Source organism: Arthrobacter sp. SE2 (assembly GCF_058244265.1).
This window is the reverse complement of sequence record NZ_JBZAYA010000007.1, coordinates 113403-227907: the sequence shown is the minus strand read 5'-3', so window position 1 is coordinate 227907 and position 114505 is coordinate 113403. Positions and strand designations below refer to the sequence as shown.

At 62.1% G+C, this 114505-nt stretch carries 104 protein-coding genes, 1 pseudogene and 1 riboswitch (2 of these 106 only partly in view); of the genes and pseudogenes, 59 read left to right on the top strand and 46 right to left on the bottom strand.

The genetic code is table 11. From position 1 onward, the window contains the following. Both AC4CS3_RS12330 and paaZ read left to right on the top strand, forming a co-directional pair. Positions 1 to 439, top strand: the 3' portion of a protein-coding gene (locus AC4CS3_RS12330; protein ID WP_490783719.1) for a tyrosine-protein phosphatase. 287 nt of this gene lie to the left of the window's left edge; only the last 439 of its 726 coding nucleotides appear in the window; its start codon lies off the left edge, out of view; its stop codon occupies positions 437 to 439. 242 nt (positions 440 to 681) lie between these two features. Further along, entirely contained in the window at positions 682 to 2784 is a 2103-nt protein-coding gene (gene paaZ, locus AC4CS3_RS12325) for a phenylacetic acid degradation bifunctional protein PaaZ (RefSeq protein ID WP_490783718.1), read from the top strand. A gap of 136 nt (positions 2785 to 2920) precedes the next feature. On the opposite strand, the gene AC4CS3_RS12320 is transcribed toward paaZ, so the two are convergent. Continuing rightward, entirely contained in the window at positions 2921 to 3241 is a 321-nt protein-coding gene (locus AC4CS3_RS12320; protein WP_490783717.1) for a GYD domain-containing protein, read from the bottom strand. A 212-nt stretch (positions 3242 to 3453) separates the two neighbouring features. On the opposite strand from AC4CS3_RS12320, the gene AC4CS3_RS12315 reads away from it, so the two are divergent. Continuing rightward, entirely contained in the window at positions 3454 to 3861 is a 408-nt protein-coding gene (locus AC4CS3_RS12315; RefSeq protein WP_490783716.1) for a VOC family protein, read from the top strand. Between the two features lie 169 nt (positions 3862 to 4030). On the opposite strand, the gene AC4CS3_RS12310 is transcribed toward AC4CS3_RS12315, so the two are convergent. The 3 genes from AC4CS3_RS12310 to AC4CS3_RS12300 are packed head-to-tail and all read right to left on the bottom strand — an operon-like array spanning position 4031 to position 6529. Beyond that, on the bottom strand, positions 4031 to 4633 hold the full coding sequence (locus AC4CS3_RS12310; RefSeq protein WP_236812614.1) for a TetR/AcrR family transcriptional regulator: 603 nt from the start codon (positions 4631 to 4633) through the stop codon (positions 4031 to 4033). Positions 4634 to 4686: 53 nt separating this feature from the next. Beyond that, positions 4687 to 6039: a phenylacetate--CoA ligase PaaK gene (gene paaK, locus AC4CS3_RS12305; RefSeq protein WP_490783715.1), complete on the bottom strand. Its 1353-nt coding sequence runs from the start codon at positions 6037 to 6039 to the stop codon at positions 4687 to 4689. A 7-nt stretch (positions 6040 to 6046) separates the two neighbouring features. After that, the gene (locus AC4CS3_RS12300) at positions 6047 to 6529 is read right to left on the bottom strand and encodes a hotdog fold thioesterase (RefSeq protein ID WP_490783714.1); all 483 of its coding nucleotides are present in this window, start codon (positions 6527 to 6529) and stop codon (positions 6047 to 6049) included. Between the two features lie 130 nt (positions 6530 to 6659). On the opposite strand from AC4CS3_RS12300, the gene AC4CS3_RS12295 reads away from it, so the two are divergent. Beyond that, complete coding sequence (locus AC4CS3_RS12295; protein WP_490783713.1) at positions 6660 to 7214, top strand: GNAT family N-acetyltransferase; 555 nt, start codon at positions 6660 to 6662, stop codon at positions 7212 to 7214. Positions 7215 to 7286: 72 nt separating this feature from the next. Here the strand turns inward: AC4CS3_RS12295 and AC4CS3_RS12290 are convergent, their stop codons facing one another. After that, on the bottom strand, positions 7287 to 8147 hold the full coding sequence (locus AC4CS3_RS12290) for a DMT family transporter (protein WP_490783712.1): 861 nt from the start codon (positions 8145 to 8147) through the stop codon (positions 7287 to 7289). A gap of 354 nt (positions 8148 to 8501) precedes the next feature. Here AC4CS3_RS12290 and AC4CS3_RS12285 point away from each other — a divergent pair, with 354 nt between their 5' ends. The 3 genes from AC4CS3_RS12285 (at position 8502) to AC4CS3_RS12275 (ending at position 10372) form a co-directional block, all read left to right on the top strand. Then, positions 8502 to 9152 (top strand): TetR/AcrR family transcriptional regulator, encoded by a 651-nt coding sequence (locus tag AC4CS3_RS12285; protein WP_441413245.1) that lies wholly within the window; start codon positions 8502 to 8504, stop codon positions 9150 to 9152. A gap of 154 nt (positions 9153 to 9306) precedes the next feature. Beyond that, positions 9307 to 10116 carry a response regulator transcription factor gene (locus tag AC4CS3_RS12280; RefSeq protein WP_490783711.1) on the top strand — a complete coding sequence of 270 codons (810 nt, stop codon included), beginning with the start codon at positions 9307 to 9309 and terminating at the stop codon, positions 10114 to 10116. Between the two features lie 82 nt (positions 10117 to 10198). After that, positions 10199 to 10372: a hypothetical protein gene (locus tag AC4CS3_RS12275; RefSeq protein WP_441413247.1), complete on the top strand. Its 174-nt coding sequence runs from the start codon at positions 10199 to 10201 to the stop codon at positions 10370 to 10372. A 255-nt stretch (positions 10373 to 10627) separates the two neighbouring features. Here the strand turns inward: AC4CS3_RS12275 and AC4CS3_RS12270 are convergent, their stop codons facing one another. The 6 genes from AC4CS3_RS12270 to AC4CS3_RS12245 form a co-directional block, all read right to left on the bottom strand. Continuing rightward, complete coding sequence (locus AC4CS3_RS12270) at positions 10628 to 12259, bottom strand: sensor histidine kinase (protein ID WP_490783710.1); 1632 nt, start codon at positions 12257 to 12259, stop codon at positions 10628 to 10630. 56 nt (positions 12260 to 12315) lie between these two features. Further along, complete coding sequence (locus tag AC4CS3_RS12265) at positions 12316 to 14526, bottom strand: S9 family peptidase (protein WP_490783709.1); 2211 nt, start codon at positions 14524 to 14526, stop codon at positions 12316 to 12318. A gap of 63 nt (positions 14527 to 14589) precedes the next feature. Next, on the bottom strand, positions 14590 to 15024 hold the full coding sequence (locus tag AC4CS3_RS12260; RefSeq protein WP_490783708.1) for a hypothetical protein: 435 nt from the start codon (positions 15022 to 15024) through the stop codon (positions 14590 to 14592). A 96-nt stretch (positions 15025 to 15120) separates the two neighbouring features. After that, positions 15121 to 16122: a signal peptidase I gene (locus AC4CS3_RS12255; RefSeq protein WP_490783707.1), complete on the bottom strand. Its 1002-nt coding sequence runs from the start codon at positions 16120 to 16122 to the stop codon at positions 15121 to 15123. A 99-nt stretch (positions 16123 to 16221) separates the two neighbouring features. Beyond that, positions 16222 to 16845, bottom strand: coding sequence for a TasA family protein (locus AC4CS3_RS12250; RefSeq protein WP_490783706.1), 624 nt, complete (start codon positions 16843 to 16845; stop codon positions 16222 to 16224). 203 nt (positions 16846 to 17048) lie between these two features. Beyond that, positions 17049 to 18104, bottom strand: coding sequence for an LCP family protein (locus AC4CS3_RS12245; RefSeq protein WP_490783705.1), 1056 nt, complete (start codon positions 18102 to 18104; stop codon positions 17049 to 17051). Positions 18105 to 18523: 419 nt separating this feature from the next. On the opposite strand from AC4CS3_RS12245, the gene AC4CS3_RS12240 reads away from it, so the two are divergent. The 13 genes from AC4CS3_RS12240 to AC4CS3_RS12180 all read left to right on the top strand — a co-directional run bounded on the left by AC4CS3_RS12240 (position 18524) and on the right by AC4CS3_RS12180 (position 31792). Continuing rightward, positions 18524 to 19486: a plastocyanin/azurin family copper-binding protein gene (locus AC4CS3_RS12240; protein ID WP_490783704.1), complete on the top strand. Its 963-nt coding sequence runs from the start codon at positions 18524 to 18526 to the stop codon at positions 19484 to 19486. Positions 19487 to 19662: 176 nt separating this feature from the next. Further along, positions 19663 to 20343, top strand: a complete 681-nt coding sequence (locus AC4CS3_RS12235; protein WP_490783703.1) for a PAS and ANTAR domain-containing protein — start codon at positions 19663 to 19665, stop codon at positions 20341 to 20343. 99 nt (positions 20344 to 20442) lie between these two features. After that, positions 20443 to 23241 carry a PEP/pyruvate-binding domain-containing protein gene (locus tag AC4CS3_RS12230; protein WP_490783702.1) on the top strand — a complete coding sequence of 933 codons (2799 nt, stop codon included), beginning with the start codon at positions 20443 to 20445 and terminating at the stop codon, positions 23239 to 23241. Positions 23242 to 23885: 644 nt separating this feature from the next. Continuing rightward, on the top strand, positions 23886 to 24098 hold the full coding sequence (locus AC4CS3_RS12225) for a Flp family type IVb pilin (protein ID WP_236812567.1): 213 nt from the start codon (positions 23886 to 23888) through the stop codon (positions 24096 to 24098). A gap of 49 nt (positions 24099 to 24147) precedes the next feature. Continuing rightward, positions 24148 to 24375 carry a Flp family type IVb pilin gene (locus tag AC4CS3_RS12220; RefSeq protein ID WP_441413257.1) on the top strand — a complete coding sequence of 76 codons (228 nt, stop codon included), beginning with the start codon at positions 24148 to 24150 and terminating at the stop codon, positions 24373 to 24375. Between the two features lie 125 nt (positions 24376 to 24500). After that, positions 24501 to 24875: a TadE/TadG family type IV pilus assembly protein gene (locus AC4CS3_RS12215; RefSeq protein WP_490783701.1), complete on the top strand. Its 375-nt coding sequence runs from the start codon at positions 24501 to 24503 to the stop codon at positions 24873 to 24875. Next, positions 24863 to 25891: a Tad domain-containing protein gene (locus tag AC4CS3_RS12210; RefSeq protein ID WP_490783700.1), complete on the top strand. Its 1029-nt coding sequence runs from the start codon at positions 24863 to 24865 to the stop codon at positions 25889 to 25891. The genes AC4CS3_RS12215 and AC4CS3_RS12210 overlap by 13 nt, the downstream gene beginning before the upstream one ends. A 33-nt stretch (positions 25892 to 25924) precedes the next feature. Next, entirely contained in the window at positions 25925 to 26668 is a 744-nt protein-coding gene (gene cpaB, locus AC4CS3_RS12205) for a Flp pilus assembly protein CpaB (RefSeq protein WP_490783699.1), read from the top strand. Further along, positions 26665 to 27858: a CpaE/TadZ family protein gene (locus AC4CS3_RS12200; protein ID WP_490783698.1), complete on the top strand. Its 1194-nt coding sequence runs from the start codon at positions 26665 to 26667 to the stop codon at positions 27856 to 27858. The genes cpaB and AC4CS3_RS12200 overlap by 4 nt, the downstream gene beginning before the upstream one ends. Continuing rightward, a complete protein-coding gene (locus AC4CS3_RS12195; RefSeq protein WP_490783697.1) occupies positions 27858 to 29375 on the top strand; it encodes a TadA family conjugal transfer-associated ATPase in 1518 nt (505 codons plus the stop codon). Before AC4CS3_RS12200 ends, AC4CS3_RS12195 begins: the two co-directional genes overlap by 1 nt. Positions 29376 to 29382: 7 nt before the next feature. Next, the gene (locus AC4CS3_RS12190) at positions 29383 to 30315 is read left to right on the top strand and encodes a type II secretion system F family protein (protein ID WP_490783696.1); all 933 of its coding nucleotides are present in this window, start codon (positions 29383 to 29385) and stop codon (positions 30313 to 30315) included. Positions 30316 to 30323: 8 nt separating this feature from the next. Beyond that, positions 30324 to 31208: a type II secretion system F family protein gene (locus AC4CS3_RS12185; RefSeq protein ID WP_490783695.1), complete on the top strand. Its 885-nt coding sequence runs from the start codon at positions 30324 to 30326 to the stop codon at positions 31206 to 31208. 128 nt (positions 31209 to 31336) lie between these two features. Continuing rightward, a complete protein-coding gene (locus tag AC4CS3_RS12180) occupies positions 31337 to 31792 on the top strand; it encodes an Hpt domain-containing protein (protein ID WP_490783694.1) in 456 nt (151 codons plus the stop codon). An 11-nt stretch (positions 31793 to 31803) separates the two neighbouring features. Here AC4CS3_RS12180 and AC4CS3_RS12175 read toward each other — a convergent pair whose 3' ends face one another. After that, complete coding sequence (locus AC4CS3_RS12175; RefSeq protein ID WP_490783693.1) at positions 31804 to 32655, bottom strand: response regulator transcription factor; 852 nt, start codon at positions 32653 to 32655, stop codon at positions 31804 to 31806. 581 nt (positions 32656 to 33236) lie between these two features. Here AC4CS3_RS12175 and AC4CS3_RS12170 point away from each other — a divergent pair. From AC4CS3_RS12170 to AC4CS3_RS12130, 9 genes are all read left to right on the top strand, one after another. Continuing rightward, entirely contained in the window at positions 33237 to 34613 is a 1377-nt protein-coding gene (locus tag AC4CS3_RS12170; RefSeq protein WP_490783692.1) for a sensor histidine kinase, read from the top strand. 241 nt (positions 34614 to 34854) lie between these two features. Next, positions 34855 to 35247 (top strand): hypothetical protein, encoded by a 393-nt coding sequence (locus AC4CS3_RS12165; RefSeq protein WP_490783691.1) that lies wholly within the window; start codon positions 34855 to 34857, stop codon positions 35245 to 35247. A 513-nt stretch (positions 35248 to 35760) separates the two neighbouring features. After that, the gene (paaA, locus tag AC4CS3_RS12160) at positions 35761 to 36756 is read left to right on the top strand and encodes a 1,2-phenylacetyl-CoA epoxidase subunit PaaA (protein ID WP_490783690.1); all 996 of its coding nucleotides are present in this window, start codon (positions 35761 to 35763) and stop codon (positions 36754 to 36756) included. Further along, the gene (gene paaB / locus AC4CS3_RS12155) at positions 36753 to 37070 is read left to right on the top strand and encodes a 1,2-phenylacetyl-CoA epoxidase subunit PaaB (RefSeq protein WP_490783689.1); all 318 of its coding nucleotides are present in this window, start codon (positions 36753 to 36755) and stop codon (positions 37068 to 37070) included. Before paaA ends, paaB begins: the two co-directional genes overlap by 4 nt. Then, entirely contained in the window at positions 37067 to 38005 is a 939-nt protein-coding gene (gene paaC / locus AC4CS3_RS12150) for a 1,2-phenylacetyl-CoA epoxidase subunit PaaC (RefSeq protein ID WP_490783688.1), read from the top strand. Before paaB ends, paaC begins: the two co-directional genes overlap by 4 nt. A gap of 8 nt (positions 38006 to 38013) precedes the next feature. After that, a complete protein-coding gene (paaD, locus tag AC4CS3_RS12145; RefSeq protein ID WP_490783744.1) occupies positions 38014 to 38553 on the top strand; it encodes a 1,2-phenylacetyl-CoA epoxidase subunit PaaD in 540 nt (179 codons plus the stop codon). Between the two features lie 10 nt (positions 38554 to 38563). After that, positions 38564 to 39799, top strand: a complete 1236-nt coding sequence (paaE, locus tag AC4CS3_RS12140) for a 1,2-phenylacetyl-CoA epoxidase subunit PaaE (RefSeq protein ID WP_490783687.1) — start codon at positions 38564 to 38566, stop codon at positions 39797 to 39799. An 11-nt stretch (positions 39800 to 39810) separates the two neighbouring features. Then, positions 39811 to 40590, top strand: coding sequence for an enoyl-CoA hydratase/isomerase family protein (locus AC4CS3_RS12135; protein ID WP_490783686.1), 780 nt, complete (start codon positions 39811 to 39813; stop codon positions 40588 to 40590). A gap of 27 nt (positions 40591 to 40617) precedes the next feature. Continuing rightward, complete coding sequence (locus AC4CS3_RS12130) at positions 40618 to 41304, top strand: cation diffusion facilitator family transporter (RefSeq protein ID WP_490783685.1); 687 nt, start codon at positions 40618 to 40620, stop codon at positions 41302 to 41304. A 23-nt stretch (positions 41305 to 41327) separates the two neighbouring features. Here AC4CS3_RS12130 and AC4CS3_RS12125 read toward each other — a convergent pair whose 3' ends face one another. Together AC4CS3_RS12125 and AC4CS3_RS12120 are read right to left on the bottom strand one after the other, a co-directional pair. After that, positions 41328 to 42833 (bottom strand): HNH endonuclease, encoded by a 1506-nt coding sequence (locus tag AC4CS3_RS12125; protein WP_490783684.1) that lies wholly within the window; start codon positions 42831 to 42833, stop codon positions 41328 to 41330. 75 nt (positions 42834 to 42908) lie between these two features. Next, positions 42909 to 43424, bottom strand: coding sequence for a DUF2127 domain-containing protein (locus AC4CS3_RS12120; RefSeq protein WP_490783683.1), 516 nt, complete (start codon positions 43422 to 43424; stop codon positions 42909 to 42911). Positions 43425 to 43545: 121 nt separating this feature from the next. Here AC4CS3_RS12120 and AC4CS3_RS12115 point away from each other — a divergent pair, with 121 nt between their 5' ends. Genes AC4CS3_RS12115 through AC4CS3_RS12105 form a run of 3 tightly spaced genes read left to right on the top strand, consistent with a single transcriptional unit; the run spans position 43546 to position 45952 of the window. Then, positions 43546 to 44466: an ABC transporter ATP-binding protein gene (locus tag AC4CS3_RS12115; protein ID WP_490783682.1), complete on the top strand. Its 921-nt coding sequence runs from the start codon at positions 43546 to 43548 to the stop codon at positions 44464 to 44466. Beyond that, entirely contained in the window at positions 44463 to 45272 is an 810-nt protein-coding gene (locus tag AC4CS3_RS12110; RefSeq protein ID WP_490783681.1) for a DUF2705 family protein, read from the top strand. The genes AC4CS3_RS12115 and AC4CS3_RS12110 overlap by 4 nt, the downstream gene beginning before the upstream one ends. Continuing rightward, complete coding sequence (locus AC4CS3_RS12105; RefSeq protein WP_490783680.1) at positions 45269 to 45952, top strand: hypothetical protein; 684 nt, start codon at positions 45269 to 45271, stop codon at positions 45950 to 45952. Before AC4CS3_RS12110 ends, AC4CS3_RS12105 begins: the two co-directional genes overlap by 4 nt. A 64-nt stretch (positions 45953 to 46016) precedes the next feature. Here the strand turns inward: AC4CS3_RS12105 and AC4CS3_RS12100 are convergent, their stop codons facing one another. Beyond that, positions 46017 to 46376 carry an ArsR/SmtB family transcription factor gene (locus tag AC4CS3_RS12100; RefSeq protein WP_236812542.1) on the bottom strand — a complete coding sequence of 120 codons (360 nt, stop codon included), beginning with the start codon at positions 46374 to 46376 and terminating at the stop codon, positions 46017 to 46019. Between the two features lie 47 nt (positions 46377 to 46423). After that, a riboswitch (M-box (ykoK) riboswitch) is annotated at positions 46424 to 46598 on the top strand. A gap of 283 nt (positions 46599 to 46881) precedes the next feature. Between AC4CS3_RS12100 and AC4CS3_RS12095 the strand changes: the two genes are divergently transcribed. From AC4CS3_RS12095 to AC4CS3_RS12085, 3 genes are all read left to right on the top strand, one after another. Then, positions 46882 to 48519, top strand: coding sequence for an NRAMP family divalent metal transporter (locus AC4CS3_RS12095; protein WP_490783679.1), 1638 nt, complete (start codon positions 46882 to 46884; stop codon positions 48517 to 48519). 156 nt (positions 48520 to 48675) lie between these two features. Next, positions 48676 to 49974 (top strand): LCP family protein, encoded by a 1299-nt coding sequence (locus AC4CS3_RS12090; RefSeq protein WP_490783678.1) that lies wholly within the window; start codon positions 48676 to 48678, stop codon positions 49972 to 49974. A gap of 39 nt (positions 49975 to 50013) precedes the next feature. Continuing rightward, complete coding sequence (locus AC4CS3_RS12085) at positions 50014 to 50496, top strand: carboxymuconolactone decarboxylase family protein (RefSeq protein ID WP_490783677.1); 483 nt, start codon at positions 50014 to 50016, stop codon at positions 50494 to 50496. Between the two features lie 1730 nt (positions 50497 to 52226). Here the strand turns inward: AC4CS3_RS12085 and AC4CS3_RS12080 are convergent. Then, complete coding sequence (locus AC4CS3_RS12080) at positions 52227 to 52922, bottom strand: glycoside hydrolase family 25 domain-containing protein (RefSeq protein ID WP_490783676.1); 696 nt, start codon at positions 52920 to 52922, stop codon at positions 52227 to 52229. Between the two features lie 523 nt (positions 52923 to 53445). On the opposite strand from AC4CS3_RS12080, the gene galU reads away from it, so the two are divergent. Then, a complete protein-coding gene (gene galU / locus AC4CS3_RS12075; protein WP_490783675.1) occupies positions 53446 to 54336 on the top strand; it encodes a UTP--glucose-1-phosphate uridylyltransferase GalU in 891 nt (296 codons plus the stop codon). Here the strand turns inward: galU and AC4CS3_RS12070 are convergent. The 12 genes from AC4CS3_RS12070 to AC4CS3_RS12015 form a co-directional block, all read right to left on the bottom strand. Next, on the bottom strand, positions 54333 to 54935 hold the full coding sequence (locus tag AC4CS3_RS12070) for an arsenate reductase/protein-tyrosine-phosphatase family protein (protein WP_490783674.1): 603 nt from the start codon (positions 54933 to 54935) through the stop codon (positions 54333 to 54335). The genes galU and AC4CS3_RS12070 overlap by 4 nt on opposite strands. Before the next feature lie 310 nt (positions 54936 to 55245). Beyond that, the gene (locus tag AC4CS3_RS12065) at positions 55246 to 55854 is read right to left on the bottom strand and encodes an LPXTG cell wall anchor domain-containing protein (RefSeq protein WP_490783673.1); all 609 of its coding nucleotides are present in this window, start codon (positions 55852 to 55854) and stop codon (positions 55246 to 55248) included. Between the two features lie 185 nt (positions 55855 to 56039). Then, positions 56040 to 57923 carry a DUF4012 domain-containing protein gene (locus tag AC4CS3_RS12060; protein WP_490783672.1) on the bottom strand — a complete coding sequence of 628 codons (1884 nt, stop codon included), beginning with the start codon at positions 57921 to 57923 and terminating at the stop codon, positions 56040 to 56042. 2 nt (positions 57924 to 57925) lie between these two features. Beyond that, complete coding sequence (locus AC4CS3_RS12055) at positions 57926 to 59239, bottom strand: UDP-glucose dehydrogenase family protein (protein ID WP_490783671.1); 1314 nt, start codon at positions 59237 to 59239, stop codon at positions 57926 to 57928. Between the two features lie 42 nt (positions 59240 to 59281). Continuing rightward, positions 59282 to 60712, bottom strand: a complete 1431-nt coding sequence (locus AC4CS3_RS12050; protein WP_490783670.1) for a sugar transferase — start codon at positions 60710 to 60712, stop codon at positions 59282 to 59284. Between the two features lie 38 nt (positions 60713 to 60750). Beyond that, complete coding sequence (locus AC4CS3_RS12045) at positions 60751 to 61725, bottom strand: GDP-L-fucose synthase family protein (protein ID WP_490783669.1); 975 nt, start codon at positions 61723 to 61725, stop codon at positions 60751 to 60753. Then, on the bottom strand, positions 61725 to 62753 hold the full coding sequence (gene gmd, locus AC4CS3_RS12040) for a GDP-mannose 4,6-dehydratase (RefSeq protein WP_490783668.1): 1029 nt from the start codon (positions 62751 to 62753) through the stop codon (positions 61725 to 61727). Before gmd ends, AC4CS3_RS12045 begins: the two co-directional genes overlap by 1 nt. A gap of 37 nt (positions 62754 to 62790) precedes the next feature. Further along, positions 62791 to 64068 carry a glycosyltransferase family 4 protein gene (locus AC4CS3_RS12035; protein WP_490783667.1) on the bottom strand — a complete coding sequence of 426 codons (1278 nt, stop codon included), beginning with the start codon at positions 64066 to 64068 and terminating at the stop codon, positions 62791 to 62793. Next, a complete protein-coding gene (locus AC4CS3_RS12030) occupies positions 64040 to 64900 on the bottom strand; it encodes a glycosyltransferase (RefSeq protein WP_490783666.1) in 861 nt (286 codons plus the stop codon). The genes AC4CS3_RS12035 and AC4CS3_RS12030 overlap by 29 nt, the downstream gene beginning before the upstream one ends. Before the next feature lie 277 nt (positions 64901 to 65177). Then, complete coding sequence (locus AC4CS3_RS12025; RefSeq protein ID WP_490783665.1) at positions 65178 to 66308, bottom strand: glycosyltransferase; 1131 nt, start codon at positions 66306 to 66308, stop codon at positions 65178 to 65180. Further along, the gene (locus tag AC4CS3_RS12020; protein ID WP_490783664.1) at positions 66305 to 66856 is read right to left on the bottom strand and encodes a DapH/DapD/GlmU-related protein; all 552 of its coding nucleotides are present in this window, start codon (positions 66854 to 66856) and stop codon (positions 66305 to 66307) included. The genes AC4CS3_RS12025 and AC4CS3_RS12020 overlap by 4 nt, the downstream gene beginning before the upstream one ends. Positions 66857 to 66938: 82 nt before the next feature. Further along, on the bottom strand, positions 66939 to 67973 hold the full coding sequence (locus AC4CS3_RS12015) for a glycosyltransferase family 4 protein (RefSeq protein ID WP_490783663.1): 1035 nt from the start codon (positions 67971 to 67973) through the stop codon (positions 66939 to 66941). A gap of 430 nt (positions 67974 to 68403) precedes the next feature. On the opposite strand from AC4CS3_RS12015, the gene AC4CS3_RS12010 reads away from it, so the two are divergent. From AC4CS3_RS12010 to AC4CS3_RS11990, 5 genes are all read left to right on the top strand, one after another. Further along, the gene (locus AC4CS3_RS12010) at positions 68404 to 69876 is read left to right on the top strand and encodes a tyrosine-protein kinase domain-containing protein (RefSeq protein WP_490783662.1); all 1473 of its coding nucleotides are present in this window, start codon (positions 68404 to 68406) and stop codon (positions 69874 to 69876) included. Positions 69877 to 69881: 5 nt separating this feature from the next. Then, on the top strand, positions 69882 to 70961 hold the full coding sequence (locus AC4CS3_RS12005) for a glycosyltransferase (protein WP_490783661.1): 1080 nt from the start codon (positions 69882 to 69884) through the stop codon (positions 70959 to 70961). Positions 70962 to 71851: 890 nt separating this feature from the next. Then, complete coding sequence (locus AC4CS3_RS12000; protein WP_490783660.1) at positions 71852 to 72211, top strand: hypothetical protein; 360 nt, start codon at positions 71852 to 71854, stop codon at positions 72209 to 72211. Between the two features lie 4 nt (positions 72212 to 72215). Further along, a complete protein-coding gene (locus AC4CS3_RS11995; protein ID WP_490783659.1) occupies positions 72216 to 73250 on the top strand; it encodes a glycosyltransferase family 4 protein in 1035 nt (344 codons plus the stop codon). A gap of 116 nt (positions 73251 to 73366) precedes the next feature. Then, positions 73367 to 73501 carry a hypothetical protein gene (locus AC4CS3_RS11990; protein WP_490783658.1) on the top strand — a complete coding sequence of 45 codons (135 nt, stop codon included), beginning with the start codon at positions 73367 to 73369 and terminating at the stop codon, positions 73499 to 73501. A 4-nt stretch (positions 73502 to 73505) separates the two neighbouring features. Here the strand turns inward: AC4CS3_RS11990 and AC4CS3_RS11985 are convergent, their stop codons facing one another. Further along, positions 73506 to 73970: an Lrp/AsnC family transcriptional regulator gene (locus AC4CS3_RS11985; RefSeq protein ID WP_234748882.1), complete on the bottom strand. Its 465-nt coding sequence runs from the start codon at positions 73968 to 73970 to the stop codon at positions 73506 to 73508. Between the two features lie 171 nt (positions 73971 to 74141). On the opposite strand from AC4CS3_RS11985, the gene AC4CS3_RS11980 reads away from it, so the two are divergent. Genes AC4CS3_RS11980 through AC4CS3_RS11970 form a run of 3 tightly spaced genes read left to right on the top strand, consistent with a single transcriptional unit; the run spans position 74142 to position 77928 of the window. Continuing rightward, positions 74142 to 75374 carry a thiamine pyrophosphate-dependent dehydrogenase E1 component subunit alpha gene (locus tag AC4CS3_RS11980; RefSeq protein WP_490783657.1) on the top strand — a complete coding sequence of 411 codons (1233 nt, stop codon included), beginning with the start codon at positions 74142 to 74144 and terminating at the stop codon, positions 75372 to 75374. Continuing rightward, positions 75371 to 76498 carry an alpha-ketoacid dehydrogenase subunit beta gene (locus AC4CS3_RS11975; protein WP_490783656.1) on the top strand — a complete coding sequence of 376 codons (1128 nt, stop codon included), beginning with the start codon at positions 75371 to 75373 and terminating at the stop codon, positions 76496 to 76498. Before AC4CS3_RS11980 ends, AC4CS3_RS11975 begins: the two co-directional genes overlap by 4 nt. 2 nt (positions 76499 to 76500) lie before the next feature. Next, the gene (locus tag AC4CS3_RS11970) at positions 76501 to 77928 is read left to right on the top strand and encodes a dihydrolipoamide acetyltransferase family protein (RefSeq protein ID WP_490783655.1); all 1428 of its coding nucleotides are present in this window, start codon (positions 76501 to 76503) and stop codon (positions 77926 to 77928) included. Positions 77929 to 77968: 40 nt separating this feature from the next. On the opposite strand, the gene AC4CS3_RS11965 is transcribed toward AC4CS3_RS11970, so the two are convergent. Beyond that, complete coding sequence (locus AC4CS3_RS11965; RefSeq protein ID WP_490783654.1) at positions 77969 to 78553, bottom strand: YdcF family protein; 585 nt, start codon at positions 78551 to 78553, stop codon at positions 77969 to 77971. Between the two features lie 542 nt (positions 78554 to 79095). Between AC4CS3_RS11965 and AC4CS3_RS11960 the strand changes: the two genes are divergently transcribed. Beyond that, positions 79096 to 80385 (top strand): acyltransferase family protein, encoded by a 1290-nt coding sequence (locus AC4CS3_RS11960; RefSeq protein WP_490783743.1) that lies wholly within the window; start codon positions 79096 to 79098, stop codon positions 80383 to 80385. Positions 80386 to 80455: 70 nt separating this feature from the next. After that, positions 80456 to 81907 carry an O-antigen ligase family protein gene (locus AC4CS3_RS11955; protein ID WP_490783653.1) on the top strand — a complete coding sequence of 484 codons (1452 nt, stop codon included), beginning with the start codon at positions 80456 to 80458 and terminating at the stop codon, positions 81905 to 81907. Positions 81908 to 82390: 483 nt separating this feature from the next. On the opposite strand, the gene AC4CS3_RS11950 is transcribed toward AC4CS3_RS11955, so the two are convergent. Together AC4CS3_RS11950 and AC4CS3_RS11945 are read right to left on the bottom strand one after the other, a co-directional pair. Next, the gene (locus AC4CS3_RS11950) at positions 82391 to 84178 is read right to left on the bottom strand and encodes a hypothetical protein (protein WP_490783652.1); all 1788 of its coding nucleotides are present in this window, start codon (positions 84176 to 84178) and stop codon (positions 82391 to 82393) included. Beyond that, on the bottom strand, positions 84175 to 84834 hold the full coding sequence (locus tag AC4CS3_RS11945) for a response regulator transcription factor (RefSeq protein ID WP_490783651.1): 660 nt from the start codon (positions 84832 to 84834) through the stop codon (positions 84175 to 84177). Before AC4CS3_RS11945 ends, AC4CS3_RS11950 begins: the two co-directional genes overlap by 4 nt. Before the next feature lie 1075 nt (positions 84835 to 85909). On the opposite strand from AC4CS3_RS11945, the gene AC4CS3_RS11940 reads away from it, so the two are divergent. Genes AC4CS3_RS11940 through AC4CS3_RS11920 form a run of 5 tightly spaced genes read left to right on the top strand, consistent with a single transcriptional unit; the run spans position 85910 to position 93016 of the window. Then, positions 85910 to 86338: a hypothetical protein gene (locus AC4CS3_RS11940; protein ID WP_490783650.1), complete on the top strand. Its 429-nt coding sequence runs from the start codon at positions 85910 to 85912 to the stop codon at positions 86336 to 86338. Then, positions 86335 to 87681, top strand: a complete 1347-nt coding sequence (locus AC4CS3_RS11935) for a glycosyltransferase family 2 protein (RefSeq protein ID WP_490783649.1) — start codon at positions 86335 to 86337, stop codon at positions 87679 to 87681. Before AC4CS3_RS11940 ends, AC4CS3_RS11935 begins: the two co-directional genes overlap by 4 nt. Further along, positions 87671 to 89479, top strand: coding sequence for a polysaccharide deacetylase family protein (locus AC4CS3_RS11930; protein ID WP_490783648.1), 1809 nt, complete (start codon positions 87671 to 87673; stop codon positions 89477 to 89479). Before AC4CS3_RS11935 ends, AC4CS3_RS11930 begins: the two co-directional genes overlap by 11 nt. Positions 89480 to 89537: 58 nt before the next feature. Continuing rightward, positions 89538 to 91325 (top strand): polysaccharide deacetylase family protein, encoded by a 1788-nt coding sequence (locus AC4CS3_RS11925; RefSeq protein WP_490783647.1) that lies wholly within the window; start codon positions 89538 to 89540, stop codon positions 91323 to 91325. Continuing rightward, positions 91325 to 93016: an endo-1,4-beta-xylanase gene (locus AC4CS3_RS11920; RefSeq protein WP_490783646.1), complete on the top strand. Its 1692-nt coding sequence runs from the start codon at positions 91325 to 91327 to the stop codon at positions 93014 to 93016. Before AC4CS3_RS11925 ends, AC4CS3_RS11920 begins: the two co-directional genes overlap by 1 nt. 9 nt (positions 93017 to 93025) lie before the next feature. Here the strand turns inward: AC4CS3_RS11920 and AC4CS3_RS11915 are convergent, their stop codons facing one another. From AC4CS3_RS11915 to AC4CS3_RS11900, 4 genes are all read right to left on the bottom strand, one after another. Beyond that, on the bottom strand, positions 93026 to 93322 hold the full coding sequence (locus tag AC4CS3_RS11915; protein WP_490783645.1) for a hypothetical protein: 297 nt from the start codon (positions 93320 to 93322) through the stop codon (positions 93026 to 93028). Positions 93323 to 93427: 105 nt separating this feature from the next. After that, positions 93428 to 93658 (bottom strand): hypothetical protein, encoded by a 231-nt coding sequence (locus AC4CS3_RS11910; protein WP_490783644.1) that lies wholly within the window; start codon positions 93656 to 93658, stop codon positions 93428 to 93430. A 12-nt stretch (positions 93659 to 93670) separates the two neighbouring features. Next, positions 93671 to 94714: a hypothetical protein gene (locus AC4CS3_RS11905; protein WP_490783643.1), complete on the bottom strand. Its 1044-nt coding sequence runs from the start codon at positions 94712 to 94714 to the stop codon at positions 93671 to 93673. Between the two features lie 431 nt (positions 94715 to 95145). Next, positions 95146 to 96651: an FAD-dependent oxidoreductase gene (locus AC4CS3_RS11900; RefSeq protein WP_490783642.1), complete on the bottom strand. Its 1506-nt coding sequence runs from the start codon at positions 96649 to 96651 to the stop codon at positions 95146 to 95148. A 244-nt stretch (positions 96652 to 96895) separates the two neighbouring features. Here AC4CS3_RS11900 and AC4CS3_RS11895 point away from each other — a divergent pair, with 244 nt between their 5' ends. Then, positions 96896 to 97489, top strand: a complete 594-nt coding sequence (locus AC4CS3_RS11895; protein ID WP_490783742.1) for a TetR/AcrR family transcriptional regulator — start codon at positions 96896 to 96898, stop codon at positions 97487 to 97489. A gap of 20 nt (positions 97490 to 97509) precedes the next feature. Here AC4CS3_RS11895 and AC4CS3_RS11890 read toward each other — a convergent pair whose 3' ends face one another. The 4 genes from AC4CS3_RS11890 to AC4CS3_RS11875 form a co-directional block, all read right to left on the bottom strand. Beyond that, positions 97510 to 98616 carry an EAL domain-containing protein gene (locus AC4CS3_RS11890; RefSeq protein ID WP_490783641.1) on the bottom strand — a complete coding sequence of 369 codons (1107 nt, stop codon included), beginning with the start codon at positions 98614 to 98616 and terminating at the stop codon, positions 97510 to 97512. A 139-nt stretch (positions 98617 to 98755) separates the two neighbouring features. After that, positions 98756 to 99574: a class I SAM-dependent methyltransferase gene (locus AC4CS3_RS11885; RefSeq protein WP_490783640.1), complete on the bottom strand. Its 819-nt coding sequence runs from the start codon at positions 99572 to 99574 to the stop codon at positions 98756 to 98758. Between the two features lie 9 nt (positions 99575 to 99583). Continuing rightward, positions 99584 to 101122 carry a putative bifunctional diguanylate cyclase/phosphodiesterase gene (locus AC4CS3_RS11880; protein WP_490783639.1) on the bottom strand — a complete coding sequence of 513 codons (1539 nt, stop codon included), beginning with the start codon at positions 101120 to 101122 and terminating at the stop codon, positions 99584 to 99586. Positions 101123 to 101158: 36 nt separating this feature from the next. After that, positions 101159 to 101533, bottom strand: coding sequence for a DUF7793 family protein (locus tag AC4CS3_RS11875; protein WP_490783638.1), 375 nt, complete (start codon positions 101531 to 101533; stop codon positions 101159 to 101161). Positions 101534 to 101773: 240 nt separating this feature from the next. Here AC4CS3_RS11875 and AC4CS3_RS11870 point away from each other — a divergent pair, with 240 nt between their 5' ends. After that, entirely contained in the window at positions 101774 to 102589 is an 816-nt protein-coding gene (locus tag AC4CS3_RS11870; protein WP_490783637.1) for an MBL fold metallo-hydrolase, read from the top strand. On the opposite strand, the gene AC4CS3_RS11865 is transcribed toward AC4CS3_RS11870, so the two are convergent. From AC4CS3_RS11865 to AC4CS3_RS11845, 5 genes are all read right to left on the bottom strand, one after another. After that, positions 102586 to 103200 (bottom strand): cation efflux transmembrane domain-containing protein, encoded by a 615-nt coding sequence (locus AC4CS3_RS11865; protein ID WP_490783636.1) that lies wholly within the window; start codon positions 103198 to 103200, stop codon positions 102586 to 102588. The two genes, AC4CS3_RS11870 and AC4CS3_RS11865, sit on opposite strands and share 4 nt — an antisense overlap. A 24-nt stretch (positions 103201 to 103224) precedes the next feature. Continuing rightward, positions 103225 to 103839 (bottom strand): cation diffusion facilitator family transporter, encoded by a 615-nt coding sequence (locus AC4CS3_RS11860; protein WP_490783635.1) that lies wholly within the window; start codon positions 103837 to 103839, stop codon positions 103225 to 103227. Next, the gene (locus tag AC4CS3_RS11855) at positions 103839 to 104792 is read right to left on the bottom strand and encodes a cation diffusion facilitator family transporter (RefSeq protein WP_490783634.1); all 954 of its coding nucleotides are present in this window, start codon (positions 104790 to 104792) and stop codon (positions 103839 to 103841) included. The genes AC4CS3_RS11860 and AC4CS3_RS11855 overlap by 1 nt, the downstream gene beginning before the upstream one ends. Continuing rightward, positions 104789 to 105202: an ArsR/SmtB family transcription factor gene (locus AC4CS3_RS11850; RefSeq protein WP_441413575.1), complete on the bottom strand. Its 414-nt coding sequence runs from the start codon at positions 105200 to 105202 to the stop codon at positions 104789 to 104791. The genes AC4CS3_RS11855 and AC4CS3_RS11850 overlap by 4 nt, the downstream gene beginning before the upstream one ends. Before the next feature lie 793 nt (positions 105203 to 105995). After that, positions 105996 to 107561 carry a chitinase gene (locus tag AC4CS3_RS11845; RefSeq protein WP_490783633.1) on the bottom strand — a complete coding sequence of 522 codons (1566 nt, stop codon included), beginning with the start codon at positions 107559 to 107561 and terminating at the stop codon, positions 105996 to 105998. A gap of 218 nt (positions 107562 to 107779) precedes the next feature. Between AC4CS3_RS11845 and AC4CS3_RS11840 the strand changes: the two genes are divergently transcribed. Then, a complete protein-coding gene (locus AC4CS3_RS11840) occupies positions 107780 to 110143 on the top strand; it encodes a glycosyltransferase family 2 protein (RefSeq protein ID WP_490783632.1) in 2364 nt (787 codons plus the stop codon). Between the two features lie 27 nt (positions 110144 to 110170). Here AC4CS3_RS11840 and AC4CS3_RS11835 read toward each other — a convergent pair whose 3' ends face one another. Further along, positions 110171 to 110983 (bottom strand): DeoR/GlpR family DNA-binding transcription regulator, encoded by an 813-nt coding sequence (locus tag AC4CS3_RS11835; RefSeq protein WP_490783631.1) that lies wholly within the window; start codon positions 110981 to 110983, stop codon positions 110171 to 110173. Positions 110984 to 111124: 141 nt separating this feature from the next. On the opposite strand from AC4CS3_RS11835, the gene AC4CS3_RS11830 reads away from it, so the two are divergent. The 5 genes and pseudogenes from AC4CS3_RS11830 to AC4CS3_RS11810 form a co-directional block, all read left to right on the top strand. Next, positions 111125 to 111475: an ArsR/SmtB family transcription factor gene (locus AC4CS3_RS11830; protein ID WP_490783630.1), complete on the top strand. Its 351-nt coding sequence runs from the start codon at positions 111125 to 111127 to the stop codon at positions 111473 to 111475. Continuing rightward, positions 111472 to 112200 carry an aquaporin gene (locus AC4CS3_RS11825; RefSeq protein ID WP_490783629.1) on the top strand — a complete coding sequence of 243 codons (729 nt, stop codon included), beginning with the start codon at positions 111472 to 111474 and terminating at the stop codon, positions 112198 to 112200. The genes AC4CS3_RS11830 and AC4CS3_RS11825 overlap by 4 nt, the downstream gene beginning before the upstream one ends. Further along, the gene (locus tag AC4CS3_RS11820; RefSeq protein WP_490783628.1) at positions 112197 to 112619 is read left to right on the top strand and encodes an arsenate reductase ArsC; all 423 of its coding nucleotides are present in this window, start codon (positions 112197 to 112199) and stop codon (positions 112617 to 112619) included. Before AC4CS3_RS11825 ends, AC4CS3_RS11820 begins: the two co-directional genes overlap by 4 nt. A 48-nt stretch (positions 112620 to 112667) precedes the next feature. Continuing rightward, positions 112668 to 114034 (top strand): annotated as a pseudogene (locus AC4CS3_RS11815) (NAD(P)-binding domain-containing protein). After that, positions 114012 to 114505, top strand: the 5' portion of a protein-coding gene (locus tag AC4CS3_RS11810; RefSeq protein WP_490783627.1) for an arsenate-mycothiol transferase ArsC. The gene runs 4 nt beyond the window's last position; only the first 494 of its 498 coding nucleotides appear in the window; its start codon is at positions 114012 to 114014; its stop codon lies off the right edge, out of view. Before AC4CS3_RS11815 ends, AC4CS3_RS11810 begins: the two are co-directional and overlap by 23 nt.

Genomic DNA, 114505 nt, shown 5'->3' with positions numbered 1-114505 from the left:
GCGCTTTGGGCCGTACCTGAAAGACCCTGCCCACTACGCCGACTATGTGCGGCTCTTCCCGGGCAGGCTTGCAGCGGTTTTCAAAGCCATCGCCGCGGCACCCGGCGGGGTGGTGGTGCACTGCGCGGCCGGGCGCGACCGTAGCGGGATCATCGCCGTGATGCTGCAGAACCTGGCAGGAGCGAGCGACGAGGAAATCGTGCGGGGTTACCAGCAGGGAATGCGTGGAATCAACGAGCGCCACCGTCACCACCGCGCCCCGCACGCCCATGATCCCTTTCTCGAGGAAGACGCACTCGAAGCCATGCTGGCATCACGCAGCGTGAGCCTGTTGGAGTTCGCGCATTCCTTGGACACGGTTGCCTTTCTGGGAGCGAACGGCGTCTCCGAGGCGGAAGTCGCCGCCGTTCGAACCAAGCTCGGCAGCCGGTCGGACTAGCGGAAGGTAACCTCGCGCCGTCGTGACCTTCTTTGATTTCGGAAAGCGCTTGCGACACGGCGAGTCGCAACTTCCGGGCGTCAAAGCGCGTCAAAGAACGTCAGGAAGGACGCAACCCCAAGAAGCATCTAGTGTGCAGATCGGGGCTCTCATGTATTCTGGGGATATTACCGAACGGCCGGTCAGTAATTTGCGGCCGTTCAGTCCATTTCGTGCCCGTGCCTTGGAAGGACCCGTCGACGATGACCAGTACCGCAGTCGCTCCGGAAGCCACAACCGTTGAAACCGTGCCCAGTTTCGTCCAGGGCGAGTGGTGGACCCCCAGCGCCGACGCCTCCGCGGGCGTGCCCGTCCGTGACGCCAGCACAGGCGAGATCCTTGCAACGGTCAACACCGACGGACTGGACCTTGCCGGCGTCGTGAACTACGGCCGCACGGTGGGCCAGCGCGAGCTCGGCAAGCTCACCTTCCACCAGCGCGCCCTCAAACTCAAGGAACTGGCCCAGTACCTCAACGGCCGCCGCGAGGAGTTCTACACTTCTTCCTTCAAGACCGGTGCAACGAAGATCGACTCGATGGTGGACATCGACGGCGGCATCGGCGTGCTCTTCACCTTCGGTTCCAAGGGCCGCCGCGAACTGCCGAACTCGCAGGTCGTGGTGGACGGTCCCATGGAAGTCCTGTCCAAGGACGGCTCCTTCGCCGGCGAGCACATCTACACCCGCATCCCGGGCGTCGCGGCGCAGATCAACGCCTTCAACTTCCCCGTGTGGGGCATGCTCGAGAAGTTCGCGCCTGCATTCATCGCCGGCGTCCCCACCATCGTCAAGCCCGCCACCCCCACCGGTTACGTTGCCGCCGTCGTGGTCAAGGCGATCGTCGAGTCGGGCATCCTCCCGGAAGGCTCGTTGCAGCTCATCTCGGGATCCGCCCGCACCCTGCTGGACCACCTCGACTACCGCGACCTTCTCGCCTTCACCGGCTCTGCCTCCACCGCCAACTCGCTGAAGTCCCACGTCAACGTGGTCCAGGGCGGCGTCCGGTTCACCTCCGAAACCGACTCGCTCAACGCCGCCATCCTCGGCCCCGACGCCGCGCCCGGCACCCCCGAGTTCGACGCCTTCATCAAGTCTGTCGTCACCGAAATGACGGTCAAGGCCGGGCAGAAATGCACCTCGATCCGCCGCACCATCGTCCCCCAGGCCTTGGTGTCCGACGTCGTCTCCGCCATCGGCGCGCGGGTGGACGAGCGCGTCGTAGTCGGCGACCCCCGCGCAGAGGGCGTCACGATGGGCGCCCTCGCGTCCCTCGAGCAGCTCGCCGACGTTCGCGCCGCGGTGCAGTCAATGCTCGACGCCGGTGGCGAGCTCGCGTACGGGACGCTCGATTCGCCGTCGGTCACCTCGCTCGACGGCACCGTGGGTGTCGTAGAAGGCGGCGCGTTCATGTCGCCGGTCGTCCTGAGCTGGGCTGACGTGGACTCGGACGCAGTCCACTCGCTCGAGGCCTTCGGTCCGGTATCGTCCGTGATCGGCTATGCGGACCTCGACGACGCCGTCCGCCTCGCCGCCCGCGGTGGCGGCTCCCTCGTGGCATCTGTGTGCACCAACGATCCTGCGGTTGCGCGGGAATTGGTGACCGGAATCGCGGCGCACCACGGCCGTGTCCTGATGCTCAACCGCGAGGACGCCCGGTCGTCAACCGGGCACGGTTCGCCCGTGCCGCACTTGGTCCACGGCGGACCGGGCCGCGCCGGCGGTGGCGAGGAACTCGGTGGTATCCGCTCCGTCATGCACCACATGCAGCGCACCGCCATCCAGGGCTCGCCGAACATGCTCACTGCCGTGACCGGCGTCTGGCACACGGGCGCGGACCGCAACTTCACGGTGGAGACGGAAGGAACGCACCCGTTCCGGAAGTCGCTCGCTACTTTGCGGATCGGCGACGCCGTGCGGTCCGAACTGCGGCAGGTCACCCTGGACGACATCACCGCCTTCGCCAAGTCCACCGGCGACACCTTCTACGCACACACCAACCAGGAAGCGGCGGAGGCCAATCCCTTCTTCCCGGGAATCGTGGCGCACGGGTACTTGCTGCTCAGCTGGGCCGCCGGCCTGTTCGTGGAACCCGCGCCGGGCCCCGTCCTGGCCAACTACGGCCTGGAGAACCTGCGTTTCATCACCCCGGTGGCCGCCGGGGATTCGATCCGCGTCACGCTCACCGCCAAGAAGATCACCCCCCGCGAGACCGACGAATACGGTGAAGTAGCGTGGGACGCCGTGCTGACCAACCAGAACGACGAAATCGTAGCCACCTACGATGTCCTGACCCTCGTAGAGAAGTAACGCCAGCTCACCTATGTGGGTGTTTGGCGTAACGCTCGCTCACGTATGTGGGTGTTTGGCCGGACGCTCGCTCACGTATGAACCGCATGCACGGAACGCTCCCCATCTACGGGGAGCGTTCCTTGTGTGAGGAGTTCTACTGTCCGGGGGCGCGGTATGTCGGGGACTTCTTGGCAGCTTCGTCGAGATCCTCAACTGTCATGAGCGGCTTCAAATGCAGGCGCACTGCGCCTGTCGCATTGATCATGAGTGAGAGAGAGGCGGCGCTAGCCGCGTCCGGGATCTCAAATACCCCGACGACGTCGGTCTCGCCGAAAGCGTAGTAGAAACATTCGAGCGATCCGTCGACGGATTTGAGTGCATCGACCACAGCATCGCGGCGCTTGGTGCCGCCCTCGCGCAACAGCCCCTTGATTCCGTCGCCTACGTAGTTTGCTTCGAACAGATATTTGGTCATTGTCTTCCCGTCCCGTGATGTCCAGGACTCGGGCCTCCTCAGGTGCTCCCATCACCCGTTGAGGGAAGGTCCCGGAGTTGTTCCCCTGCGAGGGGCTGTGCTGCACATGGTAGGCCGAGGTCATCGCCCTGACAACGGTCTAGGCTAACCTTCCCTCGCAAGGTCTTTCCGATCCAGCCCGGCGTAAGATTTTTTGCGTAGGAGGTGGCGAAATGAACCTAGCACTCAGAACAGCCACAACCGTCTTGCCCGTCGACGACGTGAACCGAGCCCGCAGCTTCTACGCAGAGAAACTCGGCCTCCCTCATCGCGGCATGACTTGGGATGGTAATGATTTGTTCGGCATCGACGGCGGTCCCATGCTGCAGCTGATGCCCATCAAGGACGGCATGCACTCTTCGCACACTGCCCTTTCCTTTGAAGTCAGCGACATCGAGCGGGCAGTCGACGAAATGGAGGCGAACGGCGTCGAATTCCGGGATTATGACCTCCCGGATCTCAAGACAGAACACCACATTTGTACCACTGACGCCGACCGTTGTGCCTGGTTCATGGACACGGAAAACAACATCCTCTGCGTCCATGAAAACTTGGGGGTCCAGGCCGAATACCAGCTCTGACCGGCTGAAAAACACTCACGAACACTGCGCAGAACGCTCGCTCACTTCTTTAGTGAGCGAGCGTTCTGTCAATTGGCCATATATGTGAGCAGGCGTCGGTCGAAAGGGGCATATATGTGAGCGGGCGTCGCAGGGGGGAAGGGGGGAAGGGGTGCCCCAAGAACCGGACCTACGCCGAGGCGTGGAGGCCGTCGAACGCCATGGTGATGACGTCGTCGGCCAGGCGCTGCGGGGAGAGTGAGCCGCCCGGCTTGTACCACTCCACGATCGAGTTGATAGTCCCGAACAGGAGCCGGGTCACGGTGCGGGGATCGATGTCCTGGCGCAGCGTGCCCTCTTCGCGGGCTGCCGAGATCAGCGCGGCCACCTTGTGGTCGAAGGCCCGACGCCGTTCCAGCGCATCGCGCTCAATGTCGGTGTTGCCGCGAAGACGCAGGAGCAGCGTGACGAACGGCAGGCGCTCCACCAGCACGGCGATGGTCTGCCGCAGGACAAATTCCAAACGCGCATCCGCCGCCCCCGTAACAGCCTCGGGCTGTTCCAGGATGGCCTCGAGCCCGCCCAGTGCATGCTCCAGGGCGAGCTTCAGGAGGTCGCCCTTGGAAGGCACATGGTGGTAGATGGCCGACTTCGAGATCCCGAGGTTTTCGGCCAGAATGCCCATGGACGTGGCGTCGTAACCGTGGCGGTTGAAGACGTCGACGGCGATGAGCAGCACTGATTGCTGGTCGTATCCGGGGCGTCCCCGCTTGGTTACTGTCTCACTAGGCATGCTGGCCATTTTCTCATGAACGGTCGGTTGATTCGTGCACGCGCCCGGCCACGTTACCTCTTGGGTCGCATGTCGTAGACGCGGCGCAGCTTGCCGTTGGAGCGCTCAAGCGAACCCGGTTCCACGACGTCCACCACGCACGAAGAACCCACGTGGATCTTGATCTGCTCGCGCAAGGCGTGTGCCGCCGTCGTGCCCGCCTCGACCGAAACGTTCTCGCGGCGCTCAATCTTGACCGTCAGCGAATCCATGCGCTTGCCCTCGGGACGGGTGAGCTCGAGCTGGAAGTGCGGACTGAGCTCGGGGATACGCAGGGCGATCTCCTCGATCTGTGAGGGGAAGAGGTTCACGCCGCGCAGGATGATCATGTCGTCGCTGCGTCCGGTGATGCGGCCCATGCGGCGGTGCGCGGGGCGGGCGGTGCCGGGCAGAAGGCGGGTGAGGTCCTTGGTGCGGTATCGGATGATCGGCAGCGCTTCCTTGGTGAGCGAGGTGAAGACGAGTTCGCCCGGTTCGCCGTCGGCCAGCACGGCACTTTCCCCGCGGGAGGGATCGAACGGATCGATGATCTCAGGGCGGAAGTGGTCTTCCCAGATGTGGCAGCCGTCCTGGGTCTCCACTGCCTCGCCCGCGACGCCCGGGCCCATGACCTCGGACAGCCCGTAGATGTCGCAGGCTTTGATGTTCATGCTGGTTTCGAGCTCGTGCCGCATTTCCTCGGTCCACGGTTCGGCTCCGAGCACCGCGTACTTCAGCGAGGTCGACGCCGGATCGACACCCATGTGGGCCATGGCGTCGGCGATCGTGAGCAGGTAAGTCGGCGTTGCCAGGATGGCGTCCGGCTTGAAGTCCTGGATCAGCTGGATCTGGCGTTCGGTCTGGCCGCCCGACATCGGGATGACTGTGCAGCCGAGCGCTTCGGCACCTGCGTGGGCGCCAAGGCCGCCGGTGAACAGGCCGTAGCCGTAGGCGTTGTGGACCTTCATGCCGGGGCGGACCCCGGAAGCACGGAGCGAGCGGGCCACCAGGGTTGCCCAGTTGGCGAGGTCGTTTTTGGTGTACCCGACGACGGTCGGCCGGCCTGTGGTACCGGAGCTCGCGTGGATGCGGGCGACTTCGTCCTGCGGCACGGCGAACATGCCGAAGGGGTATTCCTGGCGGAGGTCTTCCTTGGTGGTGTACGGGAACTTGCCGAGATCGGACAGTTCGCGGAGATCGGAAGGGTGGACGCCGGCGTCGTCGAACTTGCGCTTGTACAGCGGGACGCGATCGTAGGCGTAGGCCACGGTGTGCTGGAGGCGGCTGAGCTGCAGGGCCTCGAGCTCGTCGCGGGAGATGGTTTCTTCGCGATCTAGCTGTGCGGTGTTAAGCGGTGCGTCGGGAGCGGCGACGGTGTTCTGTGTCATGGTCTTCCTACTTCTTGGAGATGGTGCGGCTGCGGCCACGGAACTCGGCGATGAGCTCGCCATAGCTGCCCGGATCATCGGGCGACCCGACGGCGGCAGCTTCGCTTGCGTCGGCCGCGAAGATTTGGATGTCGTACAGGCCGCTACGCCCGTTGTTGGCGCGACGGTTCGCGACGGCGGTGATCACCTGGCCTTGATAGGCCGGCTTGAGGAAGTTGATGTCGACGCCGGCGGCGACAGTTATGGTGTCCGCTTCCGACGGCGAGGGGTTGGCCGGGTTGCAGGCCAGGGCAAACGCTGAATCAGCGAAGGCGAAGATCATTCCGCCGTGGGCCATTCCGAAGCCGTTGAGCATTTCCAGCCGGAGCTTCATGCGGACGGTGGCGTGGCCGTCGTCGACCTTGAGCACCTCCAGGCCCATCCACTCAGAGGCGTAGTCGTTCTTGAGGATCTGGTGCTGCGCTGCGCCAGAAAGGGTGGTCTCAACCATGCGTCATTGCCTCCAGCTTTATTTACCGAATGTTCATTAGGTAATCCCAGTTTGCTTGAACTGTCAAGAGGTGACCGCTCGGCGGCACGGATCCGAACAACGAAAAACCCCGACGTAGTAGCCTCGTGGCATGCCGCTTATCGAACTCCCCATCAGGACTCCGAGGCTTGTGCTTCGCAGATTTGAGGCCACAGACCTGGAGCGATTCCATGCCTACCAGTCACTGCCCGAGACTGCGCGATTCCTGCTCAGGCAGGAATTGACCCTTACGCAGTCCATGGAAGCGCTCGGCCGCTACGCCAACTTCACCTTCGAGCAAGAGGGCGACTGGGTGTGCCTCGCCATAGAGCGCGCGGACTCGCCGGGGCTGCTTGGCGAAGTGGTACTCAAATGGCTGCCGGGCACGGGACAGGCCGAAATCGGCTGGATCCTGGCCCCGGACAGCCGAGGCCATGGCTACGCCGCAGAGGCGGCCGAGGCCGTGCTCCGCCTGGGTTTTGAGACCCTCATGTTCCACCGGATCGACGCCAAGTTGGATGCCCTCAACACCTCGTCGTCGGGGTTGTGCGAGCGGCTCGGGATGCGCCGTGAAGCCGAGCTCGTGGACAACTGGCACTACAAGGGCCAGTGGTCCACCGAAGTCATCTACGCCATGCTCGACTCCGAGTGGCGCGCGCGGACGTAGCATCCACTGCTTGGCGGACGCAGCCGCAGAGACGGGATTTTCGACGTGTTCCTCCTCGAACTGGGGGGACGATCATGGTGCGGGCTCCAGTTCTTTCTCGGGTGCGATGGATGCGGTTGCCCGGGAGAGCAAGATGACGCCGGCCAATGCGGCCGTGCCGCCGAGGAGTGAGGCGACACCCGGGACTTCGCCGAGCAAAATCCACCCGAGCAGCAGGGACAGCACTGGTACGACGTACAGGAGCGAACCGCCCTCTGCCACGCTGGTCCGGGACAGCGAGACGTTCCAGAAACCGTAGCCCACCACCGTGCAAATCACCACGAGCACGGCCAATGCCAGCCAAGCGTTCCACGTGAACTCGGACGGCGTCACTGCGAACCGGGCGGTCGGCAGGGTTGCCACTCCGCCGATGAGGGATCCCCAGAAGACCACTTCGAGCGGAGGGACGCGTGCCAGCAGGGGCTGCTGGACGATGAGGAATGCCGACAGGAGAAGTGCGGCTGCCACGATGTACAAGGCGTCGCCATTGAAGCCGACGGCCGCGGAATCGCCCAGCGTAATGGCTACGACGCCTGTTACGGCAAGCAGCATCCCCCAGTAGCCCAGGCCCGACGTTCTCTCCCGCAACATCAGATGACCGAGGACGAACGCGAAGACGGGCGAGATGTTCAGCAGGAGACTCGCTGTTCCGGCCGGAACGGTCGTCTGCCCGAGGTTCAGGAGCAGGCCGAAGCCTGCATACCCCAGTAATCCCGCGACAAGCATCCTCGGAATGTCACGACCCCGCAGCGTAAGCCGCTGCCGCCGGACCAGCAGGACCAAGCCAAGCACGACGGCGGCACCCAAGTAGCGCAGCGGCGTCAGGTCCTGGGGGTTCATCACTTTGAGGGCCTCGCGGGTAGCCACGTATGTGGGCGCGGAAGACAGCACCATCAGCACATCTGGTCTTCGGTACCATCCGGTCACAATTGGGGCCTTCCCGGTGAAGTGGCCCTTTGCTTCAGGGCGGTTATTCAGGGAACTATTGCTCTCCCAGACGATTTATTCGTACAGTACATGAATTAGATCGTTCGCAGAAGAAATAAAGATAAGGATTCAGCACCATGTCCGGCCGCCCATTACCCAGAGCGGGCGGGCACCTGGGTGGGACTGGACGGCTGGCCGTCCGCCGACGTCGGGCAGCAGAAATTCAAGACGTTCAAGAACGAGCAACTATTCTTTGAAAAGACCTTTGAGAAGCGCATTAGTCGGACATCGGCCTGACCAGGGGAAACGAGGACGAGCGACATGACGACTACCGCCAAGGACCACGAAGAGCGGCCCCGCGCCAAGACTGCCGGCGAACGGCAGCGGCACCCTACTGAAGTGCGGCGTCAACTGGTGGTTGATGCCGCACGGGACCTGATCGCGGACAAGGGGTTGTTCAATGTCCTGATCCGCGACATTTCAAAAGCCTGCGGAGTGTCACCCGGGACCATCACCTACCATTTCAAGAGTCTCGACGAAGTTCTGATGGAAGTAGTCAAGGCGGAAACCGCAGACTTCTACGTTCCGCTGCAGGAGAGCGCCAGAGGGTCCGGTGACCCTACTAAGGAACTGCTGTATTTCCTCGAGGGGATGTTCGGCTCCGACGCGAGTTCCCGTCGGCATTGGCTGATCTGGTTCGACTTCTGGTCCGCTGCGGCCAGGGACGAAGCCTACGGACGCTGGATGAGCGAACACTACGACGGCTGGCGCAGCGCCCTCCGCGAGATTACCGAGCGTGGTGTCAGCGAGGGATCCTTCATCTGCGACGATCCCCAAAGCTTCGCCATCGAAACAGCCGCCATGGTGGATGGGCTCGCCGTCCAATGCTATGCGCGGGGTTCATCCCTTCCGGTGGAAACATCGCGGAGCCTCCTTATCGCGTTCGTGAGGCGCGAGCTTCAGATCGGGTGAGTGGCGCGAGGAAATAGCGCCCGCGCGACGCCCGCCGCGACCTCCGCAGAGCCGCGCGCAGCCGGGTAAAGCGGACTCACGCCGACATGCGCGAGAATAGCGGGTACCGCTGGTGTTAAGGTGGGCTGAGCATAAGAGAGATGGGGATCTTGACGTGGGCGCATCGGGCGTAGCGGTAGTAATCGAGGATGACGATGACATCCGTGAGGTGGTCCATGCCGTCCTCGAGGCATCGGGCCTGGAGGTTTACGCTGCCGGGAACGGCGTCGACGGCGTGGATGCAGTCCGCGTTCACAACCCGGACGTGATCACCCTGGACCTCGGCCTGCCAGACATCGACGGGATCGAGGTCACCCGCCGGGTCCGCGAGTTCAGTGACGCCTACATCATCATGCTCACCGCCCGCGCGCGTGAAGTGGACACACTGCAAGGGCTGGCCGTCGGCGCTGACGACTTCGTCACCAAGCCCTTCCGTCCCCGCGAACTTCTGGCCCGGGTTGAGACGCTCCTGCGCCGGCCGCGCGGCAGCAAGCTTTTGAACAGTTCCGGAGGGAGCACGACGGCGGAGCTGCCGCCGACGTCGAACTCGCCAACCGGCCCCACACCCGTGCTTCCGGCGGCCGAGGGACCAGGGCTGGAACACAATGGCCTTTTCCTGGACGTAGCCACGCGGACAACCCGGGTGGGAACCGAAGAGGTGCAATTGACCCGTACCGAGTTCGACCTTCTCCAGGCCCTCATGGAGGCCGGACGCGTTGTCCGAAGCACCACGGGGCTTGCCCGCTGGCTCCATGCCAAAGAGTACGAAACCGGAGGCTATGTCAGCGAATCCGAAGAGCGCGCGATCCAGGTACACATCGCCAATCTGCGGCGGAAGCTCGGCGATTCAGCGCAGTCGCCGCGTTGGGTGGAAACCGTGCGCGGTGTCGGTTACCGCCTAGCTGCAAAGACGTCGGAAAACTGACCCAATCTTAAGGGAACCTTTAACAAGGCTCTTTACGCTGAGAAAGTCAACTTCGGATTTTCACGGCTCAAAGGAGCACTGCATGAAAAAATTCGCCGCAACACTGCTCATGACGGGCCTGCTCGCTATTGGCGGGTTTGTTACTCCTGCCAATGCCGCCCCGAAGACCACGCACGACACCACGAGCACCACAGTAACGACGGTTACCACAGGCACTGTTGTGAACTACGCCCAGATCGGTTGGTGGCCCAACTAACTCGCACTAGATGCCGTTTAGACACCTCATAACGGCATTTACTGCCAGTCACTTGGGTGGACGATAGAGCAATGCCAGACACCGCCCCGGGCCACCGCCCAGGGGCGGTGTTTTTTGGGCGCGACGCCCGAGCTGCCCTTCCTGACCATGTTTGCCTCTGTTGAGCCCCGGAATGACGCGATTCGCCGCGTCATAACCGCTTTCCCGATTCAAAGAAGGGGAAAACGGTACAAGGCCCCGGACGGTGCCGAGACCTTAGCTCTCCGTGTCCAGCGGGAGCCGGACTGACACCGTGGTCCCAACGCCGAGGGCGGACTCGACATCGAGCCGGCCGGAATGGCGTTCCACAATGTCGTGGGCTATCGCCAGTCCAAGCCCGCTCCCGGGGATGGCGGCAGTGGAGGCGTTTGATGCGCGGAAGAACCGCGTAAACACTTGCTCGATTTCGGTTTCGGGGATCCCGACGCCGGTGTCCTCCACGCGTACCACCACGCTGGGAACCGCGCCCGGGTCCGAGGTGATCCCGCTGCTCACGGCAACGTGGCCGCCGTCGGGCGTGAACTTGATTGCGTTGCTGATGATGTTGGCGAAGACTTGCTCGAGCTTGGCCTCGTCGGCCTGCACGGTCATGGTTCCGGGCGCATGCATCACGGTAAGGGACAGCGAACGGGAGTCGGCGAGCGGCTGCAAGGTCGAGACAACAAGCCTGAGCAAGGTGCCGACATTGACGCGGCTCAATTGGAGGTCGCCGGACGTGTCCTGGTGCGAAACGGTGAGCATGTCTTCGATCAGCCGTCGGAGCCGCTCGGCATTTCGTGAAATGACGTCGACCATCCTCCCGACACCCGCGGGAAGAGGTCCACCGGCGCCTGTGCGGATCATGTCGAGATAGGCAGTGATGGACGTCAGGGGAGTTCGAAGTTCGTGGTTCACCGTGGTGAGGAAGTCGGTCTTGGCCTGGTCGAGTTCCTGGAGCTTGTACATGACTTGCTGTTGCGCGCCGATCAGGTGGCTCTGCATCAAGCCGTACGCCAAGTTCCCCGAGACGTGCTGAATCAGGCCTATTTCGGCCCGGGTCCATTCCTGCGCCGTGTCCGGGCGGGCGATCCAGATGACCCCGAGTACGAGATCTCCCTCGCCCACCGGCACCACAACAGAGGCCGACGGCGCCCCCACACCACCCGGCGCGCCCGCACCGCCGGAGTCACCCGCGGGAGCCCGTTTCGGCAGCGGTTGCACCTCCGCTTCCGCCCACAACCGCTCCGCCAGTTCGAACGTGGCGATCTCGTCGGTCAGTTCGCTTGGCAGGACTCCCGGTACAAGTCCGGGAGCGTTCCATTCGGCACTCACCTGCGGCACCCGGGTGTCCGGGAACGTGGTGAACCAGACATGCTCCGCGCCCAAGGCCTCGCCGATTCCATCCACTAGATGCCGGGCAATCAGCCCCGGATCAATGGTGGACCGGATCGCCGCGGACACTTTTCGCAGGCTCTCCCTCAGGGACTCGGCCTCCGAACGGCGGCGCGTCCGTTCGGCGGCACGGGCTATCAGTACCAGGGCCCGGTGCACCCGAAATCCGGGAGGCTGGCCCCGGTAGGTGAAATCAGCAATCGTCCACCCTTCCAGGGCAGCAACATCCAGCTCGTTCTCGGGATCCAGCAGGAGCAAAACCGGAACGCTGTTGCGGGGAAGGAACTCCCGGAGGTCGTTGTCCACCACCAGCACGTCGCTCGGTTCGCTTTCCAGCGCGGCCGCAAGGGAACCGGCGTCGTGCGCTGAACGAACCATGAACCCTGCCGCGGCGAGTGCTGCAACCGTCGCGGCGAGACGGGCCCGGTCAGGGTCGGCTACCAAAGCCCGGTTTGGCACCGACGCATCGTGAGTCAAGCTAAGCTCCTACCGTCCGGTCCAGCCCCCATGTGGAGAGCCTACTATCGAGAACGCTACTTGAGCCCCGCGCCGGGCAGCAGTTCGACGGCGCCGAGCGAGTCCGCGACGAAGGCATAGTCCCAAGCGCGCTCGCGCCACTGCACGTATCGTCCTGAAGCTCCGCCGTGTCCGCCGTCCATCTCGATCTTCATCACGATGGGCGCAGTGCCCGTCGTTTCGGAGCGCAGTACCTGAACCCATTTGGCGGGTTCCACGTAGAACACGCGGGTGTCGTTGAAGGACGTGACGGCTGCGATCCGAGGGTACGAAACGGCGCGGACGTTTTCGTAAGGAGTGTAGGACTTCATGTACTCGTACACCTCGGGATCGGTGATGGGGTTGCCCCATTCCTCCCACTCGAGTGCGGAGAGAGGCAGTTCCGGGTCGAGGATGGTGTTGAGAGCGTCCACGAATGGCACGGCTGCCACGATCGCCGCATACTTTTCCGGTGCAAGGTTGGCCACCGCACCCATGAGCAGGCCGCCCGCGGAGCCACCCATGGCGGCGATCCGCTCGGGCGCCACCCAACCGGACGACGCGAGCCAGTCCGTTGCGGCGATGAAGTCCGTGAAGGTGTTTTTCTTGTTGAGTTTCTTGCCGTCGTCGTACCAGCGCCGGCCGAGCTCGCCACCGCCGCGGATGTGGGCGATCACCATGACGATTCCGCGGTCGAGGAGGGACAGCCGGGCCACCCCGAAGCCGGGATCCATGCTGACCTCGTACGAGCCATAGCCGTAGACCAGGCCCGCAGCGCTTGAGTCCTGCGCTAGGGAGGCGTGCCGGAGCACGGAAAGCGGCACGCGCGTGCCGTCCGCCGCCGTCGCCCATTCCCGGGTGGCCACGTAGTCGGATGCGGTGTACCCGCCCAGCACCGGGCTTTCCTTGCGCAGCAACAGTTCGCCGTGCGGCTGCGCGGCGGTGGGCAGCACGAAGTCGTACACCCTCGACGGCGTGAAGAAAGACGTGTATCCGATGCGGATCACCGGGGCTTCGTAGTCCGAACCTGCCACCCCGGCCGTGTACAGCTCCTCGTCAAAAGCAGGTTCAACTGCGGCGCCCTGCGCCGAGGTTCCAAGCCCGGCGAGGGGCAGCACCTGCACGCGTTCGATCGTATCCTGCCGTACCGCAACCACCAGATGCGTCGAGGTGACGCCGGCCCCGTTGACGCGGACGGCGTCGGAATGCTCGACGACGGTGCGCCAGTTCTGCTCGGCCAGCGGCTTGGCGAACTCGGCCGGGTCCGCGATGGACACCATGGAGTTGATGGCATTCTTGTTGTGGGTCAGGAGGATAGTCTCAACTTTTTGTCCATCAGCACCGTCGAGCAGGAACGGCTCAGCCTCGTAGAGGATGTGTTCGTCGCGGGAAATCACGGTGGACAGGCCGGCGTCGAAGTCGTCAAAGCGCATCAGGCGCGTCTCGCTGAATTCCGAGCAGCCGATGCTCAGCACGAGGTACCGCCGGTCGGAGGAGAGCTCGAATCCGAGCCACATGGCGACGTCGTCCTCTTGGTAGATGACCTCGTCCTCGCTGACGGGCGTGCCCAGGACGTGCGACTTCACCTGGTACGGGCGCCAGGCGTCGTCCACCACGGTGTAGAAGATCCGGGTGCCGTCGGGGGAAAAGGCGACGCCGTAGAAAATGTTCTCGATGACGTCGGGCAGCAGTTCGCCCGTCCGCAGGTCCTTGATATGAAGGGTGAATCGTTCCTCGCCGGAGTTGTCCACAGCGTAGGCATAGAGGTTGCCGTCCAACGTCACGGCGGTGCCGCCAATGGAGAAGAACGGCTTGCCGTCCGCCTCGGCGTTGCCGTCCAGCAGGACTTCTTCGCCTTGGAGTTCGACGCCGGGTTCCACCAACGGCGGGGTCCAGTCGGCTACCGCATCGCCGGAGTTAGCGGCCGGGAAACGGCAGTGGATGCCGTACTCCTTGCCCTCGACCGAGCGGGTGTAATACCACCAGTTGTCCTTGCGGCTGGGGACCGAGAGGTCGGTCTCCTGGGTGCGTCCCTTGATTTCCTGGAAGATGGCTTCGCGCAGCGGTTCCTGGTGTGCGGTGACGGCTTCCTGGTAGGTGTTTTCAGCCTTCAAGTGCTCAATGACCTCGGAGGATTCCTTGTCCCGCAACCATTCGTAGTTGTCCACGAAAACATCGCCGTGGTGCTCGCGGGTGGTGGGCACCTTCTTGGCGACGGGGGGAACTGGAAGCGTGACTGGCTGGCTCATGGGGCAACTCTATAGAGGGCCACCGACGCGCCACCACTGATTTCGCTCAGAGCGGCCGCTCCGTCAGCACACCACTGTTCCTTGGAAGGGCTGGCCCGTCCACACATTGCCGGGAGATGCCTGGTACAGCCCGTGGATCTGGTAGGTCCAGGTTCCCTTGGCTGCAGTGGCTTTGGTGTATGTCCAATTGGACGTTTGCATGTTGCCGCCGCCGGGGTTCGTCACGGTGAAATCGTAGTACGTCGCCCGTGGGACTGTTCCATGGCTCACCACGATGATGCTGAGGCTGCGAGCTATGCAGGTGGCCGTCACACTGGCACCGGTCGGTGCGGGCAGCGACATAGTCCCTACGCTGGTTGAACCGGAGTCCGTTCCTTTAAACGCGGCTTGGGCGATACCCGGAGCGAACAACAGTACCGCAGCCGCTGCCAGAACCGCGGCGACGCGTCCCAACGCAGGGGTCTGCGCGGTGTCGGCGGTGCTCCGGCTTCTACGCAAGGTCAGCGGCTTTCTGTCAGGCCCGGTGGTCCACCCATTCTCACCGCTTTCATGCGGTAAAGGCAGCGGACCCGGTTCGGTTCTTTGAAGAGGATTTCAAGCAGCGCGCCGGGTGGTGCGACCGCCCAAGGCTTTTTCCAGCTGTGGTTGGTGCTGGCGGACGAGTTCCCCGGCTTGGATCGCCGCGGTGTGATCGGTTGTGACCAAGGCGTGTTCGAGGCGGACGCAGTGCTGTTCCATCCGGAGCGCCCCTACCATCGAGGAGCTGGTTCTCAGGCTGAGCACCGCATCCATTGCGAGGTCGCTGTCGCCGGTGCTCAGTGCGTGGCTGATCTTGTCCACCCGCTGTGGCAGCAGCCTCGCGTACGTGGCGGCGAACTTCTCAGCGGCCTCCTTGCTCTTCATCTCCCTGGCCAGGCGCTTGAGGGGGCGGCGGTCAAAGGCCGGCAGGGCGGCGCCGGCGTCCACGGCGTCGTCGTCGCCTTCGGGCTTTTTCCGCCAGATGGAGACGAGCACCATGATGACCAGGGCAGCGGGAGCGCCGTACATCAGGACCTTCAGGACAATGGGATCACGAAGAGCGCGGATCGCGTTGCCGAGGTAGGGGACGGTGAACACCTGGCGGTCAACCTGGCCTGCTGCCAGGGTCGCGGTCCAGGGGTCGGCGCCGTTGTTGGCATCGCCCTTGGTGCGGACGGTGGCAGTGCCTTGGTTGTTCACCGTCAAGTCGATGATCCGGTGGGTCTCCACCCGCTGGTCCTCCACCGGAATGTGGTAGGTGATGATGTCCCCGACCTTCAGGTTCTGGACCGCCACGGGAACGGTGACAACCACGTCTCCCGGGTTGATCAGCGGCGACATCGAGCCGGTGAGCATGGTGCTGGTCTGGTAACCGAGGATTCGGGGCCCGACGGCGAGGAACAGGAACGCAGCGACCGCGGCGACCATTGCCGTGGTCGTGATGACGCTGACCATGGCCCGGGCAACCCTCGACCCAACGCCCGGGTTCTTACCCGAGGCGGGCTTATCGGTGCCGGGTGTCGCCGTCGTGGTGGCTGTCCGGGAGACCCGCCGGTGGCGGACCAGTGATGCGGTCATGGCTGGGTCTCCGTTCTGGGGGGATGCCCTCCGCCGTCGTTTTCAGGGGGGCTCGACGGCGGAGGGCTGGCTGGGGTTGGGGGGTGTTACTGGGCGGTGTTACTGGGCGGCGGCGGTGCGCTGGGTGCCGATGAAGGTGAAGGCGATGGTGCTGCTCTGGTTCTGCAGGGAGTTGTCCGCGGTGGCGGGCAGGGTCAGGGTGACGCGGAGGTTGTCGGTGTGTCCGGGTGCGACCGAGGTGAGGTTGGCCAGAGTGAGGTCCGCTCCGATGACGGGACGGGAGGCCAGCACCGAAGTAGTTGTGCCGCCGCAGGTGTAGGTGTACGCGGGGGCGGTGCCGGCTTCGGTCCATGCCACGGAGCAGTCATCCACGGTTACCTGCAGGCCCATGGTCGGGTCGGTGTCCAGTTTGGAGCCCGGAGCCGTCGCCGCGGTGGTCAGGGTGATGGCGGAGAGGTTCTGGTTTCCGGTGGCGTTGCTCAGGGTGGCTACGCGTTGGACGGTGTCGCCGGGGACCAGGCCGGAGGCGGCGACGCTGAGGCGGTTCGTGGTGCCGGAGGCGCCCAGGGCGATGTTCACGATGCCGGAGGCGACGGTGTTGCTGGCGGAGGTGCTGGAGGTGAAGGCACCGTAGGTTCCCAGTCCTGCCACGCCGGCAGCAGTGCCGACCAGGGCCAGGGATGCAATGACTTTGCCGGTGGTGGTTTTCAGGTTGAGACCCATGATGTTTTCCGTTTCTTGAAGCCCGTGTGACCGGGACTTTGCTGTCCGATGACCTCTACTTTCCGGCAGGATTTTTAGGAAGCCGCAAGGTTCCCGCAAGCTTTTCTCGAAGATTGGTTAAAGATTCGATCAAGTAGTTTTCGAGTGGTGGGAGGCAGGCGCTTGCTGCCTCCGAGTAGTGGAAACGAGTAGCCCGTGGCGGCTCAGTAACCGTGGCCGGCCACATATTCAGGCAGGGTGTCGTCCCGCAGCGCCGCGGCCACTTCTCCGATTCCCGCGTAATCCGGCACCACGATCGATTGTCCGTCCGGGGAGGTCCCCGTGCCCGCAGTGGGCAGGGTGAAGAAGACGGAGGCTTTGGGGTCCACGGTGCGGAGTCCGTAGGCCAGGATGGCGACGGCTGCGGGGTCGTATCCCTGGTCCACAGTGAGGTAGTTCGCTGCAAATTGGACGAGTCCCAACACGCCGGCAGGAGTCTGGACGCCCCCGGAAAGCTTCGCCAAGAGGGCGCGGAGGAAAGTCTGCTGGTCGCGGACGCGCTGGTAGTCTCCGTCCACGAACGAGTAGCGCTCGCGGACGAACTCCAGGGCCGCTTCTCCGTCCAAGTGGTTGACGCCGGCAACAAAGGTGTGATGGGTGTCAAAGCTGGCGGTGAAGGGCAGTGTGACATTGACGTCGATCCCGCCGAGGCCGTCCGTCAGGACTTTGAAGCCCTCGAAGTCCAGCATGGCGGTGTGGTCTATGTGCGTGCCCAATAGCGTCTCGACGGTCCGGACCACCAGGGGGATGCCTCCCACCTCAAGGCTGGCGTTGATTTTGGATGCGCCATAGCCCGGGATGTCCACCCAGTTGTCGCGCATGATCGAAATACCGTAGACCTTGTGCCGGTCTGCTGGGACGTGGATCAGCATCAGGCAATCCGAGCGTTGGTCCGATGATTGCCCCGTTGTGACGGTCTGGTTGTTCTGGTCCCTGGCGTTGGCACGGCTGTCGCTGCCAATCACCAGGATGTTCATGGGGGTCGCGGGAAGCTCCGGGATAGTAGGCGGGGCCGGTGCGGGGGCCGGAGCAGCAGCGGTTGGCGCAGGGGACTTGGTGGGGGAAGGAGTGCGGGTAGCCGTTGCGCCCGCGGAGGCGCTTGAGGGCGATGGTCCGGACGAGGTCCTGTTGGATCCGGCGATGACCGCGGCCAGAACCACCACGAGGGCCAGCAGAACTGCCAGTCCCGCCGCAAGCCACAGTCGCCGTCGTCCGTTCATGTCCGGAACGTATCACCCAGGTGAGTTAAAAACGCGCCACGGAAGGCCTCATTTCGGCCACAATAATCGCCCGTATGCAGTCCCGGAGTCTCGACAAAATAACGTCCAGGTAGCACGATGAGAGATAAATCTCTCGCCTTCACATGGGCCGGCTTTGCCGTGTCCTTTCGGTTCCGCAATGGGGGGCTCTTGGCCCACGGAGCTGGACTTTATCCCTGCGAGCAAGGGAGGATCCTGCATGGCCCCAACGTCGTGGCACCGCACCGTATGCGGGGGACGGGCGGCAGTTGCGAGCTGAAGTTCATAGGGAATTTAAAAGAAACCGAGTCACCGTCAAACGACGCCATGGTCTCCGGCGCCTCAAAATTTCCAGGCTAATAACAGCCGGTCAGCAAAGATTTTCCTAAGGAATGAGTCTTATGACTGCTCATCCAAAAACCCATATATTGCCGCGCCTTCGAGCCCTCATGGTTTTGCTACTTGCCCTCGTGTTGCCCGTGGCCCTGAGCGGCACAGCGGCAGCGGACAGTGGCAAATCCGCAAGGACGTGGACTGTCCAGGTCGGCTCCGAATCATCGGACCAGGCCATCCAGGGAATGTCCTTCCTGCCGAAGAACATTTACATCAATGCCGGTGACAAAGTCACCTGGGAGGCCAACGCCGCCGAAATCCATACGGTCACGTTCCTGGCCGCGGGGCAAACCATCGAGTCCACGCAACCCTTTGATCCTTTCAGCCCCCTCTACATATCCGCGCAGGGCGGCACGTCCTACGACGGGCACTCCTATTACAACTCCGGCGTGATGTCGAACGTCTCGAACAGTGGGTTCGCCGAAGTCAGTTCCTACACCTTGAAGTTCCCGGATACAGGCGATTTCACGTACTACTGCCTTGTGCACGGCGCGGGCCAGAAGGGCACAGTCCACGTGCGGGCCAAGGGAACGGACTACCCGTACACCCAGGAGCAATACAACAACCGGGTAGAGCGGGCTGAAAAGGCCATCATCCGTGACGGCTACCAACTCTGGAGCGACGCCCGCGACCAGGCGGACAACCACACCGTGATTGCCGGAGCCGACGATGGCGTCGCCATGGTCATGCAGTTCATCGAGCCTAAAGTAGTCATTCACGTGGGCGAGAAGGTTAGCTTCGTGAACAACGGCATGGGCGAGCCGCACACGGTGACGTTCGGTACCGAGCCTGCCAACCCGTTCCCGCCGCTCGGCGATCCAACGAATTACACGGGCGGACAGCTCAATTCGGGCATTTTGCCGCCGGGCGTGACATTCACGGTGACATTCAACAAGGCAGGGGTCTACGACTACATCTGCGCACTCCACGACTACTTTGGAATGGTCGGCAAGGTGGTGGTGAAGGACTAAGCTGCTGATTTGGTAGTTTCTTGCATATCCGGGGCTGGTTTCCTGCATGGGCGCTACAAACACCCGGCCGGGAACCAAGCCCCGGGGGGCGGATGGGGGCGGACGCGACGGCGCGTGCCGCCGTCGTACGCGTTGTATTCTGTACGCCTAGCTGAATTAATAAGCACCCTTAGGAAATGAGTCTTTGCGCCATGTTGGACAGCCCTCATACGTACTCGAGTGCACTGGGCGCCCCTGGCTTTCTGGCCGGAACCTTCCTCTTTGACCCGCTCACAGGGAAAGCGGAATGGTCCGACGGGCTCTTCAATCTCCACGGCTACCAGCGAGGGGAAGTTGTGCCCACGCTCGAGCTGCTCATGTCGCACAAGCACCCGGATGACAGGCCGCGGGCCATGGAGATCCTGGCTCAAGTATTCCGGGACGGCGGCCGTTTCTGTATTTATCACCGGATCATTGACGCGCAGGGACAAGTCCGTCGTGTGCTGACGGCGGGGAACGCCCAACCGGGCCCGTCGGGGACCGTCGCGCTCGAGGGGACCACGGTAGACCTGACGTCCACGCTGCGGCGGGAAACCGAGCAAGCGGCGCGTGACGCCGTCGCGGGCGCCAATGCGACCCGGGGCGTCATCAATCAGGCACGCGGCATCCTGATGGGGCGGCTGCTCCTTAGCTCCGACGCAGCTTTCAAACTGCTTGTGAGTTGCAGCAGCATGACGAACGTCAAGGTCGCTGTCCTGGCCTCACACCTTGTTCGCGTGGCTGACACCGACGAGGGGCCGGAAGCAATGGACGGGTTCATTCGTGTTCTCCAGGCTTGCGACCAGGCGGCGGTGAAACGCGCGTTGGACCCGCAGTAAGAAGCCGGACAGCGCAGCCATCGCCTCCCGCCGGACGGCGTGGCAGTATGTTGTGAGTCAGGCTCGATGAGGGCGTCTCCGCGATAAGGAGCGACGGTCATGACCTACATCTACAACTTCGCCGATGTGCAAGCAGCCGACGTCGCCGTTGCCGGCGGCAAGGGCGTCGGGCTGGGCAACCTTGTTCGCGCCGGGCTTCCGGTCCCTCCAGGGTTCGTGCTGACCACCGCGGCGTATGAGGCCTTCGTGGATGCCAACGGGATTCAGGCGCGCATCCAGGAACTGGCGGCGCTCCCGTCGGAGGCCGCGCCGCAGGATTACGAGGACGCCTCGGCCGCAATCCGGGACCTTTTCACTGGCGGCACCATGCCTGCGGCGATCGCTTACGAGCTCGCCGCCGCTTATGAACGCCTCGGCGACGACGGCGGCGGCTCTCGCCTCGGCGACGACGGCGGCGGCTCTCGCGGCGGCGGCGGCCGCGACGACGGCGCGCCCGTGGCGGTGCGCTCGTCCGCCACTGCCGAGGACCTCGCCTCGGCCAGCTTCGCCGGGCAACAGGAAACTTACCTCAACGTCCGCGGCGCGGAAGCGTTGGATGCCGCCGTCGTCGATTGCTGGTCTTCCTTATGGACGGCGCGGGCCATGGCCTACCGGGACCGGGAAGGCATCGCACCGGGAGATGTTCGCCTCGCGGTGGTGGTCCAGCGGATGGTCGAGGCCGAGGCGGCCGGGGTCATGTTCACCGCCAATCCGGCCAACGGGCGCCGCGACCAGATCGTGATCAGTGCCGCGTGGGGCCTGGGGGAGTCCGTGGTCAGTGGAACAGTCACCACGGATGACCTTGTGGTCGAAGCGGGAACCGGCCGCGTGCTTTCGCGCCGGACGGCCGACAAGGAAGTCATGACTGTGTACGCGGACCGCGGCGCGGATCACCCTGCGGATGGCGAGTCTCCGGACCAACGAGGGACTACGGAGCAACCGGTCCCTACGGCGCTTCGCAACCAGGCCGTGCTCGACGACGGAGCTGCCGCCGCGCTGGCCCGCTATGGAACACGGATTTCGGACTATTTCGGAACTCCGCAGGACATCGAATGGGCGCGGGCCGACGGCAATTTCTTCATGTTGCAGTCCAGGCCCATCACGGCCCTGCCTGAACCCGTAGCTGACACCCCGGACACCTGGCCGTTGCCCTACCCGAAGGGGCTCTACTTCCGGGCGAGCATCGTGGAACAGCTGCCGGACCCGCTCTCGCCCCTGTTCGCCGACCTCATTGACGGCTCGGTGACCCGTTCGCTCAAGACTCTGATGAACGAAGCCGTTGGGAGTGACGTGGTCAGGGATGGCGACGTCGGACTGCCCACCATCAACGGGTACGCCTACTACTACTACCGCTCCTCAGCAATGTGGCGGGTGATGGGCAAGGCGCCGGGGGCCATGCTCGCCTTGGCTCAGGGCAAGGCGCACATGGGCATGACCGGTTGGCGTGAATTCTCGCATCCGCGCTACAAGGAAGTGCTCAAAGACTGGTCGGCGAAGTCCGCTGCGGAGCTTTCAGGAGAAGAGTTGCTTGAGGGTGTCCGGACGTTGCTCGACGCCGGAACCGTGTACTACACCGCCGTGGAGTCAGTCATTCCGATCGCCGCGACGAGCGAAATCTCCTTCCGGGCGTTCTACGACAAACTCATCCGGCGCGCCGGAGATCCTCCGGCCGAGACATTCCTCCTCGGCTACGACAGTGAACCGATCCGTGCGGAGAAATCGTTGTACGACCTCGCGGCCTGGGCTCGGGAAGTTGAGGGGCTGGCCCCGGCGATCCTCAATCAAGCGACGGCGGCACTGGCCGAGTCGCAGCGTAGCTGGCTCCCGCCTGCCGGCATGGACCCGGCCCTCTGGCAGCAGTGGCATCCACGTTTCCAGGCCCACCTCGATCGCTTCGGTCATGCGGTCTACAACCTGGACTTCCTCAGCCCGGTGCCTGCGGACGATCCTTCGCCGCTGCTGGATACGGTGAAGTTTTACCTCCGGGGCCAAGGCAACGACCCGCATGAGCGCCAGCGGCTTTCGGCCGCCCGGCGGGAGGACCAAACCGAGCGGGTGCTCGCCCGGCTCGGACAGACCCGGCTCGGGCGGAGTCGCAAGGCGCCGTTCATCCGTCTGCTCCGGTGGGCGCAGAAGTCCGCACCGATACGCGAAGATGCCCTGGCCGACGTCGGGCTTGCCTGGCCGCTGATCCGGCGGATGCTGCTCGAACTCGGACAACGGCTGGTGTACTCCGGCGTCATCGCCCGCCCCGCCGATGTGTTCTGGCTGCGTCAACAGGAGCTGCAAAGCGCCGTCGAGTTCGGCCTCGCCGCGCCGCAGGCGACGGGCACGACGGAACCGCTTGCACCGGTGGCGGTGGCAATTACGGGGGCTGCGCGCCCCGTCCGTGCCGACGTCGTCGAGGAACGCAAGATGCTTTGGCGGGGCCAGGCCAAGGCGGCCGCGCCGCAACTGCTGCCGGAGACCCGTTGGATGAAGCGCACTTTCGAATCAATGATGCCGGCACGCTCCCAGGACCAACCGGGCGATGTCATCAAAGGGGTCGGCGCCAGTGCGGGCAGGGTTAGTGCTCCTGCGCGCGTCCTGGGCGGGCCGCAGGATTTCGGCCAGATGGCGCCCGGTGAGGTTCTGGTTGCCCGTATCACCACTCCCGCATGGACCTCGCTCTTCGCGATGGCCTCCGCCGTGGTCACCGACGTCGGCGGCCCGTTGAGCCACAGTTCGATTGTGGCCCGCGAGTACGGCATCCCCGCTGTGCTCGGCACCGGAGTCGCCACCCAGCGGCTCACGAGCGGCCAACAAATCACCGTCGACGGCGACGCCGGCACCGTGACCGTCGAGCACCCACCCGCCTAGCGTTGCGCCCCCACCGACGCCCGCTCACATATATCTGAGCGAGGGTTCGGGGGTGGGGCCCGACGGCGACGGGGCGGTTGTGCTATTGGGGCGCCTTTGGTGTGTGTTCCCCTTCCGACGCTCGCTCACATATGTGGTGTTTTCGGCGGACGCTCGCTCACTTATATCTGAGCGAGGGTTCGGGGATTCGGCCGTATATGTGAGCGAGGGTTCGGGGGTGGGGCCCGACGGCGGCGGGCGGTCATGCTGTTGGGGCACCTTTGGGTTGTGCCCCCTCGGACGCTCGCTCACTTTTGGGGTGTTTTCGGCGGACGCTCGCTCATTTGATCTGAGCGAAGGTTCGGGGATTCGGCCATATATCCGAGCGAGGGTTCCGGGATTCGGCCGTATATGTGAGCGCGGGTCCGGGGGTGGGGCCCGACGGCGGCGGGGCGGTTGAGCTGTTTTCCCACCTTTGCTCGGGCTCGGCAGGAAAGCCCAAGATCGCAAGGGTTTCCCTAGGTTTAACCCAAGAAATGCGCAGGATCGCGAGTCTTGACACAGGAAGTCCCAAGGACTGCTCCACGGGGTATTTGGCGTTGCTAAGTTGCTAGAGAGCTGGTGCTGGACCAGCCCACATTCCCCAACTCGCTCAGGAGTTTCACATGTTTGCTTTCTTCTCCAATGCCGCTTCGCGCATCCGTCGTAGCGAAAAGGGCGCCACCGCCGTCGAATACGGCATCATGGTTGCCCTCATTGCTGTCGTCATCATCGTCGCCGTCACGGCACTGGGTGGGACGGTCAAGAACACCTTCTCCCAGGTCCAATGCTCAGTTTCCGGCAAAACGTGGAACACCACCACCAACGTTTGCGGCTAGTAGCTTCGCGTCCTGCCCTACCGTTCGCACCAGACAACAAGGAGCATCAATGCTTTCCGCTTTCCTAAAGTCCGCGTCTCACGTGCGGCGCGACGAAAGAGGTGCCACCGCCGTCGAATATGGCATCATGGTCGCCCTCATCGCAGTGGTGATCATCGCCGCTGTGACCCTGCTGGGTGGGACAGTTCATGACACGTTCACCCAAGCCCAGTGTTCCATAGCTGGTAAAACCACCTTCAGTGCAGGATCAGGACCCGGTCAAGCCACCTGCCCCTAGGAGGCGCTCGGCACGGTGCCTTGGTGGCAACACCAGCACACCAAGCAAATCCCGAGTGGCGGCGGCATTCAGGCGGCCGCCACTCTGCTTGATTCGAACTATCCGTTCTCTGGGAGGGCAACAGCATGCCGAGGGCTTCAGAGCGCGGTGCCGTGGCAGTCGAGTTCGCCATCCTGGCACCGCTCCTGATCATGTTGCTCCTGGGCATCATGGAATTCGGCAGGGCTTACAACGTGCAGGTGTCGCTCTCGAACGCAGCACGCGAAGGTGTCCGGGTCATGGCGATTTCGAATGATCAGACGGCCGCCAAGACAGCCGCAAAAAACGCGGCCGTGTCGTTGAACCCGCAGCTGGCAGACGCCGCCTTCACCTTCAGTCCGGCCAGCTGCACGTCCGGTGCCCAGATGTCCGTGACCATCAAGTACACCCTCAGCACCCTCACGGGAATCGCGGGGCCTTTCCCCATGCAAGGAGTAGGAGTAATGGTATGCGGCGGCTGATGACCCACCACGACGGCGAACGCGGTGCGATTGCCGTTCTCGTCGCTCTCTTGTTGGTGGTGCTGCTCGGGTTCGCCGCCCTCGCCGTGGATGCAGGAATGCTGTATTCAGAACGGGCGCAAGTTCAGAACGGATCCGACGCCGCCGCCCTCGCGGTGGCGCAGAAATGCGCCGCGAGTACGAGCGATCCGAATTGCTCCACCACGTCCCCAATCGCCAGCGACATCGCAAACAAGAACGCAAACGATGGCCTGAACAACATCAAGTCGATCAATCTGGATCTGACAAACCGGAAGGTCACCGTGACCGCCGGAGCCCAGCAGGCTGGCGGCGCGCCGAATGCTGTCTCGCTCTTCTTCGCGCGCGTCCTGGGTTTTAGTTCGGCAAACGTTCTGACCACATCGAGTGTTCAATGGGGGAGCGCCGTCGCCGGCAGGACCCCTTTTCCCCTCGTGTACTCCATCTGCCAGGTGCAGGGATACATCGGCGGAGGTCTCCAGCTACTTCAGGATCACGGCTCCGGTGCCAACCCGAGCTGCAATTACGGCCCTTCAGGTGCCACGGTTGCCGGGGGATTTGGCTGGATCGTCCAAGATCCCGGCGCGTGCGGCGGCACGATAAACCTCGCGGTCAGCGAAGGCGGGAGCGCCCCGGGGAACAGCGCACCGGGCAACTGCGCAGCCACCCTTCAAAAGTGGGCCGATACCATCACCGCCGGAAGGGATGTCATCGTTCTGCTCCCGGTTTTCGACGCCGTCACAGGTACGGGAGCCGGCGCCGTTTACCATCTGGTGTCCTTCGCCGCATTCAAAGTAGCGGGGTGGACGTTCAGCGGCAACAACAATCTTCCGGACAGTTTCCGTAACACAAGTCCTAATGTCCCTTCATCAGTTTCCTGCAACGGAAACTGCCGCGGAATCATCGGCAGTTTCGTCAAGTACGTCTCGCTGGCGGACGGCTATTCGCTGGGGCCCGTAGATGCCTTCGGGGCCACCATTGTCCGCCTCACCAACTAGTTTCCATCCGTTCTTTGAACACAGGAGTTGTAAGTGAAGTCACGCTTGTTGGCCGGGTCGGCCGCGGCAGTGCTGGCCCTCGTTGGGGTGATTCTTGTCTTCTCCTACGCTCAGGGTGCGGATCAACGGGCAGTCCAGAACCTGGCGCCTGTTGACGTCCTGGTGGTCAAGACGGCCATCCCGGCCGGCACCTCTGTTGACGCTATGAAGGATTCCCTCGATACCCAGCAACTGCCGGGATCGGCCGTCCCCAAGACAGCGCTACACACGTTGGGGGACTCAGCAGGCAAGGTCGCCGCCGTCGACCTCGTCCCTGGCGAGACCCTGGTAGCCGAGCGTTTGGTGGCCCCGGATGCACTCAAGACTCCTGGAGACGTCAAGGTGCCCGCGGGGCTTCAGGAGGTTTCATTTCAACTGGAACCCCAGCGGGTGGTCGGGGGACTGCTGGTTCCTGGTGACCATATTGGAATATTCATCTCCATGTCGAGCGACAAGCCAACTACCGAATTGGCGATACACAAGGTTCTTGTGACGATGGTCCAACGCGCCCCCCAAACAGCAGCGAGTGCACAAGCGACGCCGAGTCCCGGTGCGGCCGGATCCAAGGACAGCGCACTTCCCACCGGCTCCCTCCTACTGACCGTTGCAGTGAGCGATGTGGACGCGTCCAAGATTGTCTTCGCCGCCGAGTTCGAGAAGATCTGGCTTAGCAAAGAGCCGTTGGATGCCAAAGACAGTGGCCCCACCGTCATGCAGCAGAGCGGGGTATACAAATGAGCCGCTTTGTCCTGATAACCCCGAACACCGACTTTGACCAACGTTTACGCCAAGCTGTCGCGGGCGGCCTGCCGGGAAGCGTGCAGACCTTCTTCACGAGCGTTTTGCCGGCTGACCCCGCCGAACTGTTCGGCGCGCTCAACCAGGAACAACTCGAAGTGCTGATTCTGGGACCCGGCGTGCCCGTGGAAGATGCCCTGCGCCTGGCCACCGTCTTCGATGTGCAGTTGCCGGAACTGAGCGTCATCCTTGTCAGTGAACTGGATCCTGCGTTTGTCCTCCAAGCCATGCGGTCCGGTATCCGCGACATCATGAGCCCGGACGCAGACCTGGCTCAGATACGGGTCATGCTTGAGCGCGCGTGCCAGTCTTTCGCGAGCCGGCAGCGCACTGGGGAACCCACGCAATCCGGCTCCCCGAAGGGTTTGGTGATCGGCGTCTTTTCCCCCAAAGGCGGCGTGGGCAAGACGACCATCGCCACGAACATCGCAGTGGGGTTGGGCAAGATCGCGCCGATGAGCGTGGTGATCGTGGATCTGGACCTGCAATTCGGTGACGTCGCCTCCGGGCTCTACCTCAATCCGGCGCATACAGTCACCGATGCCGTTACTCCCTCGGCCAGCCAGGATTCCCTGGTGCTCAAGGCATTTCTCACTGTTCACCCGGCAAGCATCTATGCTTTGTGCGCGCCGAAGGACCCCGTCGAAGCAGACGAGATCTCTCCGGAACAAGTCGGTAGGCTCCTCGAACAGCTCGCACAAGAATTCCAATATGTGGTTGTTGACACGGCACCTGGACTGCCCGAAATCGGGCTAGCTGCCCTCGAGCAATGCTCGGACGCTGTCTGGGTGACCGGCATGGACGTTCCAAGTGTCCGTGGCCTCCGTTCCGGCCTGGACATTCTCCGCAGGCTGAACCTCCTGCCGGAAACCCGGCATGTGGTGCTCAACATGGCTGATTCCAAGTCGGGGCTGTCGGTGCAGGACGTCGAGTCCACCGTCGGCGCCCCGGTTGACGTGAGCATCCCTCGATCGAAAGCCGTAGCGTTCTCCACCAACCGCGGCATTCCCGTGCTCCAGGACTCGGTGAAGGATCCGGCCGTCAAGGGACTCAAACAACTTGTCGAGCGCTTCAATCCCGCGTGGCGTGCCACGGCGCAGCGCAAACTGCACAGAAGGGTAGTGGTCTAATGAAGCTTTCCGAACGCCTGCATGCTGCTGAGGACAAGGTCGAGGTGTCTGTCGGCCGGAGGGTCGCAAACACGCCGTCTTCGCCCAAACCGACGTTCGCTGAGTCCACTCAGCAAGGAAGGCCAATTACCGGCGGGAAGCCTAGCGGTGCCGCAAAACCCCACACGTCAGTCAAGCTGTCCGACGTCCCTGACTCGCCGAAGCTCAGGACCCCGCAACCGGTGGACGCTTTCGCTGCCCTCAAACAGCGCGCCGCTACGGCGCTGTTCGAGCGACTGGGGGCAAGGTTCAACGACTCGAGCGTCAGCGAACAGGAGTTGCGGTCTACTGCTCGGGAAGAGCTCATCCGGATCATCGACGGCGAGCAGGTTCCATTGTCCGCGGACGAACGCAGCAGGCTCGTGGCGGACGTGGCGGATGACGTCCTTGGCTACGGGCCGCTTCAACGCTTGCTGGACGATGCAGACGTTACCGAAATCATGGTCAACAGGATGGACCAGATTTACGTCGAAAGAAAAGGCAAGCTGACCTTGACGGATTCCGGATTCAGCTCCGAGGACCATCTCAGGAGGGTCATCGAACGCATTGTTTCGAAGGTGGGGCGCAGGATCGACGAGTCGTCCCCTCTTGTCGACGCGCGACTTGAAGACGGCTCGCGCGTCAATGCCGTGATCCCTCCCCTCGCGGTGGGCGGATCGTCGTTGACCATCCGAAAATTCAGCAAAATACCGTTGACTATCAGGAACCTGATCGACTTCGGCACGCTCACACCCGAGATGGCTGAGCTCCTTAACGCTTGCGTCAAGGCGAAGCTGAACATCATTGTTTCCGGGGGTACCGGAACGGGTAAGACCACGTTGTTGAATGTCCTGTCTTCTTTCATCCCCGAGGACAACCGGATTGTCACGATTGAGGACGCCGTAGAACTGCAGATCCAACAGCAACATGTGGTCAGGCTTGAGAGCAGGCCGCCGAACACGGAGGGCAAGGGTGAAGTGACCATCAGGGAGTTGCTCAGGAACTCCCTCCGTATGCGGCCGGACAGGATCGTCGTCGGCGAGGTCCGCGGCGGAGAGTCCCTCGATATGCTTCAGGCGATGAACACCGGGCACGACGGTTCACTCTCAACGGTGCACTCAAATTCCCCTCGCGATGCTGTGGCACGCCTTGAAACCTTGGTGCTCATGGCCGGCATGGACCTGCCGCTGCGCGCAATCCGCGAGCAAATTGCCTCGGCCGTGAATCTCATCATCCAGATCTCCCGTTTGCGGGACGGAACGCGCCGAATCACACACGTCACCGAGGTTCAAGGGATGGAAGGCGACATCGTCACTCTCCAGGACGCCTTTGTTTTCGACTACTCGGCTGGAGTTGACGCCCACGGGATGTTTCTTGGAAGGCCCGTCCCGACGGGTATCCGTCCGCGGTTCATCGACCGCTTCGATGACCTGGGCATCCGCGTTTCTCCCGGGGTATTTGCCGCTCCCCTGGCAACTGCAACAGTAGCAAGGACGTGAGTGGAACATGGTGCTCATGATCGGAATGGCCTTGATGCTTTCAGCCATCCTGTTTTTCGGGGTGGCTGTGATTTTGCCGAAAACCCCGGAAGTTCCGTTCGATAGGAGGCGTCCGTATCATGAAGGCTCGGGGTCCCAGCTGACGCGGTTTGCAGGTTCTGCCACCGAGGTACTTCACGGGGTTCTGGCCAGGCGCAACGTGCGGCTCTTCAATCGTGAAGAACTGGAGAATGCCGGACTGCGGATGAGCCAGGCGGATTTCTTCATCCTTGTGATTGCGGGTGCACTCGTGGGTGCCTTGATCGGGCTGGTGATCGGGGGCCCGTTGGTGGCCATCCTATTCTTCATCCCGGCACCCTTCGTTGCCCGGCTCATCCTCGGTTCCCTGGCTGGCAAAAGGCGCGGGAAATTCGACGCTCAGCTTGGCGACACCCTCCAACTACTGTCCGGCGGCTTGAGGGCCGGGCACAGCATCCTCCGTGCCATCGACGCTGCGGCCAATGAATCGGCCAGCCCGACTGCCGAGGAAATGCGCCGGATCATCACAGAGACAAGCCTTGGCCGCGTTCTCCAGGCCTCGCTCAACGACGCAGCGGAGCGAATGCGGAGCGAGGACTTTGTATGGATAGCGCAGGCCATCCAAATCAACCGCGAGGTGGGTGGAAACCTCGCGGAGGTCTTGGACCAAGTCAACGAGACCATACGTGAACGCAGCGAGATCAAGGGACATATCAAGTCCTTGGCCGCGGAGGGAAAGTTCTCGGGATACATCCTGATGGCACTTCCCTTCGGCATCGTGACCATGCTTATGGTTGTCAACCCCGGCTACATGGACGTGATGTTCTCCAATCCGCTCGGCTGGGGAATGATAGCTGGTTCAGCCATCCTGATGACCATTGGCGGTCTCTGGATGCGCAAGATCATAGACTTGAAATTTTGAGGTGACGCGTGAATCCCTCTCTCCTCCTCTCCCTGCTGTTAGTTCCCCTGCCTATCGCCTACCTGGCTTGGTCGTTCCTCTCGGTTGACCGCAAAACCCAGCGCGCCGTCCAGGAGCTTTTGACGCAGGGTCAAAGTGTTGCCGAGGCCGGTCCACAAAATCGTGGCGGCGCACTCGAGTACATTGGCTACCGCCTGACGCCTGGAAGCTACGTCCAGAAGCTGGATCGGCTGATCGCGCTGGCTGGCCGCCCGCCGTCGCTCCCTTTGGGACGCGTCCTCGCGGCCAAGCCCTTCCTTGGATTATGCGGAGCGCTATTGGGCCTATTCATCAGTGCCAACAGCTCGAGCGGGATCATCAAGCTCGTTGGGATTTTTGTTGTATTGCTTGGTTACTTCATTCCGGATCTTTTGCTCTACAGCAAAGGACAAGAGCGTCAAAAAGCCTTGCAATTGGAACTCGCAAATACCATGGACCAAATGCTGATATCGGTCGAGGCGGGCCTAGGTTTCGAAGGAGCATTGGCCCGCGCCGGGGAAAACGGGAAGGGGCCGCTGGCTGAGGAGTTGGTGCGGACACTGCAGGACATGCAAGTTGGACGGAGCCGCCGCGAGTCCTATCTGGCACTGGCCGAGCGTACCAACGTTCCTGAGCTCCGAAGCTTCGTGCAGGCCGTAATCCAGGCGGACACATACGGCATTGCGATCAGCCGGGTCCTGCGGGTCCAGGCAAAGGTGATGAGGGTGAAGCGGCGCCAACGCGCTGAAGAGAAGGCGATGAAGCTCCCGGTGATGATTCTCTTCCCCCTTCTGTTCTTCATCTTCCCGGTGTTGTTCATTGCAATCCTGGGTCCGGCTGTCATCAACACCATAACCACGTTCAGCGGTGGCTGAGCGCAATATCACATTTGTCCGAATTGGGCGCTCTGCATGAAAAAGGGGTTGAATCAAGAAAGGCCTAAGATTTCCTTAAGATAAGCATAAGTTCGGTTTTTCCGGAATTCAGAAAGTAGCATTGGGCTATGTTCAGTTCAGGTTCCAGCGAGGTCAACGAGGATTCAGATCCGAGCCATCCGGGCTCAGCTGACGACTCGAGCGCGCTGCCCGCCGTCCCGCTTGCCGAACATCCCATACTGGACCTCGCGGAATTCCAACTCCTGGAAGACCAAGTGGACAATCCGCTGATCGCACGCACGTTTGCAGGCGACTTCGCGAAACTCTGGGGAAAGCGATACGAAATCCTGGCGACCGCCGTCGAGCGCGGCGACGTTGCCGCGGCCCTGAACGCGGTCCTAAGCCTCCGGACCTCGTCCACGATGGTTGGCGGTGTTCGCCTCGCGGTACTTGCAGCGCAACTGGAGGAGCGCATTCGAAAAAGTGAATTGCGTGAGGCCCGCCCCCTCCTGAAGGAAGTTGCAGAATGCGGGCACCTAACGGTCCAGGAACTAAAGGACAGCTACGTCCTCCGGAACGATTGACGTTCGCCCGCTTAGTCCGATGTTTTCGGCGTGAGCCGATACCCGACTCCTCGGACAGTCTGTAGAAAGCGCGGTGATTGTGGATCTTCGCGGAGCTTTCGGCGGAGGTTCCCGATGTGGGTTTCAACAGCCCGTTCGTCGGCGTCGCTGATGTACGCATCGTCGTCGTAGTAGTCACCGCGCGCAGCCCTCACGAGGTCAGCGCGCGTCCGCACCTCCCCATTCGCCCGAAGCAAGTCGAAGAGCAGATCGAATTCGCTTCTCGTCAACGTCAGGGCTGAACCTTGAAGCGTCACCATGCGTGATTTGTAGTTCAGGGCCAAGCCATTGTGCCGAATCACAGCTCGGTCAGGGCCGTAACCGGTCCCGTCTGAACCGGCCGCAGCGGCCCCGGCCGAACCGCCGTCTGCCGCACCGCCGTCGGGCCGGTCTAAACCGGCCGCACCGCCCGAACCCCCGCGACCCTCCTCCGGCAACGCAAGCCTGCCTTCCGCGCGCGGCCGCCGCATCATGGCGGTGACCCGGGCCCTCAACTCGCGCGGTAGAAACGGCTTCTTGACATAGTCGTCCGCACCGGTGAGGAAAGCCGTCAACGTGTCCGGCTCGTCGCGCCTGGCCGTCAGCATCACGACATATGCGTCGCTGAATTGCCGAATCCGACGCAGAACCTCGTGGCCGTCCATATCCGGAAGCCCGACGTCGAGCGTCACCACGGAGGCATGGTGATCCCGCACCACTTCCACGCCTTCGCGTCCGGTGGCGGCAGAATGCACCACAAATCCAGCTTCTTTGAGGATGGCGTCAACCAGATTTCGTACGTCTTCGTCATCCTCAATGACTACAGCTACCCCAGGCTCGCTCATTGGACATCCTTGTGGGCGCACATCGCCGCACAGCCCAGCGCAATGCGGTAAATGCCACCCAAATACTCACGATACAAGCATTAAAGCCATCTGGCATCTAATATGTGGATTAAGCGCTGCTCCGAACTTCCAGTTGGATCGTTCGGACCATCGTATTGTGGTTCCTTTGGGGGGGGGAATAGTGGACTCCGGGCGGTTCCTTCGGGAATCGCGTGGAGCAGTAAATGCTCGCGAATCTCCAAGGAAGGGTCTCGACTTTGAGTGAGCAGCCATTTTTCCGCGCGGCCGCCCGTTTCTTCAGAAAACTCACGCCTCGCGCCCGGCTGGCTGTCTGTGAATTGCCACTAACGCTCATCATCGCGGGCTTGGCAATCGCGGCACCTACTGTTTGGCCAGGGTTGACCCAAAATTGGTTGTTCGTTACCGGAGTCCTTCTCCACGGCGTCCTGTTCCTGGGGTGCCTGCTGGTCCCTTGGGAGAGATTGGCACCGAGCGCAAGCCTTGCGATCCCCATTTTGGATTTTGTTGCCCTCTGGTTCACGCGAAACGGCGCTTTCAGCGCGATACCTGGCCTCATCACATTGGCTATCTTTCCCGTGATCTGGTTGTCTGCCTCGGGCATGCTTTCCAAGACAAGCCTGATCCTCAGCTTTGTAGGTCCTTTCGTCATCGCGTTTCCCCCGGTGGTTTCGCACTTGCCCCGTCCCACTTCGTCGGACATTTCTTCGGTGCTGCTCTTGCCCCTCATGATGTTCGCAATGGCAGTCTCCATTCGTCTGGCTGGCTCAAATGCACGTCTCCAGCAACGGAGGGTAAGCCAGCGGGATCAGGCCCTTCGGCAATTGTTGGCCGCCAGCAGGGAGCGGGAAACACTGCTCAAGACAATCCTGGACACGATCGACGTCGGAATTGTCGCCGTCGATTCGCAGGGCGAAACCCTCCTGATCAACAACCAACAAAAGGCATTCCTAAAGATGGCAATGCCCGCGGAAGGCTCGCGGGGGCACGCGGAACAAGACTGGCTGGTTTTCGGCCAGGACAGGCGGACGCCGATTCAGCTTGAAAAGGGCCCTGTTCGGAGGGCCGTTCAAGGGGAAACATTTTCCGATTATCTGCTTTGGTTCGGCGCCGGCACCGGCCAACGGGCCGTCTCAACCGCCGCAAGGGGTATGAAAAGCGAGCTCGACGACGGATTTGCTGGTGCGGTGATCGTTTTCAAGGACGTGACGGATGTTGTCGATGCACTCGCGGCCAAGGACGAATTGGTTGCCAACGTTTCGCACGAATTCGGATCGCCGCTGACATCCATCCTGGGCAACATCGATCTTGTGCTGCGCGGCGCCCAAGAACTCCAACCAGCAACAAGGCTTGGCCTGGAAGTTGCGGAGCGGAATGCCGAGCGGCTCCGGGCCTTGGTGGAGGACCTGCTCTCGTCAGCTGCGGCAGTAGAGAGCGTGCATCTGCGGCGCACGGATTTGGCCGGGCTGGTCGAAAACAGCTTGGTTTCTGCGCGGGCGCAGGCCGACGCCGCCCACGTGGGCCTCGTCGCCGACGTTCCCGCACCCCTGTGGGCGAACGCCGACCCCTTGAGGCTGGGACAGGCCTTGGACAATCTGGTATCCAACGCCATCAAGTATTCGCCTGGTGGCGGACTCGTGACGATCAGGGCGGAGCGGAACGACGGATGGGTCCAGCTTGAAGTGAAGGACACGGGGATGGGCATGACCACCGACGAGTCGGCCAGGATTTTCACTCGGTTCTTTCGGACAAACGCTGCCCGTCAGGCCGCGATTCCGGGCGTCGGACTTGGATTGTCCATTACCAAGTCCATCGTGGAACGCCATGGCGGCAGCATCTCCTGCAGCAGCAAGCCCGGCACTGGAAGCACCTTCACTGTGGCGCTGCCGGCTGGTCCGCCGCAGGAACCGTCGCAGACAGAAGCCCCGGCACTGTACTAGAGCCGGCACTGTATTAAGCCGGTTGCCGGACCGGGTAACTGGCCGCCGTGCAAGTATTCGGGCGAGCAAAGTAGAGTACCCACTACTCGTGACCGGCCCTGGAGCCAACGGATTGAATGGAACGCAGTTGGTCTCAATGCAGTTCCTGGTCTCTGGGGGTTATCCGTATGTGTGTTTCCTGCAATCCTGTTGTGTCCTATCCGCGTCCGATAGCGACGGGGGCAGTCCGTTGAGCGCGGGGATGGAATCCGCTTCCATGTTCGCCGGGTCACTGCCCGGGCTCATTCTGATGGACTTGGGCCAGGCAATGGTGGTGGTATGCGTGTGTTTCGACATGGTCCGCGCCGTGTCCGTGCCGCGGTCGCATCGCCGTTATGTCGCCAACACCATCTTCAAGACCCTGGCGGTGCCGTCGATTCTTGTCATGGGCGTCAGTGTGCTCGCCAAGGCAATCCAATGGAATTGGGCGGACGTGGCCATGGGCGTTTTCGTGATTGTGATGATCATCTTCCGCTGGCACCAAGACAAGGACGAGGACAACTGGTGGAAGGGCAAAGGCAAGAAGCTTGCCCGCTGGGCGCGGAAGCAACTGACACCGCGACCCACCTTCGTCCCGGTGTCGGCGTCGGCCTGAGTGCCACGCCCCGCCCGACGCTCGCTCACAAACAAGCCCTTCCGGCCCGACGCTCGCTCACATGATCTGAGCGGGCGTTTCGGCGTTTGGCCTTATATCTGAGCGAGCGTTTCGGTCGATGTGCCGGGCACAGTCTCTTAGCGCCCGACGGCGGCAGTCCCGTTTCGCCGTCGTCTCGCCTTTGTGCCGTTCCCCCCTCAGACGCGCGCTCACAAACAAGCCCTTCCGGCCCGACGCTCGCTCACCTTTGGGGCGTTTTCGCCGACGCCCGCTCACCTTTGGGGCGTTCGGCGAACGCTCGCTCACCTTTGGGGCGTTTTCGGCGAACGCTCGATCACATGATCTGAGCGGGCGTTTCGGCGTTTGGCCATATATGTGAGCGCGCGTCGGGGGAGAGCGCCTTATATCTGAGCGAGCGTTGTGTAGACCCAGCCTCACCAACCTGAACGCTTGACGCATCTCGCGCCTTCCGCATATTCTGAACGAACGGTCGGTAAATATTTAGGAGCAACCATGGCATCGCAGAATCTGCAGTCTGTGCCCGCTGAGCTGTCCCCCGAAGAGCTTGAGCGGGAACAGGCCGGTCAGGCGTACTTTGACCGCATCATCTCCGAGGACTCGCGCATCGAACCCCGCGACTGGATGCCGGAGGCTTACCGCAAGACCCTGCTCCGCCAGATCTCGCAGCACGCGCACTCGGAGATCATCGGCATGCAGCCGGAAGCCAACTGGATTTCCCGGGCTCCGAGCCTCAAGCGCAAGGCCATCCTCATGGCGAAGGTGCAGGACGAGGCAGGCCACGGCCTGTACCTCTACTCGGCCGCGGAAACCCTCGGCCAAAGCAGGGACAAGATGACCAGCGACTTGATCGCTGGGAAGGCCCGGTACTCGTCCATCTTCAACTACCCCGCGATTTCCTGGGCGGACATGGGAGCGATCGGCTGGCTCGTCGACGGTGCCGCGATCTGCAACCAGGTTCCCCTGTGCCGCGCTTCCTACGGCCCCTACGGACGCGCAATGGTGCGCATCTGCAAGGAAGAGTCGTTCCATCAGCGCCAGGGTTTCGAGATCCTCCTTGAACTGTCCAACGGCACCCCTGCCCAGAAGGCGATGGCCCAGGACGCGGTCAACCGCTGGTATGCGCCGGCGCTGATGATGTTCGGCCCGCCCGACGACGATTCCCCCAACTCCAAGCAGTCCATGGCCTGGAACATCAAGCGGTTCAGCAACGATGAGCTCCGCAGCCGCTTTGTCGGCATGATGGTGGAGCAGGTCAAGGTCCTGGGCCTCACGCTCCCGGACAAGGACGTCCGTTTCAACGAAGAAACCAAGAAATGGGAACACGGCCCCTTGGACTGGAACGAGTTCAAAAACGTTCTCGCCGGAAAGGGTCCCTGCAACGCGCAGCGGCTTGAGCGCCGCCGTGAAGCGCACGACGACGGCGCCTGGGTCCGCGAAGCGGCCGCCGAGTACGCCCGCAAGCAAGCAGAGAAGGAATACGCAGCATGACCCCCAACGACTCGACAGCCAACGAACCCCACGAAACCCCCTGGAGCCTTTGGGAAGTCTTCGTCCGCTCCAGCCGCGGCCTGTCCCACGTCCACGCCGGATCCTTGCACGCACCCGACGCGGCGATGGCGCTGCGCAACGCCCGCGACCTGTACACGCGCCGCAACGAAGGCGTGTCCATCTGGGTGGTTCCGGCCGATGCTATTTCCTCAAGCGACCCGGATTCCAAGGGTTCCTTCTTCGAGTCCCCGCAGGGCAAGGACTACCGCCACGCGACGTATTACACCAAGAGCGAAGGCGTGAAGCACCTGTGAGCACGCCAGAAATAAGCAACCCGGACTTCGCCATCGAGGGCCACGGCGATATCTCCGTCGGCGTCAAGGGAGCAGGTGCATCCGGAGACGGTTCCGCAAGCGCCACCCGCATCACCCCCGGGAACGCCCTGCGCCCCGAGGACATCGCCCTCGAGATCCGCAAGGGACAAGTCAAGCCAAGCGAGGACGTCGCGGAATACGCCTTGCGCATCGGTGACGACGGCCTGATCCTGGCCCAGCGCCTGGGTCACTGGATCTCCCGCGCCCCGGAGCTCGAAGAGGACGTCGCCCTGGGCAACATCGCGCTCGACCAGCTCGGCCACGCCCGCTCATTCCTCACCTACGCCGGCGCGGCGTGGGACAAGTCCGAGGACGATCTGGCGTACTTCCGCCGTGAGCACGAGTTCCGTTCCGCCCACCTGTTCGAGCAGCCCAACGGGAACTTCGCCGTCACCATCGCCCGGCAGTTCATCGTGAGCTATTACCAGTTCGAGCTCTACAAGCGGCTGACCGGATCCGCGGATGCCACCATCGCAGCCATCGCGGCGAAGGCCCTCAAAGAGGTCGACTACCACCGCGACCACAGCGCCCAATGGGTCCTCAGGCTTGCCGGCGGCACGGAAGAGTCCCGCCGTCGTATGGTCCAGGCTTTCAAGCTCGTCTGGCCGTACGTGGAAGAACTCTTCGAAGACGACGAGCTCACGGCACGCCTCGCTGAAAGCGGAGCAGGCGTACAGCCCTCCAGCCTCCGCGCGGACTTCGACCAGCTCACGGGCGAAATCCTGAGCGAAGCCGGCCTCGATGAGGATCTGAACCTCGAACGAATCCCGCAATCCTTGGGTGGCGGCCGCCAGGGCAAGCATTCCGAGCACTTGGGCTACCTGCTCGCCGAGATGCAGGTGCTGGCCCGCGAACATCCCGGTGCAAGCTGGTGACGGTGGACATGTTCCTTCAAGAAACACCAACACAGGCCAAGCAAACCGCCGAGCAGAAGGCCTGGGGGATTGCGGCCACGGTGTGCGATCCGGAGATTCCGGTCCTCACCATCGAGGATCTGGGGATCCTTCGCAACGTGGCGCTGTTCGACGACGGCGGCCTGGTCCCCGCGGTCCAGGTCACCATTACGCCGACGTACTCGGGCTGCCCCGCGATGGACGCGATCCGCGACGACCTCAAGAGCGCGTTCCACAAAGAGGGATACCCGAGCGTCTACGTCGAACTCGTCCTGGCCCCGGCCTGGACCACCGACTGGATGACCGAGCACGGCAAGGCCAAGCTGCAGGAATACGGCATCGCACCTCCAAGTGGCAGGGCAGCAGCCGGCGGCCACTCCGGCCCGGTGCGGCTCAACCTCGCCGTGAAATGCCCCCAGTGTTCTTCGCTGAACACCAAGGAACTCACCCGCTTTGGTTCCACATCCTGCAAGGCGCTCTTCGTCTGCCAGGACTGCAAGGAACCGTTCGACTACTTCAAAGTCCTGTAAGGAATCCGACATGCCCGTTGTCCGCCAGACCGCAGCCGAACAAGCGCAGGCCACCGGCCGCCGTCGTGCGTCTTTTCATTCCCTCAGCGTTTCGGAAGTCCGCCGCCTGACTGAAGACGCCATCGAGGTCACGTTCGATGTTCCGGCTGAGCTCGCCGGCCAGTATGACTACCTTCCCGGCCAGTACGTGGCTCTGCGGACCACGCTCCCGGACGAGAGCGGCGAGCCGCACGAAGTCCGCCGCAGCTATTCCATCTGCGCAGAGCCACGCAGCTTCGCGGACGGCAGCAGCGAGATCCGGGTGGCCATCAAGAAGGACCTGGGCGGCATCTTCTCGACGTGGGCGAACGCGGAACTCAAGGCCGGCGATACCCTGGACGTCATGAGCCCCATGGGCGCGTTCATTTCCAAGCATGGCAAGGACGGCAAGACTGTCCAGCAGAATGTCATGAACTCCATGAACAATCCGGAGAACATGGCAGGGGAGTTCGGCGACGCCGGTTCCTTCGTGGCCATCGCCGCCGGCTCGGGCATCACACCGGTGATCGCGATCGCCCGCACCCTGCTGGCCGCGAACCCGGAGACCCGCTTCGACCTGATCTACGCCAACAAGGCCGCGATGGACGTCATGTTCCTCGAGGAATTGGCGGACCTGAAGGACAAGTACCCTTCGCGCTTGGCGCTGCACCACGTGTTGTCGCGCGAGCAGCGCATTGCGCCGCTCATGACTGGACGCATCGACGCCGAGAAGCTGCAGCAGCTGCTGGGCACCGCCATCCACGCGCAGGACGTGGACGAATGGTTCCTGTGCGGTCCGTTCGAGCTGGTCCAGCTGTGCCGGGATACCCTTGCCGCCCGCGGCGTGGAGCCTGAGCACGTCCGCTTCGAGCTCTTCACCACTGGCCGCCCGGACCGCCCCGAGGGCAACGCCGGCCGGCCCGTTGTGGAGGACGAGTCGAAGGACACCTTCAAGATCACCTTCAAGCTGGATGGTTTGACCGGCGATGTCGCCAGCCCCACCCACGCGCGGGAATCCATCCTCAACGCGGCGTTGCGGGTCCGCCCGGACGTTCCGTTCGCGTGCGCCGGTGGCGTGTGCGGCACGTGCCGCGCCAAACTGGTCTCTGGGACGGTCAGCATGGACGAGAACTACGCGTTGGAGCAGGATGAGTTGGACAAGGGCTACGTGCTGACCTGCCAGTCCCACCCCACGAGTGAATCCGTCACGGTCGATTTCGACGTCTAAGGAATAAACGAATGATCGAGCTCTCCATCGCCAACGGCATCGCCGAAATTGTCCTCAATGCCCCGGAAAAGCTGAACTCGCTCGACGAGGCGGCGCTTGCGGAACTGGATAGAGCGTACGACGACGCCGCTGCCGCCGCCTCCCGCGGAATGGTGCGGGCGCTGCTCATCCGCGGAGAGGGCCGCGCCTTTTGCGCGGGACGCGACATTGCCGGTGTGACGCCGGAGAGCGACGATGCAAAGGCGTACTTGAACGGGCTCGTGGAGCCGCTGCTCAAGAAGATGGCAGCCTTCCCCGCCCCGACCTTCGCGGCAGCGCACGGCGCGTGCCTCGGCGTCGGGCTCGGCTTGTTGCTGGCTACGGATGTGGTCTACGTGGCGGAGAACGCCAAATTCGGTTCGCCGTTCGCCAAGCTGGGCGCCACTTTGGACTCGGGCGGGCACTGGTACTTCACGGAGCGCCTCGGCATGCACCGGACCCTCGACCTCATCTACACCGCGGACCTGATCAGCGGCGCCGAGGCCGTGGCGCAGGGCATGTTCAGCCGGGTCATGCTTGACGACGATTTGCTGCCTGGCACTCGGGCCATCGTTGAACGGGTCGCGGCGGGCGCGACCGGAGCTTTCCTTGCGAGCAAGCAGTTGGTGGCCGATATACGGGATCAGCGCCTGGGCTTGTGGGCCGCCATGTCCGAAGAGAACGACGAGCAGGCGCGGCTCTGCAAGACCGAGGACTACGCCGAGGGATTCCGGGCATTCCAGGAGAAGCGGGCACCGGTCTTCAAGGGGTAGCAGGTTCCCGATGGTTACGCTGAAGAGGTGACTCGTACCCGTCGGCTGAGCGTCGTCCTGATTTTGAACCTGGTGCTCGTGGCAGGGCTGGTTGTTGTGGGAATCTCGGCGAACTCGCTGGGCGTGCTTGCCGAGGGCGCGGACTACCTGGCCGATGCTGCCGCCATTGGGGTGTCGTTGTTGGCTGTCCGGGTGTCCAAGCTGCCCCCGACTCCTCAGCGTCCGCAGGGATATCCGATGGCCACCACATGGGCCGCAGGTGTCAATGCCGGCTGGCTGCTCGTCTTGAGCGTCGCGATTCTGGTGGGCGCGGCCGAACGACTCTTCACAGGGACCAGTGAGGTTCACGGGCTGCCGGTCCTCATTGTCAGCGGGATTGCGGCCGTGGTGATGTTTGTGGGTGCCCTCATCCTCGGCGGAGACGGCGACAACGGTGACGGCGACAACGGTGACGGCGACAACGATGACAGCGACAACAAAGCGGGCGGCGATCTGAACATGCGTGCCGTCCTTCTTGATACCGCCGGCGATGCCGCGGCCGCCGCCGGGGTCGCAATGGCCGGTGCCGTCATCTACGTGACGAAGGGCCTTTACTGGCTTGATCCTGTTGTCGCGGCGATCATTGCCGTGGTGGTGGGATACCACGCGGTCCGCTTGCTCATCGAAATCTTCCAGGCTCTGCTCGCTCATCGGCGCAGTGCCACTCTCCCGTGAGCGTCCCAGGGTCCGGTCACGATTCAAGCGGCCTGGAGTTCCGTGAGATGGGCGTATTTCAGCGCCTTGGCTTGGTGGCGTAGTCGCCGCCGGTGGTGCCTGGAACGCGCGGGTTCAATTTCTGGCTCGTGGGTTCCTGGCAGGGGCGGGGCTGTGGATCGGTAGGTATGTCCGGTGGGGGTGCGGATGTCGAGGGCATGCCGTGTCCCGGGGCCTGTTGTTGCTGACCTGGTTCGTGCTGTCCAGCCGGTGAGTTCTTTGGTGTGGTTGCAGGCTTCGCACAAGCCTGCCCCGTTGGCCAGGCTGGTGGGTCCGCCGTCGTGCCAGGGGATGATGTGGTCGAAGTGCCGGATGGGCGCGTCGCAGTAGGGTGTCCGGCAGGTGTCGTCGCGGGCCTGGATGAAGCGTCGCAAACCGGCCGGGAAGAGCCGCGCCCTGGAGTCTGTGCCGACGAGGTCTCCGGTCCCGGGGGTGGTGAAGAGGCGACGGAGCCAGACCTTGAGGTCCTGGGCCTGGCTGGGTTGGCCGGGAGCGCCGTGCTCGTTCCCTCCCTGGCCGGCTTCGGCTTGGCCTTGGTTCCCGGTGAGCAGTGTCCTTGCCCAGCCGGCGGGGACGATGCCGTAGCCGGGGAGCCGGGCTGGCTCGGCATCGCCCTGGAAGAGGGTGCGGTCGGTCATGACGAGCTGGACTTCCACCCCGGTGATGCCTGCGGGGGTGCCGGTGGTGCGTTCGACGAGGGTGTCGGCCATGATCTGTCCGCGGGTCCGGGTCTCCCCGGAGGAGCGGAGGGTGTCGGCGTGCCGGGTCAGGGCCGTGTGCACGGCGACGCCCTGGGCGACGGGAAGCAGGGCGGTCAGGTAGGTCATGGTGTCCGGGGCCGGGCGCAGGCTGACGTGTCGTTCGGCCGACGCGTGGCTGGCACGCTGGGTGACGGAGCGGGGGTCCCGCCGGTAGGCCGCGTTCCTGGCCGCCGCGATGATGGCCTTGTCTCCGGCGCCGTCGAAGACTCCGGTGTCGGCGGCGAGTTCCTCGTCCACGGCGCAGCGGTCTTCGGCACTCAGGCAGGCTGTTTCCTTCACCAGCAGGGTCGCCCGCCATTCGTTCAGTTGTCCTGTGTCGAGGGCGGCGAGGGTGTGCGGCATTTCGGTGACGAGGGCTTTCGCGAGTCCGTGGAGCCGGGATCCGCGGGCGGGGGATTCCCGCCGGGCCAGGGCCACCTGCGCGGCGACCCCGCGTCCCTGTTCGTCGGCCGGTACACCCGCCGCCGCGTCGGCGCTGCGCTGTGCGGCATCGAATGCGACCGCGATCCGGGCCTGCGCAGCGGCGGCCGCGGACTTCAAATCCTCAAGGCCGCGCAACTGGCTTATCAGTTCAGCACTGTCCGCAAGTTCGGTGCCGCCGGCACCCGGCCGGAGCGATCTCACGGTGTCGATCATGTCCTGCACCCAGCGCGGCATCGCAGCTCCCGAACCAGCGTCGCCGGACGGCGCGCCTGATCCGATCAGCTGTGTTCCCCGGTTCCCGGCCATAACCAAAGCATTCCAGAGGGGTCTGACATTAATAGGCCGAAGGACCCCTTCCGCTCAAAAAAGCGAGCCGGTGCCCTAGTCGGCCGGCCGCGACGTGGCGGAGGACTCTTGATTCCGCGCCCGGTGCAGCCGGTACTCACGCCCGGTGATCCAGACGATGAAGATGTCGAAGGCCGTCAGGAGGACAAGGCCCCAGGAGAAGGCCACGGCGATCCGATAGCCCTGGTAAAGGATGAAGACCAGCAGGAACGCGATCATCCACGGGTAGGCCCAGAGCTTGTCCTTCAGGACGGCCCAGACCAGGACGATTTTGACCAGCCCGTGGAGCAGTAGGTAGATCGCGCCGAACAGCGTGGCCGAACCTGAGAGGTTGGAGCTCAGGTGCACCAAGCTGTTCGCCAGGAAGTCGTGCGGATCCTGGGCGAGTTCGTGCTGGGTGAGGAACCGGACCAGATCTCCGATTTGTTTCGGCGTGACCACTAAGAGGAGGATGCCGCCGATCAGTTCCAGGACGCCGTCCAGGCCCTTCAGGATGAGGCTCACGCGAAATGTCCGGTCGAGCAGGGTTGTTTCAGCCGGTTTCGTTTCCATCACACTTCCCTCCGCTACCTCAAGATACATTCTTTCTTATGTGGACACTGCGGGACCTCACTGCGCGGGAACGTCCATTCCCGGAAAGGAATTATTTCCATGAACCGCACGGACGTAGACCATGCCTGATCCCGCAGGAGTTCTCGCAATTGAAACGCATGGCCTGAACAAGCACTTTGGCAGGCATACCGCCGTCGACGGCCTGACCATGCGCGTGCCTGCGGGAGCCATCGCGGGCTTTATCGGTCCCAATGGGGCAGGCAAGACGACCACCCTTCGCCTGCTCCTGGGGCTGGTGCGGCCTGATGCAGGCAGCGCTACTGTGCTGGGCCACTCTCTCGCTGAATTCGAGCGCTATCTGCCGCGCGTCGGGGCATTGGTCGAAGCGCCCGCGTTCTATCCGGGCCTTTCCGGGCAGACCAATCTGGAGGTGCTCGCCCGCCTTGGTGGCCATCCCCGCTCCCGCGTGAGCGAACTGCTGGAAGTGGTGGGACTCTCCGATCGGGCGCGTGATCGCGTCGGAACCTATTCGCTGGGCATGAAGCAGCGACTTGGGGTGGCGATGGCCCTGCTGCCCGATCCGGAGCTGCTCATTCTCGACGAGCCAGCCAATGGCCTTGATCCCCTAGGCATCATCGAGATGCGCGAGATGCTGCGCCGTTTGGCCGGCCAGGGGAAAACCATCCTGCTCAGCAGTCACTTGCTCGGTGAGTTGGAACAGCTCACCGACTGGCTGATCATGCTCAATCAGGGGAAGGCCCTGTTCTGCGGGCCGGCCCGGGAGCTGTTGGCCCAACGCGTCGAGGTAGTGGTCGAAGCGCAGGACAGAGTCCAGTTGGATCTGGTGGCCCGGATCGCGGGCGAGGCCGGCTATGCGGTCACGAGGGAGGATCAGCTCTTGCGCATCGCCTGTTCTGCCGGTTTTGCCGAAACCTTGAACCGGCAGGCCAGGGAAGCCGGCGCACCGGACCTGACCATCCGAGTAAGGGAAGCCAGCCTCGAGCAGCTGTTCCTGGCTTTGCTGAAAGGAGACCGCTCATGATTTCCGTGATCCGTGCGTTTCGCAGCGAATTGCTCAAGTTCCGCCGCTGGAGTGTTTTGGCGGTCGCGGGGGCGATGCTGGTGGTGAGCACCTTTATCGCTTATCTGACGTTCCACCAGATCGCATCCGGAGCCACCGGCCGTGAGATGACCGGCCTGATTGCCGCGTTCCCCACACCTCAGGGATTGGTCTCGATCATTGGCCAGGCCCGATCCGTGATCATTGCCATCGCGCTGGTGATGGTGACAGCCAATCTCGCCGCGGAATGGTCCCAAGGGACGCTGCGCAACCTGTTGGTCTGTGAGCCGCGACGCCTGCGGTGGTTGGCGGGCAAAGTGCTGGCGCTGGTACTTTTTGTGCTGCTCTCGATGCTGCTCACCCTGCTCATCAGCGGCACATTCATCCTTGTGGTTGCCCAAGGACAGGGGATTCGGACGGATGCCTGGACGTCTCCGGACGGGCTGCAGGTCTTTTTGGCGTTCTTGGGCAATGAGGTGCTTTGCCTCATCGGGGTGAGCGCACTGGGCATGGTCATCGCCGTGCTCACGCGTTCGGTCGCGGCCGCCGTCGGAATTGCACTGGCGTACATCCTGGTGGTCGAAGGCATCATCGCAGTGGTTTTGCCGCAGGTCAGCCAGTGGTTCCCGGGCCGGGTGTTCAACACCATCGTGGGGACCACCGTGCCCCTAGTTGGCCCGACGCCTCTCCAAAGTTATCCGGAGGCCCTCGGAGCAGCGCTCTTGTGGATTGTCGCCTTCGTTGTGGCGAGCGCCGTCGTGTTCCCACGCCAGGACATCAAGGCGTGACAGAAAGAGCACGCTCCGGCGTCGTCGGCAACGAGCGCCTGACCGCACTGACAGGGGCCGTAGTGCTCGTGCTGTCGGTGGCCGAGATCGCCACTGTTCCGACCCTGGGCAACCTGATCGTGGCGCACTTCTTCGTTGGTGTCCTCCTGGCCGGCCCTGTCGTGGCCAAGACGGCCAGCACAGGGTGGCGATTCATTCGCTACTACTCATGGGATCCCGACTACCGCCGCAAGGGTCCGCCCCGGCTGCTTCTGCGCGTGATTGCACCGATACTTGTCGCCTCGACGCTCGCGCTCATCGGCAGCGGCATCGCCTTGGCCATCACCGGGCCTGCCCCCGAGATCCTCATCCGGGTGCACGTTGTCAGCTTCCTAATCTGGCTCGCCACCCTCGCTGTGCACGTCTTCGCATACGTGAGGCGGGTACCGCCGCTAATAGCCGAGGACTGGCGGCGTCGCACCGACCCGCAGAAGCGCGCGAAGCCGGAGCCGTCGGGACGCCGGATGCGCCTTGCGGTCAACATTGCCGTGCTCGTGCTGGCCGCGATCGCTGCGGTGTTGCTTCTGCCGACTGCCGCACCGTGGGAGGGATGGCGTGGTCAGGCCGTGACCGGCCCTGGGGTCCTCGCCGTCGCAGTGTGCATCGGGACCGCGATCGCGGTGCTGCTCAAGCGCCGCTAGCCGGGGAGGAAGGGCTAAATCACGACGGCGGTGTGGCTCGCACATGCGGGCGTCCGGCTCGCACCTAGTCAGTGATGTCGGCGTGGTGGTGGCGGGGTGTTCCGTCAAGGGAGTGTTCGGCCTGGAAGATCGCATCGGTAACGAGTTGGCGGACATGCTCGTTCGCGAGGCGGTAGTACACGCGGGTTCCGGCTTGCCTTGTGGTGACAACGCGCCCGAGGCGCAATTTGGCCAGATGTTGGGAGACTGCTGCCTGGGATTTGTGGACCAGTTCCGCCAGCTGGTTGACGGGCAATTCGCCGTCGCGCAGTGCAAGAATGATGCGGACCCGGGTGGCGTCGGCGAGCATCGCAAACACCTCGACGGCTAGTTCGACGTACTGGCTGTCTGGCTCCCGGCCGCACACAGCGTTATCTGCATCCATGCTTATATTGTTTCATACGGATAAAATGAGGTATATATATTGAGCAAGGTGCCGTTCGTTAGCTGAGGCTCCTTCGCGGAAACATGCCAGCGACCCCCAACGTCGAGAGACGCCCCGGGTCAGGACAGGCCGCCCCGGCATTAAGGGGTGGTCCCGATTGGCTCCTGGACATAGTCCGGGTTCACGCCGCGAAGTGCCAAAGGTCTTACGAGGAGGGGCATGTGCGGGTTTCTATGCCCGCCCTCCCCGCGGCGCGTCCAACAGCAGCAGGAGGTGACGGTTCCATCATGAACGATGGTCATAAACCCAGTCTCCCGTCCCGTTTTTCGGATTTCGCTTCAGCCTCCTGAAACTTTGCGCTGATTCGGTCCGGTACGCCGGAGCCTGATCCACGCGGCACGAACGTGCCCACATTCACTCAACAACGCCCACCCATGCCACGTAGCCCGGTGAGGCTTATCCATGACTTTTTTGTGCCCGTTTCCGGGCAGAAGGCCGGTACATCATGACCGAAACCAAGACCCTGCTAGCGCCCTCCGCAGCTCTGGACACAGCCCACATCGGTGACATCAAAGGTGCGTTCGGCACCATCCGCGTCAATGACGAAAAGCCGCGCTCGGGCATCAAAGCACGCCTGAAGACCCTGCTGGCGATCATCGGACCCGGGCTGATCGTCATGGTCGGCGACAACGACGCCGGTGCGTTCGGCACCTACACCGAGGCCGGACAGAACTATGGAACGTCGCTCCTTTGGACGCTGCTGCTGCTGGTTCCCGTGTTGTACGTGAACCAGGAAATGGTGCTGCGCCTGGGGGTTGTCTCCGGCGTGGGACATGCCCGCCTGATCCTTGAGCGGTTCGGCAAGTTCTGGGGCGCGTTCAGCGTCATCGATCTGTTCATCCTCAACGCCCTGACCATCGTCACCGAGTTCATCGGCATCAGCCTGGGCCTGGACTACCTCGGAATCCCGAAGATCCCGGGAATTCTCCTTGCCACCGCGGTGATCGTGGGCGCCGCGAGCACCGGCTCCTTCAAGCGCTTCGAGCGCGTCTGCCTGACTTTGGTGGCCGGGTCCCTACTGCTGGTGCCGATCATCTTCATGGTCCATCCCGACGTCGGACAAGTCGTCCACGACTTCGTCGTGCCCGGGATGCCCACAGGCGCGGACCTGTCCACGGTGACGTTGCTGATCATCGGGATCGTCGGAACCACCGTGGCGCCGTGGCAGCTGTTCTTCCAGCAGTCGTACATCATCGACAAGCGCATCACTCCGCGCTTCCTGAAGTACGAGAAGGCGGATCTCTGGCTGGGAATCACCATCGTCATCGTGGGGGCCGCCGCGATCATTTCCTTCACGGCGGCGACCTTTGCCGGCACCCCGGAGTTCGGCAACTTCACAGACGCAGGCGGTGTCGCCGTCGGCCTGGAACAGCACGTCGGAAAGGTTGCCGGTGTCTTGTTTGCCCTGGCACTGATCGATGCCTCGATCATCGGGGCCGCCGCCGTCGGGCTTTCCACCTCTTATGCGCTCGGTGACGTTTTGGGGCTCAAGCACTCCCTGCACCGGAAAGTCTCCGACGCCAAAGGCTTCTACGCCGTATTCGCCGGAGTCCTGCTCCTCTCGGCCATTGTGGTCCTGATCCCGGGCAGCCCTTTGGGTTTGCTCACGGTCGGGGTCCAGGTGCTGGCCGGGGTTCTGCTTCCCTCGGCCACGGTGTTCCTGCTGCTGCTGTGCAATGACAAGCAAGTCCTGGGCCCTTGGGTGAACGGGCGGTTCATGAACGTCTTCACCTCGGCGGTGATCGCGGTCCTTGTGATCCTTTCCTTGGTCCTGACCGCCGGGGTGTTGTTCCCGGACATGGGCTCCGAGGCCATCCTGGGCATCCTCATCGGAGGCGCTGCCGTCTCCGCCGTCGCGGGAGTTGTGTTCCTGGTCTACCGCGGAATCCATCCCGCAGCGCCGAGCCCCGACGCGATCGACCGCTCGCAGCGGCCGACCTGGCGCATGCCCCCGATTGCCCTGCTCACCGCCCCCAAACTGTCCACTGGGCACCGGATCGGCCTGACGGTTCTGCGAACGTACCTGCTGATCGCGATGATCCTGGTTATCGTCCGGGTGGTCCAGCTAGCTCTTGGCGCCTGATGGTTTCCGCGTCATCGAGGCCATTACGCGGATGGCCGATTACAATCTGCTTACCCGCTGGTCGCGCCGCGGTCCCAGCCACCACGCCAACCGCGGCGGGGACAGGAGAATTTCATGAATGATGGGCACCACACAAGCTCTCAAGGTCCCCGCCATATGCGGCGTAAGTCGCGGCGCAAGTCCGTCATCCTGATCTCGGCGACGGCGGTCGCCGCAACCGTGGCCCTGGCGGCCGCCGTCGCGGTCACCTATGTGGGCGCGACGGCGGTTGCGGTGAACAACAACGTCCACCGCTCGGATGTCCTCAAGGATCTGAAAACGCTGCCCCAGGCGGTGCCGAAGCTGAGTCAGGACACGAACATCCTGGTCATGGGTCTCGATACAAGAGTTGATGAGAAGGGCAAGCCTCTTCCGCCCGAGATGTATGACGCCTTGCACGCGGGGGATGAGAATATCGGCGGCTACAACTCCAACGTCCTGATGCTCATCCATATCCCGGCGGACGGTTCCAAAGCCACGGGAATCTCGATTCCCCGGGATGACTACGTCCAGGTGGACGGCATACCCGGGAGCGGCCCCTTCAAAGCGAAAATCAAAGAGGCGTACGGCTACGGTTTCGCGGCGGAGAAGACCTCCTTGATCAGTGCGGGAAAGCCCGACGACGACACCACCTACCTGGCGGCGCGCGACGCCGGGCGCAAAGCCGAAATAGCTACCGTGACCAAGTTCCTGGGCAGCGTCCACATTGACCACTTCCTCGAAGTCACCATGGCCGCGTTCTATCAGACGGCCCAAGCGATCGCACCCATCACAGTGTGCGTCAACCGGGCAACCCAGGACACCTTCTCCGGGGCCGACTTCAAAGCGGGCATGCAGCAGATCGATGCCAAGCAGGCAATGGCTTTCGTGCGGCAGCGCCGGGACACCACCGATCCGACGTACCTCTTCTCGGACCTGGACCGCGAACGCCGGCAGCAGGCGTTCATCGCCTCGGTCTCCCACCAGCTCAAAGACGCCGGCACCTTCACGGACATCGGGAAAATGCAGGGTGTCCTGGATGCGGTGAGCAAGAACATCGTGGTGGATTCGGAATTGAACCTGATCCAGCTTGCCCAGCAGGCGACGTCCCTGACCGGGGGCAACATCTCCTTCTCCACACTGCCGATCACAGGCTTCGGCTGGTCCCCGGATGGCGCGTCCATCAACACTGTCGACATCAACCAGGTGCAGGCAACCGTGAAGGAACTCCTCACCCCGGTCCCGCCGGCTCCCGCACCGACGACGACGGCGACCCCGACGACGGCGGCTGCCTCGCCTGCGGCACCCGCCCCTGAAGCGCCACCCGCCTCGGAATCCGCAGCCCAAGCGCCAGCCACTCCGTCGGCACCCGCAAGCAACGTCTACGCGGATTCCACCGGGGCGCTCCAGGGCGGTGCCATCGCCTGCGTGAAATAGCGCAGCCGTCTAGGTAGCTCACTCCGATAGGCTCTGCGAATGAGTGAAAATACCCCGAAGCTCGCAGGCTATCTGGACAAGCAGCAGCCCGGACTTTATCAGGCCCTGTCCGACTACGCGGGTCAGGTCACTGCGGAGGCTGACAGGACCGGGATCCCGCGCCGCACACTGGAGTTGTTGAACTACCGGGCTTCGCAGATCAACGGCTGCGCCTTTTGCCTGGATCTGCATCACCGTAGGGCCATCGGCTACGGGGAGACTGAGCAGCGGCTTTCCCTGGTGTCCGTGCATGGCGAGGTGGGGCTCTTCGACGAGGCCGAACAGGTGGCGCTTGAGCTTGCCGAACAGATCACGCGGATGAGCACAGCCCGTCCCACCGCCGAGTTGTTTTCCCGTGCGCGGAAGGTCTACACCGAGGAACAGATCAGCGTGCTGTGCATGGCGTGCATCGGTATCAACGCCTTCAACCGCCTGTCCATCCTGAGCGAACACCCGGTGCGCAAGGCCCGTTCATCGTCGTGAAGCGTGCGAAGTCGCACGATTCCGCTCAGCCTGGTGGAGGCTCGGTGCTTGAATTCTTCCGCCTACTGTGCCGCCACAGGTAAAGTCCCCAGCATCCGAGGCCCAGGAACAGAACTGATGCGACAGCCCGCCACCAGACAAAGGGTTGCGAAGACGCGAAAAGGATTGCATAGGCAAAGAACGAAGCGCTTATCCAAGGATTCGGAATCTTGTTGGCCATCGGGCCACCTTTCGGATGTGAGTGCCACCCTCGTCCCTCGTCAGTCCGCTTGCCGAAATGACGAGGTAAGGTCGGTGGAAATATGGACCGGGATACTCTCCAGAGCCGGTAGCGCCTTCACTTTTGCCACGAGGCGCGAGGGACCGGCGAGGATGCTGGAGTCCAAGTCGACGTTGGTAGCGAGGAACCAGGTTTCGTCTCGAGGCCAGAGATAACTCGGCGTGATTCCATTTCCAGCTATCCAACCGAATTGAGGACACGCCATGAATGCCGCCCCGGCAAGGTCGCTTGAGGTGAAATTGTAGAGAAGATATTGGTTGCCTTGGATAGAAACCGTTTGTCCCTTTCGGATGGCTTTCCCCGAAGACCGATCTTCCAGGAGCGGTTCCCACCCTGCCCAGAAGGCAGCGAGGAACTCGCCGGCCGTCGAAGCCACTAGCACGTCCGCGAGCGCGCTGAATCCTCTGGAATCGAGTCGCCCCTCTTCGGGCGGGAACACTGTACCTACTCCGGACACTGTCACTGGTTCTCCGTAGACCCCTGACAAGTCGGCCCAAATTGTCCCAGGCTCCAACTTCAGCCCTCGCGAGGAAGCCACCTCTGTCCAAGTGACTTGTGGTTCGGGTTCAATGCCTGGGCCCGGTACGGATGTGCTGTGAGCCCTATGAAGCATGCGCAAGTATGACTCGAAGCCCGCAGGGACGATGCCTTTGACTTTCGCGGAATCATCAAGTCGTGCTTGCCATTTCACTAGGTTGTCGTCGGTCTCAGATCTCACTAGGCACCCATCTTCGCGTTGCATGGACGGGCATATCTCCGCATGGCAAGAATATGGCCCACCTCGGCAACTAGGGGGACGATACCTCCCCATTGACTGCTGGGACGAAGGATCTGGGTCGCGTGAAGGGCTTGCCACGCTACTCGGTGGGTGGCAGCCAGCAAAACTTGAGAGCTACGCACGATCTTCATTTGAGTTATCCTGTCTTTCCGATTTCCACTCACGGGTACGTAGGAACAGGGCTGCCCCAATCATCAGTAGTCCGCCTATCCAACCGACCACCGCGAAGCTCCCTCCGACCGCTGCGAATGCGAAGCACACAGTAGCCGCCAACATCGGTATCATGAAGATTCTGTTTGCTGCCATGAATTGACCCCTGCTTTCACTCGGCGATTGACCAAGGCTAACCAGTCGTTTCCACCTTTGGGGGTGGATACCGCAGAATTGAGTGCCAAATCTGACTAATTGAGTGCCAAACCGGGGCATATTGAGTGGTAGGCAGACTGCTCACTGTGAGTAAGCGTGCTTCGCCCGGGAGCGTGGGTAACCAGCTGGCGTGCCGAGGAGCAGATCAGCGTGCTGTGCATGGCGTGCATCCGGCATCAACGCCTTCAACCGCCTGTCCATCCTGAGCGAGCACCCGGTGCGCTAGGCCCGTTCATCGTCGTGAAGCGTGCGAAGTGTAGGCGTGCGATCAGTAGGCGTGCGAACACTGCTGTCCGCTGTTCCCTTTCAGTTCAGAAAGGTCGCGTTGAAGGAGTCCAGGTCAACTACGACCCCGTTGAGGCTTTGGTTGAATTTCTGCTGGACGCCGATGCGCATCGTGGTTGGCGTATTCCAGCCACCGTATTGGACCGGCGTCGGGGAGAGGTAGTTGGCCGTCCACTTGTTGTAGTTGATGTTGTGCGTGTTTGTGTCCCAAAGCGGGACGTCCGAGAACGCTGTGGTGTTGTTCATCAGCTGCGGCCACATCCCGGACCCTGAGTAGATCACGGGCCGAACACCCATGCCCTTAACCCCGTCGACCATAGCGCGCGTAATTTGAGGTCCGCCCGTTTCGGCGTCAAGAGCAAAGAACTGGAGCTGGGACGCGTAGGGTCCGGCCGCGTTGATCCCGCCTTGCCAGCAGTTGGGGTCCCTCGTGTATACAGCGATTTTCAGACCCGCGTCGAGGGCCATTTTCAGCTGGGTCTGGGTCCGGGACCAAGTGTTGCAGGTTCCCCATGCGGTGGAGTGCATGACATACAGCCGGAATCCGGCCTGATAGGCCTTCACGAACCAGTTGGGGTCCGTGATGGTGTTTGCAGTATCGAGGACTTTGACCGAGGGGTCCGCCGCATTTGCGGCGGGGGCAAAAGCAAGGCCGAGGAGGATCAATAGGGCTGTTACGGCGGCGATGGCGTTTCTGGCAATGGTCCTGATGTTCAAGGGGTGCTCCTAGCGCAGGCACGGATGAGTCCGACGCGATGATGTTGCGCAGGTTCCGGCCCCAGCCCCGGCTAGACGACAATGCGTCCTGCATCTGATGTGATGCGAACACCTAGGCTATGCCCGGGTTCCCATGGGCGGCAAGCATCCGCGCAGATATTTCGCGCACCGCTTGCGGTCACCCTGGGATTGTCACCGGCGTCCGAAGGCCATAACGAGGGCTACCAGTGCAGCACTCATTAGCACCGCTGCAACCCAGATCCACTGCTGTCCGTCCAAGTTCCCCCCGATCTCAGGTCTTGGCTCAGTCTCGGGCCGTCTGGCCTTCTGCGTCTCGGCTGGACACTTGTGCGCAAGACTACTCCGGGCGTCCAGCAACTGTCAGCGGATTTCCGTAATCGACTTCGGAGTCCAAGCATGACCCGGTGCACAAGGCCCGCAGCTGAGGACTTCTTGCCCGGACACGCCGAAATCTTGCATCAGGGATTAGCGTTTTTGAAAATCCATTCGTAGGATTTGCCCTATGTCTATGGGGAGATCAGTTCGTAAAGCAGTTATTCCGGCCGCCGGATTGGGCACGCGCTTCTTGCCTGCCACCAAGGCGATGCCGAAGGAAATGTTGCCGGTGGTAGATGAGCCGGCCATCCAGTATGTGGTTGAGGAGGCTGTGAGGGCAGGGCTTAGCGACTTGCTGATGATCACGGGCCGCAACAAGCGCTCGCTGGAAGACCATTTCGACCGTGCACCGGATCTCGAACGTACTTTGGAGCTGAAAGGCGACGAAGCCCGTTTGGACGCCGTGCAGCATGCCTCCGGGCTTGGGCCTATCCACTATGTGCGGCAGGGCGAACCGAAGGGCTTGGGTCATGCCGTGCTGTGCGCCAAGCAGCACGTAGGTGATGAACCGTTTGCCGTGCTTTTGGGGGACGACCTGATTGACGAGCGGGATCAGCTTCTGTCAACCATGATCGACGTTCAAGCGAAGACCGGCGGCTCGGTGATTGCCCTCATCGAAGTGGAGCCGTCGCAGATCAGCGCGTACGGCTGCGCCGATATCACGCCCATCGTGGGGGAGGATTACGTCCGGGTCAACAGCCTTGTGGAGAAGCCTTCCGTTGAAGAAGCGCCGTCAAACTTGGCCGTCATCGGGCGATACGTGCTGCACCCGGCTGTGTTCGATGTCCTCGAAGAGACCGGGCCCGGGCGCGGTGGCGAGATCCAGCTGACCGACGCCCTTCAGACCCTCGCCAAGGGCGAAGGCGAAGGCGCCGGCGTTTACGGGGTCGTCTTCCGCGGACGTCGCTACGATACCGGGGACAAGCTTAGCTACTTGAAGGCCGTCATCACGTTGGCGTCAGAGCGGGCCGAATTCGGTGAAGACCTCAAAACCTGGATGAAGGAATTTCTCGGTTAAGACGGCTGCATGCTTAGCCGCGCGTAGCGCAGAATCCTGAGGATGGCCGGAGCCAGCTCATCTTCCATCCGCAGGTACGCCTCGGCGCCCTGTTTGTAGGGGTCGGCGACGTCATTGTCCGAAGATTTCGCCGCCAGGACGAGGTGACGCACGGAGGATGCCCGTGCCGGCAGTTCTCGCCATAGTTGGGTGTAGTCAGAGCCCGACGGCGACGCGTCGCCTCGTTCTTCAAGCGCCGTTACCATCCGCGCGAACTCGCGGATGGTAAACGTCCGTTTGAGCAGGGAGGCGTCCAGCTGCAGAACTTCCCCGCGATGGTGGGATGCCATAGTGAGTACCAGGTCCGCTTCCCTCAGGATCTTTGAGGTGAGCTGGCGCGCGGCAAAGTAATCGGGGGTGCCGCCGTACGTGCGGATGATGTCCGCCGAGAGCGGCTGGACGGGGCTGCCGACCATGGCACGGGTGCCGGCGCTGCGGACTTCAAAGCCGCCGGGGAGAACCTGGTCCAGGCCTGCCTGAAGCAAACGTTCGGCTACGGGGGAGCGGCAGATGTTTCCGGTGCAAACGGTCAGTATCCGAATGGGGTGGGGCGATTCCAAAGGTATAGCTCTTTCACTGGCTGGCAGGCGCGCGTGACACCTGTGTTTTACAAGTTAACACGAGAGTCATTATCACGTGTGCCGTAGCAGGGCGAAGGCAGCCACGCTGAAGGAAACCGCGGCCAGCAGGATCAGAAAAATGATCGGCCAGGCCGCACTTGGAATTCGTGGAATCGCTGGCAACTCCACCCTGAAGCTCAGCCGCATGCGGCGTCGCCAATGTCTCCCCATGTTCATAAATTACCGTATGCGCAAACAAGGAGGGGTTGTTTCCGGATCACCGGAAACAACCCCTCCTTTTGTTTAGCGTTTAGGCTGTTGCTGCGGTTTCGTTCTTTGCGCGGCGGCGGGCCACCACTACAGAAGTCGTGCCGGCTACGAGTGCGCCAGCGCCAACCAAGCCCCAAAGAATCAGGCTGGAGTCGACGCCGGTGTTAGCCAGGCCGACACCACCGGTGTTGGCCAGTGCTGCTCCACCCGTGTTTGCCAAAGCGGCCGGTGCGGCCGCAACGACGGTTGCCGTGACAGTGTGTCCGGAGCTCGCACCAACGGCAGTCAGCTGATAGGTGCCTGCTTCGGTGAGCGTGACCGGCACGGCGAAAGCGCCGTTGGCGTCGGCCACTGCGGTCACGTCGGTCGGAGCGAGCGAAAGCGAGCCGCCAACTGCCATGACTGCAGCACCTGCGCCGGGTGCTGCTGCGCCCTGCGGCTTGCCGGGTGCTGTGATGACGATGGTGATGCGGATGGTTTCGCCGGGCTTGAAGCCGGTGCCCGAGAAGGTGATGGTTGCGCCGGGTGTAACGATGGAACCTGAGACGGTGCCCGGTGCCGGCGCCGGGTAATCAACGGCCATTGCTGGAGCCGAAGCGGCAAGTGCGATGCTGCCCGCAAGCGCGATCGCTGCAAGTGATTTCTTCAATTTTAGTCCCCCTGAGACCTTGGTACGTACTTGAGACCTGCTACGCAATTCATTGTGTTGACGTGATTTCATCCACCACGAACACGTGAACTGAAATCTGAGACCTACCCAAGAGAGAAGTTACCATCCTAAGGGTGCTTACTGCAAAGTAAATCCAAACTCGTTACAAAGGGTTAACGTGCCGTCTATCCTGCGGCGCCGCATGTTTCCGATTTGGTAGGGAGAACCACCTTGTCAACGGATTCGACGGTTGGTGTCACTACCACTTCGGGTTGGTTGTGCTGCACGATTTTTCCGAAGGTGAACTCCACGGTGCTGCTTTGTCCAGGTGCCAGCCGCACTGAAAGGGTTGCAACGGGCCTATTGTCGTGTTGCTGTGCGCCGAAGGGGACTTTGTTCCCATCTTGGGCAGCCGTTACCACTTGGGACTGGGCGGGCCCGTAGGCGATCACATTGCTTTGGGCCGTACCGGGAGGCACTCCGTAAGCACCGCCCCCGGTCACGTAGGCAGGCAAGGAGGTGGCCGCATCAGCTGGAGCGGTGTTGGTGCTGGTGATCCGAACCTTGACGGTTCCGTAGCCATCGGCGGGGCACTGTGTTACTAGCTGGACGGTGCGCTTCACGTAGTAGTCCATTTTGGCGCCAGTGCCGTCGTTGAAGTAGGCGCCGAATTGGGCAGCTGGCACACTGGGTCCTGAGATGGATCCGCTTAACGGGTATTTCCCGAGAGTGGACTGTTCGCTGCTGTCCGCGGACCAGAGAAGAATCCGGTGCTCGCCTGCTCCCTTCCCTACGCCAGCCAGAAGGGTACTCGCTGTGCCCTTGCCGGAGGAGAGCGCACTGAAGATTTCTTTGGCCACAGAGCCAAAGTAGATGTCCTGAAGCTTCTGATTACCCAGTTGTGCGTAGGAGTCGGAAAGTAGGGTCTTGACTACGTTCTGACCGGTGAGCTGGTTCGGCAGCTTCCCTGCGGTTAGTGCTTGCAACTGCGGGTCTTGCAGAGTGACCGGTCCTGTGGCGTCGAGGATGTAGCTAAGGGCTACGGGATCGATCGAGACGGCACCGTCAAGGCGCTCACCCTTCTTCTGTTCCCACATCTTCAATGCGGTGGTGGCGGCGGTTGGGAAGTCTGGAGTGAAATTTACGTCCTGCATAAAGGTGCCCAGGCGATTGCTATAGATACGCTCTTGCTCCGGGTCAACATCCACAGGCGGCGTGAACGCACCAAGATCGTGGGCGCTGGTCTGGGAGGCGAGGCTGAGTTTGCCTTTGTCTGCTGTCAGCACTGCCAGGGCGCCGGGAATGCCGCCACTGGCCCGGGCCTCGGCATTGTTCTGGACAAGGAGCAGGTAGTGCCGGGGTTTGTCGGAGCCCAACATCCCAGGTGCTAGGCCCGCGACGTCGGAGGCAGTGTCCAGTTCATTAACAACAGAGCCAAGCTGTTGCCTGGCCTGTGTCAAAGGTCCAGCGACCTGGGGGAGCAGGCTGCCGGCGTCGATCCCGTCCAGCCGTTCGGCCGAGACACGCACGGCGTGTGCTGCGGACGCGACGGCGGGGGCAGCTCTGCGGATTGGGTCAAGGTCCGTGCCGCTCGCGCTTGGCATCAGCTTGTCCCAGTTCAGCGAGTCATAGACCTTCGCCAAGGGCGCGACGCCAAGAGTGGCCACATCGTCCGCTGATCGGGCAATTTCAGCTGTCGCGGAGAAGTTGGCGCCCAACCAGGGAATCGCCGAGGCGACTGACCAGAGGGGGTCAGCGGCGGCGTCCCGAGCAGCGGCAGTGTGGTGCCGTAGTTCGTCGACAAGAGAGGACGCATCGGCCGGATGGTTCTTGAGAACGCTTTCTTTGAGTTTGGGAACCAATTGGGTCGATGCTTCAAGTTCTGACTTGATGGTCGAGGCCTTGGCAACAAGCCATAGGGCGGCGGCTCCGGCGATCACGGCGAAGACCACAAGGCAAACTCCAGCCGTCAGCAACCGACGGCGACGCTTGCTTGGAACGGAGCTTCGCTCTCCCCTGCGTAGTTCGGGTTCCTCCGAGATGGTTTCGGATTGTTGGGTATCAGTCACTCTTAAGGCCTTCCGAGTCCGCGGTAGTGCCAACCGGCGGCACGCCATTTCGCTGAGTCCAAGACGTTTCGTCCGTCCAGGATCCGGAGGCCGGCGACGCCGCTGCTCACCTCGAAGGGGTCAAGGTCTTTGTATTGCTGCCATTCGGTGAGCAGGAGGAGGGTATCGGCTCCAGCCATCGCCGTTTCCAGGTCCGGTTCATACTGCAGTTCCGGGAACCGTTTTTCCGCGTTTTCCAGGGCCTTCGGGTCGGTCACGGTGACCACTGCGCCCTGGAGTTGAAGTTGCGCGGCGATACTAAGCGCTGGCGAGTCGCGGACGTCGTCGCTCTCGGGCTTGAAGGCGGCACCGAGGACCGTGATGCGGTGTCCCAGCAGGCTTCCTCCGCAAAGTTCGCGCGTGAGCTCAACAACGCGCGTGCGGCGTCGCATGTTGATGGAATCCACTTCTCGCAGGAAGGTCAAGGCCTGATCAGCACCCAGTTCGCCGGCCCTTGCCATGAAGGCCCGGATGTCCTTGGGGAGGCATCCACCGCCAAACCCAATGCCCGCGTTGAGGAATTTGCGGCCGATCCTGTCATCCAGTCCGATGGCATCTGCGAGCCGGGTGACGTCCGCGCCTGCCGCTTCACAAACCTCGGCCATGGCATTGATGAATGAAATTTTGGTTGCCAAGAACGAGTTGGCAGCCGCCTTGACCAGCTCGGCAGTGGGGTGATCGGTCACCAGACGCGGGGTTCCCGTGGAGAGCGGAACGGCATAGACCTGGTCCAAAACAGAAACGGCCGCGTGATCTTCCGAGCCGTCGGCGACGCCGTACACCAAACGGTCCGGTGAGAGGGTGTCCTGGACTGCATGACCTTCGCGCAGGAATTCGGGATTCCACACGAGGTGTGTCCCTGGTTCACTCTCGGTGAGGAGGTCACCTAGGCGGGAGGCGGTTCCCACCGGGACGGTAGATTTTCCGACCACAATGTCGCCGGGCCGAATGTGGGGGAGGAGCGCCTCCACAGCTGCATCAACATAGCGAAGGTCGGCGCCGTTTTCGCCTTTCTTCTGGGGTGTCCCCACGCAGATGAAGTGGACAGCGCTACCTGCTGCTGCGGACATGTCTGTGGTGAAGGACAGCCGTCCCGTCTCCTGGACGTCTCGAAGGAGTTCATCCAAACCGGGTTCGAAGAACGGGGCACGGGCAGCGGACAGCGTGCTGATCTTCCGCTCGTCCACGTCGATGCCGACCACCTCGTGGCCAAGCTTGGCCATGCAGGCAGCGTGGACGGCACCGAGGTAGCCGCAGCCGATGACTGAAATTCGCATTGTGTTGCCTTCCCCAGAGGGTCGTTCCTGCGTCAGAGGTAATTAGTAGGCTCCGTGCCCAGTGAGGACAGCCCTCGCAGTGCGGAGCAGAATAATCAGGTCACCGGCCAATGACCAGTTTTCCACGTAATAGAGGTCCAAGCGGACCGAGTCTTGCCAGGAGAGATTGGACCGTCCGCTGACCTGCCAGAGCCCAGTAACTCCCGGTTTGACCAGAAGGCGTCGCCGGACGTCCTGTTCATAGGACTCCACTTCAACGGGCAATGGCGGGCGTGGCCCCACCAAGCTCATGGAGCCGGACAGAACGTTGAACAGCTGTGGAAGCTCGTCCAAGCTATATCTGCGAAGGAAGCCCCCCGTGCGTGTTACGCGTGGATCGTTCCTGATTTTGAAGAGAACTCCATTCCCTTCATTCCGGTGAGCGAGCTCGGCGAGCCTTGCCTCAGCGTCAGCCACCATGGTGCGGAATTTGAGCATCTTGAAGGGTGCGCCCTCAAACCCGACGCGCTCTTGCCGGAAGAGGATCGGACCAGGAGTGTCGAGCTTCACCATGAGCGCCAGCACTGTCAACAATGGCGAAGACAGAACAATCAGCCCAGCCGAGACCGCCACGTCGAACAATCGTTTCGCGACGCGTTGACCGGCCTCAAGACTAGGCGTGGTGACGTGGATGAGCGGGAGTCCGGCAATCTGCTGTGTGTGGATGCGTGGTCCGGCAACGTCGGTGAGGGCTGGTGCAAGAATGAGACCGATGTTGCGTTCGGCCAATTCCCACCCAAGTTGGCGCAGCGTTCTTGGATTGAGCTGCATCCCCACTGTGACGGCGACGGCGTCAGCTGAGCACCGTTCGATCGCGTCGAGAATCGCGTGCGTCGTCGGTTCATGGCCAAGTACCGGAAGCCCGATGGCGGCCAGTTCTTGAGAGTGGGCGGAGTCGCCTGTGGTGTAGGCGCCGATGGGAGTGTAGCCGGCGTGCTTCTCGCGGACCAGGGTCTCAGCGAGGTGGATGACTGCCCCAGGACTTCCGAGTAGCAGAAGCCGCGACATTCGCCGGCCCTTCTGCCTGTGGATGCTGAGGTGCTGCCGAAGAAGCCAACGCGCCAGAAGGAGACCGCCGAGCCCTGCAGGTAGGGCAATTCCGACGTATCCACGGGCGGTGTCTACCCGGAAGACATAAGAGAAGATGGCAACAAAACCAAATAGCCAAAGGGAAGCAGCTGCTACCCGCTTGTACTCGTCAGGTCCTGAGCCGAGGATCCGGCTCTGCCTCGTGTTCCACGCCCCAAGCATGAGCCACCAAGTAATGGCAAGGAGTATCGACAACGAAACATAATCTTGTCCAGAAATTGAAACGCCCGAGTCCAGTCCGAACCGGATGCTGTAGGCGCCAGCAACAGCCCAGACGATCACTAAGGCGTCAACTATTCGGAGGGTACGCGAAGTACGCGCCCTCCAGTTTGCCTCTTGACTCAAAGAGTCCCCCATTTCAACTTGAGTGCCGCTTGGACTTCTCAGTTACGGATTTCAGCCAAATTTGATCTGTACCAGTCCACAGTGGCCTTGATCCCTTCTTCCAGACCAATGGAAGCAGACCATCCAGCGTCGGCGAGCTTGGAAACGTCCAGCAGTTTTCGTGGTGTGCCGTCGGGCTTGGAAGTGTCCCATTCGATGGCACCGGAGAAACCGACGGAACTTGCCACGATCTCGGCAAGCTCCTTGATAGTCACATCCGTCCCGGTTCCGACATTCACTTGTTCCGGGCCGTCGTAGTTCTCCAGCAGATGCAGGCAAGCGGCGGCCATATCGTCCACGTGCAGGAATTCACGCCGTGGCGACCCGGTGCCCCAGTTGGTGACCACGGGTGTACTGGACTTGGCCGCTTCGTCGTAACGACGAATCAGAGCAGGCAAAACGTGTGAACCTTCCGGCGAGAAATTGTCGCCAGGCCCATAGAGGTTGGTGGGCATGGCTGATATCCACGGGAGCCCATACTGTCGGCGAACTGCCTGCACGTGCATGATGCCTGCGATTTTCGCAATCGCATAGGCGTCATTGGTCGGTTCGAGGTGACCAGTGAGTAACGAATCCTCGCGGATTGGTTGCTCTGCGAACTTCGGATAGATACAGGATGACCCAAGGAAGAGGAGGCGTTCGACACCGTGCTCGCGGGCCGCGTCCAGAACATTCACCTGGATACGCAAATTGTCGCTGAGGAAGTCCACAGGATAGGTGTTGTTGGCGAGAATGCCGCCCACTTTCGCGGCTGCAAGCACCACATAGCGGGGCTTGCTCCGCGCAAAGAACTCGAAGACAGAGTCGCGGTCCTTGAGGTCGAGCTCGGCCGAAGACTTGCCCACAAGCTGGGTGAACCCCTCGGTTTCCAGCTTGCGCCAAATAGCGGATCCCACCAAGCCGCGGTGTCCTGCTACATAGAAAGTCGAGTCCCGGTCAAGGCTGCCCGGCATGAACGAGATGGGCTCTGACATCAGTTCTTCCAACTATCGAGATCGACGCCATCGATCCAATCGTTGCCCGCGTGCTTCAAAGCCTCAATATCGGCGTCTACCATGATTCGAGCCAGCTCCGGGGTGTGGACCGTTGCCTTCCAACCAAGTTTCTCTTGTGCCTTCGAAGCATCACCCACCAGGGCGTCTACTTCGGTAGGGCGCAAATAGCGCTCGTCAAAGCGCACGTGGTCTTCCCAATTCAGGCCAGCGTGCTCAAAGGAGATTTGGAGGAAGTCACGGACCGTGTAGTTACCGCCTGTAGCCAGAACAAAGTCGTCCGGTTCGTCAACTTGGAGCATGCGCCACATTCCCTCCACATACTCGGCTGCGTATCCCCAGTCGCGTACAGCGTCAAGGTTTCCCATGAAAAGGGCGTCCTGTTTGCCAGCCTTGATGGCTGCCACGGCCCTGGTGATCTTCCGGGTGACGAAGGTTTCTCCGCGGCGGGGCGATTCGTGGTTGAAAAGAATGCCGTTGACGGCAAACATCCCATAGGCCTCACGGTAGTTCTTTGTCACCCAGTAGCTATACACCTTTGCCGCACCGTAAGGAGAACGAGGGTAAAAAGGAGTCTCTTCGTTCTGCGGAGGCGGTGTGGCGCCAAACATTTCCGAGGAAGACGCTTGGTAGAACTTCGTTTCGATACCGGACATTCGGACGGCCTCGAGCAGGCGAATGGTACCGATACCAGTAGTGTCTCCAGTGTGTTCCGGCTCGTCGAAGGAGACCCGGACGTGCGACTGCGCAGCGAGGTTATAGACCTCGTCGGGTCGGATTTGGGCAAGCAACGTCACAAGACGTGCGCCGTCGCTGAGGTCTCCATAGTGGAGGAAGAGCCTCGCTTTGGCGTCGTGAGGGTCCACATAAAGGTGGTCGATCCGTGCCGTATTGAAGGTTGATGCCCTGCGGATCAGCCCGTGGACTTCGTAGCCCTTGCTGAGGAGTAGTTCCGCCAGGTAGGACCCGTCCTGTCCGGTGATACCAGTGATGAATGCACGCTTTGTCAAAATTGCCCCCATGATGCGTTATTAGATTTTGCGATACCTAGCGGCCGCGCCCTGATGCAAGGCCGGACAGGAACTCATCATAGTGGGCAATAGCAACGGCTTTGGACAATGTGACTTGTCGAAATTCGAGCCCACCGATGGCCAGCTCCCTGGAACGATCGTGATCTGAACTCAGGTCCTCCAGCGCGTCCAGAAGTGCTGCAGGATTACCTGCGTCAACCCTTATGCCACCTCCCGACATTTCAATTTCTGATGCGGTCACGCTGCCTGCGTCTGTCGCAGCCACCACAGGTACTCCGGCATTAAAATAAGACGTCAGTTTGCTGGGAACGGCCATGTCTTTGACCCCGGCGCGTTCATTGACAAGCAGGATGTCAGCGGCTGCCAAGGCCTGCTGGAATTCGTCTCCTGGCAGGGGATCAACAAAATCAAGGTTTCGGACCCCGTGAGCTGTCGCTTCCAAGAACTTGCGCTGATTGCCGTCGCCCATGAGCACAAATCGGACTTTGCTCTGCCTCTCGCTGGCTAGCCGGGCAGACGCGACCACATTCTCAAGTCCCTGTTTTTGACCCATGTTCCCCGCGTGGAGGACGATGATGTCATCGTCCGACCACTCCATTTTGTGCCGAATGGCGGTTCTGTCCGATGGCGGAGTAGGAGGTAGGTGCGTCCAGTTTCGAATGACTCGGATATTGCTAGCCGGGACGCCGACTCTTGACACCATGAAGTCCCTGAAACGCTCATGGATGGCGACAACCCCGTGACAAGACCTGAGAATCAATCCTTCAACCATCGTCATTGCCTGGGACAGCCGTTGTCCCCCAGTCCCTGTTTCGACGACGCCGTGGCTGTAGATGTCTTGGACCCAAATGCCAACTCTTGGGCGGCGAGTTCCGAATTTTGCCTTCAAGAGGGCCAGCCCGGAGGAGAACAAAGCAGGGCTGACGAGGAGGATGACGTCCGGGGAATGCCAACTTTCCAGTATCAAACGCAGGCCGAAACTCAACTCCATTATCAGTCTGGAGAGGGCAGTCGGTTTTCCTGGGATGAAATGGCGTACCCGCGTCACTTGGATTCCATCAATTTCTTCCTTGGACGTGAGCCCCGTGTACCCATCCCGGAGCCTCCACTCGGGGTAATGCGGGTATCCCGTGATGACGTGGACCTTGTGTCCAGCTTCCCGCAGCCCCTCAGCCAGGCCGGAAGTGTAAGGTGCGTTTCCGGACGGTTCGGGGGAGTAGTTGAGACCAAGGATTGTAATTCTCATGACCTTGCGCGCCTTAATGTCATTTGCCGAGCATTTTCGTGATTCCACTTGTGAAATTCTCGACCATTCTGTCGATCGTCGGATAGCTCCATTGCGTCGGTGCAGTCTCAGGCCCGTGGGCGGGGAGAGTGCGCAAGAAGCCCTCTATCAGTCCGACGTAGGAGGCAACATCGTTGGCGGATGTCAGTCTGCTTTGACCCTCAACAAGGAATTCGACCTCAGGCGCGTGGAAGGGCCAGTCCGTGGTGAGGAGCGGGACGCCGAGCACCAAGGCATCAACCGCGACAAGTCCGATTCTTCCTGGGCTCAGAAGCCCGCAGCTGACAGCGCCGATCGTTGCTAGCTCGGACGACCCCACGTACCCCATCATGATTGATTGTCCGCGGTCTACCGAGGACTGAAGCAGGTGGGCGTCTGAGCCCTTTCCGCCGATAAGTACGCGTACATCAGGCTGTGATGTCCAAAGCATGTCCAAGGCGGAGGCGAGAAAATCGATCCTCTTGCTGGAATCCAAGCCTCCGACATAAGCCAAGGTCCGGTGCCGTCGGAGACCGTGGAGGGCCATGAATTCGGTGACCTGCTCGGGACTGAGCCTTTCCTTCGCTGTGGCCAGTTTGGAGGTGTCCGTGGCATTCATGACTGTGGTGACGTTTTGGCCGGGGACGCCCGCTTCGAGCGCGTAGTCTTTGCCGCCCGGCGCATATGCAAATACATGGTCGGCTTGCCGCAATTGCCAACGTTCAAGTGCCAGATCTACCGGGTTTCCGGCCTGGACGTATGGCTTGATGTGGCCCCAAAGACCAATTTTGAGGCGTCCCCTGCGGGCGTCATTGATCGCAAGATAGGTATCCAAAGACGAGCCCAGATGACCAACGATCACGCCGTCAGCGTCTTTCCAGAGCTTTCTCGCACCGCCCAAGCCGACGGTGACACCGCCGATGCTTAGCTGTCGAGCGTCGTAGCGCCTGATCCACTCAGCGTCAATTGAATCGCCGCGCTCAGCTTGTGCTCCTAGGGGGGAAGAAGCAGCTACGACACAGTCAACCTGATGGTTATCTTTCAACCTGCTGATCAGATTGCAGAAAAACTCCGAGCGATACTTTGGAACATACGGTTGGACAATAACCACTGACAAACGCTTCGTATGTCGGGACAGGCTATCCATGATTGGCCACCACTCGAGCATAGGTTTCGACGATCGTTTTCGATATCCGTCTCATGCTGAACTCACGCTTGGCAAGTGCCTCGGCGTTTCGCCCAGTTTCCTGCCGCAAAAGTTTGTCTTCAATGAGACGGGCGACTGCATCGGTAAGGGTATCCGTGTCCGATCCGACCACGAAACCTGCTTTGGCGCTCTCGATGAAGGGCGCCAAGCCACAAGTGTCAGTGACGACAACCGGCTTGGCCAGTGAGAGTGCTTCGAGGACCGACATCGGGAACGGTTCATTGACGGACGGAAGAACGTAGATCGAACAGCATGCCAGGCGTTCCGCGACGCGTTCCGGTTCGAGGGCGCCTTCCCAGCGGAGGAATTCGCTCATCCCGGATGCGGAGATTGCATCACGCACGGATTGGCCCTGGCCTTCGTCGGGACCCACCATGACGAATCGAGCTTGGGGGAACCGCCGATGCAGTCTTTTGGCCATTTCGACGAACACCATCGGTCGTTTTCGGGCCTGCAATCGTGCCAAGAAGAGAACCTCAATGGTTTCAGACTCTGGTTGCGCCGATTCCGCCGGGGAGTCCGGAACACCGTTCAACAGCTTGGCGAAGTGAAGCGAGTTCGGCGCCAAGCCCTCAAGATCCTTCCGCTCCTGTTCGGTGAGATAAAAAACCCGACTCGCTCCCCGAAGAACCGGGCGCGTAAGAAATCGGTCAAAGGGACCCGATAGCACTCTTGAGGACGCGTCGATCATGCCATGTGTCTGGACGACGTAGGGCACACATGCGCGAGCGATGGCGTTTGCGGCCGGCATGGTTAGCAAATCCCGACCCAGATGAACATGACATACATCGGCAGTGTGAACTTTTTTCCTGATCCACCTGTGCAGTTCAGGCGACATCGTTCCGGCGAAGCCGAGTTTGGGGATGAGCTTGGCATTGAACAGCTTTACGGGAACTCCATCAAAACTGCTTGGGAGGGTTGTTCCGAAACCAAGTGCTCCGGCGGCAAGGGTCACGTCATGTCCATCTTCAAGGAGCGCACGAGTCTGGTTGATGGCAACCCGTATCGGGCCCCCATAGGCGCCCTCCGGAGTTACAAGAGTCGCGATCTGAATAATTTTCATGGGCGAGGCGATTCTTCGGCGATCCTGGCAATCGGCGCTAGCGCCCGGCCACCAGCCGGAACGTCTTTCACGACGAGTGCCGTCGCGCCGACGACGGCATCTTTGCCTACTGTCACGCCTCTCAGAACGGTTGCCCGGGCAGCAATCCAGGCGCGATCGTGAATTCGGATCGGAGCATTGTCGAACTCAAAGCTGGGCGATTTTGGGTCGTGGCTTCCAGTGCAAATGAGCGCGCCCTGGGAGATGCAGACATCGGACCCGATCTCAATGGGTTCCAGATTTAGCAGCCAGGCGTCAACACCTATCCAGACGTCGTCTCCAATCACCAGCTTCCAGGGCCAATGGATCCTTACGCCCTGGCGAATGAGGACTCGCTGTCCGATCTTGGCGCCAAAGATCCGCAGTATTTCAACCCGAAGCGGCGGAGGGCACCAGATGCGTTCAACCACGGTGGCAGAGGTCAAAACCCAGAGGGCCTGAACGAACTTTGGACGCCCCTTGTTGTATCCAGAACCGGAGAAGTTCGCGAGTCGCCTGACGATCGGCAATGGAATCCCCCTCGTTGAGACCGAGAAAACAAAAAATCGATTGATTAACGCGTTACGCAGCCAACCTATCAACTTCGAGGCGCTAGCGGCTGCTGGCTACCGCAGCCTGACGAATTGCGTCGCTGAACGTGTCTGCGAATCGCTCCGGAGTCCACTGCAAAATTTCAGGGTTTGGGATCTTTCCGCTCCAAGAGTCGCGGGACTCCTGAAGGCGCGCGGCCAGGTCATCTAGACTGCGATTCGCAACAAAGACTCCCTGCATCGATTCCACGGATGGAACAACTCCACAATTGGCAGAGACCACAACGTGCAGGCCCGCCGCGAGGGCTTCGTTTACTACCATCCCCCAAACTTCCTCAGATGAAGCTAGTACAAGCGTCTGGTGCCTGGCCATCAACTTAGGAAGTTGCTCGTTGTCGGTATAGGGCAGAAATCGAACTGACTTGCCCTGCCTCTGCACCTGGTGCGCTAGGTCTTCCTTCAGCTCGCCGGAACCAACGATCGTAAGTTGGTCCTCAGGCCCGGAAATTTTGTCAAAAGCTTCAATAATGGAGTCAACACGCTTGCGCCGAATTAACTGTCCAACGTAGAGATAGCGGTGACCATCGGACGAGCCTTGTGGGGATTCAGCGGTAGCGGACTTTTGATGGAAGGATTCAACATCAACGGCATTGAATCCTTCCAGAATCTTGGATCGATGTACTCCAATGTGAAGCAGAGCTTCATGCGCTGCGGGCCCAGGCACGACGACCGAATGCATCTGGCGAAAGAAGCACGATCGAATCCACGCGATGGGCCCTTTTGGATGCTTCATCGTGGCCAAAGTACTTTCATAGAATCCGACCCGTCCCACCCCGAAGACCATGGCCGCTAAGAGAAGCAGCCAATACGCCGGTGATTCCCACCCTCCGAAGACCACAACATCTTGATCACCAACGGAGAGGATCGGTAGAATCCCTTTGATCACGTAGTACCTCGCCTCGCCGGCTTTCAATTTCCACGTCGGTATCTCAACGAAAGCTGCGCTGGGCGTGGTCTCAGCCTGCCAGTCCGCACCTCTGTTCGCTTGAGAATCAGCTGCGAGGGATTCTCTCGACTCAAGAAGTCCGACGGTCAAGTCATGATCAGTCCGCAGACGATTCCAGACGGGCGTCCGATAGGGCGCCGCGAAGTTCGTCACCCAAAGTACTCGCGTTAGAGCGTTCATGCTTCTGGCCGCGGGCCGCCACCGATGCTTCACGACTTGAGTCGCCCTTCTAATTCAATACGGGCAAAATCCGGCGCCAGACTGCAGCCGATCGATTGCCAAGCCATTGGTCGGGCCGATGATACATCGTGAAAGTGGACTGAAAAGAAACCGGGGAGTTAACAGAAATTATTGTAGTCAGTCCCGCGACCCCAGACTGTTTTCTGAATCGCGGCGCGGCGTCGCCCATGCCCGAGCGGGTTCGCCCAACCGGTATGATTGCGCCGATGGCTGGAACCATTCCGTCCGATGGCGAATTTGACTGCACGCCAGAAGTTCAACGACACAGGGGGTACACGGTTTGGATCTGAGGGATTACCTTCTAACTCTGCGCCGCAATTGGGCACTGGTTTTGGCGGCGACGCTTTTGGGACTCTTGGGCGGAGGAGGTGTGTCGCTCCTGGTTAAACCCACCTACACGGCGGATACCCAACTTTTTGTCGCGACTCAGAGCTCCGGTAGCGTGACGGAGCTGGCACAGGGAAACTCCTTCAGCCAGGCCCGGGTGCAGTCATACGTCAAGACGGTGACTACGCCAATTGTCTTGCAGCCGGCCATCGACAGTCTTGGGCTCAGTGTGACGACTGACGAGATGGCCCAGAGAGTGAAGGCCAGCACCGACCTGAACACGGTCCTTATCAACATTTCCGTTTCGGACAGCTCGCCGGCTCAGGCGGCTGCCTCGGCGCAGGCCATAGCCAACAGCCTGATCAAAGCCGTTGACCAGCTGGAGCGACCCAGAGGCGGTGGAGCGTCCCCTGTGAGTCTCTCGGTCATCACACCCGCCCAAGCGCCGACCCAGCCTTCGGCCCCCAACCCCAAGCTGAACTTGATTCTCGGTATTGTGATCGGTCTTGCGCTAGGAATCGCGGCCGCGATTCTTCGGACTGCACTTGATGTCAGAATCCGCACCGAAGCTGACGTTCGGCGCGTGACGGACTCGGCTGTCCTGGGTGGAATTGCTTTCGACCAGGACGCGACCAAGAAGCCCCTGCTGACACAAGCCGGCCCTCAAAGCCAGCGGGCTGAGTCCTTCAGGCAGCTTCGCACGAACTTGCAGTTTGCAAATGTCTCAGGCCACGCCAAATCTGTACTGATGACGTCTTCTCTGCCAGGCGAAGGCAAGAGCACCACGGCGACAAATCTCGCAATTGCGTTGTCGCAGTCGGGCCAGAATGTCTGTCTGGTCGACGCCGATCTTCGCCGGCCGATGGTCGGCGAATACTTGGGACTCGACCGGAACGCAGGGCTGACTACTGCCCTCGTGGGTGCGGCCGACGTTAACGATCTCCTCCAGTCATGGGGTCAGGGTGGTCTCTATGTTTTGACCTCCGGTCAAATTCCGCCCAATCCCAGTGAGCTGTTGGGTTCCGACGAGATGAAGGATCTTATCGGACGCTTGGAACTTGCGTTTGATGCGGTCATTATTGATGCTCCTCCACTCCTTCCCGTCACCGATGCCGCGGTCCTTGCCCAGCACGTCGGAGGCGTGTTGATGGTGGTTGGTTCGCAGAAGATCAAGCAGCACGATCTGAAGAAGTCACTCAGTGCGCTTGAATTGGTCGGCGCGAATTTACTCGGAGTCGTGTTGAACCGTGTACCCGCCAAGAGCGGGGACGCATACGCATACACGTATTACGGAAGCGAAGGGTCCCAGGGCTTGAATCGATCCGCAGAAGGGACCGCCATGGACAACTCTGGGGTCTCTGACCGGGATTCTGAGGATCGCAGTGTCGTCAGATCGCCATCCGTATTTCCCAGAGTCCGCGGGTAACGCTGATGACTGACACACGTAAGCGGCGCGTCTTAGTAGTTGAGGGGAACCCCGACGGTCACCGCCTGTACTACGTCTCTTTGTTGGTCTCCGCTGCCATAGAGGACGGAAATGAAGTCTTCGTAGCCACTACGGAGCGTGCAGTTAACAGCAGCGAGTGGCGGGTGCACGTGGGGCAACTTGCTTCGGGTGTTTCACTTCACCAGGTGACTGACTTTTCACTTGAGGCCATCGCGGAGCTCTCCCGTGATCTGGAAATTGATCATGTCGTTGTTCCTGATGGCGACTCTTGTGCATACGAGATTGCCAAAGTGGGCCGATGGCTTGGCCATGGCACAATCGCTATTTTGGTGATGCGTGAAATGGGGCAGCCGGCGAGGGTTCCCGGACTTGCAACGATTAAGACTATTGCAAAGCGCATAGCGCTCCAGCGGGCAAATCGGACCTCCCGTGTTCAGATCCGCGTACTGAAGAGCTCTCCTTGGCGGGGACACTCGGCACTTCCCGTTTCACGTGATCCTGTAAGTCTCATCAGGCATGAAATCGTCGGTGAACCTGCGAATGTCTTGCCATCTGGAATATTCTGGTTTGGCGTCGTGGGAAACGTGGATCCACGCAAGAACCTACCGTTGGTTGCCTCGGCGATAGCTTCGCTGAACGTCAAGGATGTCGGATTAGTGGTCGCGGGGCAGCTACGTGACTCCGTTCTCGAGAGCGCCGAGGGATCCTTTCAACGCATTCGCGCCAGGGGTGGACGCGTCGTCGTGATCGATAGACTTCTAGAGGAAGCTGAGTTCGATCAGATCATTACCGAACTTGATTGCGTAGTCCTCGCCCATTCGAATGAGGGCCCCAGTGGAATTCTGGGAAAGGCCATGGCCGCCGGAACCCGAATCGTGGCCGCAGGTGCCGCGACACTTCGCGCAGATTGCAAGAATATTGGGCCAGGCGCCGAGTGGACACCGTTGGATGAGAGGCTTCTCGGCGCTTCTCTTGGCCGGGCGGTTCGATCGCCCTGCCCAACTCCGAGCACGTCGGCATCGACTCGGGAGTTCACCTCCGGGCTGCTTGGTGGACAAACATGAGGTTCGTTGCCCGTAGATTACGGGGCAATATCGGGGGACAGGCAATTGCGCTTGCGGCGACCACCGGCGTCGCACAGCTAGTCACGGCAATGCTGTATGTCTTGGCCGCAAAGTCAGCGGCACCATCCGAGTTTGGGCTTACGGTAAGTGCGATCGCGGTAGGAGCAACCGCCGTTGGGATTCTAGATTTCGGCACGAATTCCTACTGGGTGAGGGAACTTGCAGCTGGACGAATGGATACTGTTGTCTTGGGACGTCGGCTCGCCTCCAAGTTGTTCTATTCTGCGTTGGCTCTTTCGCTTTGGTCGCTGATAACAGCCGCGCTTCTGCCTAGTACGTCCCTGTGGATGGCCGGTCCCATCGCCATGGCCATGATACTCAGTCAGTCTTTTCAAGTCCCGCTGAGAGGGCTCGGCAGAGGCGATCTGGTTGCCGGTTCTGTCCTAGTCGACAAAGTAATGGCCGCACTGGCTTTCTTCCTAATGCTGTTGCTCGGTGTTCATGCCGTGTCGGCCTTGTGGCTCGGACTGGTTGTTGGGGGGCTCTCGTCCGCGCTCACGTGCCGGAATCTGACTCCTCGGGCGAAGCGGCCGGTTCTACGGATTTGGATTAGAACGAACCCTTGGTCAGAGTCCGGTCACTATGGTGTTGCCAACGTTGCACTGACTGCACAATCTCTCGACATTCCGCTACTCACGATGGTGGCGGGTGCTGGTTCGGGAGGCATCTATGCCGCCGTCAGCCGTTGGACGCAGCCCATGGGCCTTTTGTCCAGCGCTTTTGCTTCCGCATCAGCGCCTCACATAGCTGGGGCCCGCAACGCCGCCGAGGCATGGAAGACAGCAAGGAAGTCTATCTGGCTCTTAGGCCTCGCGGTTTTGTGTTGCCTGGTGACAGCGATCTTTGCCCCCTTCTTAGTTGAATTCCTGATTGGCTCGAGTTACGCGGGATCCGCCGATGTCCTGCGCATCCTGGCCGCAGCAACGATCTTCAGCGTGGTTAACCAGCCCCTGTTCGTGTTCCTCCAAGCGCGCGGTCTGGACAAGCCGATCGCAGCAATTACCGTGACCGCGATTCTCGCTCAATTGACCCTTGTCGTCTTGGTGTCGCCACCCTTGGGCGCGGCCGGAGCCGCAATTGCCTCGGCCGCCACACAGATGGGTCTGACGTTGGCGATGTCAACTTTGCTGATCGCGAAGCTCGGCCGCCTGCGTGCCGAGGTCGTGGAAGCAACCCCCGAAAGGGTTTGATCCGATGCGCATTCTTCAAGTTTTGCTAAGCCCCAGAATCGGTGGTGCCGAAGCCTTGACAGATGCACTCGCCACGGAATGGTCCGAGCGAGGAATAACGTGTCACACGCACTTTCTTGACGGCGGAGACTCAAATCAGCCCAACCGGGTTCTTCGACTACGGGAGCTCAGTAGGGTGATGCGAAACTATCAGCCCGACATAGTGGTGTCACATAGCGCATTACCGAGTCTTTACTCGAGGCTGTCAGCACCGAGGGGGACGAAAGTCGTGGCAGTGATGCACAGCGCTGGTGACGATTTCGCTGATTGGAAGCTGTATTTCGCCGAGAGATTGGCACGGCTGCGGACGGCCGCAATCGTGGCGGTTAGCGACCAGCAAGCGGACCAATATGTTTTGCGCTTCGGCGCCCGCGTTCCGGTGAGACTAATTCCGAACGGGATCCGCAGCGACGCCCGCCCGAAGAACAGGTACGCGACGGTCCCGGGTCAAGCGGTAACCCTAGCCCGAGTGGCGGCTCAAAAGAATCCGGAACTGTGGCTGAGCACTGCACATTTGGTGGCCGCCCATGGGTCAGAATTGAAGCTTTCGTGGTGGGGCCCCCAAAGCGTCGAAGCGGACCTACTGTCTCTCTTCAACGAAGACTCACTCAAAGGATCCAGCGGAAGCTATGAAGGCGCGACTTCCGATCCGATCGCAGCCTTGACTTCCGGTGACATACTTTTCCATCCTGCGGATCGGGAAGCTCACAGCATCGGAATTTTGGAAGCCGCCGCCGTCGGTCTTCCAATCGTGTGTTCCCAGACCGTTGCTGCCACATTGCCCTCGACTATTGAAGCGGAGACTTTCACCGATGGAGATCCGGAGGCGGCTCTCCGAGCATTGCAGACGGTCTGTGACGACTGGACAGCTCGCGCTCAACGGGCTCTCCTCGCCGCTCCGAGAGTACAAAGCGAATACTCAATAGAGAAGTGCGCAGACTCGTATTTGGCGTTGTTTGACGAGCTTCTGGCTGACCCGAGAGCCTCCGGATCTGGGTGAGGACTCCGTGAAGCGTGGAGATGTTCGCGGTTTTGGCCTTCTTGATGTTCATAACGTTCTTACCTTGGCCCGTCTGTGGCCGATACTTATTCAGGGGGCTCTCAAGGACATCAAAAATGGAGGACAGTTTGCGCGGCTACGTCGACATCAACCCCTACCGAAAAACCAGTCGGAGAAGGTTCAAGTACGCCGGGCTGATCGTCTTGTTGTTAATCACCGCAGGCGTTGTCTACCTGGCTCTGTCCCGCTGACGTCCTACCGCGTATCCAGATCCTCGAACACAAGGAACGTCTGCGTATCCTGCACGCCTGGCATTGACTGCAGCTGATCGAAAATGACCCTGCGCAGGTGAATATTGTCGGTGGCGCGGACCAGCAGGATGACGTCGAAATCCCCGCCTACCAGCGCAATGTGCTGCACCTCCGGAATGAGCCGCAGCTCTTCGCGTAGTTCGCGCCAGGAGTGCTGTTGCACCTTGAGCGTGACGTAGGCCGATGACTTCAAGCCGGCCTTGATGGGGTCCACGAGTGCGGTGAACTTAGTGAGCACGCCTTCGCCCGTCAGCCGTGAAATTCTCGAGTACGCGTGGGCCCGGCTGATGTGGACGTTCTCCGCCACCTGCGTTACCGACATCCGGCCGTCTCGCGTCAGCTCGGCAATGATGTCCCTGTCCACTTGGTCAAGAGGAACCTCTGCCTGATCCGCTTCGACCTCGGCCATTGCATCTCCAATTCGTCCACAGCGTGGGCCCGTTACCCAGCTCACATTTGCAATCCGTCTTCCAGAATAATGTTTTCAGGCAACCTTTTCCACGATTCTGCCCAGAGCTGGATACGAAACTTCTCCAGGGAACATACTGGTGACAAATAGTGGATACAGAAGGACGGACCAATGACGATCTCCGCGGACCATGAGGCCCAGGGTCTGGCTGACGCTCGGCCGGACGACACCGATGCCATCGACCAAGCTTCCGAAGTGCGGCGCAAGTTCGGAATCAGCGTGGAAGACTACATGCTGCCTGCCCGCCATCAGATCCAGATGGTCGATCCTTCTGGCGTGCTCAAGCCCGAAACTGAGCAGGGTACGGAGCCCGGTCACGAATATCCCATCCCCGGCGATGCCGAACTCATGGCTGCTTACGAACAACTCGTCGTCGGGCGCCGCGTCAATGACCAGAACTCCGCCCTCGTCCGGCAGGGCCGCATGGCCGTTTACCCGTCCAGCCATGGACAGGAAGCGTGCCAAGTAGCTGCCGCTCTGTGCCTGCGCGAAGGCGACTGGCTGTTCCCCACCTACCGAGACGCCGTAGCGGTCATGTCCCGCGGAGTCGACCCGGTCGAAACCATGACCATCTTCCGCGGCGACTGGCACGGCGGTTACGACCCCACCAAGCACAGGGTCGGTATCCAGTGCACGCCGCTGACCACCCAGCTTCTCCATGGCGTCGGAGTTGCCCATGCGGCCAAACTCCGCGGCGAAGACACCGTGGTGCTGGCAATGTGCGGCGACGGTGCCACCAGCGAAGGGGACTTCCACGAAGCCCTTAACTTCGCGGCCGTCTTCCACCTGCCCGTCATCTTCTTCGTACAGAACAATAAGTACGCGATCTCAGTCCCCCTGAGTCAACAGTCTGTGGCACCGTCACTGGCGCACAAGGCCGTCGGCTACGGCATGGCCGGTGAGCGCGTGGACGGGAACGACCTGGTCGCGCTGCTCGCAGTGCTGGACCGGGCCGTGAAATTGGCCAGAGAAGGCTCCGGCCCGCTCCTCATCGAGGCCCACACCTACCGCATGCAGGCCCACACCAATGCCGACGACGCCACCCGCTACCGCGAGGACAGCGAAGTGGCCGAATGGACCGCCAAGGACCCCATCAGCCGCATGACGGCTTACCTCACCGATCGTGGACTGCTCGACAAAGACGGTTCCACCCGAATCGCAGCAAAGGCCGAAGCCATTGCGTCGCAGCTTCGCGAAGGCCTAGGTGAGGACGTACCGGTAGACCCGCAGAACCTGTTCCGCTACGTCTTCTCCACCCCCACTCCGCAACTGAAAGAGCAGTCCGCCCTGCTCGCCGATGAACTCGCCCGTGAGGCATCCAGCCAGAAGGAGGCAGGAAAATGAGCCCCGCCGTCACTACATCCTCTGAGGCCACGGAGCACGCCGCAACCGGCGACGTCAGCTCCGCCACCGCCAGCGCGGCAGCCAGCGCAGCAGCAGTCGCCGAAGCCACCGGTCCACAAACCATCACCATGGCCAAAGCGCTCAACACCGCGATGGCAGACGCCATGGAGGCCGACTCCTCAGTTCTGGTATTCGGCGAAGACGTTGGCCGCCTGGGTGGCGTCTTCCGGATCACCGACGGCCTCATGGCCAAATTCGGAGAGCGGCGGTGCTTCGACACCCCGTTGGCCGAGTCCGGCATCGTGGGCATGGCGGTAGGTATGGCCATGAACGGAATGCGTCCTGTGATTGAGATGCAGTTCGACGCCTTCGCCTACCCGGCCTTCGAACAGATCGTCAGCCACGTAGCCAAAATGCACAACCGCACCAAGGGTGCTGTGAAACTGCCCATGGTCATCCGCGTCCCGTATGCCGGCGGAATCGGCGGCGTGGAACACCACTGTGACTCGTCCGAGTCCTACTACGCCCACACCGCAGGGCTTAAGGTCTACACGCCGGCGACCGTTGCGGACGGCTACCGCATGCTCCGCGAGGCCATAGATTCCGATGATCCCGTCATGTTCATGGAACCAAAGAAGCTCTACTGGTCCAAAGACCAGGTGGACCTGGGCGCTCTGCGCGCCGAGCACGCCACGAACGCTGAGACAGGATCCAGCAGCGAGGGGCGCGCCGCCGTCGCGCGTCCCGGAACTGATGCAACGCTCATCGCCTACGGCCCCTCGGTCCCAACGGCGCTCGCCGCTGCCGCTGCGGCCGCTGAAGAGGGCCGCAGCCTCGAAGTGATTGATGTCCGCTCGATCGTGCCCTTCGACGACGAAACCATTTGCGCATCGGTGCGCAAGACCGGCCGCGCTGTCGTCATCGCCGAGGCTCATGGCTTCGCCTCCGTGTCCTCCGAAATCGTCGCCCGGGTGCAGGAGCGCTGCTTCCACTACCTGGCCGCGCCCATCCGCCGCGTGACCGGCTTCGACGTCCCGTACCCGGCTCCGAAGCTGGAGCACTACTACTTGCCAAGCGTCGACCGCATCCTCGACGCCGTTGACGACCTTCAATGGGAGAACTGACCATGAGCGCAGAAATGCAGGTGTTCCTGCTTCCGGACCTGGGCGAGGGTCTCACTGAGGCCGAACTCGTCAACTGGCTTGTTGCCGTGGGTGACGAGATCCGCGTGGACCAGCCGATTGCCGAAGTTGAGACCGCCAAGTCCATGGTGGAGGTGCCCTCGCCGTACGCAGGCATCGTCTGCGTGCTGCACGGCGAAGCCGGCCAGACGCTTGACGTCGGGAAGCCCCTGATCTCGGTGGCTCCTGTTGGCGCTTCGGTTGCTGAGCCCAAGCCCGTGGAAGAAGAGGTCTCCGAGCCACCCGCTGCTGCCGTAGCTGCCGAAACCTACCGGACCGAAGAGAAAGCCGGATCCGGGAACGTCCTCATTGGCTATGGCACATCCGGAGGTGGCGAAGCTCGCCGCACCCGGCCGCGGAAGGCGTCTGCTGGTTCTGCTGTTGCTGTGACACCGGCCCCCGACTTCGCCGACCTCTCGTTGTCCCGCACGCGGATTCCAGGGAAGCTCTCTGCCGTGATTTCTCCCTTGGTACGGAAGATGGCCCGGGACCATGGGGTCTCACTGGACGCCGTGCCTGGCTCGGGCGAGAGTGGCCTCATCCTTCGCCGCGACATTGAAGCCGCCATCGGCGGGGCCACGCGTGAGACCGCGCCCGTTGAGGTGCCCGCCGTTGTCCAGCCTTCCACCGGAGTCCAGGATGCCCGTACAGGCTTGACCGTGGCTTCGCGCACCCCGGTCCGCGGAATACGGAAGGCAGTTGCGGCGAACATGACCCGCAGCCGCTCCGAGATCCCTGAGGCAACTGTCTGGGTAGACGTTGACGCCACCGCGCTCCTTGAGATGCGTGCAGAACTCAAGAAGCGCGATCCGCACGGTGCTCCCGGGCTGCTCGCGTTCATCGCTCGTTTTGTCACGGCTGGGCTTAAAAAGTTCCCCGAGCTGAACACCCGGTTTGTCACGGCCGAGGATACGGCCGGCGGTGAAATGCAGGAGATCATCGCTTTCGACGGCATCAATCTTGGCTTTGCCGCACAGACTGACCGCGGACTCGTGGTTCCCTCGGTCCGCAACGCCCACCTCTTGAGCGCCCGCGAACTCGATGCCGAAATCCGCCGGCTGACCGCCGTTGCACGTGACGGCAAGGCGACCCCGACGGAGTTGGCCAGCGGCACCTTCACCCTGAACAACTACGGTGTCTTCGGCGTCGACGGTTCCGCCGCGATCATCAACTACCCAGAGGTAGCGATGCTTGGTGTGGGCCGCATCATCGACAAGCCCTGGGTGGTGGACGGCCAGCTTGCTATTCGCAAAGTCACCGAGCTGACGTTGGCTTTCGACCACCGGGTTTGTGACGGGGAAACGGCTGCGGGTTTCCTTCGGTATGTTGCTGACGCGATCGAGAACGCTGGGACGGTGCTGGCGGATTTGTAGGGCAGAGCTGCTCCAATGGCGCCGGCTAGCCCTTCGGACCTTAGCAATCTTGGTGAATCGCAACCTTGAGGAAGGCTGCGGTTTGGTAGACGTACTGATATGCCCAGGAGTAGGTGGGGTTCGACGCTGAGAACAGCGGGAGACCCCTCCGGTCAGCGACCATGTGCAGGTCGCCTGTGTAGCAGCGGCCGATGAGCACCCGAGACCGAGTCACGTGGAACTGTGCCGTAAGGACGTTCGCGCTTTTCCAGCCGTACTTGCTTGACAGATCCTTTAACGCCCGCGCCTCGCCTTGCGTGGTGAAAGGATCAGGGTTGAAGCAGATAATCCGGTACGGTCGGTGGGCACTACATATGGCTGCTTCGTATCTACCGTCCTTTCCGACCGGGCTTGAGACGGCAAGCGTAGGCGCGTACCCCTGCTGCATCAGTTCTTCGGCGTAGCCGATGCGTCGGTCAGGAGGTCCGAGTACGAACAACACATCTGCGTGTGCGGGTTCGTCGGCAGGCGGCACCACGTAAAGAAAAATGCCCGTGACGGCCCAGACGATCACTAGGCCACTTGTTGCAGCCAAAGCTCTGAACAGCAGCCTCCACGTCCGCTTGGGCACGGTGGTCTCTGCCATTGGCGTGTGAGTAAGTGTCATGCCGTCCTCTGACCAAATGCGGATGTAGGAGGCTGCGCTGCACTAGATCCAAGACTACTATCCCGCCCCCATCCGCGGTCATTCCCTTCGGGTATGACCGCGGAGCGTGCGAGCTGCCACAGCTGAAGGTGAGGTTGATTGGGTGTTTACTTGCAGGTCACCTTCAGCGAACTCCCAGCGCTCTCGCGTAAAGGAATCGTTAAGATCGGGCCGAAACGTCAGACTGCCTCGTTTCATCAGGTTACGTTTGTCGACGTAGTCCCCATGTCGTCCTCCGATTGCCTTGGGGCAGTGCCCTGCTCCAAGCCAAATGATTAAGGTCTCGACATGCTAGCGATGCTCCGTCGGCTATTTATGCCAAATAGAACCTGCCGGTACTGCGGGAAACGTGTACCCCGTACATTGAAGTCGGACTTTTGTTCGACTGAGTGCTGGGGGTGCTGGGAGTTCATGAGGGTGTACTGACCCGAATCGGCGTCCTGAGCGCCAACCCGCCGCTGCCCTAGTATTCCGAGTTGGCAATGGTAAGCCGGTCCCTCGTCTTGTCGGGTGAGACCAGGATGCATGCTGGAAACGGCAAGGGTAACTCAACCGTCATGTTCGGTCCTCTGGGCCTGTACTATTGGCGCAAACGGCCGGTTTCAACGGGGGTGGAAATGCGAGATACTTCGGACGCGACGATTCACGACGATAGGAAACTGCCGGCACTTACGGGGGTGAGATTTTTTGCGGCGCTGTCTGTCTTACTTTCGCACTTCACAGAACGTGGGATCGTTACTGTGCCCAGTGAATTCCTCCGGTTCCTTGACGGCGGAAGGACGGCTGTTTCACTCTTCTTCGTCCTGTCAGGGTTCATCCTGACGTTCAATTACGCGGACACAACCCGTGTTCAGCGCAAGCAATTTTACGTTAACCGGATAGCCCGGATATTGCCGGTCGTTCTGCTTGCCTTGGCGATAGCGGCAGCTGGTGTTGCTGTTGCCGTCCTCAACCCTGGCGCAGGGTATCTCGCGTCTTGGTATGCCCTAACGGGATCCGACCCGGTGGCCCTTGTTGTTAGCTTCATCGCTCAAGCAACCATGACGACCGGCTGGCTTCCCGCCGCACGCCTCAACCAGCCGTGGAATGGTCCGGCCTGGAGCATAAGTTGCGAGATGTTTTTCTACGCAGTGTTCCCGTTCTTAATCGCATACATGAGGAAAGCATCGGTGCTACGCCTGGCGCTTTTGCTGGGAGTCGCATTCGTTTTTCAGTGCCTCTTCATCCTTGCGGTGCGTACCGCAGCCCCGATCGAGCAACGAGGCTTCCTTGTCTCGCAATTTCCTGTCACTCACTTGTTTGAATTTGTCGCAGGTGTAGCAGCCGGTCTTTGGTTCCTGCGTGGCGGGCGAGCCTGGGCATCTCAAGGATCACGTCGCGCCTGGATGCTCGCTGGCTCGCTAATTCCGCTAGTAGTCATCTCGTGGTTGAAGCCAGTCGACCCTGCTTACCTTCCCCTAACGCCCTTCTTCGCTATCTTGGTTCTGGCGCTCGCCGTGCAACCCAAACGAAAATCTTGGCTTGCATGGGGCCCGTTGGTCGTCCTTGGTGAAGCAAGCTTTTCGCTCTATTTGATCCATGTCCCGTTATTGAACCTCGCCAGCCTGCTTGACCCGACCGGATTTGCCGGTTGGGTCTTGATGGCTGGCATGGTCGGACTCAGCCTTGTTGTCTTCAAGACTTTCGAATCGCCGTCTAGGCGACTTGTAAAGCGTCTAATGGGCACCCGTCCTCATCGGATTCAACCAGCACGTGTGGTGGAACCTCGCTGAGCGGACGGTATGATCGTGGCTGACGCATCGGCTGACTGGGGGACCTTTGAGGCAAGTACTTTCGGCACGGATGAACGCGCTGTCGTCGTCATTCTGGCTGGTGACTGTCGCGTTCCTGCTGATTCTTGTTTCGGCCGGTTTCTTGGCGATCGACCCGATGATCAGCATCGGTGTCGCTTTGGGCCCTGGTATCGCATATGTCGTTGCAACAAGGTCCTGGGCCAGGGTGGCTGTTGTTGTTGTCGGTGGACTCGTAGTTTTTGGATCGACCAGTGACGTCGGCCCTCAGAAGATCCTGTACGCTGGGGCCTTCGTTTTCTGCGCGGCAATCGCGTCCATTCGGCTCTTCCTCAATCCTCCAACTTGGTTTGCAACGTTTAGACCGGTAATGGCGATCGGGCTTATTGTTTTCGCCTGCCTGATGCTGAGCACAGTGGCAAACCCCGGTGTTGACATCACAATGACGATCCGCCAGGGCATTTTTTATGTGATGATTCCATTTGCGCCGATCATCGGAATAGACGCCGGCCGGGATGCTAAATCGCGGGTAGTGATGAGATGGATCGGAGTGATCGGTTGTGTCGCAGCGATTGGATTCGCTTCAGATTGGCTCTACCGCCGCGGGGTCTCGAGCCTGCCGATCGGTCGATTCGTCGTATCGAGTCTAATGCTTCCTGCCCTCGGGTTTGCTCTCGCGATTGTCCGCGCAGTCTATGCGCGCGGATTTGTCCGCCCCTTGTGGCTCATCCCGATCGTCATCATCCCGGCCGCGATGCTCGTCACTGGAACACGGACCAACCTGATAGTTTTTCTCGCTTTGATCGGCGTGCTTGGGATGAAAGCGAAGCGGCGGGTAAATCTATTTGGTGTTGTCGGACTGTCCGTTTTTGTCGTTGGGATGGTTCTGGTTGTCCTCCCTATTGTTGCCGATGCCGTAATTTCCCAGCCTGGATTCCTTGAGAGTCGGATACAGGCGTTGCAACTAGTCCTCGACGGCAGCGCCGGAGCCGATCAGTCATACGCCTTGCGAAACGAACAGTATTATTACGCGGCCCAATGGATTGGCGAATCGCCATGGTTTGGGAAAGGCCTTGGATTCACCCCGTCAATTAGCCTGGACACGCCGCTCGCGGTGCCCTTGCGGGTGGGTATAGTAGGTGCAGCCGCGATCGCGCTCTTCTTGGTCGCCTTCGTCATCGCCTCACGGAGATCGGCGAAGCTGCACGGCTTTACCTTCATGCACACGACGGTCACTGGATTCGCGATTGTGGCGCTGGCAAACCTTCCCTTTGGAACCATGATCGAGGACAAGGGGTTTGCGTTCTCGTTGTTGCTTTTGAGCATGGGGCTTGCGGCGTACATCCAAGAACGGGTCGACGGCGTTCCGGACGTTCCCTTTGATCACTCACCAAAAACGCCGCCGGCTAGTGCACCTTCAAGCGCATACACGTATTTAGTAAATCGAGCAGCAATCGCCGAAGCTGAAGGTCGCGCTCAGGACGAAGAGGCCAAAGTGCCGTGATGTTTCCTTGATTCCAGCTCAGCGAGCCGTATCTCAAGACCGCTGGAAACGGCGCAGTATCCTAGGTGCGTGTCAGGTACGGCGCACTTTTCACAGCGATTTCCGCTGGATCCCCTCGCCCTCGGTCGACCCACCAGTGCAACTTCATCAATCCTAGGTCAGTCGGAGCGTCTGCACCCCGCCACTGAGCGGTGGCCGGTTCGTCGACCAATTCCGCGTCAATCGCCACCTTATTAAGCAAACGGCCGCCTATCGGTTTTTCCGGCGCCATAGCGTCGCCGTGGGGGATTCACCCCCAGTCCACCGGTTGGGAGCGCCCAGAATTTCAGCTCCTGGGGCGTCAGGCTTTGGTTGAGGACCCGCCCAGCCAAGTCTTCGGCCGCCAAACCGTCTGTGCCGGCCACACCATCCGACTAGGGGGACAGCCCGGAGACAGGCGCGAGACCCCAAAGCGCGACTGAGCGGATCCCCGAGCTCACGACCTCATTCAAGAACAACCCGGAGGACTACATTCTCGCCGTCCTCTCTGAGTGTTACTTCCTTGGACAGGGCCTGAAGCGTCGTCATTCCGAGGCTGGGGCGGACCGGGCCTCGGAGTCGGCCAGGGGAACTGATGCTTATGTGAATGGCTCCGGTGCCCGCCGCCGATCGTGCCTCCTGCGGCTCGCTGGCCGACAGTGTGACGCGGACATGGTTTCGTTCGCCGTGTCGGATGGCGTTGGTGAATCCCTCTGAGAGCACTTCGACGACTGCCTCAGCCCTGGCGGGGTCCTCGTCGCATAAGGCCCACACAGCAGGGTCGATGTCGTAGGACAGCTTCAGCACGCGCCCCCAGGTACTCAGCAGGTCCCGGATACTGGACGCTCCGCGCACCGACTGTCCGGCCGACTCTTCCAAGATCTCACTCTCCGCCGCATCCACGGCACGCGTCAGGATATCCCTGACATGTTGTGGGGGAAGACGCTCTTCTGTGTCGTTCCCACCGGAGGCAGCCAGAGCGAGGGCGCTCGAAACCAGGTTCCCCTGGAGCTTGGTGTGTAGGATCCTTGCGATCCTCCGGCGGGTGTGGAGCAGCTTCTGGTGCGCGCGGTCGGCTTGCTTGAGTTGCTCGTTGAGCGAGCGTGCCAGCCTCACTTCGTGCCGCCGTCGTTGGCGCTCGGCAGCTCGAAGAACCGCCACAGTGAGCGCAGTCAGCGGATAGGCCCAGATGGCGGCCCAATAGAAATACGGGACGTAGCCGAACGCCTCCTGCAGTAGGCATGTCATCGACGCGCCAATTGCGGCCGTGCCCGCGTAGCAGAGGGTCATGGCGGAAATTCGCCGTAGGGGACTGGTGATCCTCCGCACGGTCCGGGCCGTCGCGGCGTTCCCGAGGAGCAGGATGGCCCCGCCTGCAACCCATTGAACCAGCAAGAAGAGGACGCCGTATTCCGCCAGCAGACGGACTGAGATGAGTGATTCGAAGAGCAGCACAGGCAATGCGATCGGTGCAGCCTGGATCAAATCCGTGAGTCGCTCGGTGCGTTCTGCACGGGAAGGCGGCCGCGGAGGGGCTGTCTCAGGCGGTAAAGGCGTGTGGTCGTGGAAGAGTTGATGGCTCATCGGGCGCACGACCTCATCGGAGATCGTCCGCAGCAGTCGTGAGGCCTCGGCTCTGGCTAGGGCTGTCATCATCCGGGCAGAGAGGACCGCGTCAAGACGCTCGGACAGTTCGGCGACATAGTCGGAACGGATCGAGCGCAGACGGTTCTCATCGAATCCGAGCTGCGCTTCGATCGCAGCCTGGGCAGCGCGGAGCCGGCGTTCGAGTACGGCATGCCCGCGGATGGAGTCCGTCAGCATCGCGATCGCCGAGAGGAAGACCAGGGCCGCCCCGATATTGATGAGGACCCGGGCCCAGAGATCTTCGCTTAGATCCGCGATATTCAGGGCCTGTGCGGACCAAGCCACCAGGAGCGGGCGGCAGGCGCCCAGGAACGCGAAGGTGCCGAACGCCGTCGTGATTCTGCCTTTGAGGCTCGGCCGTGCCGTGATCAAGGGGCGAAGGAGTATCCCCACAAGACCAAGCATGACGTGCACGAGAAACACGATCGCAGTGCCGGAACCTTCCGCAGCCAGCGTGACCGATCCGGTCCCAGCGAGCGTGACCGATCCGCCGAACATGTTCATGACCGTCAGCGCCAGGGGCAAGGTCAAAAGCCACGACCAGAGGCTCAGGGCATTGCGACCGCCGATACCCCGGGCCCAGAGCGCAGGGGAGCGGCCGCTCATTCTTCGCTATCGGCGGGGGCCGGCAACCCAAACGTGCGCGCGTACAGCGTGGCCGCGGCAACCCGCGGATTGACGCCCGGATTGCGGTTCAGGCCAAGGGCCTCGAACGTGCGCGAGACGGCCTTCTCCACGGAGCGCATGCTGCTTCCCCGTTGTTTGGCGATTTCGGCGTTCGACCAGCCCTCCGCGATCATGCGCAGGATATCCAGCTGTACGCGGGTCAGGGCGCCGATCTTCGCTGCGTCCGACGCCACAGGGGGAGTCACGGTGACGGGAAGCTCCACCAGGGCCGAGTTGACCGCACTGATGAGGGCGTCCACCGAGTCAAGGGACGACTTGTTGACGAAGGTTGACCCCGCCGGCAACTCTGAAAAGGTAGCTTCCGACGGATAGTTGGTGAGGAAAACGATGGCGCACCCGGGGGAGAGCGACTTCGCGACGTGCGCCAGTTCGACGCCGTTGGGCCGCGTTCCCAGATCGATGTCAGTCACAAGAACATCGGGATCGACGGCGGCGAACATCGACAGCGCCTCGGACGCCGACGCGCAGTCATGCACTTCGAAGTCCGCGCCCCTCAAGGCATCAGCGACCAGCCCCCGCATGAATGGCTGATCTTCGACAACCAGCACCCGCCGAACCCACCCCATAGCCCCCATGGTTGAAGGCTATCCGAGCACGCCCATTGATTCACCAGCAGTGCCGGTTGGTTACGGCTCAGGACGGATTACGACGGCGGCGCGCTCGCGGTACGTTTTCGCCACGCCGACGCCGCTTTGCCGGAATGCCGCCGGCGTCGGCCTCAGTGGCGGAGGGCAATCGTGACAACGACAGTAGTGGCGGCAGCCAAAACCGCCAATCCTACGTATGACAGTCTCCGCCTAAACCTTCTCCGACGCTCGCGTCGGGCATCCCTGGCCAAATATCCCGTGCTGTAGTTCCCCATGTCGGGAGGATATCGCCGCTGTATGTCCGGTTGTGGCCCGGGGTTCGGGTATTGCGACCGGATTCGAAAAGGTTCGGGTAGTAGTTAAGCAACCCTGTTTTTTCCACCGTGAAAAGACCAGTATCCGGCACTCGCACGCCACGCTGGGCGCCGGTCGTACTCTGGCCGTGGTTGTTGCCCCCTCTGGGTATGCGGGGCAAGACACGGAGCAGATAGCGAAATCCGGCAATCTATAGGGGGTAGACGTGCATGCGACAATCGCCGCATTCGGATTCTTGAGACCGTGGTCATAGACACCTTGGTCATCCGCAACAATTTGATGATGTTTTTCTCATTTCGGCCGTCGACGCCATTTTGTTCGACGAGTTTCTCGCTCATCCGTTAGCGCCCGCACGAGGGATCCATGATCGGTGCGAAAGAGAACCAGGAGCGGATGCAGCTCTGCTTGACGCGATCCCTTGGACCTGTCGCCAGGGTCTGGTACCCGGGCGCATGCCGGAATCCAGTACCCGCAGCTTGGCCCCCAAATCGAGATGTCCACGTGGGGCACACCCATGCCCTGACGAACCCATCTCTTCCACGAAAGAACCAAACTTCTTTCGCCCGAACGCCCCCGACGATCTCCCGCTGAACCGGAAATCGTCATCCCCGCGCAACGGAGCGGAAGCCACACCCCTAAAGCCAATGACGACATCTTGCCCTAGAGAGGGGAATGCGATGATGCAGCATTCAACCGGAACCGAAGACTGGACGGGCGGCGCCGCCTCCGCGACAGCGGAGAGCCCCCGATGACGCACCACGAGAGCGTCGTCGCGACGGCACAGGCGACTTTTGGCCGCGACGCCGCGATGTTCGAGGGTCTGCTCGGCTTCGTAGCCCAGCTGAGCGTGGTGCTGTGGAGCCTCGTGGTCCTCACCGCAGTTTTCCGCTTCGTTTGCATCCGGATCTATCGGCGCGGCTCCTCCCGCACGGCTCCCGCGGAGACCGTGGCGTCAAGCGCCGCCGTTCCGACCATTACCGTTCCGACCACTACCGCTCCGATCATCACCATGGCGGAAACAAGGGTTCCGACCACCACAGCCGTGATGGACCTGGTCCAGCCGACCGCCGTCGCCCCGTCCTTGAATGTGCCGCTCCGCGCGACTCGCGGCCGGCGCGCCGAGCACCGGCCAGCCGCGCACGCGCGGGCGTTTGCCTCCAACTCCACCGAGTCATGAGCATGGACATCGCGCTCATGATCTTCTGGCTGTTCGCCAGCGTCAGCATCCTCTACGTCTTGCACTTCGGCTTGTACCTGGTGGGCGCCAACTTCTACGACGTTTGGCAGCAGAGACGGAAGGGGATGCGGGGTGTCCGGCTCCCGGCCGGGTACGCGGCGGAGTGCGCGGCGACGGCCACCTGGACCCGCCGTGCCCTCCCCGAGGTGCCCGGGCTGGTATCCATCGCCATCGCCGCCCACAACGAGGAGCCGGTGATCGTCCGGACGCTCGACTCCATCCGGCGCAGCACGTATCGCTCCTTCGAGGTCCTCGTCGCGGACGACGCGTCCGCCGACCTCACCGGTCGGCTTGTCCGCGACTACCAGGTGCGCCACCCCGAGATGGACTTGCGCATCGTGCGGATGCGCAAGAACGTGGGCAAGGGCGCGGCGCTCAACTCGGCGATTCGCCGCCACGCGCGCGGCCAGTTCGTGATGACGCTCGACGCCGATTCGATCATCGAGCCGGACGCCATCTCGAACGCGCTGTCCTACTTCGACGACCCGTACGTGGCCGGCGTCGCCGCCAACGTACAGATCCTGGAGGAGACGACGGTACTCGGCCTCCTGCAGCGGTTCGAGCACATGATTGGTTACCGCTCGAAGAAGCTCTACTCGCTGCTGAACTGCGAATTCGTGGTGGGCGGGGTGGCCTCAACTTATCGGATGCGTGTGCTGCGCAAGGTCGGTTTTTACGACACGGATACCCAGACCGAGGATATCGGCCTGAGCGCGAAGATCACCAGCCTGGGCAACCGGCGCTTCCGCATGATCTATGCCAGCGACGTGGTCGCGAAAACGGAGGGCGTGCTCACGCTCCGGGCACTGGTGAGGCAACGCTACCGCTGGAAGTACGGAAGCATCCAAAACCTCATCAAATACCGCCACATGGTGCTCAACCCGAGCCGCCGGTACACCAGTACGTTGACCTGCTACCGGATGCCGATGGCGCTGCTCAGCGAGTTCACGCTGCTCGTCTCGCCCCTGGCCCTGACGTACGCGGTCTACTGGTCGCTCGTCACGCGGACGCCTGGCCTGGTACTCGGCGCGTACGCGACCATCACCGCCTACACGCTCCTGACGATCTGGATGGATGAGAACCTGACCGAGCGTGAACGCGCCCGGCTGTCCATGTACGCGCCGACTGCGTACTTCCTCTTCTACGTCATGGACCTGGTGCAGCTGACGGCTGCTTTTCGCTGCATCGCGAGCTCGCGCGGCCTGTTCCGGCGTCCCGAGACCAACACATGGAAGTCTCCGCAGCGGGCCGGCAGCGTGGTGGTGGTAGCTCATGCCGCATAAGCGCCGGCGGGTTTCCCGCGTGCTGCTGAATCCGCTCGTGGTCACCTCGGTGGTGGTCGTCATGCTCGCCGCCGGGTGGCTGCTGTACACCGGTGGGACGGGCAGCATCGCCCAACCGCGGCCCGGCGCGAACTTGCTTCCCACGCTCGATCGGACTGCGGCCGGTGCGCTCTCGGCAGCGTCCGGCACGTCGGCAGGCGCAGGCTCCATGGGCGGCTGGAACGCCAGCCATAGCGGGGATGCCGGGACGTCTCTGGAGTTGGTGGACGGGCAGGTCAGCAGCAACCAGGCACTGAAGCTCGACATCACCCACTACGCCTCGGGCGATGTGACTCTTGCGAGCCCGCGGGTGGATGTCAAACCCGGCAAGACCTACCTATTCAAGGCGTTCGCCGCCAGTGACGCGGACTTCACATTGCTCACGCGCCAGTACCACGCCAACGGCAGCACGACTCTGGAGCAGTTACGGAACCCTCTCCAGAAGCCCGGCAATTCCCCGTTCACGGTGAGCGACGCGTTCACCAGCGGAAACACGACGACCGCAGTGGAGTACGTCTTCCGGCTAGCCTCGACGGGTACCCTCCGGGTCGAGGGCGCATACCTCGAGGAGGCGGACGACGTCCGGCTGCAGCCGGACGCGACGACGGTCCCCAACCTCGTCCCCAACCCGGGGCTCGCCGGTCCCCAGCCGGGCGCACCCGATTCATGGTCCCCGTACGCCTCCGGAGCCTTGGCCGCGGAGTCCGGGCGCGGAGCAGACAAGAACGGCAGCTTCCTGTGGACCCGCATCGCGAATTACCAGAGCGGCGAGGCGAAATGGCAGTACCCGCCGATTCCCGTGACCACCGACCGGTCCTTCGAGTTCGGTGCGAGCTACCAGTCCGAGCGCGAAGTGGACGTCGTGGCCGAGTTCGAGCTCGCGGACGGCGGGCGCTTGTTCCACAACCTTGCGACCGTGCCCCCGGCGGGGGAATGGACGAACATAGGCGAGGCATTCCAGGTCCCTGGCGGAGCGAAGTCGGCAATGGTAACCCTGGTGTCCCACGGGAACGGCACGACGCGTGTCCGCGACTATTCACTCACCGACGTCACCAAGCCCGGCCCCCTCCGCTGGGCCCAGCCCATGGTCTCGATTACGTTCGACGACGGCTGGCAGTCGATATATGACCGTGCCCTGCCTTTGCTGAACAAGCACCACTTCACGTCCACCCAGTACGTCAATGCCAGCACCATCGAGACGCCGAACTTCATGACGGCCGCCGAGGTTCAGCAGATGCACGAGGCCGGACACGAGATCGCCGCACATAGCTACGAACACGTCGATCTCACCTCGATCGGCGTCGACAAGCTGGACGAAGAGTTGCGCAAGAGTAAGGAGGCGCTGGCGGCTGCCGGCCTCAGTACCGCCGACCTGGCGCTCCCATACGGACGGCACGACCCGCAGGTTGACTGGTACGCGAACAAGTACTTCGACAGCGTGCGGGGGACAAACGATGGGATCAACACCCGGCAGAACCTCGAACCGCACGACCTGAAGGTCTTCTACGTGACCGACGAGACCACCCCGAATCAGCTGGCGGAAGCGCTCGCCGAGACGTCCCGGGTGAGCGGCTGGCTCATCCTCGTCTACCACCAGATCGCGGCCCCCGGATCGACGGTCACCGGGGGAGACACCATCGCGGGGGACCGGAGCACCATCACTAGCGCCGCCCTCGCCGCCCAGCTGCAGCTCGTCGACGAAAGCGGCATCAAAGTCCAACCGGTAGCGCAGGCGTTCAAGCAATTGCAGGGCCCATGACAACCGTTCGACGGTGTACCCGGCACCGCCGGCCACCAGAAAAAGAAATGAGAAACTCATGACCAGAACCAGATCCAGCTTGGCGCGGGGGCGCACCGGGCTCGCCACGATCGCGGTGGCAGCGGGGGCCATGGTTGCCGCGCTGCTGTCCCCTACGGCAGCGTACGCCGCCGTGATCAACCCCGCCGCAACTCCGCTGGTGTCCTTCACCTTCGACGATGCCCAGCAGAGCGCGCTGACGCAGGCTGCTCCCACGCTGCAGAAATACGGGCTCACGGGCACCGACTACATCATCACCAACTGTGTCGGCATGACAACGGTGCCGAACACCTGCCGCGCCAACACTGATGTCCCGTACCTGACGTGGCCCCAGGTCACCCAGCTGCAGAACACCTACGGCTGGGAGATCGGCTCGCACACCGTCGATCATCAGTGCCTCGTAAGCGTCGGAGGCGATTGCCAGAAGACCAAGCTGACGGCCGCTCAGGTGGATGCCGAGCTGGCCAACAGCAAGGCAGCGCTGGCGGCGAACGGCTTCAACGCGACCGCTTTCGCCCCGCCATACGGCGACTACGACATGTCGGCGCTCGCCCAGATCGCCAAGTACTACACCTCGATGCGCGGCTTCGCCGACACCGGGAACAACATCTGGCCGCTCGGTGACCTTCTCCTCCGGGACGTGCCGGTCCAGGAGGTCACCACCCCGGTCTCCACCCTGAAGGCCAAGGTCGACGAGGCGATCGCCAACAAGACGTGGGCGGTGTTCACGTTCCACGACATCAGGCCGGCGCCGAGCCAGGTCCCCGACGATTACGAGTATGGCACCGCGGAGCTGGATCAGCTGGCCGCGTACGTGCAGACCAAGGTGGCGGCCGGCCAGATCAAGAACGTCAACATCAGCAATGGCCTCGTTACCGGCAGCCCCAACAAGCTCGCGAATCCGACGTTCAACAACGGAATCGGCGACGGATGGCGTACCGACGCCCCGACGACGATCACGGCCGACGCCGCGAACAACGGGAGCTTCCCCGACTCCGCCAAGTCGGTAAAGCTGGTTTCTGGCGCCACGACGGGTCACCTGTTTTCGCCGACAGTTCCCGTGTCGCCGACGACGAACTACATGTTCAAGGCCTTCCTCAACGTGGCCGCAATCACAAGCGGTGAGGTCGGGTTCTACGTCGACGAGTACAACTCGGCCGGGCAGTGGATCTCCGGGCAGTACCGCAAGCGTGAGAATTCGCATTGGGTGGAGTCGATGAACTTCACCTACATGCCGAGCTCGACAGCCGTGGCCTCGGCGAGCCTGCAGATCTGGGTGGTCGGCACCGGCATCACGGCCTACGTGGACAACGTGCAGATGCTGGCGCTCGGCGCGGAGACGCTCCCACCGCCGCCGTCCAACCTCGTCGCCAACGGCACGTTCGACGCCGGCATCAGCTCGGGTTGGACCACCGACTCGGCGGCCACCATCGTGGCCGACGCGGCGAACCACGGGAGCCCGGCGAACCCGGTGAACTCGGTCAAGCTGACTGCCACCACGGTGAACACACACCTCTTCTCCCCGCAGGTCGCGGTGTCGGCCGGCACTTACGATATCGCCAGCTACCTCAACATCACGGCGCGAACCAGCGGTGAGGTGGGTTTCTACATCGACGAATACAACGCCGCCGGGCAGTGGATCTCCGGGCAGTACAAACTTGGGGTAACGGCCGCCGGGGTGAGCAACGTCAATCTGACATACTCGCCCAGCACGACTGCGGTCGCCAAGGCGAGCCTGCAGGTCATCGTCCAAGGGAACTCGGGAATACAGGCGTACTTCGACGACGTCCGGTGGTGGCTACCCTGATGACCGGGCGCCCGCGCCTACTGATCGTGCAGGCGTCCGCCCTCCTGCTCGCCCTCGCAGGCTGCTCCTCGAACGCCCCGCCGCCCGCACCCGACGTGGTGGTCGACCTGATCCATCAGGACTGGCAGAACACGCAGGGAGTGACGGTCCACGGCGACGGGCTTCAGGTCGCGCCGACCGCGCGGAGCATCGTCAAGAAGGACGGCGGGGGAGGACAGCCGAACCCGCCGCTCAACTTGGCCGGCACACACCTGGTGGTTGGCAGCGACTTCACACTGAGCGCGACCTTCGCAGATGTGACCGCGGACGCATCCTTGGCGCTGTACGACCGGCCCCCGGTCATCGCGGATGAGTTCCGCCTTGAGCCGGCGGGCCTGCGGCTCACCCTCCAGGGTGCCAACCTGGAGATCGCCGTGTTCGACGGCGTGCAGAAGAGCGACGTGACGCAGCCAGTCCCTGTGCACGACGAGCATGTAACGGTGAGCGACCCGCGAGCTATGCTCACGGTGCACCGGTCCGGCGACACGCTGAAGATCGCCAGCGGCCCGGACACGCTCTCCTCGCTTCCCCTCGGGAAGGTGTTCTCGTCCGGGAAGCTTTGGCTCGGGTTGTCGAGCAACTCCGGAGCCTTCGACGTCACCTCCCTCAAGGCGGCGGCGCCGCAGGGCGCGGGCTTGAGCACGTCGGGGGCCGCGGTCATCGACGTCCAGCCGTCGGCCGATGGCCTTCAGAAACTGGCCGCCAGGACCCGTCCGGACTTCCGGATCGGCACCGCCGTCGCGCTCGGCCCTCTGACCGGCGACCAGGACTACGCGCGGGAGGTGGCGTCCAACTTCGGCTCCGTCACGCCGGAGAACGCCATGAAGCCGCAGTCCCTCTCCCCGAAGCAGGGCGTCTACACCTTCGAAGAGGCGGACGCGATCATCGCCATCGCGAAGAGCAAGGGCATGGTTGTGCACGGCCACACGATCGCATTCAGCGAGGCGATGCCGCGCTGGATGCAGGACCTGCCCAGCGGCACGGACGCGGAACGCCAGTCCAGCGGCACCGCGCTGCTCGACTACGTCCGCACGGTGGTCTCTCATTTCAAGGGAAAGCTCGATTCGCTGGACGTCGTCAACGAGCCGTTCGACGTCGACCAAGGGACCAGCTTCCAGCAGAACATCTGGTACCGCGTCTTCGGGCCCGGCTACCCGGCGGTCGTCTCCAAGGCCGTTCACGACGCCGATCCGGACGTCAAGCAGTTCATCAACGAGAACGGGGCCGACGTGCCGGGGCCCCGCCAGGACGCCCTGCTCAAGCTCGCGCTCGACACCAACGCCCTGGGCGGCCACATCTACGGCGTTGGACTCCAGGCCCACGTCTACGACCTCAAGACCGACGCCATTCCGCAGGAAGAACTGTCCAAGACCCTCGCCGCCTTCGAGGCGGTTGGTCTCCATGTGCGCATCTCGGAGAACGACGTCACCGACGGCCAGGGGACAGGCGCCCAAGCGGAGCAGTACGCCACGGTGCTGGCGACCTGCCTGCGCTCGCCTGCCTGCGTCTCCTACACGACGTGGGGTGTGGACGACCGCTACGACTGGTTCATCGACAATGATGGCAAGCTGCAGCAGGGCCACGACCTTCTCTTCAACAACGGGCAGCCGACGCCCGCCTACGACGCAATGAGGCGTGCACTGGGCGGCTGACCACCGACTTCAGCCGTCCTTCCCATGGTTGTTGAGGAGGTCCGGGATCTGGTTTCGGAGGATGTGTACTGCGATGCCGAGAGCTACGAGTGATGCGCCGAGCGGGGCAAGCCCGAAGCGTACGACTGAACCGATGAAGCCTGTCAGCCATAGGCCGACGCCCCCGCCGGCGCCTCCTTGGAGAGAGAAAAGCAGCGAAAGTAAGTTTGTGGCCAACGTTTCGAAGATGACTCCGCCCGCGCAGACAATCACGCCGATAATGAGTAGTCGGTTTCTTACCTGGGCAAGAATATGTGGTGTTTGCAATTGAAGCTCCTATTCATATTTAGCCCTCGACGGGTGTAGGGAGCCCCCCACCGACGGGTGAGTCGCTCCCCTCCGCGCGATGATTGCGCGTCGTCGATCGAGGGACTAGGAAGGCGGCTCCCGGTAAGCGTGAGCCATCGGGTCGGTGCGATCGAGCTCGGCTGCGAGTGCACGTGCGGCCTTCTTCCTCCGGTAAAGAACTACTTCATTGATCACGTACAAAACCAGAACCACCGATGGCAAGAGAATTCGAAGCCACAGGTCCCAATTGGTCATAAAAAGGATCGCCAGGGACACCATAAAGATCGGCGGATGCGCGTAGCTGTACCATTTCACGATTGCCTTCTCTCAGAAGCCGCAGTCTCGCCCAGGCATATCCCGGAGCGGAGAGGACGGGCTGGAAAGGTTGATGCCGTAGCACTTTGTGGCAATCAGACTGGCATTTCTAAACGCGCTGTTGATCATAGAGATGACAGAGATAGCTCCGCCAAGGCCAGTCACCCTGCAAATCTGGCTCACGACTTTTGCGATCCATCCGGTGAGCTTGCTAAACGTGCAGCCTGTCCATACTCCGCCTGCGAAGACCATGGTCGTGAGACCAGAAAGTACTCTCAACTCGGCGCCGGTGATAGCGAGGACTGGCCACGGTACCCACTGAATGCTCGGATCGGCCGTTAGGGGAAATGCGTTAGAGGAATTGAAGTCAATGTGCTGAATTAAGGTACCGTCCTCAATCCTGAACGTCGTCGCCACCGGTTTGCCGTCGGCGTCGAATGCCCATGGAGAGACAAAGGTGCTTGTAACTCTTCCCGCGGCGTCTCGAATGAGGACCGAACCGTCAGCTTCCACCTTCGCAGTGGATCCGGCCGAGAGAGCTAATGGGAATCGGTAATCGCGCGGTGCTTTGTCCGATTCGACCGTGATCAGCGTTTGCGAGCCGTGTGGGGTGCTGTACGTAGTCGTTGTCGCGCCGGACAGAGCGGTTGTCAAAAGTGGTGCGCCTTCGCCAATAAAGTGCCCGATCGGGACGCCCTTAAGCTGGGCAGGTCTCGTCTCTGACTTTTTGCCGGGAACGGTAATCCGTACCGCACCCGAGGGGGATTGCGTTTGGACTGCCGCGGTTCCAGGGGCGTTCCCGTCAATCACATCCACGCCGTCGTACTTCTTGGCGATTTCATGCAGCGGAATGGCACTTGGCCCGGGCGACAACCCCTGATCCCAGGCGACAGGCTGGACTCCACCGCCGGCATCAGCTCGTATCCGCTGATCTTCCTGTTCCTGGGGTGCCGTGTTCCTTTGAGCAGTACCTGCCTGTGCCGGTGCGGCAATAAAGATGGCCGCAATCAAAGAAAGGCATGCAGAAGCTGAGGCAAAAATATGTAGACGTCGCAAGGGAAACTCCTATTCATATAGGTGCCCCCGCGACCCACAGCTTGCAGAAATCTTACGACATTATCGCTTTTGTTGGAAGGGACTTTCGAGCAAACTCATCTGACTTGACTCCTTAAATTTGCATATTAAAAGGAGGATTAGCGTAGTCGGCTGTGGTTAGGTTTTTCGACCTACATTTCGATGGTCACTCGCAGTTCCCCCCCCGAAGGACACGGGCCGCGAAGCCTTCCGACGGCTCGCATGGGGGACTAGGATGCCGGAATGAAAGTTACGTTGCTCCGTGGGGAGGGCGAGGGTGGCCCCGATTGCCCGCATCAATTCGTTGGTCGCTGCGATGATTGCCGCGACGCCGAACGAAATTCGAGCGGTGAATCGGGTGGCCATGAGCCTGTAGGCCCCAGCGAATAGTCGGCGGGGAGCCTCCGAACCACCTACTGCAGCTTGAACAAATTGTGCGTCGCCGGACCCTCCAACAACTTGCCCGCGGGCGAGAAGCGCGAGCCGTGCAGAGGGCAGTCCCAGGACTTCTCGGCGTCGTTCCAGTGCAGGATTCCGCCCAAGTGCGCGCATTCTGCGGACACCCTGCACACCACGCCATCCACCTTGCAGATAGCCGCAGGCTTCCCGTGGAAAAGTCCCGTGACGCCCGTGCCCTCTGCGGGGTCGGTTTCCTCGGTGATGGCCGGCTTCCCCTTCAGGGCTGCCTTGTCCCGGAAGTTCTGCTGCTGTGTCTCTACGTTCAACGAAATCGTCGACGCTGCACCGCGGGGACCGGTGACCCGGTGGTGGATGGTGTGGGCCCAGTCAAGCTTTTCGCCACGGATATCGGCGGTGATATCAAGCGCCGCCGCAACACCATTTGTCATGCCCCACTTGTTGTAGCCCGTGCCGAAGAAGATCTTCCCGTGCCCCCGGGGGAACCTGCCGAAGAACGGCATGAGATTGCCGGCCTGGTAGTCCTGGGCGGACCACGTGTGCGTCACCTCGGCACCCGGATAGTGCTGTTCGGCCCAGCCGAGCAGCTCATTCACGTGGACCTGCGTCGACGGCGCCCGGCCACCCGCATGCCCGAACCCGCCCACCAAAAGCAACCTCCCGCCGTCGGGCGTTGGGTAGTCCCTCAGAGAACGCGTGGGCGGCTCCGCGGAAAGGTACATCCCCGGAGGCGGGCTGACCCCATCGGGCAGCCGCAGCGCGGCGGCGTACGAGCGGTTCGGCCGCAGCTTCGCGAAGTAAAGCCCGCGGTTCAGGATGGGTGTCCCGGTGGCGAGCACCACATAACGGGCGCGGACCTCGCCCTTCCTGGTGACCACAGTCAGGGGATCGCCGTTGCGGACGTTCATGACGCGGGTACCTTCAACGATGCTGCCGCCGGCGGCCCGAACATCGGCAGCGAGCGCATCCAAGACGTCCATGGGGTTGAACTGCGCCTGCTTCGCAAGCCGCAAGGCGTCGTCGACGTCGAACGGCAGCCCCGTCTCCCGGGTGGACTTGACGTTGAGTCCCGCAGCCCGGGCCACAAAGGCTTCCGCGCGGAGCCGATCCGCGCCGGTTGGGGTGGTGGCGAAGGTGTAGGCATCCCGATACTGGAAAGGCACACTCCGCTCCTCGAGATAGGTGAGCAACCACTTCTGGCCCGCCCTGTTCGCATCAACGTAGGCACGGACCACGTCCACGGGATACTGGTTTCGCAGCGCGGACAAGGCTGTGCCCTGCAACAGGCTCAACTTGGCCGTGGTGTTTCCGGTGTTGACCGCCCCGATATGTCGGGCCTCGAGGACCAGCACGCTGCTCCCGGTCCGTGCCAGCATGAGCGCCGTCGCCAGGCCCGTGATTCCCGCGCCGACCACGACGACGTCGTAACTGTTCCCGGGCGTGAATTCATCGGGGCTCGCGGCTGCGGAAGCTTCGCGCGCGTCTAGCCACAAAGAAGTCATAGCGGTCCCACGTCCCTTCAGCCGGGCGCGGTCCACACCGGAAGTAGCGCGGTGGCGGCCCGGTAGTGCCAGAGAAGCAGAAGGCCACCAGAGATGCAATAGGGGAGCGCCGACGTCGCGGGTTGCTCAGTGCCGAGTTCACGCAAAAAGGGCCCGACAGGCCGGTCTGTCTTGTAGGGGTGGGAGTAGCATTGCTTTCACCATGAGTTCGCCAGATGCCTCGGAAGCACCCGGTTCGTCTTCCATGCCAACCGGACAAACGACCACCCGTGATGACGCGGTGGATCGGATCTTGGACGCCGGCTACGAACTGTTCTCGCGACGCGGGATCGGTGCCGTGGGGGTCGATCAGCTCATGGAGCGTTCGGGAGTGGCCAAGGCCACCTTTTACCGCCATTTTCCGTCCAAGGACGATCTAGTTCTTGCCTTCCTCGCGCTTCGTGACCAGTTCTCGACCGTCGACTTGATCATCTCCGATGCCAAGAGCCGGGGAAACACCGCCGACGAGCAGTTGCTTGCCATGTTCGACGTATTCGGCGACTGGTTCGAGCGCGAGGATTTTGAGGCGTGCTCGTTCATCAACGTCCTGCTTGAAATGGGGCGTGAACATCCGCTGGGGAAAACGAGTATCGGTTACCTCGCCAGGATCAGGGGACACATCCAGGAGTTGGCCGACGAAGCCGGGCTGGAGCGTACCGACGAGTTCGCACGCTCCTGGCACATCCTGATGAAGGGCTCCATCATCTCGGCCACAGAGGGAGACGTCCTCGCGTCGAAGCGCGCCCAGCAGATGGCCGCTTGGCTGATAGAACAACATCGAGGCCCGGACCCCCCGTAACTGCCTGAGGCGCCCGTTCGTCAGCTCCGCGTGGTCCGGCCGCGACCGCCCGGGGAGGCAAGATGCCGGGCACGCCGGCCCCACTTGACCCATTCGCTGGGTTGGACCGAGGGCCGCCCGAGGTGATAGCCCTGTCCGAGGGTTACGCCCAGGCCAGCAAGAGTGGCGAGTTCGTCCTTGGTTTCGATGCGTTGCGCAGTCAAGGCCGCCCCGATCTCCCGCGCGAACGCCACCTCCGCCTCGACGAGTTCCTGCCGGAGGGAATCCAGCTCGAGGCCTGCAGTCAGATTCCGCTCCAGCTTGATCAGCTCCGGCTTGAGCCGAAGAATATGGCTGGCCCCGGCGAAGAAGGAACCGGTGTTTTCAATGGACAAGCGCACGCCGGCACTGCGCAGCGGAGCCAGCGCCGCATCGAGCGAAGCAGCCTGTTCCTGAGGAAACCTCCCGGAGACTTCGAGGATGACCCGGGCGGGTGCCACCGGACTCTGATCGAAAAGCCCGGGAAGGCGCGGATCCAAGCAGACTTCGTCGGAAAGCTTCAACGCTACGAAAAGGTGGGGCGGCAGCTTCAGCGCGGCCTCGAGCCCGGACTCCAACGCCGCGAATTCAAGATCCGTCCGGAGCCCCGAATCCCCGGCTTCCGCGAACCAGTAATCGGCAGGGTCCCCGCTATCGCTGACGAAGCGGGTCAAAGCCTCGGCGCCGACGACGGTGGACGTGGTCAGGTCGAAAACGGGCTGGAAGGCGGTCATCAGCATCCGGTCCCTGAGAACGGCCTCGAGCCGTGGACTGCTCGGGTGCTGGGACTCCGGCTCGCCATGCGGGGCCGGGGCGGGCCGGTCCGGATCGTCCTGTCCGTCCTGCGGGGCCGGCTGTTGCGACCTGAGCGAAGACAAGTGTTCCAGCAAGGCCTCTTCCGGATGCCCGGGGTGGGCGGCAATGTGCTGGCGAAGTTGTTCTCGCACCGCATCCGTTGCCTGCGAAGAGTCCCCCAGGACTTCATCGATGATTTCCAGGACTTGGAGGCGCAGCCCACGCAACTGCTCGAGGGGCGGTTCCACATTCTCCGGACTGGCCCGCATCCCGGCGTCAGTCAATGCACGCAAAGACGGTTTCCGCGTCGACATGAAATCATTCCTTTGCGTTTAGCTCCGGCTGAGCCCGGGACCTGCAATCTATTGGGATACTACAGCCGAACAAACCGGTCGGCCCGGATTGAAATGAAATCTTCATTGGGATGTAACGAGCGGAGCGCACCGGGTGCAATTACACCCGTTCCTTTTCTGTTTCGGAATCCTCCGCGCCGGACAGGAGTGCGTAGTATCCCGGAACCCACTGCGGAAGACCGCTGGCGTTCATCGGGACTACTTCGATGTTAACCGGGCCGTCAGAAATCAACTGCCAGTCTGCATCCGAAAATACGTCGTGCCGTTCCCTGGAGCCGAAGTGCCCGGGCCGGGGAAGGTTCTCCAAAGCGCGCCGCAGCTGCAGGGGCATGCTTTGCCGGGTGGCGCCGAGCTCGGTCAGGTAACCGAGGCTATTTCCGCGGAAGTTGGTTTCGGCCAGTAACACCCGGCCCCTGTCCCCGATGACGGTTCGGAGGTTGGCAGCCATAGCGGCCTGCTTGCCGGGTTTCAGGACGTGGAAGACTCCGCGGACAAAGACATTGGCGGGCCCAAGGCGCTCCAACAGGAGCTCTCCAGCACGTGCCCCCGAAGCATCCAGAACCATGAAGTCGGCATTTTGGACGCCTTCTGCTTCTTTGCTTGCCATCTCGATCGCTCCCTTGGAGACGTCGATTCCGAGAACCCGTGGAAATAGACCTGCAAGCCAGCGGGTGTGGGTACCATTGCCGCACCCCACGTCAACTACCGGAAGAGCCGGATCAAAGTGGGCCGCAATCGCGTCGGTGTACTGTGCACGCTCGGCCGCCGAGTCCGAGTCCCAAAGCACGTCTCCTGAACGGCCAGTGGTGCGGATTCCGCGCCAGTATCCTTCCCACGCGGTGTCCGGATTTCTCGGTGCCCGGGAAGCGAGGCGCACTACTGTGGGGACAAGCAACATCTGGTCCCAAAGCTTCGACATGCGCTAACTCTACAGACGCCGTGCGGGCCGGCGGAGCTGATCCGGTATTTCTGCGGCTGGTACCGGATATCCGTAGAAGTAGCCTTGCCCGTAGAGACAACCCATGGCCTCCAGTTGGGCCGCCTGCTCTGCGGTTTCGATGCCTTCCACGGTCGCGTTGAGCCCAGCAGCGAAAATCAGCTGCAGAATGGCCGAGACGAACTTTTGCTGCCGAGGGTCAGACTCCATGTCCTTTATGAGGGACTGATCGACCTTCACAGTGTCTGCCGGAAGCGACCTGAGGTAGCTGATGGACGAATAGCCGGTGCCGAAGTCGTCAATCTGCAGCCCCACACCGAGCTCCCGGAGGCCGCTAAGGACCTGTTCCTGTCCGGTTTCACGCGACATCAATACAGTCTCGGTGATCTCCAAGATCAGACGCCGAGGATCCAGGCAATACCTGGCCAGCGTGTCCCGGATATCGTCAAGCAAGTCGGTTCGAAGCAGTTCGGCGGCAGAGAGATTGATGTGCAGACAATAGTCCGGCAGGTCCGGGTCGGTCTGGCTCCAGCGCCTCATTTGGGCGAGACCTTCATGCAGCACCCAACGTCCCAGCTCAAAGATCAAGCCGGTTTCTTCTGCGATGCCAATGAAGCTGCCCGGCATGATGGTGCCGCGGACAGGGTGATGCCATCGGAGGAGGGCTTCGACGCCGATGACGCGGCTGGAAGCCAATTCGACCACCGGCTGATACACCAGCGCCAGCTCTCCTCCGGCAACAGCGGTGCGCAGTTCGGCGGTTATACGCGACCGTTCCTGAACGGCGTCGAGCATCTCCGGGTGGAAGAGCTGGACGTTGTTGCGGCCCCGCGCCTTTGCCTGGTACATGGCAATGTCGGCATCGCGCATCAGTGTTTCAGCCCGGTACCCCGGCGAGCCGATGCAAACGCCGATGCTGGCCATCGCCCAAACCGTCTCCATGCCGATAGACATGCTGTCCTGCAGGTACTCCGATGCGCGGTGCGCAATTCGAAGGATCTCCTCTTCGGTAGCGGACGCAATGAGGATGGCAAACTCATCCCCGCCCAAGCGGGCCACCGTATCCTGGGACCTGACAGCGGAGCGGAGACGCTTGGCAACTTCCACCAGCACTGCGTCCCCGGCGCTATGGCCGAGGATGTCATTGATGGCCTTGAATGAGTCCAGGTCCAGGAGCAACACGGCCGGGGCTTTTCCGCGGTCCGCGCTGGACCGGATCGCTTCCTGGATCCGCTCGGTAAGCAGCGTCCTGTTCGCGAGGCCCGTCAAGGCATCTGTCTTGGCCATCTGTTCCAGCTCAACCTGCGTTCGCCGCAACATGGCCGTACGGGCGGCCACCCGCTGTTCCAGATCCGCATGAATGTGGCCCAGTTCTTCTGCGAGCAGGTTGACTCCCGTGATGACGGCATCAATGTCATCCCGATGCTCCGAAGGTTGAATGCGTGCGTCCAGATCGCCGGCAGCCAATCGGACTACCCCGTCAACCAACAGCTGCAGGCGCGGGTCCTCGACGCTCTCCCTCGCGGTCACTTAATCCCTGCGGGCAGAAGCGAGTAAATCCGGGGCTTACGCACCCGCATTAAGCCAGTCCAGCGCATCGCTGCGCGATGTGAAAAAACGGGTCGGGCAAGGCGGGATGTGCACGCCGAGGAAGAAGTTCGCCAGGACCCGGTCTACAGGCGACGTACCTAACAAAGCGATGCGTGAAGCGCCGCAAGGAATGGACCACACACCACGGGCCTCCCGGCTAACGGAAGAGACCGCTGCCATGTCCACCAGCATTGGATGCTGCGCCTGCTGGCATAGCTCGTTGACTTTCGCCATGGCCGCCCGGGCATCCTCGACCTGAATGTCGACTCCGGGCCTCCAGCGCAGATGGAGATATCCGTCGACGCTTAAATCGACAGTGGCCTTTTCACCGTCCGCCGTATCCGGTATCACGATCACGTCCTCCCCCGATCAGGCCGCCGAACCTGGCTGCAGCTGCCGCTAGTTAACAAGTAGCAATCGCCAACCTCGATAGCGTAGCTTCCCAAGCATTGGTCCTCAAGCCCTTCTCCTGCGCATTGACCAAATTCGAACGGCCCGGGTCTCAACTGGGGCTTTTGTCCCGATCCTCCCGGCTCCACGTGGGTAGAATCGAGGCCTGAACACTGCCGGAACGCATCAGACGGAGAAACAATGTCAGCATGGCTCGAAGTCGGCCCAAACAACTACGTGTTGGAGACCGAAGGGTGCCTGCTCAACACGGGCCTCGTCGTAGGCACGGAACGAGCCATGGTGATCGACACTGGTTGCGGCCCCCGCCAAGGCCGGCAGATCCTCGCCGCAGTCCGCGAAAAGACCCAGCTGCCGCTCGTCGTCGTGAACACCCACGCCCACTACGACCACTACTTCGGCAACGCCGTTTTTGCCGACGACGGCGTCACCGAGTTTTGGGGGCACGTCAACTGTGCGGCGACAATCGACGACGACGGCGACCACCAGCGCCGCTTCGTCTCCGCCACCGAACCGGAGATGGCCGCGGGCAAGGGCGACGCCGTCGAACTCGTCATTCCCAACGCGATCGTCAAGGACCAGCCCGTCCTGGTCGACCTCGGCGGCCTCACCGCCACCCTGTTCTACCTGGGCCGCGGCCACACCGACGGCGACCTCCTGGTAGGCACGCCCAGCACCCTTTTCGCCGGTGACCTCGTTGAACAAGGCGCGCACCCCTCGTTCGAGGACTCCTACCCGGAAGATTGGGCAGACGCCCTGAGGCACATCTCGGCCCTGCGCCACCGCTACGAGTTCCTCATCCCCGGCCACGGCAAGCCCTGCAGCGACCAATTCGTGAAGACCATGGCCGACACGATGTCCACAGCGGTGAGACAGGCTAGGCAGTCGATCCGGGACACGCCGTCGGACGCTACCAAAGCGATCCCGGTGCTTCCCTACGGACCCGAGCAATCACGTTGGTTCATCAAGCGGCTCCAGGAGACGCAAGCACACCACTAAGGGGTGTGCCTGAAGGCGTGGACGGCCTCCATTGCTGCGTAGTAAATGATGACCACCCCCGCCAGGGGATCGGCCCACCACCACCCGAAAAGGGCATTCAGAACCAGGCCTGCCAGGACCGCGCCAGCCAGGTAGGCGTCCACGAGAGTCACTTTTCCTTCTGCACGGAGCACCGGATTGCCCAAAGCGCTTCCGGTGCGGATCTTGCCCCACGCGAGGGCGAGCATGACCACAAAGGTCAAGGCCGTCCAGGCGATGCCCGCACCTGAGGTGGCAGGGCGGACTCCGGTGGCAAAAACGATGGCCACCTGGATGAGCAGGTAGGAGCCGAGGACGGCGAAGGCTATCCCTATCAGGCGCATTGCGGGGGCTTCGCGCTCCTTGTTGGCACCTTTGAGCTGCCACACCACCACGATCGAAGCGAAGATCTCGATCAGGGAATCCAGGCCGAAACCGGCCAGGGCCGGGGAACCGGCTTGAATGGCGGCGGCTGCCAGAACGCCGAGGCCCACCACGTTCCAGCCCAGGGTTGCGTATTCCAGCCGCAGCCCGCGACGCAACAACTTCCCGGAGTCTGTGGTTGGGGCAGTGTTGCCGTCAATGCTGGGCATGTGTTATCCGTTTCCTCGAGTGCGCTAGCAGCAGCCTTCACCCTTCCACGCTTCGCGGCCTTCCTTGACGGCGACGGCGGCGATAATGAGGCCAATGACGGGGTCAAGCCACCACGCGCCGAAGAGCCCATTGCCGGCCAGGCCGATCAGGACAGCGGCAGCAGTAGCGGCGCAGAGAAGGTTCTGGGCACCTTCCCCGGCGGTGGCTCCGGAGTTCAGCCTGGCACCGAGGCGCTGCTTGGCGACGCCGAGGACAGGCATGATGACCAGGCTCGCCGCCGTGAGCACGATGCCCAGGACGCTGCTCTCGGCCCGGTGTCCCGTGGCCAGGTCGATGACCGACTGGGTTCCGATGTAGGGGGCCAGGAGCCAGAAACTGATGGCGACGGCTTTTTGTGCGCGACCTTCGGCGGTTTCCGACAGGGTGCGGGATCCGGTGAACCGCCAGATCACGATGATGCTCGCCAGGCCCTCGACGGCGGAGCTGAGCGCCCAGCCGATCAAGGACACGGAGCCCGCCGTCCCGCCGGCAACCAGGCCGAGGGCTCCCTCGAGGACCATCCAGATCAGGCTGAACCAGGACAGCAACCGGACGGTCCGGGCGTCCTGGATCCAGGACCGGGGCGTGGCAGTTGTCATCAGTGGGTTCCGGTTTCGTGGACGGCGTGGCCGGCGGGTTCGAGCTGGAAGGTGGAGTGTTCGACGTCGAAATGCCCGGTAAGGCAGCTTTGCAGTTGGTCAAGGATGAGCGGGGCATGTCCGTCGTGGAAGCAGCTCTCGTCCAGGACGACATGCGCGGACAGGGCGGGAAGGTCCGAGGTGACTGTCCAGACGTGCAGGTCGTGGACATCGTGCACGTGCCCGGTTTCGAGGAGGTGTTCCCTGACCTGGTCCAGGTCTACACCTTCCGGCGCGCCTTCCAGGAGGATCCTCCCGGAGTCCCGCAGAAGCCCCCACGCGGCGTGCAGCATCAGGGCCACCACGATGAGGGAAGCGATCGCGTCCGCACGGGTAAAACCGGTGGTCAGGACGACGAACCCGGCGACCGCCGTCGCAATGAATCCGTAGAGGTCGGTCAGGATGTGCTGGAAGGATCCCTCGACGTTCAGGCTGGACCGGTTGGCTTTGGCCAGGACCCACACCGCAATGAGGTTCACGATGATCCCGAGGATCGCGACCACCAGGACAGGGCCGCCCTCGACCGGAGGCGGATCAAGGAGGCGGTGGATGGCCTCCACGGCCACGAGGGCGCTGATGACGAGCAAGGTGATTCCGTTGGCGGCCGCTGAGAGGATCTCCGCACGCTTGAATCCGAACGTCCAGATTCCCCGCGCCGGACGGGCCGCGAGGTTGATTGCCCACAGCGACGCGGCGATCGCCCCGGCGTCGGTCAGCATGTGCCCGGCGTCGGAGAGCAGGGCCAGCGAGCCGGAAACGACGGCGACAATCACCTCGACGATCATGAACCCGACGATCAGCGCCAACGCGATAACCAGATAGCGCCGGTCTGCGTTCGCTGCTATCGCGTGGCTGTGGCCGTGAGCATGGTGCTTGGCGGGGTTGCCTGGCGCGTCGTGGTTGTGGGTGCTCATTGGCCTTTGGCCTCCTTGGCCGTGCGCTCGGGGTGAACGGCGACGGTGTGGCCGGTGTGGGTCAGCCCCAGGTCCAGCAGCATCCGTACGTGCGCGTCATCCAGACGGTAGTACGCCATCCGGCCGCGCCTCGAAACGGAAACCACCCGGTGGGCGCGCAGCAGCCGCAACGCATGGCTCACCGCACTCTCGCTCATCGCGGTCGTCGCGGCAAGGTCGCACACGCACAGTTCCCCGCCTTCCAGCAGCGACGTCAACAGGCGCAAGCGCCCAGGATCGCCGAGCAGCGAGAACACGTCCGCCAGCTCGGCAATGTCATGATCCGAGGGCAGGGCCGCACGGACGAGTTCGACCCTGTCGGGGTCGACAAGTTTCACGCCGCATTCATCGACAGCTTCACTGGCAACCACGGGACCTCCAACATCTGAACAAGTATTCAGATGTCAGTATAGGGGACACGGTTCTTGGCCAGGGGTTGCCAGCTGGGAACTTCGTAACAGTTATCCTTCTTGTTGCCCGAGCGAAGCAATCGCGGCGTACGCTCCCCGTATGGGGAACAAGATGATTGGGCTGTCGGCCCGCGAATCGAAGCGGGAAATTCGGAAGCAGCGCCTTCAGGTGCTTGCATACGTGGGGTTGGCGATCCTCGCTGTCGCGACCGTCGCCGTCGTCGTAATAGCGCTCCGACGCTAGGGGTTTGGGCTGCGGCAGCAGTCCAACACCAAAGTTTCGCCGATGGTGGACTCAATCTTCTCCATTTGGAGCTAGTCAGAGGCCATCGGGGCTGATATTTTTCTGTGCACTCCTTCGGAGCAAACACAAAAATTGGGGGCACGAACATGTCCAAAGCGGAGAAACTACTCCTCACAGTCGCCGTAGTGCTTGGAGCTATCGCCATCCTGGTCGTCAACTACATCTGGATCGGTTCGGCCGTATTTGGCCTCAACACTTCGCGGCTCGATCCCGAACAGGGCCCATCCTGGCCATTCGCGGTCGTTTCCCTCTCCGTCGTCGGCTCGCCTTTTTGCCTTAATGGGAGGAATCCTCCTTGCGGTGGTCAACGCGCATCGGACGCCCCATTCTCCGGACCGCCGGTAACTTCATCCCGAACACTCACGCCGGTTCATCGACGTCGCGCGAACTGGCAGTAGATGCCCTCTGGGAGCGATTTTGAGGGCATCTGCTGCCAGTTCGCGCTTAAGTTCAGGAAGCCGGCGCGGTGGGAGATGGAGACAGGATTTGGGCCGGGGTCAATCTTGCCCAAGGGGAGTCCGGGGCACCTTGGACTGCGGCTTCCGGGCTATCTCCCTGGGTCCACCACTTGGCTTCGAACGCGGACCCTTCAAAGAGAATGCGGTCGCCCTTGTGGTAGATGGTCTCCGGCGCCCATGCCGGGAAGGTCCCCGCAGGCACCGTCGCTTTGGGACTTGGCCTGTCTCCGGGAAGCACCGGACCCACGAGTTTCCACGGGGTGGCACCGCCCTGCAGGACCGGGTTGTCCGGGACGTCAGCGCGGGTCCACCATTTTGCCTCGTAGACGCTGCCGTGCCAGACCACCCTGTCCGCCGCGGTGTAGGCGGCGTTGGTATTCCAGATCGGATAGGGGCTCGTTGCCGGGTCATCGGCGGTGGTGGTTGCACTGCTTGAGGCAGTGGCTGTAGGCGATGGAACGACAGTCGGGGTAGGCAGCGCGACATCATTGGCAAGGGTGGCGGAGAACAGTTGGGAACCCTGGACGACCCCACTGCAGCTGTCCGAGACCTTGCTCAAGTCGGGGTAGTTGGGGCTGCACGTCCTGTCCCTGTTCATGGACCACATTGAGAACCTGCCGAGGCCCTTGTCCTTGACGAAGCTGTTCATGGTGGCGGCGTCATTGAGGGTGAATATTTCGCCGGCGATATCGTTCTGGCCGACCATGACGGTCAGGCCAAGCTTGCGCCAGAGGGTTTCGCTGCCAAAGTCAGTTCCGGCGTTGCGGTAGAGGGCGGCGAGCTGTCCGTGGGCGGCATCCGCAGCTGACTCTGACGCCCGGGACATGCTCCAAGCTGCAGGCTTGCTGGCGCCGAAATCCATCGTCATGATGTTCACGCCCTCCAGTTCGACCCCGCCGGCCAGGGTATGCGCCACGATGCCTTGGCCCTGGCTCGTGAGGCCGTTCGGGTCAGCAGCAAGGGTCAGCCAGACGGCGAGGGACTTGCCGCTGGCTTTGCGTTCCTTCTGAAGGGCGGCAATGGCTTGCGCCCTTCGGTCGGCAGCGGCTGTGTCGCCCAAGGCGACCCCTTCGACGTCGAGATCTACCGTTGCGACGTCGTAGCGATCCACGATCTGCCGGTAGGCGTCAGTCAGGGCCTTCGTGTCTTTGCAGGAAACCGCGAGTTCGTTGTTGTTCAGCCCGCCGAAGGAAACCGCGGTGGCCCCTCCAAGCTGGCGGAGCCGGGCGATCCTCCGGTCCAGGTCGAGATCGGTAGCTGCCTGGTCGGGGCTGTACGCCGCACCCCAGGACGGCGCGCAGTCCTGCTTCGGATCGGCGACGACGAAGGACAGCACCACGGCTTTCGCGCTGGGCACGGCTGGATCTTCGAACGCGAAGCGCGGCGTCGCCGTCACGTCCACATAGCCGGAGAACACCGAAGGCATGGATGCTGCGGCACTGACGTCCTGGACGTTGCGGAGGCCGAGGTAGCCCGCCGTGACCGCCGCGACCACGATGACGCAAAGGATTCCCAAACGCACGACGGACAGCCGGCGGCCGGGAAAGCGCTTCGACACAGAGATACCCCTAGGACTTTGTGAATAGGACTTCACGGACGTCTGGGAAAGATCTCACTCCCCGGGAAGCGCCGCAGCTTGCGTAGCATTTCCATGAGGTCTGTCGGAACTCCGCGTTGTTCGCCTATCATAGGGGCGCACTGGAGTGCGGTCCGTTACATTACGCCCGCATTGTGCCGTGTGCCCGCTGGGGGTGCACGGACAGCGAATGGGGATTCATGTCGGATCAGATCGTGCTGCTTCGCCCCGATGAACAGGGAACGGCGGACGGGCAGTCTTCAAAAGCCCGAAAGCGTCAGTGGGGCGCGGAAAAACGCTCTGAACCGCTCTCGATCGTCCACCCTGCACCATCGCGGCGGAAAATAGTCCTCGGCCGCATCGGCGTCCTCACCACCATGCTCGCCTGGGTCGGCTATGTGGTCACGACGGTGCTCAAGCAGCTGGTGGACAACCCCGGCGCTGGATTCCGCTTCGGCGCCGAAACCCTGTCCTATCTGGTGGTGGTGTCCTTCCTGACGTTCTCGGCCCTGATGTACCTCACCGCCCGCCAGGGCGCCCTGACTCGCTTTCGGGCCCACCGACGGGTTCCCCGAGGAGAACTGGACCGGCACTTCTTCGACTACTCCGAGGGCATCACCGTGCTGATTCCTTCCTACGCGGAGGAGCCGGAAGTAGTCCGCGGCACTATGTGGTCCGCGGTCCTGCAGGAATTCCCGGACCTCAGCGTAGTGCTCCTTCTCGATGACCCACCCTTCCCGGAAGACCCCGACGTGCTCCGGCGCCTGGAAGCCACCCGCGCGCTCGCCGGTCAGATCACGGAAACCCTCAAGGAACCAGCGGCGAGGGTCAACGCCGCCTACGCGAAGTACCGCCGTCGTCGTGATCAAGAACCCGGCCTGGATCCGGGGCCTAACGCGGGCACCGAAGTGGAGCGGCTCATCTCCGAATACGAATACGCCGCGGAGTGGCTCGAAGCAATGGCGGAGACCGAGTCCGTCGAGGACCACGTGGATGAGTTCTTCGTGGACCTGGTCCTCATGGGCCTGGCCCGGGAACTACGACTGGTGATTCTGGCCCTTACGGCCGCCAACGCGCAGCAGGCCTCGCCCGGCCCGGAACGCATCGCTGAGCTGTACACACGGCTTACCTGGATCTTCAACGCCCGGGTGTCCACGTTCGAGCGGAAGCGGTTCGCCAGCCTCTCCCACGAGGCGAACAAGGCCATGAACCTGAACGCCTACCTCTCGCTCATGGGCGGGACCTGGCACCCGGAACAGACAGCGGACGGCACCGTCTTGCGGCCCGCAGGGGTTTCCGGGCCCGCAGGGGTGGCCGACGGCGACGCGCTGTCCATCCCTGACACCACCTACGTCCTGACGCTGGATGCGGACTCGCTGCTGCTGCGCGATTACTGTCTCCGCTTGGTCCATCTCCTCGAATCCCCGGGCAATGAGCAGGTAGCCGTCACGCAGACCCCGTATTCCTCCTTCCGAGGCGCCCCGACACGGATCGAACGCATCGCCGGCGCCACCACGGACATCCAGCACATCCAGCACCAGGGAATGACCCAATACGGCGCCACGTTCTGGGTGGGAGCGAACGCCGTGATCCGCAAACGCGCCCTGGAAGACATCGTTGAGATCTCCACCGTGGGCGGCTTCGAGGTCAGAACCTACATCCAGGACCGCACCGTCATCGAAGACACCGAATCCAGCGTGGACCTCGGCACGCACGGTTGGACCTTGGCCAACTACCCGGAGAGGCTCAGCTACAGCGCAACCCCGCCGGACTTTGGATCGCTCGTGGTGCAGAGACGACGCTGGGCCAACGGAGGCCTGCTGATCCTGCCCAAACTCTGGGAACAGATCCGCAACCGCCGGGGCCAAGCCAGGCCGGTCCTCTTCCGCGAAATCCTGCTTCGGGTCAACTACATGGCCTCCATCACCTGGGCCAGCTTCGGGCTGCTGTTCCTCCTCGCGTACCCCTACGACAGCCGTCTCCTCAGCCCCTTGGTCTTCCTTGCCGCCCTGCCCTACTTCCTGGCCATGGGTAGCGACCTGCGGGACTGCGGCCACCGGTTCAGCGACATCTTCCGGATCTATGGCTTCAACCTCGTTCTCCTTCCCGTCAATCTGGCAGGCGTCCTGAAGTCCCTCCAGCAAGCGCTCACGGGAGACAAGATCCCGTTCGTCCGCACCCCGAAGGTGAAAGACCGCACCGCGGCCCCGGCCCTCTTCGTCCTCGCTCCGCACCTGATCGTCGCGTTCTCCTTGTTGACGGTCTGGCGCAACTGGGAACTGGGAAACTGGGGCAACGCCGCATTCGCCGCCTTCAACGCCATAATGGCCGCCGGTGCGATCCGGGCCTACATCGGACTGGCCAACTCCGGAGTGGACATGTACCTGGGCGTGTTGAACTGGCTGTACGTCGCGCCTAAAAAGCCGAAAGCGCTACCGCCGGCCATCATTCCCAAAACCCCGGAACAAGTCGACTGGGAGTCCCTGCTCTACCACGGGGACCGGCGCCTGAACCGCGACCTCCGCGGCAAGGACGACCGCCGGAAACGGGCCGGATCGGTGTAGGGCTACGCTGTCCTTCCTAGAACGTCCTTAGCGTCCGGAACCGTTCGCTGCCGCGACGTGCACTGTGACGCCTAATTCCTGGATGTTGTCTTGGGTGTCCTGTGCCAGTTCATCGTCAGTGACAACAGCGTCTAGTTGCTCGATCGGCGCGACCCGGAACTTCGCAAAGGTTCCGAACTTGGTGCTGTCTGCCAGCAAGAAGCAGCGCGACGCTGACTCGAGCGCGGCCAGCTTCATTTCCACCTTGTCCATGGACGGCGTAGTGACGCCGCGGGACAGGCTCCATGCGCCCGTACTCATGAAGAACAGATCGATGTTGATGTGCTTGATGGCGTCGGCCGCCATGCGGCCTGAGCTTGAGGCGCTGGAAGCATCGACTACGCCGCCGGTATGGATGGTCTCAACGTTCGGGTACGCGAATAAAGACGTGACCACGTAAAAATCGTTGGTGACCACCGTGATGTTCTTCCGGGCGCCCAGATAGGGGACCACGGACTGGCAGGTGGTACCGGCATCGAGGAACAGGACCATGTCGTCCTCAACGAACTGGGACGCAAGCTCGGCGATTGCTTTTTTCCGCGGCAGCTCCAGCTGCGCTCGGGATTCCCTCTCCCGGGGAGGTTCCTGGCTGGTCCCCTCCGCCAAACGCACGCCTCCTTGGACCGACAACACATGCCCGGCATCTTCGAGGGCAGTAATGTCGCGCCGGATGGTCATGTGGGAGACGTTCATGGATTCCGTGAGGCTGCGGATGCTAAGCACCCCCTCGCGGCGAAGCAAGCGAAGAATCTCCTGATGGCGCTGCTCCGGGATCAGGGGAGGTGATGTTGACGAACTCAAAGTTGCTCCTTCGCGGTGGACAACCCCATCTTAACAAGTTTTCACACAGTGTTCCGATTTGTGCTTGCCGGAGCCGCAAGGCTTCTTGATCGTCGCGGCCTTGCCTTAAACATCGACAGATGTAAATATTTACGTGTGTCTATGTCCTTGGAATTAACCCCCGTCCAAACGGTGGCGTGTTGTTCGCCGTTGTCCAGGGAGCCCTTGTCGGAATCCGAAGCCGAAGGAATCGCTCCGCTACTGAAAGCGCTGGGCGATCCGGTGCGGCTGCGGCTCATGTCCCTGGTGGCGTCCCACGAGGGCGGCGAAGCCTGCGTATGCGATCTGAACGACGCCTTCGAGCTGTCACAGCCGACCATCAGCCACCACCTGAAGGTCTTGCACGAAGCGGGCCTCCTGGAACGCGAAAAGCGCGGCGTGTGGGTCTACTACCGCGCACGGACCGATGCCCTGGAAAACCTTGCGGCCCTCATCGGGGGCCAGAGCCGGTGAGCGTGCTGAGACGGCGCGTCGTGGCGGAGTTCGCCGGCACCGCTTTCCTGGTCATGGCGGTGGTGGGGTCCGGCGTCATGGCCTCGCGCCTGTCCCCGAACGACGTCGGACTGCAGCTCCTGCAGAACAGCGTCGCCACAGGCGCGGCGCTGGTCGCGCTGATCCTGGCCCTGCAGCCGGTCTCGGCATCCTTCAACCCCGTGGTCACGCTGGTCGAGCGCGCCCTGGGTATCGTGGACACGCCCACCGCGTTTGCACTCGTCGCCGCCCAGTTCGCCGGCGGCCTGGCCGGGACCGTGCTGGCCAACCTGATGTTCGGCCTCGACGCAGCGACGCTCTCCACGCATGAGCGCGCCGGGGGAGGGCTGTGGCTCGGTGAAGTCGTCGCGACCGTCGGGCTGCTCCTGGTCATCTTCGGCACCGTCCGCTCCGGCCGGCCCGACAAGGTTGCCTTTGCCGTCGGCGGCTACATCACCGCCGCCTACTGGTTCACCAGTTCCACTAGCTTCGCGAACCCCGCGGTGACCGTGGCCCGGACCATCACTGACACCTTCGCTGGCATCGCCCCTACCTCGGCCCCGGCGTTTATCCTCGCCCAGTTGCTGGGCGGCGGCGCCGGGCTCTTCCTGATCCGGGCACTCTACCCAAGCGTTCCCGCGTTGCCCGCACTCTTGCCCTTGTCGGCTCCCGCCGTAGATGCATCCGATCGAAAGGTCCTCTCATGAGCACTGAAACCGTCAAGAAACCCTCCGTTCTCTTCGTGTGTGTCCACAATGCAGGCCGTTCCCAGATGGCTGCCGCCTTCCTCACGACCCTGGGCGAGGGCCGGATCGAGGTCCGCTCCGCGGGTTCGCAGCCCGCAGACAAGGTCAACCCGGCCGCCGTCGAAGCCATGGCCGAACTTGGCATCGACATGTCCGCCGAAATCCCCAAGATCCTCACCACCGAAGCCGTGAAGGAATCCGACGTCGTCATCACCATGGGCTGTGGCGACGAATGCCCGTACTTCCCGGGTAAGCGCTACGAGGATTGGGTCCTCGAAGACCCGGCCGGCCAGGGCCTGGACGCCGTCCGCCCCATCCGGGACGAGATCAAGAGCCGCATCGAAGGCCTGATCGAGTCCCTCACGCCCGCAGCCAAGTAGCGCAGCACCGTTGTAAGTCCATGGATGAAACAGAGGAGCCTGGATTCAATGAACGAGCTTCCCATTGCCGTGATCGGAGCCGGGCCCATCGGCCTGGCCGCAGCCGCGCACCTCTTGGAGCGTGGATTGGAACCGGTGATCTTCGAAGCAGGCCCGACCGCGGGCGCCGCGATCGAACAATGGCGGCACATCCGCCTGTTCTCTCCCTGGCGTTTCAACCTCGACGCCGCGGCCGTGAGATTGTTGGAGGCGTCCGGCTGGGAGACGCCGCGCCTGACCGCACTGCCCTACGGCGGGGAACTCGTCGACAACTACCTGGCACCTTTGTCCGCCCTTCCTGCCATCGGCTCCCGGCTCCAGACCGGTGCGCGCGTTGGCGCGGTCACCCGCGTAGGGCTGGACAAGACGCACGTCCGTGAACGCGACTCCACACCATTCCTTGTGCGGGTTGAGCACAATGGCGGTGAGACCCGCGACTACCGGGTGTCCGGTGTGATCGATGCCTCCGGAACGTGGTCCACCCGCAACCCCTTGGGCACCTCGGGGCTGCCAGCCATCGGTGAGCACGCCGCAGCTGCCTGGATCTCCTCACCCCTGCCGGACGTGACAGGCCGCGATCGGGAGTCCTTCGCCGGACGCCGTGTCCTGGTCGTCGGTGCCGGACACTCTGCCGCCAACACCCTGATCAACCTGACGGAGCTCGCTAGGGACGAGCCCGGAACCCGAATCCTGTGGGCCGTCCGCGGGGCTTCCGCCGAAAAGGTCTATGGCGGCGAGGACGCCGATGGGCTACCTGCCCGCGGTCAGCTTGGTGGAAGGCTTCGGCGCCTGGTCGAGGCCGGAACCGTCGAATTGCACACCGGATTCGGCATCAGCTCGCTGAAATCCTTGGACTCCCACCTGACCGTCACCGCGGGCGACGGCCGCACGCTACAGGTCGACGTCGTCGTGCCTTGCACCGGCTTCCGCCCCGATCTGGACATGCTCCGCGAACTCCGACTCAACCTTGACCCCGCCGTTGAGGCACCTATGGGGCTCGGTCCGCTGATCGACCCCGAATTCCACTCTTGTGGCACGGTGCCTCCGCACGGCGCGAGGCTTCTGACGCACCCTGAGAAGGACTTCTACATCGTGGGCATGAAATCCTATGGCCGGGCCCCGACCTTCCTGCTGGCCACCGGTTACGAACAGGTCCGCTCCGTCGCTGCCGCCCTGGCCGGAGACCAGACAGCAGCCGACACCGTCCAGCTTGAACTGCCCGAAACAGGCGTCTGCTCCACCGATGCCGGCGCCAGCTGCGATGTTCCCGCCACGAACACCACGGCATCCGAGGAACAGGGTTGTTGCTCCGCGCCGGAGCCGGTCCTCGTCGGTTCCCCACCGGGCTGTCCCATGGACGCTCCGGCGGACTCTGACCACCCACCACGCGCTGCTGAGCACATCCGAACAGAAGGAAGAATGACATTCATGACCGAAAACCGTAAGACCCCACATGTCCTGTTCGTCTGCAGCAAGAACGGCGGCAAATCCCAACTCGCAGCGGCACTCATGCGAGACCTTGCCGGCGACGCCGTCGCTGTCTACTCGGCCGGCACAAAACCCGGAAGCTCTTTGAATCTGGAATCCGTGGAGTCCTTGAAGGAGCTCGGCATCGGGATCGCCGGCGAGCACCCCAAACCCATCACGGACGACGTGCTGGACGCCGCCGACGTCGTCGTTGTCTTGGGCACCGAAGCCAAACTCGAACGCCACGGCACGGCCCGCGTCCTGACCTGGGAAACCGAGGAACCCTCCGCTCGTGGCATCGAAGGCATGGACCGCATGCGCCTGGTCCGCGACGACATCAAGGCCCGCGTCCAAAAGCTGCACGCGGAACTCGTGGAAAA

What these genes read in the sequence shown, in the direction of transcription:
- paaZ (WP_490783718.1), top strand. Translation starts at nt 682, where the DNA reads ATGACCAGTACCGCAGTCGCTCCGGAAGCCACAACCGTTGAAACCGTG.
- AC4CS3_RS12320 (WP_490783717.1), bottom strand. Translation starts at nt 3,241, where the DNA reads ATGACCAAATATCTGTTCGAAGCAAACTACGTAGGCGACGGAATCAAG.
- AC4CS3_RS12315 (WP_490783716.1), top strand. Translation starts at nt 3,454, where the DNA reads ATGAACCTAGCACTCAGAACAGCCACAACCGTCTTGCCCGTCGACGAC.
- AC4CS3_RS12310 (WP_236812614.1), bottom strand. Translation starts at nt 4,633, where the DNA reads ATGCCTAGTGAGACAGTAACCAAGCGGGGACGCCCCGGATACGACCAG.
- paaK (WP_490783715.1), bottom strand. Translation starts at nt 6,039, where the DNA reads ATGACACAGAACACCGTCGCCGCTCCCGACGCACCGCTTAACACCGCA.
- AC4CS3_RS12300 (WP_490783714.1), bottom strand. Translation starts at nt 6,529, where the DNA reads ATGGTTGAGACCACCCTTTCTGGCGCAGCGCAGCACCAGATCCTCAAG.
- AC4CS3_RS12295 (WP_490783713.1), top strand. Translation starts at nt 6,660, where the DNA reads ATGCCGCTTATCGAACTCCCCATCAGGACTCCGAGGCTTGTGCTTCGC.
- AC4CS3_RS12290 (WP_490783712.1), bottom strand. Translation starts at nt 8,147, where the DNA reads ATGGTGCTGTCTTCCGCGCCCACATACGTGGCTACCCGCGAGGCCCTC.
- AC4CS3_RS12285 (WP_441413245.1), top strand. Translation starts at nt 8,502, where the DNA reads ATGACGACTACCGCCAAGGACCACGAAGAGCGGCCCCGCGCCAAGACT.
- AC4CS3_RS12275 (WP_441413247.1), top strand. Translation starts at nt 10,199, where the DNA reads ATGAAAAAATTCGCCGCAACACTGCTCATGACGGGCCTGCTCGCTATT.
- AC4CS3_RS12265 (WP_490783709.1), bottom strand. Translation starts at nt 14,526, where the DNA reads ATGAGCCAGCCAGTCACGCTTCCAGTTCCCCCCGTCGCCAAGAAGGTG.
- AC4CS3_RS12255 (WP_490783707.1), bottom strand. Translation starts at nt 16,122, where the DNA reads ATGACCGCATCACTGGTCCGCCACCGGCGGGTCTCCCGGACAGCCACC.
- AC4CS3_RS12250 (WP_490783706.1), bottom strand. Translation starts at nt 16,845, where the DNA reads ATGGGTCTCAACCTGAAAACCACCACCGGCAAAGTCATTGCATCCCTG.
- AC4CS3_RS12245 (WP_490783705.1), bottom strand. Translation starts at nt 18,104, where the DNA reads ATGAACGGACGACGGCGACTGTGGCTTGCGGCGGGACTGGCAGTTCTG.
- AC4CS3_RS12240 (WP_490783704.1), top strand. Translation starts at nt 18,524, where the DNA reads ATGACTGCTCATCCAAAAACCCATATATTGCCGCGCCTTCGAGCCCTC.
- AC4CS3_RS12235 (WP_490783703.1), top strand. Translation starts at nt 19,663, where the DNA reads ATGAGTCTTTGCGCCATGTTGGACAGCCCTCATACGTACTCGAGTGCA.
- AC4CS3_RS12230 (WP_490783702.1), top strand. Translation starts at nt 20,443, where the DNA reads ATGACCTACATCTACAACTTCGCCGATGTGCAAGCAGCCGACGTCGCC.
- AC4CS3_RS12225 (WP_236812567.1), top strand. Translation starts at nt 23,886, where the DNA reads ATGTTTGCTTTCTTCTCCAATGCCGCTTCGCGCATCCGTCGTAGCGAA.
- AC4CS3_RS12220 (WP_441413257.1), top strand. Translation starts at nt 24,148, where the DNA reads ATGCTTTCCGCTTTCCTAAAGTCCGCGTCTCACGTGCGGCGCGACGAA.
- AC4CS3_RS12215 (WP_490783701.1), top strand. Translation starts at nt 24,501, where the DNA reads ATGCCGAGGGCTTCAGAGCGCGGTGCCGTGGCAGTCGAGTTCGCCATC.
- AC4CS3_RS12210 (WP_490783700.1), top strand. Translation starts at nt 24,863, where the DNA reads ATGCGGCGGCTGATGACCCACCACGACGGCGAACGCGGTGCGATTGCC.
- AC4CS3_RS12200 (WP_490783698.1), top strand. Translation starts at nt 26,665, where the DNA reads ATGAGCCGCTTTGTCCTGATAACCCCGAACACCGACTTTGACCAACGT.
- AC4CS3_RS12195 (WP_490783697.1), top strand. Translation starts at nt 27,858, where the DNA reads ATGAAGCTTTCCGAACGCCTGCATGCTGCTGAGGACAAGGTCGAGGTG.
- AC4CS3_RS12190 (WP_490783696.1), top strand. Translation starts at nt 29,383, where the DNA reads ATGGTGCTCATGATCGGAATGGCCTTGATGCTTTCAGCCATCCTGTTT.
- AC4CS3_RS12180 (WP_490783694.1), top strand. Translation starts at nt 31,337, where the DNA reads ATGTTCAGTTCAGGTTCCAGCGAGGTCAACGAGGATTCAGATCCGAGC.
- AC4CS3_RS12175 (WP_490783693.1), bottom strand. Translation starts at nt 32,655, where the DNA reads ATGAGCGAGCCTGGGGTAGCTGTAGTCATTGAGGATGACGAAGACGTA.
- AC4CS3_RS12165 (WP_490783691.1), top strand. Translation starts at nt 34,855, where the DNA reads ATGGAATCCGCTTCCATGTTCGCCGGGTCACTGCCCGGGCTCATTCTG.
- paaA (WP_490783690.1), top strand. Translation starts at nt 35,761, where the DNA reads ATGGCATCGCAGAATCTGCAGTCTGTGCCCGCTGAGCTGTCCCCCGAA.
- paaB (WP_490783689.1), top strand. Translation starts at nt 36,753, where the DNA reads ATGACCCCCAACGACTCGACAGCCAACGAACCCCACGAAACCCCCTGG.
- paaD (WP_490783744.1), top strand. Translation starts at nt 38,014, where the DNA reads ATGTTCCTTCAAGAAACACCAACACAGGCCAAGCAAACCGCCGAGCAG.
- paaE (WP_490783687.1), top strand. Translation starts at nt 38,564, where the DNA reads ATGCCCGTTGTCCGCCAGACCGCAGCCGAACAAGCGCAGGCCACCGGC.
- AC4CS3_RS12135 (WP_490783686.1), top strand. Translation starts at nt 39,811, where the DNA reads ATGATCGAGCTCTCCATCGCCAACGGCATCGCCGAAATTGTCCTCAAT.
- AC4CS3_RS12125 (WP_490783684.1), bottom strand. Translation starts at nt 42,833, where the DNA reads ATGGCCGGGAACCGGGGAACACAGCTGATCGGATCAGGCGCGCCGTCC.
- AC4CS3_RS12120 (WP_490783683.1), bottom strand. Translation starts at nt 43,424, where the DNA reads ATGGAAACGAAACCGGCTGAAACAACCCTGCTCGACCGGACATTTCGC.
- AC4CS3_RS12115 (WP_490783682.1), top strand. Translation starts at nt 43,546, where the DNA reads ATGCCTGATCCCGCAGGAGTTCTCGCAATTGAAACGCATGGCCTGAAC.
- AC4CS3_RS12110 (WP_490783681.1), top strand. Translation starts at nt 44,463, where the DNA reads ATGATTTCCGTGATCCGTGCGTTTCGCAGCGAATTGCTCAAGTTCCGC.
- AC4CS3_RS12100 (WP_236812542.1), bottom strand. Translation starts at nt 46,376, where the DNA reads ATGGATGCAGATAACGCTGTGTGCGGCCGGGAGCCAGACAGCCAGTAC.
- AC4CS3_RS12095 (WP_490783679.1), top strand. Translation starts at nt 46,882, where the DNA reads ATGACCGAAACCAAGACCCTGCTAGCGCCCTCCGCAGCTCTGGACACA.
- AC4CS3_RS12090 (WP_490783678.1), top strand. Translation starts at nt 48,676, where the DNA reads ATGCGGCGTAAGTCGCGGCGCAAGTCCGTCATCCTGATCTCGGCGACG.
- AC4CS3_RS12085 (WP_490783677.1), top strand. Translation starts at nt 50,014, where the DNA reads ATGAGTGAAAATACCCCGAAGCTCGCAGGCTATCTGGACAAGCAGCAG.
- galU (WP_490783675.1), top strand. Translation starts at nt 53,446, where the DNA reads ATGTCTATGGGGAGATCAGTTCGTAAAGCAGTTATTCCGGCCGCCGGA.
- AC4CS3_RS12055 (WP_490783671.1), bottom strand. Translation starts at nt 59,239, where the DNA reads ATGCGAATTTCAGTCATCGGCTGCGGCTACCTCGGTGCCGTCCACGCT.
- AC4CS3_RS12045 (WP_490783669.1), bottom strand. Translation starts at nt 61,725, where the DNA reads ATGTCAGAGCCCATCTCGTTCATGCCGGGCAGCCTTGACCGGGACTCG.
- AC4CS3_RS12025 (WP_490783665.1), bottom strand. Translation starts at nt 66,308, where the DNA reads ATGAAAATTATTCAGATCGCGACTCTTGTAACTCCGGAGGGCGCCTAT.
- AC4CS3_RS12005 (WP_490783661.1), top strand. Translation starts at nt 69,882, where the DNA reads ATGACTGACACACGTAAGCGGCGCGTCTTAGTAGTTGAGGGGAACCCC.
- AC4CS3_RS11995 (WP_490783659.1), top strand. Translation starts at nt 72,216, where the DNA reads ATGCGCATTCTTCAAGTTTTGCTAAGCCCCAGAATCGGTGGTGCCGAA.
- AC4CS3_RS11990 (WP_490783658.1), top strand. Translation starts at nt 73,367, where the DNA reads ATGGAGGACAGTTTGCGCGGCTACGTCGACATCAACCCCTACCGAAAA.
- AC4CS3_RS11985 (WP_234748882.1), bottom strand. Translation starts at nt 73,970, where the DNA reads ATGGCCGAGGTCGAAGCGGATCAGGCAGAGGTTCCTCTTGACCAAGTG.
- AC4CS3_RS11980 (WP_490783657.1), top strand. Translation starts at nt 74,142, where the DNA reads ATGACGATCTCCGCGGACCATGAGGCCCAGGGTCTGGCTGACGCTCGG.
- AC4CS3_RS11975 (WP_490783656.1), top strand. Translation starts at nt 75,371, where the DNA reads ATGAGCCCCGCCGTCACTACATCCTCTGAGGCCACGGAGCACGCCGCA.
- AC4CS3_RS11970 (WP_490783655.1), top strand. Translation starts at nt 76,501, where the DNA reads ATGAGCGCAGAAATGCAGGTGTTCCTGCTTCCGGACCTGGGCGAGGGT.
- AC4CS3_RS11965 (WP_490783654.1), bottom strand. Translation starts at nt 78,553, where the DNA reads ATGGCAGAGACCACCGTGCCCAAGCGGACGTGGAGGCTGCTGTTCAGA.
- AC4CS3_RS11960 (WP_490783743.1), top strand. Translation starts at nt 79,096, where the DNA reads ATGGTAAGCCGGTCCCTCGTCTTGTCGGGTGAGACCAGGATGCATGCT.
- AC4CS3_RS11955 (WP_490783653.1), top strand. Translation starts at nt 80,456, where the DNA reads ATGAACGCGCTGTCGTCGTCATTCTGGCTGGTGACTGTCGCGTTCCTG.
- AC4CS3_RS11950 (WP_490783652.1), bottom strand. Translation starts at nt 84,178, where the DNA reads ATGAGCGGCCGCTCCCCTGCGCTCTGGGCCCGGGGTATCGGCGGTCGC.
- AC4CS3_RS11945 (WP_490783651.1), bottom strand. Translation starts at nt 84,834, where the DNA reads ATGGGGGCTATGGGGTGGGTTCGGCGGGTGCTGGTTGTCGAAGATCAG.
- AC4CS3_RS11940 (WP_490783650.1), top strand. Translation starts at nt 85,910, where the DNA reads ATGACGCACCACGAGAGCGTCGTCGCGACGGCACAGGCGACTTTTGGC.
- AC4CS3_RS11935 (WP_490783649.1), top strand. Translation starts at nt 86,335, where the DNA reads ATGAGCATGGACATCGCGCTCATGATCTTCTGGCTGTTCGCCAGCGTC.
- AC4CS3_RS11930 (WP_490783648.1), top strand. Translation starts at nt 87,671, where the DNA reads ATGCCGCATAAGCGCCGGCGGGTTTCCCGCGTGCTGCTGAATCCGCTC.
- AC4CS3_RS11925 (WP_490783647.1), top strand. Translation starts at nt 89,538, where the DNA reads ATGACCAGAACCAGATCCAGCTTGGCGCGGGGGCGCACCGGGCTCGCC.
- AC4CS3_RS11920 (WP_490783646.1), top strand. Translation starts at nt 91,325, where the DNA reads ATGACCGGGCGCCCGCGCCTACTGATCGTGCAGGCGTCCGCCCTCCTG.
- AC4CS3_RS11900 (WP_490783642.1), bottom strand. Translation starts at nt 96,651, where the DNA reads ATGACTTCTTTGTGGCTAGACGCGCGCGAAGCTTCCGCAGCCGCGAGC.
- AC4CS3_RS11895 (WP_490783742.1), top strand. Translation starts at nt 96,896, where the DNA reads ATGCCAACCGGACAAACGACCACCCGTGATGACGCGGTGGATCGGATC.
- AC4CS3_RS11890 (WP_490783641.1), bottom strand. Translation starts at nt 98,616, where the DNA reads ATGTCGACGCGGAAACCGTCTTTGCGTGCATTGACTGACGCCGGGATG.
- AC4CS3_RS11885 (WP_490783640.1), bottom strand. Translation starts at nt 99,574, where the DNA reads ATGTCGAAGCTTTGGGACCAGATGTTGCTTGTCCCCACAGTAGTGCGC.
- AC4CS3_RS11870 (WP_490783637.1), top strand. Translation starts at nt 101,774, where the DNA reads ATGTCAGCATGGCTCGAAGTCGGCCCAAACAACTACGTGTTGGAGACC.
- AC4CS3_RS11865 (WP_490783636.1), bottom strand. Translation starts at nt 103,200, where the DNA reads ATGCCCAGCATTGACGGCAACACTGCCCCAACCACAGACTCCGGGAAG.
- AC4CS3_RS11860 (WP_490783635.1), bottom strand. Translation starts at nt 103,839, where the DNA reads ATGACAACTGCCACGCCCCGGTCCTGGATCCAGGACGCCCGGACCGTC.
- AC4CS3_RS11855 (WP_490783634.1), bottom strand. Translation starts at nt 104,792, where the DNA reads ATGAGCACCCACAACCACGACGCGCCAGGCAACCCCGCCAAGCACCAT.
- AC4CS3_RS11840 (WP_490783632.1), top strand. Translation starts at nt 107,780, where the DNA reads ATGTCGGATCAGATCGTGCTGCTTCGCCCCGATGAACAGGGAACGGCG.
- AC4CS3_RS11830 (WP_490783630.1), top strand. Translation starts at nt 111,125, where the DNA reads ATGTCCTTGGAATTAACCCCCGTCCAAACGGTGGCGTGTTGTTCGCCG.
- AC4CS3_RS11820 (WP_490783628.1), top strand. Translation starts at nt 112,197, where the DNA reads ATGAGCACTGAAACCGTCAAGAAACCCTCCGTTCTCTTCGTGTGTGTC.